Raw genomic sequence first — 112619 nt, forward strand, 5'->3', positions numbered from 1 at the left:
CAGATCATGGCGCTCGCCTCCGGCGCGAAGACCTTCAAGATGAAGTTCGGCCACCACGGCGCCAACCACCCGGTGAAGGACCTCGACACCGGCCGCGTGAGCATCACCAGCCAGAACCACGGCTTCGCGGTGGACGAGAAGACGCTGCCCGCGAACCTGCGCGCCACGCACGTGTCGCTGTTCGACGGCACGCTGCAGGGCCTCGCCCGTACGGACAAGCCCGCGTTCTGCTTCCAGGGCCACCCGGAAGCGTCTCCCGGCCCGCACGACATCGGCTACCTGTTCGACCGTTTCACCGGCCTGATGGACGAGAAGAAGCGGGGCTAGGGATTAGGGGGTAGGGACTAGGGATCAGGCATGGAAGTCAGAAGCTACAAAGACCTTGCTGTGTGGCAGAAGGCCATGGAGCTGACTTCGTCTGTCTATCGCATGACGGCGGAATTGCCGTCGGATGAGCGTTTCGGGCTGATTTCCCAGGCACGTAGGGCAGCGGTGTCAGTGCCCGCAAATATCGCCGAGGGACATCGCCGCTCGTCCACGAAGGACTATCTCCGGTTCCTGTCCATCGCAGCAGGATCTCTCGCAGAACTCGAGACGCTTATCGAATTGGCGTCTCGCTTGTACCGAATTCAATCAACTCACTTGGACGAGCTGGTTGGCAGCGCAGATGAGGTTGGAAGGATGCTCCGCGGCATTCAGCAGAAGCTGGAAGCGAAGCTCCCTAACCCCTAGGCCCTAGCCCCTAGTCCCTTTTACAGATGCCCAAGCGCACAGACATCAAGAGCATCCTCATCATCGGCGCCGGCCCGATCATCATCGGCCAGGCCTGCGAGTTCGACTACTCCGGCGTGCAGGCCTGCAAGGCGCTGCGCGAGGAGGGCTACAAGGTCATCCTGATCAACTCCAACCCGGCGACGATCATGACGGACCCGGCCACCGCCGACGTCACCTACATCGAGCCGATCACCTGGCAGACGGTGGAGAAGATCATCGCCAAGGAGCGGCCGGACGCGATCCTGCCGACCATGGGCGGCCAGACCGCGCTGAACTGCGCGCTGGACCTGTGGCGCAACGGCGTGCTGCACAAGTACAAGTGCGAGCTGATCGGCGCCACGCCCGAAGCCATCGACAAGGCCGAAGACCGCCTGAAGTTCAAGGACGCGATGACGCGCATCGGCCTGGGCTCGGCGCGCTCCGGCATCGCGCACTCGATGGACGAAGCCTGGGCGGTGCAGAAGAACGTGGGCTTCCCCACCGTCATCCGTCCCAGCTTCACGCTGGGCGGCACGGGCGGCGGCATCGCCTACAACCCGGAAGAGTTCGAGACCATCTGCAAGCGCGGCCTGGAAGCCTCGCCCACCAACGAGCTGCTGATCGAGGAATCGCTGCTCGGGTGGAAGGAGTACGAGATGGAGGTGGTCCGCGACAAGAAGGACAACTGCATCATCGTCTGTTCCATCGAGAACCTCGACCCGATGGGCGTGCACACGGGCGACTCGATCACCGTCGCCCCCGCGCAGACGCTGACCGACAAGGAATACCAGATCATGCGCGACGCGTCGCTCGCGGTGCTGCGCGAGATCGGCGTGGACACGGGCGGATCGAACGTGCAGTTCTCGATCAACCCGAAGGACGGTCGCATGATCGTCATCGAGATGAACCCGCGCGTGTCGCGTTCCTCGGCGCTGGCCTCCAAGGCCACGGGCTTCCCGATCGCCAAGGTCGCCGCCAAGCTGGCCGTCGGCTACACGCTCGACGAGCTGCGCAACGACATCACGGGCGGGGCGACGCCGGCGTCCTTCGAGCCTTCGATCGACTACGTCGTCACCAAGATCCCGCGCTTCGCGTTCGAGAAGTTCAAGGACGCGAACGACCGCCTCACCACGCAGATGAAGTCCGTGGGCGAGGTGATGGCCATGGGCCGGACCTTCCAGGAATCCTTCCAGAAGGCCCTGCGCGGCCTGGAAGTCGGCGTGGACGGCCTCAACCAGAAGACCACCGACCGCGAAGTGCTCGAGAAGGAACTGGGCGAGCCCGGTCCCGAGCGCATCTGGTACGTGGGCGACGCCTTCGGCATGGGCCTGTCGGTCGACGAGGTCTACGACCTCACGAAGATCGACAAGTGGTTCCTGGTGCAGATCGAGGAGATCGTGAAGATCGAGCTCGACCTGGACCAGCTGGTGGAAGCGAAGGGTGACCAGGCCCTGGCCGCGCTCGACGCGCCGACGATGCGCGCGCTCAAGCGCAAGGGCTTCAGCGACCGCCGCCTGGCCAAGCTGCTCAAGACGACCGACAAGGCCGTCCGCGAAGCGCGCAAGGCGCTGAACGTGCGCCCGGTCTACAAGCGCGTGGACACCTGCGCGGCCGAATTCGCGACCAACACGGCCTACATGTACTCGACCTACGAGGACGAGTGCGAAGCCGAGCCGACGGACAGGAAGAAGATCATCGTGCTGGGCGGCGGGCCGAACCGCATCGGCCAGGGCATCGAGTTCGACTACTGCTGCGTGCACGCCGCGCTCGCCCTGCGCGAGGACGGCTACGAGACCATCATGGTCAACTGCAACCCGGAGACGGTTTCCACCGATTACGACACCTCCGACCGCCTGTACTTCGAGCCGCTGACGCTGGAAGACGTGCTGGAGATCGTGGACAAGGAGAAGCCCACCGGCGTGATCGTGCAGTACGGCGGCCAGACCCCGCTGAAGCTGGCCCTGGGCCTCGAGCGCGAAGGCGTGCCGATCATCGGCACCTCGCCGGACATGATCGACGCGGCGGAAGACCGCGAGCGCTTCCAGAAGCTGCTGAACGAGCTCGGGCTGCGGCAACCGCCGAACGCCACGGCGCGCACGGAAGCCGAGGCGCTGCAGAAGGCGGAAGCCCTGGGCTATCCGCTGGTGGTGCGTCCCTCGTACGTGCTGGGCGGCCGCGCGATGGAAATCGTGCACGAGCAGCGCGACCTCGAGCGCTACATGCGCGAGGCCGTGAAGGTGTCGAACGACTCCCCCGTGCTGCTGGACCGCTTCCTGAACGACGCCGTCGAGTGCGACGTCGACTGCATCGCGGACAGCACCGGCCGCGTGTTCATCGGCGGCGTGATGGAGCACATCGAGCAGGCCGGCGTGCACTCGGGCGACTCCGCTTGCTCGCTGCCGCCGTACTCGCTGTCGCCGGCGACCGTCGCCGAACTGAAGCGGCAGACCGCCGAGATGGCGAAGGCCCTGAAGGTGGTCGGCCTGATGAACGTGCAGTTCGCCATCCAGGAGAAGGACGGCCAGGACGTCATCTTCGTGCTGGAAGTGAACCCGCGCGCCTCGCGCACCGTGCCCTACGTGTCCAAGGCCACCGGCATCCAGCTGGCCAAGGTCGCGGCGCGCTGCATGGTCGGCCAGTCGCTGGAGAAGCAGGGCATCGCGAAGGAAGTGACGCCGCCTTACTTCAGCGTGAAGGAAGCCGTGTTCCCGTTCGTGAAGTTCCCGGGCGTGGACACCATCCTCGGCCCCGAGATGAAGTCCACGGGCGAGGTCATGGGCGTGGGCAAGACCTTCGGCGAAGCCTTCGTGAAGAGCCAGCTCGGCGCCGGCACCCGGCTGCCGAAGGCGCTGGACGCGGACGGCAAGTGCACCGGCAAGGTGTTCCTGACGGTGAAGAACAGCGACAAGCCGCGCGCGGTGGAGGTGGCGCGCCAGCTCCACGCCATGGGCTTCCCGCTGATCGCCACCAAGGGCACCGCTGCGGCGATCACCGCCGCGGGCGTTCCCTGCGAGACCGTCAACAAGGTCACGGAAGGCCGCCCGCACGTGGTCGACATGATCAAGAACAACGAGATCTGCATGGTGGTGAACACGGTGGAAGAGCGCCGCAACGCCATCGCCGACTCGCGCGCGATCCGCACGTCGGCGCTGGCCGCCCGCGTCACGGCCACCTTCACGACCATCGCGGGGGCGGAAGCCGCGGTGGAGGGCATGAAGGCCATGGAGAACCTGGACGTGATTTCGGTCCAGGAAATGCACGCCCAGCTGGCTTGACCGGGGCCCGGGCCCCAGCCACCGCTGGGGAACGCCGGGCCGCTTGACGCGGCCCGCGTGCCCCGGTTTTATAATCCGGCCCAACACCAGAACCGCCGAGCGGCAACGTTCGGCGGTTTCGCTTTTGCAGGAGACAACCCGAGATGGCCACCACCATTCCCATCACCACCCGCGGTGCCGAGAAGCTCAAGGCCGAACTGCACCGCCTGAAGACGGTCGACCGTCCCGGCGTGATCCAGGCGATCGCCGAGGCGCGCGCCCAGGGCGACCTGTCGGAGAACGCGGAGTACGACGCCGCCAAGGACCGCCAGGGCTTCATCGAGGGCCGCATCCGCGAGCTCGAAGGCAAGCTGGCCGCCGCCCAGGTCATCGACCCCTCGTCGCTGGACGCGGGCGGCCGCGTCGTGTTCGGCGCCACCGTGGAACTGGAGGAAGAGACCTCCGGCGAGACCGTGAAGTACCAGATCGTCGGCGAGGACGAGGCCGACCTGAAGCAGGGCCTGATCAACGTCTCCAGCCCGATCGCCCGCGCGCTGATCGGCAAGGAAGAGGGCGACACCGCCGAAGTGCAGGCGCCCGGCGGCACCAAGCGCTACGAGATCGTGGCGGTCAACTACATCTGATGGACTGGAAGCAGCGGCTGGCGGTGCTCGCGGCGGCCCTCTGGTGGGGCAGCCTCTGCGCCATCGGCTTCCTGGCCGTGCCGCTGCTGTTCGCGAATGCCTCCTCGCCCGCCGTTGCCGGCAGCCTGGCAGGCAAGCTCTTCAGCGCGGAGTCGTGGGTGGGGCTGGGTTGCGGGCTCGTGCTGCTGATGGGCGCGCGGCAGCGCGACGGAACGGCGACGATGGACTGGGCTTCAGGCGCCGTGGTCTACGTGCTGCTGGGGATGCTGGCCGCGCTGCTGCAGGAGTTCGCGATCGCGCCGCACATCCTGGCGCGCCAGGACCTGCGGTTCTGGCACACGGCGGGCACGGCGGCATTCGCGGTGCAGTGGCTGTGTGCCCTGGTGGTCCTCTGGAAGCTCAGTCGGCCCGGGTCTTCTTGACCGACTTCTGCTTGGGCTTCGCCTTCTTCACCATCCCGCCGGTCGTCAGTCGCTGGTTGCCCAGCACCCGCACCTTGCGCACCTCGGGCCGCTGGCCGCCGCGGCTGGAGTTCTTGATGACCTTGTATTCGCGCGGGCCGGGCTTGCGATCCTCGTCCTCGGCCTTCACCTTCCTGGGCTTGGGCCGCCACAGGACCAGGAGCTTGCCGATGTGCTGGATGGGCGCGGCGTTGAGTTCGTCGGCCAGCTGCTGGTAGATCGCTTCCCGCGCCTCGCGGTCGTCGCCCAGCACGCGGACCTTGATCAGGCCGTGCGCGTTGAGGGCGGCGTCGGTCTCCTTCTTGACGGCGGGCGTGAGGCCGTCGTTGCCGATCATGACCACGGGATCCAGGTGGTGGGCTTCGGCTCGGTGGGCCTTGCGGTCCTGGATGGAAAGTTGAATGGCTGGCATGCCTCTATTATCGGTTCCCACATGAAGGTCAAGACGAAAAGCAAGAAGGTCAACAAGGCGTGGTTGAACGACCACGTCAACGACCCGTACGTGAAGCTCGCCCAGAAGGAGGGCTACCGCGCGCGCGCGGCCTACAAGCTCAAGGAGATCGACGAGTCGCTGCACCTGCTGAAGCCGGGGCAGGTGGTCGTCGACTTGGGCTCCACGCCCGGTGCCTGGAGCCAGTACGTGCGCCGCAAGCTGGCGCCGGAAGGCGCCGCGGCGGGCGTGCTGGAGGGCCAGATCCTGGCGCTGGACATCCTGCCCATGGACCCGGTCGAGGGCGTCACCTTCATCCAGGGCGACTTCCGCGAGCCCGGGCCGGCCTTGAAGCTGGGCGAGATCCTGGCCGGCCGCAAGGCGGACGTGGTGGTCTCGGACATGGCCCCGAATCTGTCGGGGATTCCGTCCTCCGACAGCGCGCGCATCGCGCATCTGGTGGAATTGGCGGTGGATTTCGCCCAGGCGCACCTGAAGCCCGAAGGTGCGCTGGTCTGCAAGGTCTTCCACGGCAGCGGCTACAGCCAGCTCGTGAAGTTGTTCAAGGAACAATTCCGCATCGTGAAGCCCTTGAAGCCCAAGGCGTCCCGCGACAAGTCCTCGGAAACCTTCCTCGTGGGCATCGGCCTCAAGCCGGCCCGATAAGTGGGGTCTTGTCCTGCATCAACGGGGCCCGCGCTCCTATGGAGCGCGTAGTAAAAATAGATCGTTCCGTAGCTTGAAACCCCTAGAATGGGCGTCACCTGACCTCGTGCAGATGAGGTCGCGCCTTCCCGGAGACTTGTTTTGAACAATCAGTGGTTTTCCAAGATCGCCGTCTGGCTGGTGATCGCACTGGTGCTATTCACCGTTTTCAAGCAGTTCGACACGCGGGGGGCCGCAGGCGCTTCCGTGGTCGGCTACTCGGATTTCCTGGAGCAGGTCCGCAACAAGCAGATCAAGAACGCCGTCATCCAGGAAGGCCAGGGCGGCACCGAAATCGTCGCCATCACCACGGACGACCGCAAGGTGCGCACCACGGCCACCTACCTCGATCGCGGCCTCGTCGGCGACCTGATCAACAACGGCGTCAAGTTCGACGTCAAGCCGCGCGAGGAAGGCTCGCTCCTGATGACGCTGCTCGTGAGCTGGGGCCCCATGCTCCTGCTGATCGGCGTCTGGATCTACTTCATGCGCCAGATGCAGGGCGGCGGCAAGGGCGGTGCCTTCAGCTTCGGCAAGTCCAAGGCCCGCATGCTCGACGAGAGCAGCAACCAGCTGACGTTCAGCGACGTCGCCGGCTGCGACGAGGCCAAGGAAGAGACCAAGGAAGTCGTCGACTTCCTGAAGGACCCGCAGAAGTTCCAGAAGCTCGGCGGCCGCATCCCGCGGGGCCTGCTGCTGGTCGGCCCCCCGGGCACCGGCAAGACGCTGCTGGCCAAGGCCATCGCCGGCGAGGCCAAGGTGCCGTTCTTCTCGATCTCCGGTTCGGACTTCGTCGAGATGTTCGTGGGCGTGGGCGCGGCCCGCGTGCGCGACATGTTCGAGAACGCCAAGAAGAACGCCCCCTGCATCATCTTCATCGATGAAATCGACGCGGTCGGCCGCCAGCGCGGCGCGGGCCTCGGCGGCGGCAACGACGAGCGCGAGCAGACCCTCAACCAGATGCTGGTGGAGATGGACGGCTTCGAGACCAACCTCGGCGTGATCGTCATCGCGGCGACCAACCGTCCCGACATCCTGGACGCCGCCCTGCTGCGCCCGGGCCGCTTCGACCGCCAGGTCTACGTGACGCTGCCGGACATCCGCGGCCGCGAGCAGATCCTGAACGTCCACATGCGCAAGATCCCGATCGGCCAGGACGTCAAGGCCGAGATCATCGCGCGCGGCACGCCGGGCATGTCCGGCGCCGACCTGGCCAACCTGTGCAACGAAGCCGCCCTGATGGCCGCCCGCCGCAACGCGCGCGTGGTGGAGATGCAGGACTTCGAGAAGGCCAAGGACAAGATCATCATGGGCCCGGAGCGCAAGTCCGTGGTCATGCCGGAAGAGGAACGCCGCAACACGGCCTACCACGAGTCCGGCCACGCGATCATCGGCAAGCTGCTGCCCAAGTGCGACCCCGTGCACAAGGTGACCATCATCCCGCGCGGCCGCGCGCTGGGCGTGACGATGTCGCTGCCGGAGAAGGACCGCTACAGCTACGACCGCGACTACATGCTCAACCAGATCAGCATGCTGTTCGGCGGCCGGATCGCGGAAGAGGTGTTCATGAACCAGATGACCACCGGCGCCAGCAACGACTTCGAGCGCGCCACGCACCTGGCACGCGACATGGTCATGCGCTACGGCATGTCCGACGCGCTGGGCCCGATGGTCTACGCGGAGAACGAGGGCGAGGTCTTCCTGGGCCGCTCGGTCACCAAGACCACCAACATCTCCGAGCAGACCATGCAGAAGGTCGACCTCGAGGTGCGCCGCATCATCGACGAGCAGTACTCGCTGGCGCGCAAGCTCATCGAGGACAACAGCGACAAGATGCACGCCATGGCGAAGGCCCTGCTCGAGTGGGAAACCATCGACGCCGAGCAGATCGACGACATCATGGCCGGCAAGGAGCCGCGCCCGCCCAAGGACTTCACGCCGCGCGCCGGCAACTCCGGTGGCACGGGCGGCCCGACGGCTGCCGCGAATCCGGAACCGAACGCCGCGTAAAGCCAGGGGCTAGGGGCTAGGGGCTAGGGGCTAGGGGCTAGGGATTGGGGAGATTACTCCCTAGTCCTTAGGCCCTAGCCCCTAGCCCCTTTGTACGACAGGCACAATCCGCTTATGCACATGCAGTGGCAGACCACGCGCTTCGCGATCGCGCTCGACCGGCCGAAGGTGATGGGCATCGTCAACGTGACGCCCGACTCCTTCTCGGACGGCGGGCGCTTCGCCAGCACGCGCACGGCGCTGGAGCACTGCGAGGAGCTGATCCGCGACGGTGCCGACATCCTGGACATCGGCGGCGAATCCACCCGGCCGGGCATCGCGCCCGTGCCCCTGGAGGAGGAGCGCGCCCGCGTGATGCCGGTCGTGCGCGCCGCCGTGAAGTTCGGCCTGCCCATCTCGGTGGACACGTACAAGCCCGAGATCATGCAGGAGGCGCTGGACCTGGGCGTGGACATCGTCAACGACGTCTGGGCCCTGCAGCGGCCTGGCGCGGTGGACGTCGTGGCCGGCCACGCGTCCTGCGGCGTGTGCCTGATGCACATGCACGGCGAGCCGCAGACGATGCAGCGCGCGCCCATGCTCGGCGACGCCGTGCCGCAGGTGCGCGAGTTCCTGCGCGATCGCAGCGAGGCGCTGCGGCAGCGCGGCGTGTCCGTGAGCCGCATCGTGTGGGACCCGGGCATCGGCTTCGGCAAGACGGTGGAGCAGAATTTCGCGCTGCTCGCGCGCCAGCGCGAGCTGCTGCACGACGGCTATCCGGTGCTCGCCGGCTGGTCGCGCAAGTCCTCGCTCGGCAAGGTGACCGGCGCGGGCGTGCACGAGCGCATGCTGCCCAGCGTGGTGACGGCGGTGCTCGCGGTGGAGAAGGGTGCGCGGATCGTGCGGGTGCACGACGTGCGCGAGACAGTGGCGGCGCTCAAGGTCTGGAGCGCCATGCAGGACCAGGGAGACGGAACGACATGAGCAGGCAGTATTTCGGCACCGACGGCATCCGGGGCACGGTAGGCGAGCCGCCCATCACGCCCGACTTCGTGCTGCGGCTCGCCCACGCGGTGGGCCGCGTCCTCAAGCGCACCGAGGAGCGTCCCACGGTGCTGATCGGCAAGGACACGCGCATCTCCGGCTACATGCTGGAAAGCGCGCTGGAGTCCGGCTTCAACTCCGCGGGCGTCGACGTGGTGCTGCTCGGCCCCTTGCCGACCCCCGGTGTCGCGTACCTCACGAAGGCGCAGCGCGCGAGCCTGGGCGTGGTGATCAGCGCGAGCCACAACCCGTATCCGGACAACGGCATCAAGTTCTTCAGCGCGCAAGGCACCAAGCTGCCGGACGACTGGGAGAGCGACGTGGAGGCCGCCCTGCAGCAGCCGCCGCAGTGGGCCGACTCCGCGAGCCTGGGCAAGACGCGCCGCCTCGAGGATGCGGCCGGCCGCTACATCGAGTTCGCCAAGAGCACCTTCGCGCAGGACCTCACGCTCAAGGGCATGAAGATCGCGGTGGACGCCGCGCACGGCGCCGCGTACCACATCGCCCCCAAGGTGTTCCACGAACTGGGCGCCGAGGTGTACTGCATGGGCTGCTCGCCCGACGGCCTCAACATCAACGACAAGGTGGGCGCCACGCACCCCGAGGCGCTGGTGAGCGCGGTGCGTGCCAACCAGGCGGACTTCGGCATCGCCCTGGACGGCGACGCCGACCGGCTGCAGGTGGTGGACGCCAGCGGCCGCCTGTTCAACGGCGACGAGCTGCTGTACCTGATGGTGATGGACCGCCTCGCGCAAGGGCAGCGCGTGCCCGGCGCCGTCGGCACGCTCATGACCAACATGGCCGTGGAGCTCGCGCTCAAGGCGAAGGACGTGGAGTTCGTGCGCGCCAAGGTCGGCGACCGGTACGTGCTGGAGGAGCTGGAGAAGCGCGGCTGGCTGCTGGGCGGCGAAGGCTCGGGCCACCTGCTCGCGCTGGACAAGCACACCACCGGCGACGGCCTCATCAGCGCGCTGCAGGTGCTCAAGGCGAGCGCGCGCAGCGGCAGGTCGCTCGCGCAGCTGCTCGAGGGCGTGAGCCTGTTCCCGCAGACGCTGATCAACGTGCGGCTGCAGCCCGGGCAGGACTGGAAGAAGAACGAGAAGCTCTCCGCCGAGTGCGAGCGCCTGCAGAAGGAGCTGGAAGGCTCCGGCCGCGTGCTGATCCGCGCGAGCGGCACCGAGCCCGTGCTGCGCGTGATGGTGGAGGCGAGCGACGCGCAGGTGGCGCAGCGCAGCGCCGAGCGCCTGGCCGACGCCGTGCGCGCCGGATGACGGGATCCGTCCTCGCGGTCCATCGCAGCAGCAGCCACAGCTTCAGCAAGTTCGCCGAAGACGGCATCACGCTGGTCGAAGGGCTGGGTGTCGAAGGCGACGCCCACGCCGGCGCGACCGTCAAGCACCGCTCGCGCGTCAAGCGCGACCCCTTGGCGCCGAACCTGCGCCAGGTGCACCTGCTGCAGTCGGAGCTGTTCGATGCCTTGTTGGAAGAAGGCCACGCGGTGTTTCCCGGAGACCTGGGCGAGAACGTCACCACGCGCGGCGTCGACCTGCTGTCGCTGCCCGCGGGCACCGTGCTGCGTCTTGGTGCGCAGGCGGAAGTGGAGCTCACGGGCCTGCGCAACCCGTGCAGCCAGATCGACCGCTTCCAGCCGGGATTGACTGCCAAAGTTCTCGATCGTGACGCGAACGGCGCGCTCGTGCGCAAGGCCGGCGTCATGGCCGTCGTCCGCCGCGGCGGCGAGGTGCGCGCCGGCGACGCCGTCGTTGTGCAGCTCCCACAGCTTCCGCACCACGCGCTGCAACCCGTGTAGCGCCGTCCGGCGGCCGCCCGTCGCGCGACAGCCACATAGGAAATCTGTCACTGTGCAGGCCGCGCGCGGGAGGTCTACATTGTTTCCATGCGCCGCGTTTTCCGTCCCTTCGCCACCGCCGTCCGCGCCCTCGCGGCCGGCGTGCTGCTGGGCGCGCTGGCGTCGCCGGTGGCCGCGCAACTCGTCTCGCCCGACTACGCGCTGACCGCACCGAGCTGGCTGTTGCCGGCCGCGACGCTGGGCGATTCCGAGCTCTCCCCGCGCTTCCCGGTGGCGGCCTTCGGGCCCGTGCGCCTCGCGTCTTCCGGTTCCTCCACGGGCAGCGGCCTGTCGCTGGAAGCGGGCGAGAAGTGGTTCGCGCGCGCCGGCCTCGGGCGCAGCATCGACAACGGCACGCTGAGCCTCGGCGGCGGCTACCGCTTCGCCTCCGGCGATGCGCTGTCGATGCAGGTCATGCGGCAGCTCGGGCAGGAGCGCCTGGGCCTCGCCGTGCGCTACGACTGGCAGCGCTCCTACCTGCGGCTCGCCTACGAGCAGCCGCTGCGCGCGCCGGGCACCGCCGACCTGCGGTTCCAGGCCGGCGTGCGCTTCTGATCAGGCCCCCACGGGCTTTCCGTCGCTGCGGCGGACCACGATGGTGGCCGACCGCGGCGGCAGCGCGTTGCCCTGCACGTTCGACGGCCAGGTGCCCGTCGGGTGCTGGATGTTGATGAAGAAGGTCGTCAGGTCCGGCGAGTAGGTCAGGCCCGTGATCTCGCAGCCGTTCGGGCCCACCAGGAAGCGCGTCGAGCGGCGCGTGACCTGGTCCAGGTGGTACATCGCGTTGTTGCCGAAGGTGCTGGTGGTCGACGCGCTGGTGCTCGCGTCCGTCTCCACCCAGAGGCGGCCCTGCGGATCGATGCCGATGCCGTCGGGGCTGGAGAACGTGTCGCCGACGATGTTGCCCTTCAGGTTGGCCGTGGCCAGGCGCGGGTCGCCGGCGAGCAGGAAGACCTCCCACTTGAACGTGGTCGCCTTCGCCGTGTTGCCATCCTCGTCCCAGCGCAAGACGTGGCCATGCGAGTTGTTCGGCCGCGGGTTCGCGGCGTCGGTCTGCACGCGCGGGCCGTTGTTGGTGAAGGTCATGTACACCTTCTTGTCCGGCCCCACCGTCACCCATTCGGGACGGTCCATCAGCGTGGCGCCAGCGACGCGTGCGGCGGCCTTGGTGTTGACCAGCACGTCGGCCTGCGTGGCGAAGTTCGTCGTCACGGGGGCCGGCGCGACGGCCGACTGCGTGTAGTTGCCCGGGTCCTGCGCGCCGGTCACCAGGCCGTTCCTGCCCTGGGTGAGCTCGAGCCACTGGCCCGTGCCGTCGGCGTTGAATTTCGCCGCGTACAGCGTGCCGCTATCGAGCAGGTTGCGGTTGGCCGCGCGGTCGTCGGGGTTGTACCTGGCGGACGGCACGAACTTGTAGACGCAGCCGGGCGTGCTGTCGTCGCCCATGTAGATCGCCGCGGTGTTGTCCGCGTCGAGCATGTAGGCCGTGTTCTCGTGGTCGAAGCGGCCCAGTGCGGTGCGCTTGGTCGCGGGAAAGGTGCCTTGCGGATCGATCTCCACCACCCAGCCGTAGCCGACTTCGGGCTGCGACGGGTCGAGGTAGTTGTCGGTGGTTTCCTCGCAGGTGAGGTAGGTGCCCCATGGCGTGCTGCCGCTCGCGCAGTTGTTCAGCGTGCCGACCACGGTGGGACCCACGAGCGTCGCGGCGGGGCCGCCGACCTGGTACACGGTGTTGCCCGTGTAGCGCTTGTTGAACGCGGAGTTGCGCTTGACGGTCCACTTGCCGTCGATGCGTTCGATCTCGATCACCGAGACACCGACGGAGGACAGCACGATCTTCTTCTGGTCCGCCGTGGCGGTCGCGGGGTTGTAGCTCGCCGCGCCGGTGTACAGGATCTGCGAATCCGGCGCCTCGTGGTTGATCGCCAGCAGCGCGTTCGTGTTCGGGTCCTTGCCGGGGATCGCGTAGAGGTGCATGCCGTCGTGGTTGCCGCCGGCCACCTGCTCGTAGCCCGCTGCGTCCAGCGGCGTGCCCGCGTAGGCCGCCGCACCGGCAACGACCGCGTCACCCGCGGCGAACAGGACGTCCATGGTGTAGCCCTCCGGCACCGTGACCTGGTCGCCGACGGAAGCGGGGATGCCCTTGAACGTGACGGCGTAGCTGACCGGGGGCGGGGAGGGCGGCGCGGCCGGCGCAGGGGCGGGAGCGGGGGTCGCCGCCGCATCGCCGTCGCTGCCGCCACCACACGCGGTCAGCATCGCGCCGCCGAAGGCCGCGGCCATCGCGGCACCGAAGCCGCCGCGCAGCAGGGTGCGGCGCGGGACCGTGGACTGCGCCAGCACGTCTTCCATCATCTGGCCGGGGACGGGCGCCATCGCGTTGCGGGCGCGGGAAGCTTCGCGGTACTTGTCGGTCAAGTGGGACATGTCGTTTCTTCTTTCTGCTGCGTGGTTGGGTGATGTCGGAACGAGCGGGAGCGTAGGAAGCGCGCGTGAAAGCTTCGTGACATCAGCCGACCACGCGGCCGTCGGGCGTCAGCATCGATTGCGTGACGAAGGAGGCGCTGCGGCGCTGGCCCTGGTACCGCACCCAGTAGCCGCCGACGTCGCGGTCCTCGCGCTTCTGGAAAGCGGCGAGCGCGCTCGCGCGGGTGACAGGTCCTTCGATGCCGGCCAGCACCTCGAAGGTGTAGCGGGCGGCGATGAAACCCGCGAGGCTCAGTGCCGTGGGTGGCTCGTCGAAGAGGCGCGCGAGCACTTCGCGGTAGCGCCGCACGACGGGAATCGCCGCGGTCACGAGCGGCACGGACTGCGTGGCGATCACGGGCGTGGTGCGCGCCGCGCCCGCCTGTTGCACGACCTGCAGGTTCACGTCCGCGAGTGCCACCACGTACCGCTGGCGCGCCTGGCGGTCCAGTCCTTGCGTGAACTGCACGAGCTCCGGCGTGCCGCCCAGGAACAGCAGCACGGCGGGCGTGTCGGGCCCGAGCCTGCGGCCGAGGCGGGCGAGGTCGCCTTCCGCCACGAACGAAGAGAGCTTCAGCTGCGCGGCCTGCGCGGCACGCTGCACGTCGCCTGCGTACAGCCGCGATGCGCGCGCGGAAGCGAACACGGCGCCTACGTCCCGCATGCCGCTCACGGTCAGCGAGCGCAGCGCATGCGCGATCTGTTCCTGGCGGCCGGAGAAGATGGGGAAGGTGCGCTCGTCGGCGGCTATGCTGCCGTTCTGCAGCCAGGGCGCGGCGTGGGAGATGCCGGCGTCTTCCTCCCGCAGCGCCGCCGCGAGTTCCATGGAGACGGCATCGCTCACGGTGCCGGAGAGCGCCACGCAGGCCGGGTTCTCGCGCAGCGCCTGCCAGGCGTCCTGCACGCCCGCCTTGCTGCCTTCGACTTCCAGCGCCAGGTGCTGCACGGGGCGGCCGCGCACGCCGCCGTGCGCGTTGATGTCCTGCCACGCCGCGCGCGCGCCGACCAGGAAATCCCTGGTGACGTCCTGCTCCGCGGCGGAGACGTCGTGCATCTGCGCGACCACCAGCGGCCGCGGGGAAGATCGCGCGGATTGCGCGAAGGCGGGGAAGGCAAGGGCGGCTGCGGTGGCCGCCAGCAGGCTGCGGCGGCGAAGCGGGAGGGGCATGGCTCGTGTCCTGGATGCAAAGGCGGCCGAGCCTAGGAAGCCGGGGTGACGGCCGCGTGACGGTTTCGTGACGCGGCCGTGACGGCAGTCCTTCGCGTTCCGGGGGTGTCACGGAGCTGTCACGGAAGCTTCCTAGAGTGCAGGTCAACCGATTCCCCAACCCGAAAAGGTGATTGCATGACCATCCGCATCCACGTGGCTTCCATGGCCCTGGCCTCCCTGGCCTTCGCCGGCATCGCAGCCGCGCAGGACGTGACCGGCGCCGGCGCCAGCTTCCCCGCCCCGCTGTACGCGCGCTGGGCCGCCGACTACAACAAGGCGACCGGCGTCCGCATCAACTACCAGTCCGTCGGCTCCGGCGCGGGCATCAAGCAGATCGATGCGAAGACGGTGGCCTTCGGCGCTTCCGACATGCCGCTGAAGGACGAGGAGCTGGCGAAGAAGGGCCAGATCCAGTTCCCCACCGTGATCGGCGGCGTGATCCCGGTCGTGAACATCCAGGGCGTCGCGCCTGGCCAGCTGCGCCTCAATGGCCAGGTGCTCGGCGACATCTACCTGGGCAAGATCACCAAGTGGAGCGATCCGGCGATCAAGGCGCTGAACCCCAGCCTCGCGCTGCCCGACGCCGCCATCGCGCCGGTGCGCCGTGCGGACGGCTCCGGCACCAGCTTCCTGTTCACCAACTACCTCTCCAAGGTCAACGCGGAGTGGAAGGCCAAGGTGGGCGAGGGCACGGCGGTGAACTGGCCGACGGGCGCCGGCGGCAAGGGCAACGAAGGCGTGGCCGCCTTCGTGGGCCGCCTGCCCAACGCGATCGGCTACGTCGAGTACGCGTACGTGAAGCAGAACAAGATGAACTACGCGCTGCTGCAGAACGCCGCGGGCCAGTTCGTCGCGCCCGACGACGGCGCCTTCAAGGCCGCTGCCGCGGGCGCGGACTGGAGCAAGAGCTTCCACCAGATCCTGACGAACCAGCCCGGTGCGCAGTCCTGGCCGATCACCGGCGCCACCTTCATCCTGATGCACAAGGTGCAGGACAAGCCGGCCGAAGCCGCCGCGACGCTCAAGTTCTTCGACTGGGCCTACAAGAACGGCGACAAGACCGCCGACGACCTCGACTACGTGCCGATGCCCGCGGGCGTGAAGGCGCAGATCCAGAAGCTGTGGGCGGCCGAACTGAAGGACGCCTCCGGCAAGCCGCTGGCGACGCAGTGACGGGCGCGGTCGGTTACGGAGCGATGCAGGGCGGCCAGGCCGAGAGTTCGCCGCCGCCGGCCCGGCGTGCGCGCGTGGGGGCGGTCGTGGACCGCCTTTTCGGCTGGACCGCCCGCGCTGCCGCCCTGCTCACGCTCGCACTGCTGCTCGGCATCCTGGTCTCGCTGGTGATCGGCGCCTGGCCGGCGATCCAGGCGTACGGGCCGGGCTTCTTCACGTCGACGACGTGGGACCCGGTCAGCGAGGAGTTCGGCGGCCTGGTGATGATCTACGGCACGCTGGCCACCTCGCTGATCGCGCTGGTCACCGCCGTGCCCGTGAGCTTCGGCATCGCGCTGTTCCTCACCGAGCTTTCGCCCGCGTGGCTGAAGCGCCCGCTCGGCACCGCGATCGAGCTGCTTGCCGCGGTGCCCTCCATCGTCTACGGCATGTGGGGCCTGCTGGTGTTCGGCCCCTTGCTGGCCACCTTCGTGCAGCAGCCGCTGCAATCCGTCTTCGCCGACGTGCCCGTGCTCGGCACGCTGTTCTCCGGCCCGCCCGTGGGCATCGGCATCCTCTCCGCGGGGATCATCCTCGCGATCATGATCATTCCCTTCATCGCCGCCGTCATGCGCGACGTGTTCGAAGTCACGCCCCCCATGCTGAAGGAGTCCGCGTACGCGCTGGGCTCGACGACCTGGGAAGTCGTGTTCAAGGTGGTGCTGCCTTACACGAAGGGCGGCGTCATCGGCGGCGTGATGCTCGGCCTTGGCCGGGCACTCGGGGAAACGATGGCCGTCACCTTCGTGATCGGCAACTTCAACCAGCTGGACTCGCTGAGCCTCTTCGCGCCGGCCAACAGCATCACCTCGGCGCTCGCCAACGAGTTCGCGGAAGCCGCGAGCGGCATGCACCAGGCGGCGCTGATCTACCTGGCGCTGGTGCTGTTCTTCATCACCTTCGTGGTGCTGGCCCTGTCCAAGCTGCTGCTGGCGCGCCTGCGGCGCAACGAGGGGGCGCGCTCGTGAGCACGGCGGACTCCCTGCTGCGGGCGGCGGAACTCGCGCAACAGCGCGAGCGCATGTATGCGAAGCGCAAGCGCGTGAACAAGGTGGCGCTCGCGCTGTCGCTGGCGGCCATGGCCTTCGGCGTGTTCTGGCTGGTGTGGATCCTCTGGTCCACCATCCAGCTGGGCATCGGGGGCCTCACCTGGGCCGCCGTGAGCCAGATGACGCCGCCCCCCAACGACGCGGGTGGCCTGCTGAACGCCATCTGGGGCTCGTTCCTCATGGTGCTGCTCGCCACCTTCGTGGGCACGCCCATCGGCATCATGGCCGGCATCTACCTGGCGGAGTACGACCTGAAAGGCTGGCTCGGGACGACCACGCGCTTCGTGAACGACATCCTGCTGTCGGCGCCTTCGATCGTGATCGGCCTGTTCGTGTACGCGGTCGTCGTGGCCCGCTACAAGCAGTTCTCGGGCGGGGCCGGCGCCATCGCGCTGGCGCTGATCGTCATCCCGGTGGTGATCCGCACGACCGAGAACATGCTGCTGCTGGTGCCGGCGGCGCTGCGCGAAGCGGCTTACGCCCTCGGCGCGCCCAAGTGGAAGGTCATCACGCGCATCACGCTGCGCGCCGCGCGCGCGGGTGTCGTCACCGGCGTGCTGCTCGCGGTGGCGCGCATTTCGGGCGAGACGGCGCCGCTGCTCTTCACCGCGCTGAACAACCAGTTCTTCACCTCCGACCTCGGCGAGCCGATGGCCAGCCTGCCGGTCACCATCTTCAAGTTCGCCATGAGCCCCTACGAGAACTGGCAGCAGCTCGCCTGGGCCGGCGTCTTCCTCATCACCCTGGCCGTGCTGGGCCTGAACATCCTCGCGCGCGTGCTGACGCGCAACAAGCTCTGACCATGGACGCCTCCCTCGCCCCGGAACGCGTGCGCGCCAAGCTGGCCGTGCGCAAGCTGAACTTCTACTACGGCCGCTTCCACGCGCTGAAGAACATCGACCTCGACATCCCGGAACGCAAGGTGACCGCCTTCATCGGTCCGTCGGGCTGCGGCAAGTCGACGCTGCTGCGCACCTTCAACCGCATGTACGAGCTCTATCCGGACCAGCGCGCCGAAGGCGAGGTGGTGCTGGACGGCGAGAACCTGCTCACCTCGAAGAAGGACGTGGCGCTGCTGCGCGCCAAGGTCGGCATGGTGTTCCAGAAGCCCACGCCTTTCCCCATGTCGATCTACGACAACATCGCCTTCGGCGTGCGCCTGTTCGAGACGCTGCCCGACGCGGACATGGACGACCGCGTGGAGTGGGCGCTGCGCAAGGCCGCGCTGTGGGACGAGGTGAAGAACAAGCTGCACCAGAGCGGCAGCGGCCTCTCCGGCGGCCAGCAGCAGCGCCTGTGCATCGCGCGCGGCATCGCGATCAAGCCCGAGGTGCTGCTGCTGGACGAACCCTGTTCGGCGCTCGACCCCATCTCCACCGGCAAGATCGAGGAGCTGATCGTGGAGCTGAAGAAGGACTACACGGTGGTGATCGTGACGCACAACATGCAGCAGGCGGCGCGCGTCTCCGACTACACCGCGTACATGTACCTGGGCGACCTGGTCGAAGTGGGCGACACGGAGCAGATCTTCTTCAAGCCGCGGCGCCAGGAGACCGAGGACTACATCACGGGCCGCTTCGGCTAAGGAAAATAACATGGCGGACAAGCACCTTTCCACCCAGTTCGACAGCGAGCTGAACGCGCTGTCGCAGCGCGTCATGGAGCTGGGCGGCCTGGCCGAAGCCCAGATCCGGCAGGCGATCCACGCGCTCGCGCACTTCGACGAGGACGCCGCGCAGCAGGTGATGGAGACCGAAGCGCGGGTGAACCAGATGGAGATCGAGATCGACCGCGACCTCTCCTCGATCATCGCGCGACGCCAGCCGACGGCGCGCGACCTGCGGCTGCTGATGGCGATCTCGAAGACCACGGCCAACCTGGAGCGCGTCGGCGACGAGGCGATGCGGATCGCCCGCATGGTGCGCTCGATGGTCGCCAAGAGCGGCTCCGTGCGCACCTTGCCCGCCGGCGAGCTGAACGTGGCTGCGGACCTCGCGTCCGGCCAGCTGCGGCGGGCGCTGGACGCCTTCGCCCGCCTGGACACGGCGGCGGCGGTGGCGATCATGAAGCAGGACGACCTCCTCGACGAGGAGTTCGACGGCTTCGTGCGCAAGCTGGTGACCTACATGATGGAAGATCCGCGTACCATCTCGAGCAGCCTGGACCTGCTGTTCGTGGCCAAGGCCATCGAGCGCATCGGCGACCACGCCAAGAACATCGCGGAGTTCATCATCTACGTCGTGAAGGGCGCGGACGTGCGCCACAGCTCCATGGAGCACATCGAATCCGCCGTGCAGCAGGGAAGATGAAGACCCAGCCTCGCATCCTGGTCGTGGAAGACGAGCCGGCGATCGCCGAGCTCATCGCCGTGAACCTGCGGCACAACGGCCTGGCGCCGGTGTGGGCGGCCGACGGCGAGGCGGCGCAGCGCGAGATCGACGCGGTGCTGCCCGATGCCATCCTGCTGGACTGGATGCTGCCCGGTGCCTCCGGCCTGCAGCTCGCGAAACGCTGGCGCTCCGATGCGCGCACGAAAGGCATTCCCATCCTCATGCTCACCTCGCGCGGCGACGAGCCGGACAAGGTGGCCGGCCTGGATGCGGGGGCCGACGACTACATCACCAAGCCCTTCTCGACGCAGGAGCTGCTCGCGCGCATCCGCGCGGTGCTGCGCCGGCGCGCGCCGGAGAAGATCGAGGAGACCGTGACGGTCGGCGGCCTCACGCTGGACCCCGCGGCGCACCGCGTCGCGTGGAACGGCCAGCCGGTGAAGGTCGGCCCGACCGAATTCAAGCTCCTGCACTACCTCATGCGCCACCCGGAACGCGTGCACAGCCGCCAGCAGCTGCTGGACCGGGTCTGGGGGGACCACGTGTTCATCGAGGAGCGGACGGTGGACGTGCACGTGAAGCGCCTGCGCGAGGCGCTCGGCCCCGGCGGCGCGCTCGTGGAGACCGTGCGCGGCGCGGGCTACCGCATCACGGCGCAGCCCGCATGACCTTGCGTTTCCTGGCTTTCGCCTGCTGCCTCGCGCTGGGCGCCCTGGCAGGCTGGCTGCTGGGGGGAAGCGCGGGGGCGGCAGCGGGTGTCGCCGCCGGCGCGCTCGCCTGGTTCACGATCGAGAGCTTCCGTGCCCGCCGCGTGCTGCGCTGGCTGCGCGAAGGCCAGTTGCGCGGCGCACCGAGCGTCGGCGGCTGGTGGGGCGAGGCCGGCGAACGCGCGCGCCGCGCGCTGGCCGCGCGCGAGCTGCGCGCCGAGGACGCCGAGCGCCGGCTGGAGGCTTTCCTGGACGCGATCCGCGGCTCGCCCAACGGCGTGGTGCTGCTGGACCCGCAGGGGCGCATCGAGTGGTGCAACCAGACGGCGAGCCTGCATTTCGGACTGGACCCCGTGCGCGACCTGCAGCAGCACATCGTCAACCTCGTGCGCGATCCCGATTTCGCCGGCTTCTACCACGGCGGGAACTACACGCGCGACGTGATCGTCGAGGCCCCGGCGAGTTCGGCCACGCGGCCGCGCCGCCTCTCGCTGTACCTGCACCCGTATGGCGAAGGGCGGCGGCTGCTGCTCTCGCGCGACGTCACCGAGGTGGAGCAGGCCGAGGCGATGCGCCGCGACTTCGTGGCCAACGTCTCGCACGAGATCCGCACGCCATTGACGGTGCTCTCCGGGTTCGTGGAGACCTTGCAGACGCTGGACCTGCCGAAGGAGGAGCGGCAGCGCTACCTGGGAATGATGGCGCAGCAGGCGCAGCGCATGCAGACCCTCGTGCAGGACCTGCTCACGCTCTCGCGGCTGGAAGGCAGCCCCCTGCCGGGCAAGGCGGAGTGGACGCCCGTGGCGAGCCTGCTCGCCCAGGCCGAACAGGAGGCGCGTGCCCTCGCGGCGAACCAGGGCAAGCGCCTGGACCTGCGCTTTCCCGAGGCCTGCAGCTGGCAGGTGGCCGGGGCGGCGAGCGAGCTGCAGAGTGCGCTGTCCAACCTCGTGAGCAATGCCGTGCGCTACACGCCCGGCGGCGGCACGGTGGAAGTGCAGGCGCGGACCGGGGAGGACGGGAGGCTGGAACTCGCGGTGCGCGACTCCGGCCCGGGCATCGCCGCGGACCACCTGCCGCGCCTCACCGAGCGCTTCTACCGGGTGGACCGCAGCCGCTCCCGCGAAAGCGGCGGCACCGGCCTCGGGCTCGCGATCGTCAAGCACGTGGTGCAGCGGCACGGGGGCGAGCTGCGCATCGAGAGCGCGCCGCGCGCCGGCTCGACGTTCACCCTCGTGCTGCCCGCCGGGCGCGTGCGGGCGGCCGAGCTCACGCCGGCCGGTAGCGACGCACCGCCCGCCACAGGATCAGCGGCAGGATGAGCGCGAGCAGGGCCAGCGCCGTGGTGCTGGCCATCCAGAAGGCATCGGGCGACTGCTGCGCCGGCCACGGCCCGACGCCGTGGTACGCGAAACGGTAGCCGCCGACGACGCCCACGCCCCACAGCAGCAGGCAGTACGCAAGCAGGGGCGAGACCGTCACGCGGTAGCAGCGCAGCATGAACACGCACAGCGCCTGCATCGTGTCGCCGAAATGGTAGACGGCCACCCAGGCGAGCAGGCCCGCGGCGAGCGCGGCGACCTGCCGGTCGCCCGAGTACAGCGAAGCGATGCCCGAACGGGCCACGAGCACGGTGGCCATGAGCGACACGCACATGCCGAGGCCGATGCGGAAGCCCGTGCGCATGCTCGCGCGGGCCTTCTTCGGATCCCCCGCGCCCAGCCAGAAGCTCACGCGCGCGCTGGTCGCGATCGCGATCGAGAGAGGCACCATGTACATCACCGCTGCCATGTTGGCCGCGATCTGGTGCGCGGCGGACGGCAAGGTGCCTTGCCGCGCGATCAGCAAGGCCATGAAGGTGAAGGACGTGACCTCCACCATGATGGACAGGCCCGCGGGAACGCCCAGGCGCGCGAACTGCCCGATGGTGGGCCAGTGCGGCCGCTCGATCGCGCGCCAGATCGCGTAAGGGCGATAGAGAGGGTCGTGGCGCAGCAGCCAGGCGGCGACCAGGAGCATCGCCCAGTTCACCACCACCGTCGCCCACGCGCAGCCCACCGCGCCGCCGGCGGGAAGGCCGAGGCCGCCGAAGGCGAACCACACCGTGAGCGGCACCTTCAGCAGGAGCGATCCGAGCTGCAGCCACGTCACGAGCTGCGGCTTGCCCAGGCTCTGGTTGAGGGTGCTGTACATGCGGAACAGCAGCGCCGGCGGCAGGGCCAGGGCGAGCACCGCGAGGTAGTTGCGCACGCTCTCCTGCAACGCCGGCGGCACCTCCGTCCCGTGCAGCAGCGCGTTCGGGTACAGCAGGCCGATCACGCCCACGACGGAGGCCAGGCCCGCCAGGTAGAGGGCCTGCCGCACCGAGCGGCCCACGTGCGCATGGCGGCCGCCGCCGTGCAGTTCGGCCCACACGGGCAGCAGCGACTGGAAGATGCCCATCATCGCCACGAACACGGTGATGAACACGGCGGAGCCGACCGACAGCGCCGCGAGCGCCTGCTGCGAGAAGCGGCCGGCCACGACGGTGTCGGTGATGCCGAAGGCCATGGTGGCCAGCTGGCCGGCCAGCACGGTGCCCGCGTGCCGCGCGATGATCCCGCGTTCGCTCACGTCTACTTCTTCTTGTACAGCAGCAGGTTCTCGCGGGCGTCGGTCGGGCGCGGGATGCGGGCGACCAGCGCCCAGTGCCTCTTGTCGAAGGCGGTGGCGACCGAGAGTTCCAGGTCTTCGGCGACCACCAGCCAGGTGCACGGGCTGGTCGTCGAGGCGCCGCGCAGGTCCAGCTTGCCGTGGTACATCAGCGCGGCGGCCTGCGGGCGGGTGAGCCCGAAGGCCTGCACGCAGCCGGGCGCGTCGATGCGCGCGACGAGGCGCTGCACCGGCGCGGCGTAGCTGCGCGCGTAGTCGAGGACCGGCAGCCACAGCGTCATCACCAGCAGCCAGGCGAGCGCGGCGCCGCCCGCGGGCAGCACGAGGCTCTTCCAGATCGCTTCGCGGTTGCGCTTGGTGCGCCAGCGCACGAGCGACAGCCAGGCGACGGTGGCGACGAGCGCCATGGCGAACGCGACCCAGCCGAAGGTCGGCTGGAAGCCGGGCGCCAGCTTGGCCACGTTGGCGGCGGGCTTGGCCGGCACGCCGGTCTGCAGCGAGATCCAGATGACCCAGATCACCAGCGCGCAGCCGCTGAAGAACAGCAGCGTGAACCAGTCGATCAGCGCGGAGACGCTGCGCCGGAACGTGGGCAAGGCGAAGGCGGCGAGCGTTGCCAGCGCGGGCAGCGCGAGCAGCAGGTTGCGGTCCGGGTTGTGCGAGAAGACGGCCGCGATGAGGCCCACCAGCGCGAACCACAGCGGCAGCGCGACGTGCCGCTGTCCCAGTTGGCGCCGCCAGCGCCACACCGTCCACAGCGCGAGGGGCCACGCGGGCCAGGTGAACCACGCGAGCAGCCGCAGCAGCGACCCCCATTCCCGCAGCGAGAGCTCCGACAGCGGCTGGACGCGCCACTCCCACATGCCGAGGGCTGCCGCGACGGCAGCGGCCACGAGGGCGGCGGCCAGGATCACGGTCACGCTCTGGCTGCGCGTGGCGCCGTTCGCGCTTTCCTCCGGTGCGCTGCCCGCGTGCAGCAAGGCGCCACCGGCGGCGAACAAGGCGCCCATGGCGGGCGCGCCGCTCAGGCCGAGGCCCACGAGTCCCGCGAGGATGGCCAGCGAGGGCAGCAGGAGCCGGTACGGCAGGGCCGCGAGGCCGTAGAAGGCGAGGGCGGTGAAGGACAGCTGCGCCAAGGCCGGCGTGGTCTCGTGCGACAGCTGCATGAGGCCCAGCGAGGCGATCAGGGCCAGCAGCCCGCCGTCGGCGATCGCGCGCGCGTAGTCCGTGGGGTGCGCCTCGCCGCCGAACGCGAACGGCACGGGCTGCGCCGCCGGCGAGCGCGCGAGGTAGTAGACGCCGTACCAGGAGGCCACGAGGCTCAGCACCAGCAGTGCGATGAAGGGGATGCGCGCCGCGAAGTCCGCGGGCATCCAGCCCGGGGCGAGCTGGATGGCCCAGGCGCCCAGCCAGTAAGGCAGCAAGGCGGTGAATTCCGGCGGCTGGCCGAGCAGCGTGGGCTGCAGCCAGGCGGCGTGCCCGCGCGCGAGCTCGAACATGTAGCCGAAGGCCATGATGTCCGCGTTCTTCCACGGCTCGCGGCCGACGAAGCCGGAGAGCACGTACGCCGCGCAGAACAGCAGCAGCGCCACCCGCGGCAGGCGGCGCACGGCGCTCTGGGCGACGATGGCGGGGGTGGGGCGGTTCACGCGCGGGAGTGTGTCACAGCCGTCGCGGCAACAAAAAAGGCAGCCCGAAGCTGCCTTTCCCGGGGAGCCACGCGGCTTACTTGCCGGCGGTCTTGCCGAACTTCTTGAAGAACTTGTCGACGCGGCCGCCCATGTCGTTCACCGACTTCTGGGTGCCCGTGTAGAACGGATGCGATTCGCTGGAGGTATCCAGCTTGTACAGCGGCAGCGTGCGGCCGTCGTCCAGGGTGATGGTGTCGCGCGCGGCCACGCAGGAGCGGGTCACGAACTGGAAGCCGTTCGACAGGTCCTGGAAGACCACGTCGCGGTAGTTGGGGTGAATGCCTTCTTTCATGGTGTCCTCGTCAGGTGTCGCGGCAGCCGCGCCAGGACATCTGGCGTACTTTCCGGGAAAGCCGGTGATTATAGCGCGGGCGGCTCCAGGATGCCTCAGCCGGGTGCGAGCAGAAGAACGCAGAGGTCGCAAAGATGACGCAGCGGGCGGTAGGCTGGGTTGCGCGAAGCGCACCCCAGCGCTCCAGGCGTCAGCCGCCGCGCCGCATCATGTCGAAGAACTCCACGTTCGTCTTCGTGGCCTTCATCGACTTGAGCACCATCTCCATCGCCTCGATCTCGTCCATGTTGTACATGAACTGGCGCAGGATGCGGGTCTTCTGCAGGATCTCGGGGGCCAGCAGCAGTTCCTCGCGGCGGGTGCCGGAGCGATTGAGCTGGATGGAGGGGAAGACGCGCTTTTCGTACAGGCGGCGGTCCAGGTGGAGTTCGCAGTTGCCGGTGCCCTTGAACTCCTCGAAGATCACTTCGTCCATGCGCGAGCCGGTGTCGATCAGCGCGGTCGCGATGATGGTCAGCGAGCCGCCTTCCTCCACGTTGCGCGCGGCGCCCAGGAAGCGCTTCGGGCGCTGCAGGGCGTTGGCGTCCACGCCGCCGGTCAGCACCTTGCCGGACGAGGGCACCACGTTGTTGTAGGCACGGGCCAGGCGCGTGATGGAGTCCAGCAGGATCACCACGTCCTTCTTCAGTTCCACCAGGCGCTTGGCGCGCTCGATCACCATCTCGGCGACGTGCACGTGGCGGGCGGCCGGCTCGTCGAAGGTGGAGGCGATGACTTCCGCCTTCACCGAGCGCTGCATGTCGGTCACTTCCTCGGGACGCTCGTCCACCAGCAGCACCATCATGTAGCTGTCGGGGAAGTTGGCGGCGATGGCGTGCGCGATGTGCTGCATCATCACCGTCTTGCCGCTCTTGGGCGGGGCGACGATCAGCGCGCGCTGGCCCTTGCCGATGGGGGCGATGATGTCGATGATCCGCCCGGTGATGTTCTCGTCGCCCTTGAGGTTGTCGCGTTCGAGCCGCATCTGCTCCCGCGGGAACAGCGGGGTCAGGTTCTCGAACATGATCTTGTGCTTGTTGTCCTCGGGCGCGCGGCCGTTGACCTTGTCGAGCTTGGTCAGCGCGAAGTAGCGCTCGCCGTCCTTCGGGGTCCTGACCTCGCCTTCGATCATGTCCCCGGTGTGCAGGTTGAAGCGGCGCACCTGCGAGGGCGAGATGTAGATGTCGTCCGTGCTCGCGGTGTAGCTCGTGTCCGGGCTGCGCAGGAAGCCGAAGCCGTCCGGCAGGATTTCCAGGACGCCGTCCGCGAAGACCTGTTCGCCGGCGCGCGCGCGCTTCTTGATGATGGCGAACATCAGCTCCTGCTTGCGCATGCGGCCGACGTTTTCGATCTCGAGCTCTTCGGCCTGCTTGAGGACTTCCGAGACGTGCAGCGCCTTGAGTTCGTTCAGGTGCATGGAGGGACCCCTTGGGGGATGTTCTTTGAAAGGTGTGGGGGGAAGGTTCCGTGCGGGGCGAGAAGTGCCCTGCGAACCGGGTATCGGACTGCCCGCCTGCCTGTGGCGGATCAGCGATGGGGCGGATTATGCAGCAAAAAACCAGGGGGTAGGGATTAGGGAGCAGGGGCTAGGGAAAACGGGCGCAGAAACGAAAAGGGCCAGGAACCCCTAGTCCCTAGCCCCTAGATCCTAGTCCCTTGTCTTTACGCCAGCTGCTGGTCCAGGAACTGCGTCAGCTGCGCCTTGCTCATGGCGCCCACCTTGGTGGCGGCGAGCTGGCCGCCCTTGAACAGCATGAGGGTGGGGATGCCGCGGATGCCGAACTTGGCCGGGATGTCGCGGTTCTCGTCGACGTTCATCTTCGCGACCTGCAGCTTGTCCTTGTAGCTCTCGGACACCTCGTCGAGGATGGGCGCGATCATCTTGCAGGGACCGCACCACTCGGCCCAGTAGTCCACCAGCACCGGCTTGTCGGCCTGGAGGACGTCGGATTCGAAGGAGGCGTCGGAGATGTGCTTGATCAGGTCGCTTGCCATGGATTCCTCTCGGGATGCGGGGACCTACCCCGCTACAGCTACAGTCAGGGCATTGTGACAGAAACCAAGACCCCTCGCCGGGTCGGGGCCGGCGGGTGTTTGCTATGGATGGGATAGCAATTCACCATCCATCGGCGCGGCATTGGCGTGAACTCATGGAAAGGCTGCGGGCCGAAATGGCGGCCCGGGGCGCCCATCCCGCACGCACCGTCGTGCTCGTGCCGTACGCGCAGCTGATGCCGCTGGCGCGGCGGTTCTGGGCCGACCTGGCGCCGGACGGCTTCGCGCCGCGCTTCGAGACCACCCACAACTGGGCGCGCCAGCGCCCCTGGATGGCCGGCGAACTCGACCTCTCCTTCGACATCGGCCGCGACCTGCTCACCGCCCGCGGCTGGCTGGAGCAGGGCGGCCTGCGCACGCAGGCCGATGCCCTCGCGGGCCAGCTCGTGGATGCGGCCTGGCAGGCCGCGGAAGCGGCCCGCGCCGTGCCGCCCGCGCAACGCGCCGGCTGGGCCGCGCGGCTGCGTCCGCAACTGCTGCAAGGCATGGAAGCGCCCGTGGTCGCCATCGAGGCGGCCATCGCGCGCATCGCGTTCGAGTGGGTCGCGGCCTCCAGCTACGCCACCGATGCGGTCCTCGACGGCAGCCTCGCCGCGGGGCTGGACCTGCTGGTGGTGCTCCAGGGCTTCCAGGCCGAGGCGGTGCCGCAGGCACTCGCGCGGCAGCTGGGAGACCGCGCCCTCACGTGGCCGTTGCCCGCGCAGGCGACGCAGGGCGCGATCGCGCTGCATGCCGCCGCGGACGCCACCGAGGAAGCCGAACGCGCGGCCGCCTGCGTGCTGCAGCGGCTGGCCGCCGGCGAAGTGCCCGTCGCCCTCGGCGCGACCGACCGCGTGCTCACGCGCCGCATCGGCGCCCTCCTGTTCACGCGCGGCGTTCCCGTGCGCGACGAGACCGGCTGGAAGCTGTCGACGACGCGCGCGGCGGCCAACCTGATGACGGCCTTGCGCGCGAGCGCGTGGGACGCGCCGGCCGACGCGGTGCTGGACTGGCTGAAGAACGTGCCCGCGATCGGCTCGGGCACCGTGCAGGCGCTGGAGCGGCGCGTGCGCCGCGCGGGCCAGCGCGAATGGCGCATGTTGCGCGCCTCCGACTGGGGCGAGTCCGAAGGCCTGCAGGCCGCGGTGCAGCGCATCGCCGGCTGGCGCGAGGGCATGCAGGCCACGCGCACGTTGCTCGAATGGTTGGCCGCGACGCGCACCCTGCTGCGCGACTGCGGCCAGTGGGACGTGCTGCGCTCCGACGCCGCCGGCATGAAGGCGCTGGAAGCGCTGCGGCTGGACGAATCCGCCTCCGGCGAGTGGGCCGCCTGGCCGCAGGCGCAGCGGCGCCTCGGTGCGCGCGAGTTCAACGCCTGGGCCAACGAGGTGCTGGAAAGCGTCAGCTTCGTGCCGCCGCACCGTGGCGACGAGCAGGTCGTGGTGCTGCCCATGAGCCAGTTGCTGGGGCATCCGTTCGCGTCGCTCGTGCTGCCCGGGTGCGACGAGCGCAGCCTGCCCGCGTCGCCCGAGCCGCCCGCCGGCTGGTCGCAGGCGCAGCGGCGGCTGCTGGGACTGCCCGTGCGCGAGGACCTGGAGGCGGCACAGCGCGCCGCATGGGCCCATGCCTTGCAGACGCCGCGCGTCGACGTGCTCTGGCGCGCGAGCGACGACACGGGCGAGCGCAGCCTCGCCAGCCCGCTGGTGCAAGCCGTGCGCCTCGCCGGCGCCGGCGAGAGCGCACCCGACCCGCGCATGCTGCGCGAGGAAGCCGCGCAGCCGGTCGTCGCTCCCACCGCGCGTGCGCCGCAACTCGTGCCCATGCAACTCTCCGCGAGCAGCTACGAGGACCTGCGGCGCTGCCCTTATCGCTTCTTCGCGCTGCGCATGCTGGGCCTGAAGGAAGCCGACGAGATCGAGGCCGAGGTCGACAAGCGCGACTTCGGCACCTGGCTGCACGGCGTGCTGAAGGTGTTCCACGAGACCTTGCGCGACCGCGGCGAGGTGCCACCCGGGGAGCGCGCCGCGCTGCTGGAATCCATCGCGCGCGACGCCATGGAGCGCCAGCGCCTGGGCGAAGGCGAGTTCCTGCCCTTCGCCGCTGCGTGGCCCGCCGTGCGCGAAGGCTATCTCGCGTGGCTGCGCGAGCACGAAGGCGCGTTCGAGGAGGCCGAGGGCGAGCATTCCGTGCAACTGGGCCCGCTCACGCTGGCGGGGCGCATCGACCGCATCGACCGGCTGCCCGATGGCGGCACGCTGGTCATGGACTACAAGACCGAGGGCCTGCAGGCCACGCGCGACCGCATGAAGACGCCGCTGGAAGACACGCAGCTCGCCTTCTACGCGCTGCTCCTGCCGGAGCGCGAGGTGCAGGCCGCGTACCTGAACGTCGGCGAGCGCGGCGAGGTGAAGGCAGTGGCGCACGAGTCGCTGTCCGAGGCGAGCCACATGCTGAAGGAGGCGATCGCCACCGAGATGCGCCGCATTTCCGAGGGCGCGCCCATGCCCGCGCTGGGCGAGGGACGCGCCTGCGAGTTCTGCGCCGCCCGAGGCCTCTGCCGGAGGGATTCCTGGAGTGAGTGAACCGGCTTACGAGCACAACGGCCGCACGGTCACGCGCGAGCAGTTCTACGCGATCGCCTGCGATCCGCGCCGCCACGTGGCGGTGGAGGCTTGCGCGGGCGCCGGCAAGACCTGGATGCTGGTCTCGCGCATCCTGCGCGCGCTGCTCGCGGGCGCGCAGCCGCACGAGATCCTGGCGATCACCTTCACGCGCAAGGCGGCGGGCGAGATGCGCCAGCGCCTGGACGACTGGCTGGCGCTGTGGGGCACGGCGTCCGACGCGGAGCTGGCCGAGGCGCTGCGCGCACGCGGGCTGCCGCATGCCGACGCGGCGCAGCGTGCGGCGCTGCGCGGGTTGTACGCGAGGCTGCTGGAAGCGGGGCGGCCCGTGCAGATCCGCACCTTCCACAGCTGGTTCGCCGCGCTGCTGCGCGGTGCGCCGGTGGCGGTGCTGCAGTCGCTCGGCCTGCCCGCGAGCTTCGAGCTGCTGGAAGACGACAAGGAGGCGGTGGCGCGCGTGTGGCGCCGCTTCCATGCCGCCGTGGAGCGCGAACCCGCGGCACGCGCCGACTACGAGGCGTCGGTGGCCGCGTATGGGCGCTTCAACACGCTCAAGGCGCTGGAGTCCGCGCTCGGCAAGCGCGTGGAGTTCGCCATGGCCGACGCGGTGGGCGTGGTCGCGGATTCGGTGCGGCCCTTCGGCGAAGTCTTCGAGGAGTTCCAGGGTCCCGACGAGCCCGAGCAGATGCTGGGCGAGGACTGGGTGCGCGAGTCCCTGTACGCCGCCTCGCGCGTGCTGGGGCGCGCCACGCAGGCGACGTTCTCGGCGAAGGGCCGCGAGCTGGAACAGGCCGTGACCGACGGCCACTGGCCCGGCGTCGCCGCCGCCCTGCTCACGAAGGAGCAGGAGCCGCGCAAGTTCAGCGACAAGCTCGCGGGCATCGACGACGTGCGGACCGCGCAGACGCTGGTGCAGCGCCTGTGCGCCGCCGTCCACCAGCACCAGGCCTGGCTGCACCACCAGCGCATCGCCCGCCTCGCGCGCCTGCTGCTGGAAAGCTATGCCGCGCTCAAGCGCGAGCAGGGCTGGGTGGACATGAGCGACGTCGAGCGCACGGCGCACGTGCTGCTGTCGGACCCGGTGCTCGCCGGCTGGGTGCAGGAGCGGCTGGACCAGCGCGTGGGCCACCTGCTGATCGACGAGTTCCAGGACACCAACGCGCTGCAATGGCAGGCGCTGCATGCCTGGCTGGGCAGCTACGCGGGCGCCGGCGGCGACGGGCCCAGCGTGTTCATCGTGGGCGACCCGAAGCAGAGCATCTACCGCTTCCGCCGCGCCGAGCCGCAGGTGTTCCGCGCCGCGCAGGAGTTCATCGCCCGCGACCTCGGCGGCGACCGCCTGAGCTGCGACCACACGCACCGCAACGCGCCCGCCGTGCTCGCCGCCGTCAACACGGTGATGGAGCAGGCGCAGCGCGACGGGCAGTACCAGGATTTCCGGGCGCACACGACGCAGTCCGTGCACGGTGGCGCGGTGCTGGCGCTGCCCCCCGTGCCGCGGCCGGAGCGCGCCGCGCAGGAGGAGGAAGGCCTCGCCTGGCGCGACAGCCTGACGGTGCCGCGCGAACTGCCGGAGGAAAGGCTCGTCGCGCTCGAGTGCCGGCAGGCCGCCGCGTGGATCGCGCAGCAGCTGCGCACGGGCGTCGAGGCGGGCGAGGTGATGGTGCTCGCGCGCCGCCGCGAGCGCCTGTCCGCGATGGAGGACGAGCTGCGCGCGCTGCACATCCCCGCGCAGCAGCCGGAGAAGACCGACCTGTGCGAGGCGCCCGAGGTGATGGACCTCGTGGCGCTGCTCGACGTGCTGGTCTCACCGGGACACGACCTCTCGCTCGCGCGCGCCTTGAAGTCGCCGCTCTTCGGCTGCGGCGACGAGGTGCTGGTCGCGCTCGCGCAGCGGGCGCGCGACGCCGCGCAGGCGGGCCCGCCCCGCGGCTGGTTCGAACTGCTGCAGCAGGGCGAAGGCCTGCCCGAAGGCTGCGCCGCCATCGCCGCACGCCTGAAGCAGTGGCAACGCTGGGTGCAGGCCCTGCCGCCGCACGACGCGCTGCAGGCGATCTACGACGAAGGCGACGTGCTCGCGCGGTTCGCGCGCAGCGTGCCGGCACCGCTGCGTGCCAGCGTGCAGGCCAACCTGCAGGCGCTGCTGGGCGCGGCGCTGCAGGTCGGTGGCGGCCGTTACCTCACTCCCTACACCTTCGTGCGCGCGCTCAAGGCCGGCGGGATTCGCGGGCCGGCCGTCGCGGCCGCAGGCGTCGTGCGGCTGCTCACCGTGCACGGTGCCAAGGGGCTGGAAGCCGACGTGGTCCTGCTGCTGGACACCGACAACGCGCCGGCCAGGCCCGAGTCCATGGGTGCCTTGTGCGAATGGCCGGGCGAGGCGCCGGCGCCATGGCGCTTCGCCTTCCTCGCCAGCGAATCGCGGCCGCCCGCCTGCAGCGCCGAAGCGCTGCAGGTCGAACAGGCGGCACGCGCGCGCGAGGAGCTCAACGCCCTGTACGTCGCGATGACGCGCGCCGAGCGCCTGCTGGTGATCTCCTCGGTCGTGCCTTCCTCCACGGGTGCGAACGGCACCTGGTGGCAGCGCCTGCTGCCCTGCGCGACGCCGCTGCCGGCGCCCGGCGCAGCGGAGCCGCTGGACCCGGCGCGCGGCGCGGCCGACACCGTGGTGCTGCACGTGGTGCCCGGCGCCACCACGCCCGTCACCATGGAGTGGCTGCGGCCGCAGGCGCCGGAAGGCAGCCGCGCGTCGCGCCTCGGCGAGGCCATGCACCGCCTGCTGGAGACCTGGCAGGGGGGCATCGCCGCCGCGCAACTGCGCGAAGTGGAGCGCCTGTTCGCGCTGGAGCCCGGCGCGGCGGAAGAAGCCGCGGCGATGGCGCAGCGCATCATCACCGGCGAAGGCTCCTGGGCGTGGGATCCCGCCGTCGTCGACTGGCAGGCCAACGAGATCGAACTGCATGCCGGCGGCGAACTGCTGCGGCTGGACCGGCTCGTGCGCCGCCGCGACACGGGCGAGTGGTGGGTGCTGGACTACAAGTCCGCGGCCGAACCGGAGCGGCAGCCGCAGCTGCGCGCGCAGATGCAGCGTTACCGCGAAGCGGTGGCCGCGGCGCAGGGCGGCGCGGCGGTGCGCTCCGCCTTCCTCACGGCGCAAGGGCGGGTGGTCCCGGCATGAGCCGCCGCGCCGCCCCGAGGCGCATGGCCCCGCCGCGCGCAGCGCGGAGGGTCGTCCCGTGAGGCGCCTCGTCGGCGGGACCACGCTGGGCGCCTGGCTGGCGGCCGCGTTCTCGGCCCTCACGGTGCTGCTCACGGTGGTCATGGCGCTGCTGATCGAGCGTGGCGCCAGCCGCGACGTGGCGAGCAGCATCGGCGACAACCTCGCGGTGCTCGCGCACCAGATGTCCAACCGGCTGGACCGCGGCATGTTCGAGCGCCACCGCGAGGTGCAGCTCATGGCCGCGCGGCTGGCGCGCCTGGGCGACGACCAGCTCGTGCAGGTGGAACTGGACGCCGCCAAGAGCAGCTATCGCTACTACCTGTGGATGGGGGTCGCGCGCGACGACGGCGTGGTGATGGCCGCCAGCGACGATGCGCGCGTGGGCGAGAACGTTGCCTCGCAGCCCTGGTTCCTGCAGGCGCTCGCCGGCGCCAACCTGGGCCCGGTGCGCGAGGAGATCCTGCTGCCGCGGCAGCTCTCGCCGGAAGGCCGGGCGCAGCAGTTCTACGACATCGCCTTCCCCTTCAAGGCAGGCGACGGCATGCGCGTGCTGGGCGCGCACGTGTCCTGGGCATGGGCCCGCGACGTGCGGCAGGCCGTGTTCGGCCATGGGCCGCTGACCACCGAGCCGGTGATCGTGGCGGAGGACGGCCGCGTGCTGATGGGACCGGAAGGCCTGGAGGGCAGCATCCTGCGCACGGGCAGCCTGGACGCTGCCCGCGCGGGCCGCAACGGCCACGTCACCGAACGCTGGCCGGACGGCCGCACCTACGTGGTGGGCTACGAATCGACGCAGGGCTTCATGTCCTCTCCGGGCCTGGGCTGGCACGTGCTGGTGCGGCAGGACACGGACGTCGCCTACGAACCGGTGCGCGAGCTGCAGCACCGCGTGGCGGTGGGCGGGGGCCTGCTCGCCGTGCTCTTCTCGTTGCTGGGGTGGCTCGCCGCGCGCAAGATCGCACGTCCGTTGCTGGACCTGGCAGCGTCCGCGCGCCGGCTGGAGCAGGGCGAGGACGCCCAGGTGAAGACCTCCGACGCCTACCGCGAAGTGGAGGTGCTGGGGACCGCGCTCAACTCGCTGCTCGGCACGGTGAAGCAGAAGACGGACGAACTGCATGCGCTGAACGCCGAGCTGGAACAGCGGGTGGAGCAGCGCACGGCGGAACTGAGCGAGGCCTTCGCCCGCGTGCGCGCCAACGAGCAGCGGATCCAGACCATCATCGAGTCGGCCCAGGACCCTTTCATCGCCTTCGACCTGCGCGGGCGCATCACCGACTGGAGCACGCAGGCGGAGATCGTGTTCGGCTGGGGGCGCGAGGAGGTGCTGGGGCGGCGGGCGGGCGAGCTGCTGCTGCCCCGCGGCGTGTCCAGCGACCTGGACCTGGCGCTCGCCACCTATGCGCGCACCGGGCAGGCCGGCTTCCTGAACCGGCCTTTCGAGCGCACGCTGGTGGACCGCCAGGGGCGCGAGATCCCGGTGGAACTGAAGATCGGCCTGGTCTCCACGGGCCGCGAGCGTTTCTTCAGCGCCTTCCTGCACGACATCTCCCAGCGCAAGGAAGTCGAGCGGATGAAGGACGAATTCATCTCCACCGTCTCGCACGAGCTGCGCACGCCGCTCACGGCCATCTACGGTTCGCTGAACCTGCTCGCCTCGGGCATGGCGGGCGAACTGCCGGAAGAGGCGCGCCAGCTGCTCGCGATCTCGCACGAGAGCTCGGAGCGGCTCATCCGCCTGATCAACGACCTGCTGGACCTGGAGAAGATCTCCTCCGGCAAGATCGAGTACCGCATGCAGGCGCAGCCGCTCGCGCCGCTGCTCGAGCAGGCCGTGCGCGACACGCAGGCCTACGCCGACGGCCTGCAGGTGCGCATCGCGCTGGAGGCGCAGGCGCAGCCGCTGGTGCATGCGGACGCCGACCGCATCGTGCAGGTCTGCGTCAACCTGCTGTCGAACGCGGCGAAGTTCTCGCCCACCGGCGGCCAGGTGGAAGTGGTGCTGCAGGAGCGGGAGGGCTGGGCCCGCGTGTGCGTCGCGGACCAGGGCCCCGGCGTCCCGGCGGAATTCCACGACCGGGTGTTCGAGCGCTTCGCCCAGGCCGATGCCTCGGACCGGCGCGCCAAGGGCGGCACGGGGCTGGGGCTGGCCATCTGCCGCAGCATCGTGGAGGCCCACGGCGGCCGCCTGGGCTTCACGAGCGAGCCGGGCGTGCGGACGGAATTCTTCTTCGAGCTGCCGGTGGTGCCGGCGGAGCCGCAGGTGGGATCTTCGTAGGCTGGGTTTCGCCGCAGGCGAACCGTAGGCTGGGTTGCGCGAAGCGCACCCCAGCGTTCGCCCTCAGAACGCCGTCCGGTAGTACACCATCGGCCTTCCATCCTTGCGCTTGATGGTGATGCGCGCACCGCCTTCGAGCTGCAGGCCGACGAAGCCGCGATCGAACGCGAAACCAGCCTTGCGGGGCGGGGCAGCGGACAGGTTCAGCTCCACCCGTGCGCCGTAGACCGGCTGCCGCATCTGGATCATCGTGTACGCGTCGTCCGCACCGCTGAGGCGGCGCCAGGCGGTGACGTCGATGCGCTGGCTCTGCAGTCGCTGCGTCCAGCGCAGGCCCAGGTCCACCGCCGGGCGGGGCTGCAGGCCCATCGGTTGCGCGCCGGCGCCGGGGTTGGCCATGCCGAGCACCGCGCCGAGGCCGTTGCCGTTGGCGTTGAGGGGGGTGACGGAGAAGTCCACGCGCGGTGCCTGGAAGCCGCCGTCCTGCGCGTCGAAGCGGGGCAGCGCGCTCGTCTGCACCTCCACGCGCACGGGCTTGTCCGTTCGTGCCTCGGCGACGAGCACTTCGGCGGACCCCGTGTCCGCATCCTGCGCCTGGATGGCGGGGCACACGACGCAACCGGCCAGGGCGGCGATGCAGCCCAGCGCGGACTTCCAACGACCTTCGGCGTGCTCGCCGGCTCCAGCGACCTTCTCCATGGCTCACCTCCCAGTGATGCGACGCAGTCTAGGTGGCAGGTCCGTAGGAAGTTTGTGGGAGCTGGAGGGTGGATGCTGTAAGAAAAGGAACCTCCAGCGCCGGCGGCGCGGAGGACATCAGGTAGGCGGAAACGCAGCCTGTGCAGGACGGCGGCCGTGCCGTCCCGGGGCTATTCACCGATGTGGTGCCACTTGTTCTCGGGCAGCTTGCGCAGCGCCTCGTAGACCTGGCGCAGCACGCCCTGGGTGGCCGCCCACTGGATGTGTTCGCGCAGGATGGCGCGCTTCTGCAGCGAGGGCACCTGCGACCATTCGGCATGGGTCGCCGGCACCTTGGGCAGGTGCGGGCCGGTGTTCGGGAGGTAGGCGTACAGGCGCTGCCAGATCGCGGGCAACGGGCAGACGCGGTTGTTCTGCCGCACGACGACCAGCACGTCGTCGAGCGTGATGTCCTCGCTGGCCGCGGGATGGTTCGCGCCGACGGCAAGGCCCGTGGGCCGCGTCTTCTCGAAGCCACGCTGCTGCTGGCCCTGCAGGGCCTGGAACATGGCCCAGGAGGTGTCGCTGCTCTTTTCGACGACTTCGACTTCTTCGCGCCCGGCCGGCAGCTGGCCCGGGACGCGGTTCCCCTTCGCGTTGCTCACGGATGGCCCCCAACCTCGTATGTTGTCAAATGTAAGCGGCAATGGCGGGCCGTGTACATCGCCCGGACGGGGGGATGTGCCAAATCCGGCACACTCGTCCGACGCGCGGGGAAGGAAAGGGGAGGGAAGTTGGGGACCGGGCGCACCCCTGGGCGGCCTGGAGTCCCCATCCCCAGGATTCCTCACGCTCGCGCGGCAGGATCGACGTCCACACGGGGAGGACTTTGCGCGGGGACGATATTTCCACTATTATCGAATCGTGGAAGAAAAGGAAGTCATTCGCGCACTGGCGGCTCTCGCGCATCCCGCCCGCCTGCAGGTATTCCGCGCCCTGGTCGTCGTCGGCCAGCAAGGGTTGACGCCGGGCACGATGGCCGAGGCGCTGGCGATGCCCGCCGCGACGCTGTCCTTCCACCTCAAGGAACTGGTCCACGCCGATCTGGTCACGCAGGAGCGCGCCGGTCGGAACATCGTGTACCGCGCCGCCTACGACCGCATGAACGAGGTTCTCGGCTACCTGACGGCGCACTGCTGCCAGGGCGCGGAGTGCCTCGACCCCGCAGCCACGACCTGCAAGACCTGCTGAAGGAGCCACCATGAAGCGTTTCCACGTCCATGTCCACGTCGACGACCTCGCCAGGAACATCGCCTTCTATAGCGCCATGTTCGGCCAGCAGCCCGCCCGCACGGAGCCGGACTACGCCAAGTGGATGCTGGCGGACCCGCCGGTCAACTTCGCCATCTCGACGCGGGGCACCGCGACCGGCGTCGATCACCTCGGCATCCAGGTGGAGACGCCCGGGGAGCTGGCCGCGATGAAGGCCAACGCCATGCAGGCCGACATGGCGCTGCTGGATGAAGGCGAGACCACCTGCTGCTACGCCAGGAGTGACAAGTACTGGATCACGGACCCGCAGGGCATCGCCTGGGAGCAGTTCCAGACGCTGGACGCGATCCCGGTGTTCAGCGAGACGCGCCCGGCGGCGGACGCCGCATGCTGCGCCACCGCGCCGACGGCGACCGTGCAGTTCATGCCGAAGCCCGTCGCGAACACCAGCGGCAAGAGCTGCTGCTGAAGGAAGCGCGATGGCCGCGAAGCCCCTGAACGTGCTGTTCCTCTGCACGCACAACTCGGCGCGCAGCATCCTGGCCGAGGCGCTCCTGAACCACATGGGCGACGGCCGCCTCCGCGCCTTCTCGGCGGGCAGCAGCCCCCGCGACGACCAGCAGCCCAACCCGCTCGCGCTGCAGGTCCTGCAGGAGGCCGGCGTGGCGACCGAGGGGCTTCGCAGCAAGAGCTGGAACGAGTTCGCCCGCCCGGAGGCCCCGGCCATGGATCTGGTCATCACGGTGTGCGACAACGCGGCGGGGGAGGCGTGCCCCTACTGGCCCGGCGCTCCTGCCACGGCGCACTGGCGCTACCCGGACCCCAGCGAGTTCCCGGGCAGCAAGGAGGCGCGGCTCTGGGCCTTCAACGACACCTTGAACGGCATCAGGCGACGCCTGGAGCTGTTCATCGCTGCAAGGCCGGAGACCCTCGACCGGCTGTCCCTGCAAGCCAAGGCCCGCGAGATGGCGAACGTCTTCTGATGCGTCCGCTGCGTCAAGCGCTGGTGGCCGAATTCGTCGGCACGGCGGCGCTCCTGTGCGCCGTGATCGGGTCCGGCATCATGGCCGAGCGCCTGAGCGGCGGGAACGCCGGCGTCGCCTTGCTCGCCAACACACTGGCGACGGTGTTCATCTTGTTCGTCCTGATCGAGACGCTCTGGCCGATCAGCGGCGCGCACTTCAATCCGGTGGTGACGGTCATGCTCACGGTGCGCGGCGACTTCAGGCCGCAGCAGGGGTACGTTGCCGTGGGGATGTTCATCGTGGCCCAGGTCGTCGGCGGCATCGTCGGCGCGTTCCTGGCCAACGCCATGTTCGACATGCCCGTCACCGAGTTCAGCACCAAGGTGCGCTCGGGGTGGGGGCAGTGGATCGGCGAGGCCGTCGCCACGGCAGGGCTGCTGTTCGTGATCTTGCGTGCCCCCGCTGGCCGGGGAAGCCTCATCGTGGCGGCCTTCATCGGCGCGGCGTACTGGTTCACGTCCAGTACCTCGTTCGCCAACCCTGCCGCCGTGGTCGGCAGGATGTTCAGCAACAGCTTCGCAGGCATTGCCCCGACCAGCGCCGGCGCGTTCATGGCCGCAGAGGTGGTGGGAGCCGTGCTGGGGACCTTGCTTGCCGGACGGCTTTGCGACGGCCGTCCGCTGCCTGATCGAACGTGAAGGCCGCCGGCGTGGATCAACGTGGCACCCGAAGTGACACGGCAGGCGGCACAGATGGCCCTGTCTTGGCGACCACGCACTACTAAGTGCTTGATCTACAAGGCTTCTGCGAGAAGAAGTTGACGAGCCTTACCCCCGGCACTGGCTCCACAGTTAGGGCTGCTTGGTTCCCCACCTGACCCGGTTGGCCGCTTCACCATGCGGGGAGGCCCGTCAGGTGAGATTGTAGGCGAGTTGCAAGGCCGAGTTGGCCGGAAGGCCACCTTAGAATCGACGGAATGTCCTATCTCGTGCTCGCCCGGAAGTACCGGCCCAAGACCTTCGCGCAGATGGTCGGCCAGGAGCACGTGGTGCAGGCCCTCACGAATGCCCTGGAGCAGCAGCGGCTGCACCATGCCTACCTCTTCACCGGGACGCGTGGCGTGGGCAAGACCACGGTGTCGCGGATCCTGGCCAAGTCGCTGAACTGCCAGGGGCCGGACGGGCAGGGCGGCATCACCGCCACGCCCTGCGGCGTGTGCCAGGCCTGCATGGACATCGACGCGGGCCGCTTCGTCGACTACACCGAGCTGGACGCCGCTTCCAACCGCGGGGTGGACGAGGTCCAGTCGCTGCTGGAACAGGCGGTCTACAAGCCGGTGCAAGGGCGCTTCAAGGTCTTCATGATCGACGAAGTGCACATGCTCACGGGGCACGCGTTCAACGCGATGCTCAAGACGCTGGAGGAGCCGCCGGAATACCTCAAGTTCGTGCTGGCCACCACCGACCCGCAGAAGGTGCCGGTGACGGTGCTCTCCCGCTGCCTGCAGTTCAACCTGCGGCCGATGGCGCCGGAGACGGTGCAGGAACACCTGGGGCGCGTGCTCGGGGAAGAAGGCGTGCCCGCGGACGCGCAGGCGCTGAAGCTGCTTTCGCGCGCGGCGCGCGGGTCGATGCGCGATGCGCTGTCCCTCACCGACCAGGCGATCGCCTTCGGCGGCGGCCAGCTGCAGGAAGCACCCGTGCGCCAGATGCTCGGGAGCGTGGACCGCAGCCACGTGTTCCGCCTCGTCGAGGCGCTGGCGCGGGGCGATGGCAAGTCGGTGGTCGAGACCTCCGAGGCGCTGCGGGTGCACGGCCTGTCGGCAGGCGCGGCGCTGGAGGAAATGAGCATGGTGCTGCAGCGCATGGCAGTGCTGCAGGCGGTTCCCCAGGCAGCGGACACGGGCGACGAGGAAGCAGCGACGGTCGCGCGGCTCGCGCAGCTGATGCCGGCGGACGAGACGCAGCTGCTTTACAGCATCTGCCTGCATGGACGGCAGGAGCTGGGGCTGGCGCCGGACGAATACGCGGCGTTGACGATGGTGCTGCTGCGACTTCTTGCCTTCAAACCGGGCGCGGCGGAAAAAAAAACTCTGAATGATGGGGGCGCGAACGCTGGGGTGCCTGCGGCAACCCAGCTTACGGTGCCGGCGGCCCAGCCCCCGAAACCCGCCGAGGCGGCTGGTAGGCTGGCGGTGAGCGCAGCGAACCCCAGCGATGCGCCGCAGGCGCAACCCCAACCGCAACCCCGCCCCGCCGCTCCCCCCGGCCACGTCCTCCCCGTCGTCGAACCGCGCCAGGCCCCGCCGCGGGCCACGCCGCCGCAGGCACGCCCGAACAACGACGTGCTCGGCGTCCCCGTGCGCGTGCAGCCCGAACCCCTGCGCGAAGCGCCCTCCGGCGTGCCCACCGTGGTGCCCACCCCCGAGGGCGATTTCTGGCAGGCCACCGTGCAGCAGCTCGTGGAGCGCGAGGCCATCACGGCGCTCGTGCGCGAGCTCGCGCTGCAGGCGCAGCTCGTCGCGCGCGACGAGGGCCACTGGATGCTGCGCGTCGAGCGCGAATCGCTGAACCAGCCGCAGAGCCGCGAGCGCCTGCGCACCGCGCTGCACGCGGCCGGCCACGCCGTCGACCTCTCGGTCGAAGTGGGTCCCATCACCGACAGCCCGGCGCGCCGCAACGCCGTGGCCGCCGCCGAACGCCAGCTCGCGGCCGAACAGATCATCCTGAACGATCCTTTCGTGCAGCAGATGCAGCGTGACTTTGGGGCGAAAATCGTCCCGGGCAGCATCAAACCGATCGCCAAACACTAGAGAGACCACCATGTTCAACAAGGGACAGCTGGCCGGCCTGATGAAGCAGGCCCAGCAGATGCAGGACAACCTGAAGAAGGCGCAGGACGAGCTCGCCACCATCGAGGTGAGCGGCGAGTCCGGCGCCGGCCTCGTGAAGGTCGTGATGACCTGCAAGCACGACGTCAAGCGCGTCACCATCGACCCCAGCCTGCTGGCGGACGACAAGGACATGCTGGAAGACCTCGTGGCCGCCGCCTTCAACGCCGCCGTGCGCAAGGCCGAAGAGACCACGCAGGAAAAGATGGGCAAGCTCACCGCGGGGCTCCCCCCGGGCATGAAGCTGCCGTTCTAAGCATTGGCAGAACCTTCCCTCCAGGCACTGGTCGAGGCGCTGCGGCGCCTCCCCGGGGTGGGTGCCAAGTCCGCCTCGCGCATGGCCTTCCACCTGCTGCAGCACGACCGCGAGGGCGCGCACGTGCTTTCGCGCGCGCTGGAGCAGGCCGCCCGCAACGTGCGCCACTGCAGCGAATGCCACACGTTCACCGAGGACGAGGTGTGCACCACCTGCCGCAGCCCGCAGCGGGACCGCACCAAGCTGTGCGTGGTGGAGACGCCCGCCGACCAGGCGGCACTGGAACGCACGCAGGCCTACAACGGCCTCTATTTCGTGCTGATGGGGAAGCTGAGTCCGCTGGACGGCATCGGCCCGCGCGACATCGGCCTGGGCAAGCTGTTCGCCCGGGCCACCAACGGCGAGGTGCAGGAGGTGATCCTCGCCACCAACTTCACCGCGGAGGGTGAAGCCACGGCGCACGTGATCGCGGAAGCGCTGAAGCAGAAGGGCCTGAAGGTCACGCGCCTCGCGCGCGGCGTGCCGGCAGGCAGTGAACTCGAATACGTCGATCTGGGGACCATCGCGCATGCGCTGGTGGACCGGAGGAGCAGGTAGAACATGAACTACGCCCACATGACGGTGGCGTACTGGTGCGTGCTGGCAGCGGTGCTGCTGCCTTACGGCTGCGCGTACCTCGCGAAGTCCCAGGGGTTCGGCAAGCCGCGCAGCCAGGGCGGCTACGACAACAACGACCCGCGGGCATGGCTCGCCAGGCAGCAGGGCTGGCAGGCGCGCGCGAACGCGGCGCAGGCCAACAGCTTCGAGGCGCTGCCCTTCTTCATCGGCGCCGTGATCATCGCGCACCAGCTGGGCGCAGCGCAGACGCGCCTGGACATCCTCGCGGTGCTCTTCGTGTTCATGCGCATCGTCTACATCGCGCTGTACGTCGGCGGCTTCGGCTTGCCGCGCTCCGCGGTCTGGGGCGCGGCCTTCCTGATCAACATCCTGATCTTCCTCGGCGCGGCCTGGCGCTGAGGTCATTCCCGTTACGTGAAAACCCGCACGGGATCGTCCCGATGCGGCGTTGCAGCACGCGGCCTACCCTCTCGGCATTCCCAGAAGAATGACGAGGTGAGAGGCCTGCCATGACGAGGACAACCCTGAACCGGCGGCGCTTCGCGCTGCTCGCGGCCGCGGCCGTCGCCGCGCCCTCGCTGCGCGCGCAAGGCAAGCCGGAGAAGACCAAGGTTGCGATCGCCGTCGGCGGCAAGGCCGCGTTCTACTACCTTCCCCTGACGATCTCGGAGCAACTGGGCTACTTCAAGGCCGAGGGCCTGGACGTGGAGATCTCCGACTTCGCCGGCGGCGCGAAGGCCCTGCAGGCCCTCATGGGCAATTCGGCGGACGTGGTGAGCGGTGCCTACGAGCACACGATCAACATGCAGTCGAAGAACCAGTTCATCCAGTCCATCGTGCTCATGGGCCGCGCGCCGCAGATCGCGATGGGCGTGTCGGTGAAGGCCGTGCCGGGCTACAAGGGCCTCGCCGACCTGCGCGGCAAGAAGATCGGCGTGTCGGCGCCCGGCTCGTCGACCAACATGGTGTCCAACCTCGTGCTCTCGCGCGCCGGCATCAAGGCGACCGAGGTGAGCTACGTCGGGGTCGGCACGGGCGCGGGCGCGCTCGCGGCGCTGCGCTCCGGCCAGATCGACGCGATGTGCAACACCGACCCGGTGATGACCATGCTCGAACAGAAGGGCGACGTGCGCATCATCAGCGACACGCGCACGCTCAAGGGCACGCACGAGGTCTTCGGCGGCCCCATGCCCGCGGCCTGCTTCTACACGCACTCGGACTTCGTCCGCCAGAACCCCAACACCTGCCAGGCGCTGGCCAACGCCATCGTGCACGGCCTGAAGTGGCTGCAGACGGCCGGGCCGAGCGACATCATCAAGACCGTGCCGGAAAGCTACCTGCTCGGCGACCGCGCGCTCTACCTCGCCTCCTTCAACAAGGTGCGCGAGGCGATCAACATCGACGGCGTGCTGCCCGAGGACGGCGCGAAGACGGCGCTCAAGGCGCTGGCCAGCTTCGAGCCGACGGTGAAGCCCGAGAAGATCGACCTGGCGAAGACCTACACCAACGACTTCGCCCGGCGCGCCAAGGACAAGTTCAAGGCGTGAGTGCGGCGTTGCACGCGCTCGAGCTCCAGGACATCACCGTCACCTTCCGCTCCCGCGAGGAGCGCGATGCGCGCTACACCGCCGTCGCCGCCACCAGCCTGCACGTCGCCGCCGGCGAGTTCGTGTCGGTGGTGGGGCCCACGGGCTGCGGCAAGTCGACGCTGCTGAACATCGCCGCCGGCCTGCTGGAGCCGTCGTCGGGCCACGTGCGCGTCTTCGGCGAGCCGCTCGCGGGCATCAACCGGCGCGCCGGCTACATGTTCCAGTCCGAGGCGCTGATGCCCTGGCGCAGCGCGCTGGACAACGTGATGGTCGGCCTGCAGTACCGCGGCCTGCCCGACGCCGAAGCGCGTGCGCAGGCCGAGGCGTGGCTGGCGCGCGTCGGCCTCGCGGGCTTCGGGGACCGCTATCCGCACCAGCTTTCCGGCGGCATGCGCAAGCGCACCGCGCTCGCGCAGGTGCTCGCGCTGGACCCGGACATCATCCTCATGGACGAACCCTTCAGCGCGCTGGACATCCAGACGCGGCAGCTGATGGAGAACGAGGTGCTGGACCTCTGGGCCGCGAAGAGAAAGGCCGTGCTGTTCATCACGCACGACCTCGACGAGGCGATCGCCATGAGCGACCGCGTCGTGGTGCTGTCGGCCGGGCCGGCCACGCACCCGATCGGCGAATTCACCATCGACCTGCCGCGTCCGCGCGACGTGGCGGAAGTCCGCATGCACCCGCGCTTCGTGGAACTGCACGCGAGCATCTGGGCGGTGCTGCGCGACGAGGTGCTCAAGGGCTACGCGCAGCAGCTGCGCAAGGCGGCCTGAGATGGGCGGGCGCAAGCTGCTGGCGTGGCAGGTCGGCGTGCTCGTCTTCCTGCTGCTGTTCTGGCACCTGGTCTCGCGCAACGAGCAGACCGCGTTCTTCCTGGGCGAGCCGATCAAGGTGGCGGGGCGCATCTGGTCGTGGTTCGTGCCGATCGGGGTCGCGCCCAACGCGCTGTTCCCGGACGGCCTGTCCGGGCGCGCCGACATCTACGTGCACCTGGGCGTGACGCTGCTGGAGACCGTGCTGGCCTTCGTGCTCGGCACGGTGCTGGGCCTCGCGGTGGGCCTGTGGCTCGCGCTCGCGCCCGCGGCCAGCGCGATCATGGATCCCTACATCAAGGCGCTGAACTCCATGCCGCGGGTGATCCTCGCGCCGATCTTCGCGCTGTGGTTCGGGCTGGGCATCTGGAGCAAGGTGGCGCTCGCGGTCACGCTGGTGTTCTTCATCGTCTTCTTCAACGTGTACCAGGGCGTGCGCGAGGTGAGCCCGGTGGTGCTGGCCAACGCGCGCATGCTCGGTGCGAACCGCAAGCAGCTGCTGCGCACGGTCTACCTCCCGAGCGCGACGAGCTGGGTGTTCTCCAGCCTGCACACGTCGGTGGGGCTCGCCTTCGTCGGCGCGGTGGTGGGGGAGTACCTCGGCTCGGCGCGCGGCGTGGGCTACCTGATCCTGCAGGCGGAAGGCACCTTCGACGTGAACACGGTGTTCGCGGGGATCGTGGTGCTGACGGCTTTCGCGCTGGCGCTGGATGGAATGGTGGGGAAGATCGAGCGGCGGCTGATGAAGTGGCAGCCGCGGCTGGGGGAGACGGAGAAGCTTTAGCCCATGTCATCCCGGCTTCGCGCCGGGATCCACAGGGCGCCTCCACGGGACGCCCTATGGATTGCGGGTCAAGCCCGCGATGACATGCTCCTCATCACGACCGGCGCGGGTCGTTCGGGAACTGGTCGCGCGCGTTCACCACGCGGTCGCCGTCGCGGTCCCGGTCGGAGCGGTCGGCGATGCCGTCGCCGTCCATGTCGTGGCCGCGGACGATGCGGGTGCGGTTGAACACGTTCGGCTGCGGGTCGCTCTTGTTGGCGAAACCGTCGCCGTCACGATCGTTGTCGCGGCGGTTCGGGATGCCGTCGCGGTCGAGGTCGCCGTTGGGGCCGAAGCGGTCCACGCGGGCCACGCGGCGCACGTCGCGCACGTTCGGGTGCGGATCGCGGGCGTTCACGATGCCGTCGCCGTCACGGTCCCTGTCGTAGCGGTTCTGGATGCCGTCGCGGTCCAGGTCCTGGCGCGGACCCGTCTGCGCGTGGGCGGCGGTCCCGAGGGCCATCAGGGAAGCGACGAATGCGGCGCTGAATGCGAGCTTGTTTTTCATGTTGCACCTCTGCAAGTGAAGATGCTTCGATGATGGGCAGAAAGCCGCGCCGGTACCATCGGAGCGGCCCTGTCAAGCAGGTCGGACCGTGCCTCACACGAAGGTATGACATCCGAAAGAAAAAGGGGCCCGTGCGGGCCCCTGTGGCTCAACGTGTGCCGGCTCAGCTGCGGCGCGGGTTGTAGGGAGAGCGGTCGCGGCCGTTGCGGATGCCGTCGCCGTCGATGTCCTTGTCGTAGCGGTTGGCGATGCCGTCGCGGTCGAAGTCGGCGTCGGGCGCCATGCGGGCTTCGCGGCGCTCTTCGCGACGCTCGGCGCGTTCGGCCATGCGCTGTTCCCAGTTGTTGCCCACCAGCACCCAGCTGCCGTCGCCTCGCTGCACCCAGCGCGCTTCGCGGTACTCGTAGCCGGGACGCTCGCGCATCCACTGGCCTTCGACCCAGGCGTACTCGCCGCGGCGCCACTCGTAGTGGCCGGGGGCCCACACCCAGCCGGCGCGCGGGGCGGGCACGACCTCGTGGCGCGGCGCCGGCGGCGCGGTGGAGACGATGGCGGTGTACTGCGCCTGTGCGGCGGCACCGAAGCCCATGAGGGCGGCGGCGAAAGCGGCGCCCAGCAGAGTCTTGTTTCGCATTGCTTTTACTCCTGAGGATTCAATGACCCGACTGTCGGGCCTGCTGCGCGCCGCAAGCATCAGTGCGCGGCGGCAGTGATCGTCGGAGTCGTCCTGCACCAGGACGCGTGGCGTGCAAGTCTTGACAGGCCTGGAAGCGCCTGCCGGGCAGTCTCCGGCAGGCCCGTTCAGTACCGCACCTTGAACTCGGTCGACATGTTGTCGTCCGTGATGAGCCACAGGTCGCGCCGCGCGAGCAACGGGTCGCGGACGTCCGGCAGCGGCGTGGCGGCGAGCGTCTCCAGCACCTCGGTCGCCGCCGGAGAGCGCGCGAACACCGGGCGCCCATCGGCGCCCCGGAACCGCAGGAGCCGCTCCCTGCGTTGCGGTGCCGTCGTCGCCAGGGGCGCGTCGCTGGCCGCCACGAAGCCCTGGTAGCGGCTCACGTGCCGGAAGACGTGGGCCGCCGTGTGGGCGACGTGGTCGTACCCCAGCGCGTTGTAGTAGACGATGCCGCCGGGATTCAGGTGGCTGCGCGCGAGCTCGAGGAACTCGCGGGACAGCAGGTTGGTCATGTTCGCGCGCCACGGGAAGCTCGTGTTCATCAGGATGAAGTCGAACTTCTCCTCCGGGTGGTGCTTCAGCCAGCGGCGGCCGTCGTCGAGGAGGATGCGGATGCGCGGGTCGTCCAGCACCGGCGCCACCTCCGGGTAGCGGCGCACCAGCTGCGGGTAGCCGCGCCCGATCTCCACGACCACGATCTCCTGCACGGGTTCGTAGCTGGAGAACACCCGCGTCCACGAGCCGGTGCTCAGGCCGATCTCCAGCACGCGCCGGGGCGCCGGATGCAGCGCCGCGCCGAGGTAGGCGCGCTCGATCCCGTTGCCGCCGACGACGGGGTCGGTGTTGAACCGCCCGTCGAAGATGCCGTGGCCGTACATGATGTCGGGCCGGCTCGGCTCGACGGCGATGATCGCGCTGCGGTCCTCCAGCACGTGCCGGAAGGCGGGGTTGCCGGCGCTCGCGTACAGCAGGCGTTCGAGCGAGCCGGCGGCGAGGGGCGGGTGCAGCACGACCGCGCCTGCCAGGGCCGCGACCGCGAGCGCCTGCAGGCCGCGCGGTGCCTGCAGCACCAGGCGTCCGCCGACGAATGCCGCGAGCGCCAGCGTCAGCACCGCGAGCAGCGCCATGTTGTCCGCCAGCGAGAGGCGATCGAGCAGCACGAAGCCGGTGAGCAAGGGGCCGAGCGCCGCCCCGACGATGTTGGCGAAATAGAGCCAGGTGACCGGGCCGGCGGCATCGCTGCGGCGGTCGCGCGTGCCCAGGTGCACCAGGGTCGGGAACACGGCGCCGCACCAGAAGGCCACCGCGCCTGCGGCGGCATACGCCAGCAGCAGCCCGGGACCCTTGCCCGCAAGCGCGGTGGTCCAGCTCGTGACGGGCAGGGTCAGCCAGGTGACGGCTGCCGCCAGCAGGAGGCTGCGCACGAGGGCACGGCGGGCCGAGCGGTCGTCCGGCTGCCGGGCGTGGGTGCGCAGCGATCCCCAGCCGATGCCCGCCAGATAGACGGCCAGCAGCATGCCGAACACCTCCGGCCGGCTCGCCGTCATGAACCCGAGCAGCCGGAACCACAGGATCTCCAGGCTCAGCGAGATGTAGCCCACGGCAGCGAGGGCGGCCAGCGCGAGCGGGTAGGGCAGCCTCCACGCGGAGGCCGTGGCCTCCGCACGCTCTTCCTGCGCCGGTGCCGCAGCCGGCGTCGCGGCGGTGCCGAGGTGCCGGCTCGCCCGGTACACGAGGAAGGCCGTGCCCAGGTTGCACAGCACCGCGATGGCGATGCTCGCGCGCAAGCCGAACAGGACGAACAGCACCTGCACGGTGGCGAAGGACGCGATCGCGGAGCCGAAGGTGTTCAACGCGTAGAGCAGGGACACCGTGCGGCCGATGTCGCGGAAGGACTTCTGCAGGTGCGCAATCAGCACGGGCAGCGTCGCGCCCATCAGCAAGGTCGGCAACGCCAGCACGGCATACACGCGGGCCACGAGTCCCGCCATGGTGGGCTCCGTTGCCGGACTGGCCGCGTGGATGAGGGCGGCCCCGAAAGCACCATAGAGGCCGATGCCGCATTCGATGGCGATGAAGATGTGCAGCAGGCGGTCCGGGAAGCGCTTCTGCAGCCATCCGCCTGCGAGGGCACCGACCCCCAGCCCGAACATGAAGACCGAGACGATGGCCGTCACCGACTCGCTGTTGACGCCGAACTCCGTGAACAGGATGCGCTGCCAGGCGACCTGGTAGATCAGCGCCGCGAAGCCGGAGAGGAGGAAGAGGCTCGCGAGGTAGTGCTCCGACCGCATCAGCGCGGCGCGCTCGCGCTTTTCCAGCAGCACTCCCAGCAGGCCGGCCTGCAGCAGCACCTGCAGCGCCAGCGTCGCCAGGGTCAGCGCGGTACTTGCGTGGCCGGACGCGGCGATCGCCGCCGCCGGCACCCACACCAGGCCCGTCCAGGGTGCGTGCTTGCGATGGCGCGAGGCCACGCCGGGCGGCACGAGCGGCACCAGGGTGTTCGCGCAGGCGCGTTCCAGCGCCCACAGCAGCAGCGGCAGCACCAGCATGTGCAGCACGCCTTCGACGAGCATCGTGGAGGGCGCACCTGCCGCGACCCACGGCTGCAGCCAGCCCGCACCCGCGTACGCGCACCCGTAGACAAGGCCCGCGCCCGCGGCGGCGACCGGCCTGCCCCAGGAACCGGCCTGGCCTGGCGCTGCGAGCGGCGCGGCTCCGGTGTCCTGCATCAAGGGGCCGGGGACCTCATGGCGCGGATCAGCGGTGCTTCTTCGGCGTCGTCGATTTCGACGTCGCCGGCTTCTGCGCCGCGGGCTTCGCCGCCGGCCGGGAGGACACCTGCTTCACGTTGCGCGAGTTCACGCGCACGGGCGCACGCGCCGTGTTGCGCACGGGCAGGTGCAGCACCACCTGCTGGCCCGGCTTGAAGGCGGCCGAGGAACCCACGTCGTTCCAGTCGGCCACCTGCGCGGGGCTGAGCTTGTAGCGGCGCGCGATGCTGCCGACCGTCTCGTGCTTGCCCGCGCGGACCACCGTGCGGCGCGTGGCGATCTCGGGGGCGAGGCTCAACTGCCCGTTGTCGGCGACATGGCCGGCCACGTCGGACTGGGTGGCGCCGCGACGCGGCACGATCAGCACGGAGCCGGCCTTGATCAACATCCGCGGCGGGATGGTGTTCACGGTGCGCAGCTCGTTCTCGGTCCAGCCCACGCGGCGCGCGGCTTCGGCCACGCTCATCGTGGAAGGCGCGCTCCAGGCCGTCCAGCTCGCGTACCTGCCCTGGTCGTACGCTTCGAAATTGCGCTTGAAGACCGTGGCGTTGTCCCAGGGCAGCAGGATCTGTCCCGTGCCGGCCGCGAGGATGACGGGCCGGTTCAACTGCGGGTTGAGCGCCTTGAAGTCGTCGATCGGCACGTCGGCCAGGCGGGCCGCGAGCTCCACGTCCAGGTCGCGCGTGAGCGTGACGGACTGGAAGTAGGGATGGTTGTCGATCAGCGGCAGTTCCGCGCGGAACTGGTCGGGGCTGGTGATGATGTTCTTCACCGCCTGCAGCTTGGGCACGTAGTTGCGCGTCTCGGCGGGCATGCTGAGGTCGTTGTAGCCCGTGCCGGCCCCGCGCTGCTGGTTGCGCGCGAGGGCGCGGCTCACGTTGCCTTCGCCCCAGTTGTAGGCGGCGAGGGCGAGGTGCCAGTCGCCGAACATGCCGTACAGGCGCTGCAGGTAGTCGAGCGCCGCGCGCGTCGACTGGAGCACGCTGCGCCGGTCGTCGCGGAACACGTTCTGCTTCAGGTCGTAGTCCTTGCCGGTGGCCGGCATGAACTGCCACATGCCCGCGGCGCGCGCGCTGGACACGGCCTGCGGGTTGAAGGCGCTCTCGATGAAGGGCAGCAGCGCGAGCTCCGTCGGCATGTTGCGGCGCTCGAGTTCCTCGACGATGTGGAACAGGTACTTGCGCGAGCGGTCCGTCATGCGCTGCATGTAGTCGGGCCGCGTGGCGTACCACTGCTCGTGCGTCCGCACCAGGTCATTCTCGATGTTGGGCATCGCGAAGCCGCGGCGGATGCGCGCCCACAGGTCCGGCGGCGGCTCCAGCGAGGCGACGGATGGCGAGCTCAGTTCCGAAGGCTGGATCGCCGACAGCGGGCCGTCGGGGAAGACCGAGGGCAGCGGCGGTTTCGCCTGGGCCGCGGCGACCTCCCGGCTTTCGACGGTGGCCGTGCCGTCGGGACCCATGGTGGTCGCGCAACCGGCAAGAGCCAGCGTGGCGGTGAGGGCGAGCAGCTTGTACTTCTTCATCTGAACTCGTTCTTCCATTGGCGCAGGGCCGCGAACACCGCGACCGGGTCTGCCGGGTCCGCCGCCGGGTCGTGCCCGTGGGCGGCTTGCGCCACGGCCGGCTGGCGCGTGCGCAGGAAAGGATTGATGCCGTTCTCCACGGCGATCGTGGAGGGCAGCGTCGGCTCGCCATGCGAGCGCTTCTGCTCGCATTGTTGCCGGTAATGGTTCAGCTGGGAATTGCCAGGCTCGACGGCTGTGGCAAATTTCAGGTTCGAGAGGGTGTATTCGTGCGTGCAGCACACGCGGGTGGCGCCGGGCAGGGCGGCCAGCTTGGCGAGCGAGTCGAACATCTGCGCCGGCGTGCCTTCGAACAGCCGCCCGCAACCGCCCGAAAACAGGGTGTCGCCGCAAAAGAGCAGGGGGGCGCCTTCGAAGTCCGGGCAGTAGTACGCGATGTGTCCCGCCGTGTGGCCCGGGACGTCCAGCACCTCGAAGCGCAGCCCCAGCACCTCGATGGCATCGCCTTCCGACAGGCGTGTCACCGGCTCCGGGATGCGTTCGCGGGCGGGCCCCCAGACGCGCGCCCCCGTCGCATCGCGCAAGGCATCGACGCCGCCGACGTGGTCCGGGTGGTGGTGCGTGACTAGAATCGCTTCCAGTTGCAGGCCCTGGTCGGCCAGGAAAGCCTGCACCGGGCCGGCGTCGCCAGGGTCGACGACCAGCGCCCGCTGCCCGTCGTGCAGCAGCCACAGGTAGTTGTCCTGGAAAGCGGGTAGCGCGATCAACCTCATGAGCGAGCGGATTATAGGAATGCAGCAGTGGTTCGAGACGCCGCCTGGCAGGGTTCTGCTCGCCTGGGAAGAAGCGGCGTTCGACCGTGCGGTGGGCGACATCTTCGGCTACCACGCGCTGCAGATGGGACTGCCGGAGCTCGATACGCTGCGGGCCAACCGCATGCCGCACAAGTGGCTGGCGCTGGGCGCGGCGGACGCTGGCGTGGGCAGCGTGAAGCCCGACCTCGTCACCGACTTCAGCGCGCTCCCCTTCGAGGAGAACAGCCTCGACCTGGTGGTGCTGCCGCATTCGCTGGAACTGAACGTCGACCCGCACGCCACGCTGCGCGAGGTGGAGCGCGTGCTGGTGCCCGAAGGCAAGGTGGTGATCTGCTGCCTGAACCCCGCGAGCCTCTGGGGCCTGCGCCAGCGGCGAGCGCACGTCTACCGCCGCCTCGGGTTCGGCGAGCTTTACCTGCCGGACGCGGGCGAGTTCATCGGCTACTGGCGCCTGCGCGACTGGCTGCGCCTGCTCAGTTTCGAGGTGGAGACCAGCAGCTTCGGCTGCTACCGCCCCGCGTTCGCCAGCGAGAAATGGCTGGAACGCTTCACCTGGATGGATGCCGTCGGCGAGCGCTCCTGGCCGATCTTCGGTGCCGTCTATTTCCTCGTCGCCGTCAAGCGCGTGCGCGGTGCCCGGCTGATCGGACCGGCCTGGAAGAAGGCCAAGCGCATCGCCACAGCTCCGGTTCCCATCACGAACCGCAATGCGCAGCGCGAGACGCGCGAACTCACAACCATTGAATGAACCAGGTCGAGATCTACACGGACGGGGCCTGCAAGGGCAATCCCGGTCCCGGCGGCTGGGGCGTGCTCCTGCGCTCCGGCACCACCCAGAAGGAGCTGTACGGCGGCGAGCCGAGCACCACCAACAACCGCATGGAGCTGATGGCCGTGATCCAGGCGCTGGAGGCCCTCAAGCGGCCTTGCGCCGTCACGCTCTATCTCGACAGCCAGTACGTCCTGAAGGGCATCACGGAGTGGCTGCCGGGGTGGAAGGCCAAGGGATGGAAGACGGCGAGCAAGCAGCCGGTGAAGAATGCGGAACTGTGGAGGCGCCTCGATGATCTGCTGCTGCAGGGCGGGCACGTGGTCGACTGGCGCTGGGTGCGCGGCCATGCCGGGGACCCGGGCAACGAGCGGGCGGATGCCCTGGCGAACCTCGGGGTGGCGAGCGTCCAGCGGCGCTGAAGGCCGCCATGTAAAGACCGGGTAAAACGGGCCCGGCGCGTGTCGCCCGTCGCGAATCGCAGCCGCCGCGACTAGGCCTGGGACACACCTCCTGTTACATTGCGGCGTTTGGCCTTGGCACCGCCGGCGCTCGCGCGCATCAGTATTGTCCACGGATCAGAATTCATGGGATCGAAGTCCATCTACAGCGTGGTCGCCGTCGTCGGCATCGCCGCCGCATCGGGCGCCGCCTGGTGGGTCCAGCACAAGCCGAAGCAGCCGGTGGCCGCGGGCGAACTCGCGCCGACCGGGCAGCCCGCCGCTGGCACGGCTGCGGCACCGGCCCCGGGGGGCCGTGGTGGCGTGCCATCCGTCGAAGTGGCGCGCGTGGAGATCATGCGCATCATGGACGATGCACAGGCCGTCGGCAGCCTGCGTTCGCGCCAGAGCGTGGTGCTGCGCCCCGAGGTGTCGGGCCGCGTCACGCAGATCAACTTCCGCGACGCGGACCGCGTCCGGCGCGGCCAGCTGCTGGTGCAGCTCGACGACCAGCTGCCGCAGGCGCAGGTGAAGCAGGCCGAGGCGGAGCTTTCCATCGCCCGCGCCAACCATCGCCGCAACCAGGAACTGGTGGAGCAGAAGTTCATCGCGCAGCGCGCCGTGGACGAGAGCGCGGCCAACCTGCAGGTGGCCGAGGCCAAGCTGGCCCTCGCGCGCGCCACGCTCGCCCGCCTGAAGATCCTCGCGCCCTTCGACGGCGTCGCGGGCATCCGCAACATCAGCGTGGGCGACTACCTCAAGGACGGCGCCGACATCGTGAACATCGAGGACCTCGATGCGATGTACGTCGACTTCCGCCTGCCCGAGCGCTACCAGACCAAGGTCCGCCCCGGGCAGACCGCGGTGATCGAGGTCGATGCGCTGCCCGGGCAGCGGTTCCACGCGTTCATCCAGGCGGTCGACCCGCTGCTGGACGCCAACGGCCGCTCCGTCGGCATCCGCGGCTGCATCGACAACCGCCAGATGCAGCTGCGCCCCGGCATGTTCGCGCGGGTGACGCCGGTGTTCGGCGTGCGTGAAGGCGCGCGTGTCATTCCCGAGGAAGCGATCGTCCCGCAGGGCGGCCGCCAGTACGTCTACAAGCTCGTCGACGGTCCCGACCAGGACACCCGCATCGCCCAGCGCGTGGAGGTGAAGGTCGGCATCCGCCAGCCGGGCAAGGTGGAGATCACCGAAGGCCTGGTGCCCGGCGACACCGTGGTGACCGCGGGCCAGCAGCGCATCCAGAAGGACGGCACCCCGGTGCGTGTGCTCGACCTGCGCGGCGGCAACGGCAGCCCCACCGCCGCGGCCGGCGCTGCGCCTGCGGGCGGGCCGGGCCGCAAGTCGGCGGCGATGGACGTGCCGGCCGCCCGCGCCGGCAACCCTTGCGCTCCGGGGTCTGCCGCGGCGACGCGCACCCGCGCCAGCTGAGGAGCCTGCCATGCAGTTGCCCGAGATCGCCATCCGTCGCCCGGTGTTCGCGACGGTGCTGTCGCTGCTCGTCCTGCTGGTCGGCCTGGTGAGCTTCACCCGGCTGGCGGTGCGCGAGTACCCCAAGATCGACGAACCGATGGTGACCGTCAGCGTGAAGTACCCCGGTGCTTCCGCGGAGGTGATCGAGTCGCAGGTGACCAAGCCGCTGGAGGACTCCATCGCCGGCATCGACGCGGTGGACGTGCTCACCTCGATCAGCCGGGCCGAGCAGAGCCAGATCTCCGTGCGCTTCCGGCTCGAGAAGGACGCCGATGCCGCGGCCGCCGAGGTGCGCGACCGCACTTCGCGCGTGCGCAACAAGCTGCCCCAGTCGATCGAGGAGCCGGTGATCGCCAAGGTGGAGGCCGACGCCTTCCCGGTGATCTGGCTCGCGTTCACCAGCGACACGCTCAACCCGCTGCAGATCAACGACCTGGTCAACCGCATCGTCAAGCCGCGGCTGCAGACGGTGACCGGCGTGGCCGACGTGCGCATCTACGGCGAGCGCAAGTACGCCATGCGCGTGTGGCTGGACCCGGACAAGCTGGCCGGCTTCCGCCTCACGACGCAGGACGTGGAGGACGCGATCCGCCGCAGCAACCTGGAGCTGCCGGCCGGCCGCATCGAGTCGCAGCAGCGCGAGTTCAGCGTGACCTCGCAGACCGACCTGGTGCGGCCTTCGCAGTTCGCCGAGATCGTGGTGAAGAACGTCAGCGGCTTCCCGGTCAAGATCCGCGACGTGGCGCGCGTGGAGGAAGCCGCGGCCGACGAGCGCAGCCGGGTCCGCCTCAACGGCAAGACCGCGATCTCCGCGGGCGTCATCCGCCAGGCCACGGCCAACCCGCTGCAGCTGGCGGACGGCGTGCGGGAGATGATCCCGAAGCTCAAGTCCGACCTGCCGGCGGACGTCACCGTCGACATCGCCAACGACAACTCGCTGTTCATCGACCGCTCGGTGAAGAACGTGTACCGCACCATCGCGGAAGCCATCGTCCTGGTGGCGCTGGTGATCTTCGTCTTCCTGCGCACGGTGCGGGCGTCCATCATCCCGATCATCACCATCCCCGTGAGCCTGATCGGCACCTTCGCGATGATGTCGCTGGCGGGCTTCACCGTGAACACGCTGACGCTGCTCGCCCTGGTGCTCGCGATCGGCCTGGTGGTGGACGACGCCATCGTGATGCTGGAGAACATCTTCCGGCACATCGAGGAGGGGCTCGACCCGTTCTCGGCGGCGATCAAGGGCGCGCGCGAGATCGGCTTCGCGGTGATCACGATGACGCTCACGCTGGTGGCCGTGTACGCGCCGCTGGCCTTCACGCCAGGCCGCACGGGCAAGCTGTTCGTGGAGTTCGCCCTGGCGCTGGCCGGGGCGGTGCTGGTGTCGGGCTTCGTGGCGCTGACGCTGACGCCCATGATGTGCTCCAAGCTGCTGCGCCACAACCCGAACCCGACCTGGTTCGACGCGCACATGGAGCGCTGGCTCACCGCCGTGTCGAACGGCTACGCCCGCGCGCTGCGCTGGGTGCTGCTCACGCGCTGGCAGCCGAAGCCGGGGTCCCACCGCGTCATGGGCACGCTGCTGCAGGCGCGCTGGCTGATCCTGGGCGTGATGCTGGCGAGCGCGCTGGCCATCGCCGCCGTGTGGCCGACGATGAAGTCCGAGCTCTCGCCGCTGGAGGACCGCGGCACCATCCTCGCGAGCGTCAATGCGCCGGACGGCTCCACGCTGGAGTACACGGACCGCTACGCCCAGGCGCTGGAGAAGCTGGGCGCGCCCTACAAGGAGTTCGACCGCATCTTCGCCAACGTGGGCAATCCCACCGTGTCGCAGGCGAGCGTGGTCTACCGCACGGTGGACTGGGAAGAGCGCGAGCGCACCACGCTGGACATGGCGCGCGAGCTGGGGCCCAAGACCAACTCGCTGCCGGGCGTGGACGCCTTCATCATCACGCCGCCTTCGCTGGGCCAGGGCTTCCGCGAGCGGCCGCTGAACTTCGTGATCCAGACCTCGGAGAGCTACGAGAACCTGAACCGCGTGGTGCGGCAGATGATGGACGAGATCGCGAAGAACCCGGGCATCGTCTCGCCGCAGGTCGACCTGCGCCTGAACAAGCCCGAGCTGCGCATCGACGTCGACCGCGCGAAGGCGGCCGACCTCGGCGTCAGCGTGGAGGTCGTCGCGAAGGCGCTGGAAACCATGCTGGGGGGCCGCATCGTCACGCGCTACAAGCGGGACGCGGAGCAGTACGACGTGATCGTGCAGACGCAGGCCAGCGGCCGCTCCACGCCGGAGGACATCGACGGCATCTACGTGCGCGGCCGCAACGAGACCATGATCCCGCTGTCCGCGCTGGTGACGGTGCGCGAGAGCGTGAGCCCGCGCGAGCTGAACCACTTCGGGCAGCGCCGCTCGGCCTCCATCACCGCCAGCCTCTCGCCCGACTACTCGCTCGGGCAGGCGCTGCAGTTCATGGACCAGACGGCGGCCAAGGTGCTGAAGACCGGCTACACGACGGAGCTGAACGGCACCTCGCGCGAGTTCAAGAACTCGCAGGGCGCGCTGGCCATCGTGTTCGTGCTGGCGCTGTTCTTCATCTTCCTGGTGCTCGCGGCGCAGTTCGAGAGCTTCGTGGACCCGTTCGTGATCCTGCTGTCGGTGCCGCTGTCCATGATCGGCGCGCTGCTGGCGCTCAAGTGGTCCGGAGGCTCGCTGAACGTGTATTCGCAGATCGGCCTCATCACCCTGGTGGGCCTGATCACCAAGCACGGCATCCTGATCGTGGAGTTCGCCAACCAGCTGCGCGAGCAGGGCCTGGAGACGGTGGACGCCGTGGTGAAGGCCGCTTCGCAGCGCCTGCGCCCGATCATGATGACGACCGGCGCCATGGTGCTGGGCGCGCTGCCGCTGGCCATCGCCCACGGCGCCGGCGCCGAGAGCCGCCAGCAGATCGGCTGGGTGATCGTGGGCGGCATGAGCCTGGGCACCGTGCTCACGGTGTTCGTGGTGCCCACCATGTACCTGCTGTTCGCCCGCAAGGAAGTGCCGGGGGCGAACAAGGCGGAGGCGCAGGAGCATGCGCACGGCCACCACGGCGAGCTGATCGCGAAATAACCCCGCGAAGGCGGCCAGGGCACGTAGGCTGGGTTGCGCGAAGCGCACCCCAGCGATGCGCGCGAGCGCTGGGGTTCGCTGCCGCGAAACCCAGCCTACGTTCCCGCCGGGAAACCCGGCCCACCGGGTTGACGCACCGTCCGCCTCGGGTGTGCAATCAGCCTCCCCATGCCCACCGTCGATTTCGCCCCCGCGCTCACGCGGCACGTCGCCTGCCCACGGCAGGAAGTGCCGGCGGGGCCGCTCGCGGCGGTGCTCGACGCGGCGTTCGCCGCCGCGCCGGCGCTGCGGCCTTACGTCCTCGACGAGCAGGGCGCGGTGCGCAAGCACGTGGCCGTGTTCGTCAACGGGGAGCTGATCCCCAGCCGCACCGACCTCGGCCGCCCGCTGGCGGCGACCGACCGCGTGCACGTCATCCAGGCCCTCACAGGAGGATGAGATGCAGAACCTGCTCGTCGCCACCCGCAAGGGCCTCTTCGTCCTCCCGCCCGCGAAACACGGCTGGCAGCTCACGCGGCCGCACTTTCCCGGCGAACCCGTGACGCAGGTCGTGCGGGATGCGGCGGACGGCACCTTGTACGCCGCGCTGCGGCTCGGCCACTTCGGCGTGAAGCTCAAGCGCAGCAGCGACGGCGGCGCGACCTGGGACGACATCGCTTCGCCCGCCTTTCCGCCCAAGCCCACGGAAGGCCCGTGGAAGGACGACCCGACGCCCTGGACCGTCGACCTCGTGTGGAGCCTGGAAGCGGGCGGCGGCCGGCTCTGGGCCGGCGCCTTGCCGGCGGGGCTCTTCGTGTCGGAAGACCGCGGGGAGAGCTGGCGCCTGGTGGACAGCCTCTGGGACCGCCCCGACCGCAAGGAGTGGATGGGCGGCGGCTACGACCATGCGGGCATCCACACGATCCTGGTCGACCCGCGCGACGCGGACCACGTGACGCTGGCGATTTCCTGCGGTGGCGTGTGGCAGACGCGCGATGCCGGCCGCACCTGGCGCAACACCTCCGAAGGGCTGGACGCCGGAGCGTACATGCCGCCCGAGCGCCGCTTCGACGGCAACATCCAGGACGTGCACCGCGTCTCCTCCTGCGCGGCGCAGCCGGACACGCTCTGGCTGCAGCACCACTGCGGCATGTACCGCAGCACCGACGGCGGGCTGCACTGGCAGCCGATGGACGCCCCGCAGCCCAGCGGCTTCGGCTTCGCGGTGGCCGCGCATCCGCGCGATCCGCAGCGCGCCTGGTTCGTCCCGGCGCATTCGGACCAGCAGCGCGTGCCGGTCGACGGCCAGATGGTGGTGACGCAGACGCGCGACGGCGGCCGCACCTTCCAGTCCCTGCACTACGGGCTGCCGCCCAAGGACGCCTACCACCTCGTGTACCGGCACGCGCTCGCGTGCACGGACGATGGCCGCGCGCTCGCGATGGGGTCGACGACGGGCGGCTTGTGGTTCAGCGATGACGAGGGCCAGCTGTGGCACTGCCTCTCGCGCGACCTGCCGCCGATCGCGGTGGTCCGGTTCGCATGAGCCGCCGGGCCGCCCCAAGGCGCATGGCCCCGCAGCGCGTAGCGCGGAGGGTCGTCCGGTGAGCACCGTCGCCGGCGATGCGGCGCAGGCCGGGCGGCCGCGCGCTGCCTCCGTGCGCTTCGTGCCCACGGGCGCCATCACCCCGGACCTGTGGGACGAGCTGTGGGCGCTGACCTGCCGCTTCTACCAGGCCGATCGCGCCTACGTGGAGGAGAAGCTGAAGGGGCACCAGCACATCGTGCTGTTCCGCGACCGCGGCGACGGCACGCTGGTGGGCATGGCGGCCGTGCAGGTCGACGCGCTGCAGGTCCAGGAGCGCAGGCTGCTGATGATCTTCACCTCGCACGCGATCGTCGACGAGCGCTACCGCGGGCAGAACCTGCTGCAGCGCGCCGGCGCGCGCAGCTACCTGCGTTGCTGGCTGCGGTATCCGCTGCACCGCAAGTACTGGGTGTTCGACACCTTCAGCTACAGGAGCTATCTGCTCCTGCCGCGCAACATGCGGGAGTTCTGGCCGCGCCGGGACCGGCCGACGCCCGGGCACGAAGCGGCCGTCATGGAGGCGTACGGGCGGCTGAAGTACGGCGAGAGCTGGCGGGACGGCGTCATCGCGCGCTCGCCGCGCAAGAAGCTGCTGCCGCAGACGGCATCGCTCACGCCGGAGCTGCAGCGCCATCCGGACCTGGCGTTCTTCGCCAGCGTGAATCCGGGGCACGCGGAGGGCGACATGCTGCTGTGCCTGTGCCCCTTGAGCGCCGCGAACTGGTGGGGGATCGCGTCGCGGTGGGCCGCGCGCGCCTGGCGAGGGCGGCGCGGACCGGCCTAGCTCAGAGCGCGCCCTCGAACATCATCACGTCCACCTCGTCGCCCACCGCGACGTTGCCCTGCGCGTGGTGCAGCACGACGAGGCCGTTGGCCTGCACCATGGAGCTGAGGACGCCGGAGCCCTGGTTGCCCGTGGTGCGCACTTCCAGCGTGCCTTGCGGCGTGCGCGTGACGATGCCGCGCTGGTACTCGGTGCGGCCCGGCTTCTTGCGCATGGCTTCGCCGCTGTGCGCCTTGAGGTAGAGCGGCGCTTCCGGGCGCGCGCCCATCATGCGCAGCAGGGCAGGACGCACGAAGGCGAGGAAGGTCACCATCACGGCCACCGGGTTGCCCGGCAGGCCGAACAGCACGGACTCGCCGATCCGGCCGACGGCCATGGGCCGCCCGGGACGCATGGCGATCTTCCAGAACGCCACGTCGCCCAGCTTCTTCATCATGGCCTTGGTGAAGTCCGCTTCGCCCACGCTCACGCCGCCGCTGGTGATGATCGCGTCGGCCCGGGAAGCCGCGTCGCGGAAGGCCTGTTCCAGCAGCGCGGGCTCGTCGCGCACGACGCCCAGGTCGATGACTTCGCAGCCCAGGCGCGCGAGCAGGCCGTGCACCGTGTAGCGGTTGCTGTCGTACACCGCGCCTTCGCGCTGCGGTTCGCCGAGGGTGAGGATCTCGTCCCCGGTGGAGAAGTAGGCGACCCTCAGCCGGCGGAACACCTCGACCTGCGCGATGCCGAGGCTGGCCACCAGGCCCAGCGCCGCGGGGCCGAGGCGCTCGCCCGCACGCAGCGCCGGCTTGCCTTCCATCAGGTCTTCGCCCTTGCACCGGCGGTTGTCCCCGGGCTGCAGCAGGCCCGCGGGGATCTCGATGCGGCCGTCGGCACCGGTCTTCGTGAACTCCTGCGGCACCACCGTGTCGAGGCCCGCCGGCATGATCGCGCCGGTCATGATCTTCACGCACTGGCCGGGGCCGACTTCGCCCTGCCAGGCCTTGCCGGCGAGCGCGGTGCCCACGACTTCCAGGCGCAGCGCGCCGGACGCGAGCTGCGCGCCGGCGAAGGCGAAGCCGTCCATCGCGGAGTTGTCGTGCGGCGGCACGCTGATCGGCGACACCAGGTCGCGCGCCAGCACGCGGCCCAGTGCATCGCGGACGCCGACCGATTCGGTTGCGCGCACCGGCGAGACCAGCTGCGCGAGGAACTCGCCGACGCCGTCGGCGCTCAGCGCCTGCGGGTCGTAGCCTTGCAGGCGCGACGCGATCTCGGCGATGCTCGCGTTCACCGCTGTTGCTCCAGCCGGTGCAGCTCGGCGACGGTGTTCGCGTTGGAGAAGGCCGCGGCGTCCTCGAACTCCACCAGCACCGTCCGGTGCTCCGCGGTCCAGGCATCGATCTTGCGGCCGCCGCCCTGCGTGAAGCGCACGAGGCTTTCCATGAGCTCGCGCTTCAGCAGCGAGAAGACCGGTTGCGCGCGCACCTGCGAGCCTGCCCCGGACTCCGATCCGGGGTCTGCCTCCCGCGCCGCGGCCATGGCGATGTCGGCGTCGTCGCGCACCAGCGCCTCGGCCAGGCGCTGCACGAGGTCCTGCGGGAAGAGGGGGGTGTCGCACGGCACGGTGACCAGGTAGCCGGTCTCGCAGTGCTCCAGCCCGGTGAGGAAGCCGGCCAGCGGCCCGGCATAGTCCGCGAGCACGTCGGGCCACACCGGCACGCCGAACGATTCGTAGGCCGCGAGGTTGCGGTTGGCGTTGATCATCATGTCGCCCACCTGCGGCGCCAGGCGCAGCAGCGTGAACATCGCCATCGGCATGCCGCGGAAATTCTGCAGGCCCTTGTCGGCCCCGCCCATGCGCGAGCCGCGGCCGCCGGCGAGGATCACGCCGGTGACGTCGTCCTTGGAGATCATGGGCGGGGATTATCCGCCGTCCGGTGGGGTTCGCTGTCGCTCACCACCACCCTACAAGGCCGGGGCGGTTCAGCCGCCGATGTAGCTCATCTCGACGCGGCGGCCGCCGGGGCCCGTGTCTGCCGCCATCGTGCCGCGCAGCTCGGAGTAGCGATCGCTGCGGCCCTGCCAGATGTGGCCGATCGCCGATGCGATTTCCTCGTCGCCCGCGCCGCCGCGCAGCAGCGCGCGCAGGTCGTAGCCGTTGTGCGCGAAGAGGCACAGGTACAGCTTGCCTTCCGTGGACAGCCGCGCCCGGTTGCAGTCGCCGCAGAACGCCTGCGTCACGCTGCTGATGAAGCCCACCTCGCCCTCGCCGTCGGCATAGCCCCAGCGTTCGGCGGTCTCGCCGGGCACGGTGGGGTCCAGCTGCACCAGCGGGAATTCGGCAGCGATCCGGGCGCGCACCTCGGACGAGGGCATCACTTCGTCCATGCGCCAGCCGTTGGTGGCGCCGACGTCCATGTACTCGATGAAGCGCAGCACGATGCCGCTGCCGCGGAAATGCCGTGCCATCGTCAGGATCTCGTGCTCGTTGGTGCCGCGCTTCACGACCATGTTGACCTTGACCGGGCCCAGGCCCGCCTCGCGCGCCGCGGCAATGCCTTCCAGCACCTCCGCGACGGGGAAGTCCACGTCGTTCATGCGGCGGAACACCGCGTCGTCCAGGCCGTCGAGGCTGACGGTCACGCGCTGCAGGCCGGCGTCCTTCAAGGCCTTCGCCTTGCGCGCGAGCAGCGAGCCGTTGGTGGTCAGCGTGAGTTCCGGCGGCGTGCCTTCCACCGTGCGCAGCTGCGCCAGCTGGTCGACGAGCACTTCCAGGTTCTTGCGCAGCAGCGGTTCGCCGCCCGTGAGGCGGATCTTGCGCACGCCGTGGGCCAGGAACTGGCGCGCGAGGCGCGTGATCTCCTCGAAGCTCAGCAGCGACGCATGCGGCAGGTACTTGTAGTCCTTGTCGAAGACTTCCTTCGGCATGCAGTAGCTGCAGCGGAAGTTGCAGCGGTCGGTGACGCTGATGCGCAGGTCGCGCAAGGGCCGCCCGAGCGTGTCCGCCAGCAGGCCCGTCGCGGGCACGGCGCGCTCGGGCACGGCGGCGCGCAGCGCCACCAGGCGCTGGTCCACCAGGGGGATCACGCGTTCAGCCATGGGCCGATTGTGCGGGCAGGGCGATGTCCTGCCAAATGACCGGAATCAAGACCCCGGAACCCTAGACGCAGCGGGCGCCGTCCACCTCGATGCAGACGCCGGAGATGAAGGCGGCCTCGTCGCTGGCCAGGTACAGGGCGGCGTTCGCCACGTCCAGGGCAGTCGAAAAGCGCCCCAGCGGGATCGTGGCGAGGAATTTCGCACGGCGGGCCTCGTCCACCGGGCCGCCGGCGAATTCCGCGGACAGGCCCGTGTCCGGGTTGAACACCGGGTTGATGCAGTTCACGCGGATGTTGTCCGGGCCCAGTTCGGCCGCCAGCGACTTGCTGGTGGTGATCACGGCCCCCTTGGAGCCGTTGTACCAGGTCAGGCCGGGCCGGGGCCGCACGCCCGCGGTGGAGGCGATGTTGATGAAGGCCCCGCCCTTGTTGGCGCGGAAGGCCGGCACCGCGTGGATGGTCGAGAGGTAGATGCTCTTCATGTTGATCGCGTAGACGCGGTCGAACTCCTCCTCGCTCACTTCCAGCGCGGGACGGTTGCGGTGCGTCCAGCCGGCGTTGTTGACCATGACATCCAGCTTGCCGTGGCGCTGCACGGCGGCCTCCACCAGCGCCTTCACGTCCGCGGACTTCGTGACGTCCGCGCGGACGAAGCTGGCCTGGCCGCCCTCGGCCCGGATGGCCGCCGCCACCGCCTCTCCGCGGTCCACGGCGATGTCGTTCACGATCACCCGCGCGCCTTCGGCGGCCAGCCGGTGGGCGATGCCCTCGCCGATGCCGCCGCCCGAACCCGTGACGATGATGGATTTGCCCTCGACCCGCATGTGCGCTCCTTGTTTCGCCCGCCGGCCGCGCCGTGAAAATTCTCCGCGCCGGCCCTGTTTTCTGAAAGAGGCGCCCGGGGCACTGGACCCCGCGCTGCCTCTGCATAGAGTTCGATTGTTGCTGATTTCCGCCGCGGTCCCCGAGCCCGCGCCGCGGCCCAGAGGCAGGAGTACCACATGCCCTTCATCGCGCTTTCGCGTTTCGCCCGAGCGCTGCTGCTCGTCCTGGCCTTCCTGCTTGCCGCGGCCGCCGCCCAGGCGCAGGACCGCAAGAAGAACTTCGCCCCCGGCTTCACCGCCCGCACGGCCGATTCGCGCCTGCTGGTCCTGCCGGCGGACATCGAGCTGTATTCCATGAGCGCGGGCGGGGTGATCGAGCCGCGCGCGGACTGGACCGAGGCGGCGCAGAAGCATTTCGGCGCCGCGCTGGCGTCGCAAGGCAAGCTCCTCGGCGGCAAGGTCACGCGCATGGCGCTGCCGGAAGCCGAGGAGTTCTCGGACGTGGTCACGCTGCACCGCGCCGTCGCCGACGCCATCGGCCTGCACCACCGGGGCGGCCTGATGGAGCTCGCCACCAAGGGCGACCGCCTCGACTGGTCGCTCGGCGACGCGGTGCAGCCGCTGCGCGAGCGCACCGGCGCCGACTACGCGCTCTTCACCTGGATCCGCGACAGCTACGCGAGCAGCGAGCGCAAGATCGCCATGGCGGCCCTGGCGCTGCTCGGGGCGATCAGCCTCGGTGGCGAGCAGGAGGGCTACGCGTCGCTCGTGGACCTGCGCACCGGCCGCGTCGTCTGGTTCAACCAGCTCAGCCGCATGTCCGGCGACCTGCGCGACGCGGAGCCGGCCGTCGAGACGGTGCAGACCCTGCTCAAGGGCTTTCCCGGTTTCCAGTGAGGCAGCCATGAACCGATTCCCCCGCACCCGCCGCTTCCTCCGTTCCGCCTGCACGCGCGGCGTCGCCGTCGCGACGCTGGTCGTCCTGCCGGCGCTCGCGCAGGACCTCTCCGCCATCAAGGTGCCCCCGCGCTTCACCCGTCCCGCCGCCGACACGGACGAGGGCGGCCTGTGGGGGCTGATGGACCGCGAGGAGGCGCGGCTGAAGCGCAGCCCGCTCACCATCCGCGACAAGGAGCTGCAGGCCTACCTGCAGGACCTGGTCTGCCGCGTGAGCGAAGGCCATTGCCCGGACATCCGCGTGACGCCGGTGCGCACGCCGCATTTCAACGCGATGATGGCGCCCAACGGCATGATGATCGTGTGGAGCGGCCTGCTGCTGCGCGTGGAGAACGAGGCGCAGCTCGCCGCCATCCTGGGGCACGAACTCGGGCACTACCTCGAGCGGCACACCGTGGAGCAGCTGCGGGCGCAGAAGGACACCGCGGTGCTGTCGACGATGGTGGGCATGATCGGCGGCGTCGGTACCTTCCTCGGCCAGATCGGCCTGGCCGCCAACCTGATGGCTTTCTCGCGCGAGCACGAGGTGCGCGCGGACCGCATGGGCATGCGCCTCATGCGCCTGGCCGGCTACGACGGGCGGGAAGCGGCGGCGGTGTGGAGCAACCTGCTGGAGGAGCTGAAGGTCACCGGCGGCAAGGACGCGGGCAAGCACGGCGACATCTTCGACACGCACCCCGTGACGGCGGGACGCCGCGACGAGCTGCGGCAGCTCGCGGGCGACGCCGGCGGCATCATCGGCGAGGAGCGTTACCGCCAGGTGATCGCGCCGATGCGCCTGGGCTGGCTGCAGGACGAGGTCAAGCGCGGCCAGTACGAGGAGAGCCTGGTGCTCTTCGGCCGCATGCTGCGCAAGGACGCGAAGGACGCCCAGGTGCTGTTCGCGCGCGGCGAGGTCTACCGCCTGCGCGACGAGGGCGGCGACGCCGAGCGCGCCCTGGCCGACCTGAACCTCGCGAGCGGCCTCGACAAGGCGCCGGCCGAGACCTTCCGCTCCCTGGGCCTGCTGTACCGGCAGCGCAGCGACAAGGCCGCGGCCGCGGACGCCTTCAAGACCTATCTCGCGCGCGCCCCGCAGGCAGCGGATGCGGCCATGGTGCGGAGCTACCTGGAGGAAGTGCAATGATCCGCCGCTTCCTGCTGCTCGCGGCCGTCCTGCTGCTGGCCGCCTGCGCCAACGTGCAGCGCATGGACGGCGACCAGGTCGTGAACGAGAAGCTCGTGGTCCACGTCAGCGATGCGTGGAACAAGGTGAGCGACCCCTGGGACGTGGACCCGTACGACACCTGGACGCAGGAAGGCATCCCGCTGGACCACCTGCGCTTCTGGGGCGGCGTGCGGCCCGGGCAGCCGCTGATGACGCGGCCGGCGCTGTTCTCCCGCGCCCCGGACGCGCGCCAGCCGCGCGTGCCGACCTTCCGGCCGGGCCTGTCCGCCGAGCGCCTGGTGAGCCTGTTCGAGGAGCTCTATGCGAACGCGGGCACGGTGAACGTCACGCGGATCGAACCCGCCGTGTTCGCGGGGCAGAAAGGCGTGCGCTTCGAGTTCACGCTGGAGCGCCGCCGCGACGACCTGAGCATGCAGGGCGTGGGCTGGGTGGCCGTGCGCCCCAGCGCGGAAACCGGGGAGGAGCTCTATGCGGCGACCTTCGTGGCGCCGAAGCTGTCGTTCTACCAGCGGCTGCTGCCGCTGGCGGAAGCGGTGGTGAAGACGGCGCGGGTCAGGGAGCCGGCGAAGAAGTCGTAGGCTGGGTTGCGCGCAAGCGCACCCCAGCGATGCGGCGAAACGCTGGGGTTCGCTCGCGCGAAACCCAGCCTACCGGCGGCAACGCCCCGCCAGGTTCACCCGTGCTTGATCGCGACCGTCTTCAAGGTCGTGAACCCGTACAGCGCCTCGAAGCCCTTCTCGCGCCCGTAGCCCGAGGACTTCACCCCCCCGAACGGCAGCTCCACGCCGCCGCCGGCGCCATAGTTGTTGATGAAGACCTGGCCGCTCCTCACGCGCTTGGCCATGCGCAGCATGCGGCTGCCGTCGCGCGTCCAGATGCCGGCGACGAGGCCGAAGTGGGTGCCGTTGGCGAGTTCGACGGCGTGGTCCTCGTCGCGGAAGCTCATCGCAGCCAGCACGGGCCCGAAGACTTCCTCCTGCGCCAGGCGGTGCGTCATCGGCACGTCGCGCAGCAGGGTGGGGGCCTGGTAGAAGCCGGACTCGGGCGCCTCGTCGACGATCGTTCCCTGCGCCACCATGGGGATGCCGACGTGCTGCGCGTCGGAGAGGAAGTCCCACACGCGCTGCTGCTGGCTCGCGCGGATCAGCGGGCCGACGTCGAGGTCCATGGCGGCGGGGCCCACGCGCAGGCGCGTGAAGGCTTCGCCCAGGCGCTCCAGCAGCGGCTCGTACAGGCCTTGTTCCACCAGCAGGCGCGAGCCGGCGGAGCAGGTCTGGCCGGCGTTCTGCACGATGGCATTGATCACGACGGGCAGTACCTGGTCCACGTCGGCATCGGCGAAGACGATCTGCGGGCTCTTGCCGCCCAGCTCCAGCGTGACGGGGCAATGGCGTTCGGCGGCGACCTGCTGGATCAGCGTGCCCACGCGCGGGCTCCCGGTGAAGCTGATGTGGTCGATGCCGGGATGGCGCGCGAGCGCGTCGCCCACTTCGTGGCCGAAGCCCGTGACGATGTTGATCGCGCCGGCGGGGAAGCCGACGTCCGCCGCCAGCTGCGCCACGCGGATCAGCGACAGGCAGGCGTCTTCCGACGGCTTCACCACGCACGCGTTGCCGGCGGCCAGCGCGCCGCCGACGCTGCGGCCGAAGATCTGCATCGGGTAGTTCCAGGGGATGACGTGGCCCGTGACGCCGTGCGGCTCGCGCCAGGTCATCACCGTGTAGCCGTCCTGGTAGGGCAGCGTCTCGCCGTGCAGCTTGTCGCAGGCGCCGGCGTAGAACTCGAAGTAGCGCGCGAGCGCCACCGCATCGGCGCGGGCCTGCTTGGTGGGCTTGCCGCAGTCGCGCTGCTCGATGGCAGCGAGTTCGTCCACGCACTCGGAGACCTTGAGCGACAGGCGCATCAGCAGGCGGCCGCGCTCGGCGGCGCTCAATTTGCTCCAGGGGCCTTCGAAGCACTGGCGGGCGGCTTGCACCGCTGCGTCGATGTCCTCGGGGGTGCCACGCTGGATGGCGTCGTAGACCTGGCCGTCGGAGGGATCGATGACGGGCAGCGTGCGCTCCGAGGAGGAGCGCACGGGGGTGTTGCCGATGAAGTGGAGCTGCATGGCGCCATTGTGCCGAACGCGGCACGGGGCGCCAGTTGGGGGGTCTACGCGGGAACGGCCTGGCCCACCGGGACGAACTTGTCGCCGTGCTCCTGCAGCCAGCGCACCGAGGCGGTGGAGTCCTGCTGGTTCGGGTGGAAGTCGCGGCGGAAGTACTCCTTCCACGGCTTGTACGTGAGCGTCACCAGTCCGCGCTTGCCGAAGAGGTAGCCCCACCCGCTCTTCCAGGTGCTCCACTTCCACAGCGTGCCGTCGCGATGCAGGTTGTTGACGGTCTGGCGCAGCGTGTCGACGAGGAAGAACGCGGTCACCGTGCGCATCCACTTCACGCGCCACGCGTGGCTGCCGCCGAGGGCCTGGTACAGGTCGAAGGCGGTGCTCTTGTGCTCCGACTCCTCGGCGCTGTGCCACAGCCACAGCGTCTTCAGGCGCTCGTCCTGGTCGCCGAGCAGGTCGGCGTTGTGCAGCATGAAGTCCGCGAAGATCGCGGTGAAGTGCTCGTTGGCGGCGGTGATGCCGAGCCAGTGGCGCGCATCGAGGCCTTCCATCTTCTTCAGGCGCTTCTGCGCGCGCGGAGCCCAGTCGTTGACGAGCCCGAGCTTGTCGAGGTGCCCGTTGTAGAGCGCATGCAGGCGGCGGTGGGTGGCCTCCTGGCCGACGAAGCCCTGGACCTCCGCCTGGAACTGCTCCTGCCTGTCCGCCGGCAAGGCCTTGAAGCCGTTGCGCACCGAGTCGATGAAGAACTGCTCGCCCACGGGGAAGCTCATCGACAGCGCGTTGAACAGCGCCGTGCGGAATGCATCGCCCGCGCACCAGTGGCGCGCGATCGGCTGTTCCATGTCGACGAGGAGGCGGCGGACGACGAGATCGGTCATGGCGGCAGAATGAAGGTTCCTGCGTACACGGTACGCGTCGGTACCATCGTGGCATCCCATGCTGGTACTGTCAAGTACCATTGAAGCCCATGCCCAGCGATTCCGTCACGCTCGAAACGACCGAAGGCGTCCACCAGCACCGCAGCCGGCTGCTGGAGGGCATGGCCGTGGCCGTGGCACAGAAGGGCTACGCCGACACCACGATCGCCGACATCGTGCGCGAGGCGAGCGTGTCGCGGCGCACCTTCTACGAGCACTTCGCGACCAAGGCGGAGTGCCTGGTGGCGCTCTACGAAGCAGCCAGCCACAACGCGCTGAAGGTGCTGCGCGGGGCAGTCGAACCCGGCAGGGACTGGGAACTGCAGGTCGAGGGCGCGCTGCGCGCGTACCTGGACTGCATGGCGAGCAACCCGGTGCTGCTGCGCACGCTCTTCATCGAGATCCTGCACCTGGGCACCGAAGGCCTGGCCGCCCGCCGCCGCGTGAACCAGGAGATCGCCGACTACATGCTGGCCGTCGTGGGCCCGGACCGCGTCACGCCGGCGCTGGCGATGGCGGTGGTCGGCGGTATCCACGAGCTGGTGCTGCAGGCGATCGAGGAGGGCAGGGTGGAGCGGCTTGCGGAGCTCACGCCGGCGGCGTCGGCGTTGGTGAAGGCGGTGGTGCGGGGCTGAGGCCCCGCGAAGGCGGGAACCCCGGGCTTCCGTGCCGGGTGGTCCGGCCGCGGACGGGCCGCCCCGTCCACGGCCTGCGTCGTGCGTGGGCGCGCATGCTGGGGTGCGCTTCGCGCAACCCAGCCTACGGGGACTGCCGTCGGCGCGCACACCGTAGGCTGGGTTGCCCGCAGGGCACCCCAGCTTTCGCGAGCGCCGAATCGCTGGGGTGCGCTTCGCGCAACCCAGCCTACGGACGGTGCGCAAAAAAAGCGGCGCATCGCGCCGCTTCCCTGCAAGCCCTGGGCCCCCGCGTCCGCGGGGGTGACGGATCAGGAGTGGAACTTCACCACCAGCGGCACGATCAGCAGCGCCACGATGTTGATGATCTTGATCAGCGGGTTCACCGCGGGGCCGGCCGTGTCCTTGTAGGGGTCGCCGACGGTGTCGCCGGTCACGGCCGCCTTGTGCGCTTCGGAGCCCTTGCCGCCGTGGTGGCCGTCCTCGATGTACTTCTTGGCGTTGTCCCAGGCGCCGCCGCCCGTGCACATGGAGATGGCGACGAACAGGCCCGTCACGATCGTTCCCATGAGCAGGCCGCCCAAGGCACGCGGGCCGAGCGCCAGGCCGACCACGATCGGCACGACCACCGGCAGCAGCGACGGGATGATCATCTCCTTGATGGCCGCGGCGGTCAGCATGTCGACGGCCTTGCCGTATTCGGGCTTGGCGGTGCCTTCCATGATCCCGCGGATCTCGCGGAACTGGCGGCGCACCTCCACCACCACCGAGCCGGCGGCGCGGCCGACGGCTTCCATCGCCATGGCGCCGAACAGGTAGGGGATCAGCCCGCCGATGAACAGGCCGATGATCACCATCGGGTCCGACAGGTCGAAGCTGATCTGCCGGCCGTAGCTCTCCAGCTTGTGCGTGTAGTCGGCGAAGAGCACCAGCGCCGCGAGGCCAGCGGAGCCGATGGCATAGCCCTTGGTCACCGCCTTGGTGGTGTTGCCCACCGCGTCCAGCGGGTCGGTGATGTCGCGCACGGAGGCGGGCATCTCCGACATCTCGGCGATGCCGCCGGCGTTGTCGGTGATGGGGCCGTAGGCGTCCAGCGCCACGACGATGCCTGCCATGGACAGCATCGACGTCGCGGCGATGGCCACGCCGTAGAGGCCCGCCAGCCAGTACGCCACGAAGATCGCGATGCAGACGAACAGCACCGGCCAGGCCGTGGAGCGCATCGAGACGCCGAGGCCGGCGATGATGTTCGTGCCGTGGCCCGTGGTGGAGGCCTCGGCGATGTGCTGCACGGGGCGGTATTGCGTGCCGGTGTAGTACTCGGTGATCCACACCAGCAGGCCGGTGAGCGCGAGGCCGACCACGCAGGCGCCGAACAGTTTCATCTGGCTGCCGGTCTGCGCGATGGCGTTGTCGGGGATCAGCCACTTCGTGACGAAGAAGAAGGCGATGAGCGACAGCACGCCGGCCACGATCAGGCCCTTGTACAGCGCGGGCATCACGTTCTTCATGCCGGGCGAGGCCTTCACGAAGAAGCAGCCGATGATGGACGCGATGATCGACACCGCACCGAGCGCCAGCGGGTAGAGCACGGCCGCCTCGGGGGCGGACGCCACCATCAGGGCGCCGAGCACCATCGTGGCGATCAGCGTCACCGCGTACGTCTCGAACAGGTCGGCGGCCATGCCGGCGCAGTCGCCGACGTTGTCGCCCACGTTGTCCGCGATCACCGCCGGGTTGCGCGGGTCGTCTTCCGGGATGCCGGCTTCCACCTTGCCCACCAGGTCCGCGCCGACGTCGGCACCCTTGGTGAAGATGCCGCCGCCCAGGCGCGCGAAGATGGAGATCAGCGAGGCGCCGAAGGCCAGGCCGATCAGCGGGGTCAGCAGCACGCCGAGCTTGCGGTCCGGCGTGAGCTGGCCGTTGCCCATGAGGAACCAGGTGAAGGCGGTGACGCCCAGCAGGCCCAGGCCGACCACCAGCATGCCGGTGATGGCGCCGCCGCGGAAGGCGACGTCCAGCGCCGGGCCGATGCCCCGGGTGGCCGCCTGCGCGGTCCGCACGTTCGCGCGCACCGAGACGTTCATGCCGATGAAGCCGCAGGCGCCCGAGAGAATGGCGCCGATGAGGAAGCCGATCGCCGTCTGCATGTCGAGAAAGACGCCGATCAGGATCGCGAGGACCACGCCCACGATGGCGATGGTGCGGTACTGTCGTGCGAGGTAGGCCGCGGCTCCCGCCTGCACGGCGGCCGCGATTTCCTGCATCCGGGGATTGCCTGCGTCCTGGCCGAGGATCCAGCTGCGGGCCCAGAAGCCATAGACCACGGCCGCGAGGCCGCACACGAGCGCCAGAATCAGCGCCGAGTTGCCATTCATCGAAGTTTCTCCTGTCGTTGCGATTTGGAGTCTTTGCGAGGGCGCAACGCGAGCGGCGCCACCGCTGCGTTGCTTCCTCGTGACTCCCGGGGACAGGAGACCGATTGGCCAACGGGGGCACTCTAGCACCCGCCGCTTTACAGACCAACGACACCGGCGGGGAATGCGGCTCCGGGCCCACTAAAATCAGGGTTTCCCCCGATCGGCCTATTTCTTAACTCGTACAACGACCATGTCCCTGGACCTCGTGACCCCCGGCAAGAACGTTCCCGACGCCTTCAACGTGATCATCGAGATCCCGATGAACGCCGACCCCGTGAAGTACGAGGTGGACAAGGAGACGGGCGCCATCTTCGTGGACCGCTTCATGAGCACGTCCATGCACTACCCCACCAACTACGGCTACGTGCCCAAGACCATCAGCGGCGACGGCGACCCGGTCGACGTGCTGGTGATCACGCCCGTGCCGCTGATCCCCGGCGTGGTGGTGCCGTGCCGCCCCATCGGCATCCTGAAGATGCAGGACGAGGCCGGCGACGACGCCAAGGTGCTGGCGGTGCCCACGGACAAGATCCTCGCGATCTACACGCAGTGGCAGAAGCCGGAAGACCTGAACCCGCTGCGCCTGAAGACCATCGCGCACTTCTTCGAGCACTACAAGGACCTGGAGCCCGGCAAGTGGGTGAAGGTGCTGGGCTGGGAAGGCCCCGAGTCCGCGAAGAAGGAAGTGCTGGACGGGATCGAGGCGTACAAGAAGGCGCACCCGAACGGGTAAACCTTCCTCCGTCATCCCCGCGCAGGCGGGGACCCGGGGAAGCGGCCGACAGGCCGCTTTTTCATTGGTGGAACGGCGAGCGCGCCTCCAGGTGCTCGAGGTAGTTCTCGATCCCCCGCCCCTCCCGCTCCAGGAACTTCTCCACCGCATCCGCGAACGCCGGATGCGCCAGCCAGTGCGCGCTGGTGGTCTTCACCGGCATCAGCGCCCGCGCCATCTTGTGCTCCCCTTGCGCGCCGCCCTCGAAGCGCGTGAAGCCGTTGGCGATGCACCACGCGAGCGGCTGGTAGTAGCAGGCCTCGAAGTGCAGGCAGTCGACGCGTTCCAGGGCGCCCCAGTAGCGGCCGTAGGCGACGCCGTCCTCCAGCCCGATCAGGCTGCTCGCGATGCGCTTGCCGTTCCGCTCCGCGACGAACAGCAGCCAGTTCTCCGGCATCGTGCGCGCCATGCGATCGAAGAAGTCGCGCGTCAGGTAAGGCGCGTTGCCGTGCTCGAGGTAGGTGCGCTCGTAGCAGCGGTAGAAGAAGTCCCAGTCCTCCGAAGCGATGGCCGCCCCGCGCGCATGGCGGAAAGTGACGCCGCCCTCGGCCACCTTGCGCCGCTCCTGCCGGATCTTCTTGCGCTTCTCCTGCGTGAGGCTCGCGAGGAAGGCGTCGAAGTCCGCGTAGCCCGCGGCGTCATGCGTGGGGGCCACATTCATCCAGTGGAACTGCACGGTGTGCCGCAGCATCATCCCCGCGGCTTCGCACGCGGCGACGTCCTCGTCGCTCCCGAACAGCAGGTGCCACGACGACACCTTCTTCTGCTTGCACCATGCGAGCACCGCGCGCACCAGCGCGGCGCGTGCCGCCGCATCGCGCGCCAGCAGCCGCGGGCCGGGCACGGGCGTGAACGGCACCGCGGTCAGCGCTTTCGGGTAGTAGCGCAGGCCGTGCTGCTCGTACGCGTTGGCCCACGCCCAATCGAAGACGTACTCGCCGTACGAGTGGCTCTTCAGGTAGAGAGGGCAGGCGGCTTCGAGCTCGCCTTCGCGCCACAGCGTGAGGAACTGCGGCGTCCAGCCCGTGCTGCGCACGGCGCTGCCGCTGTCGTGCATGCCGGAGAGGTAGGCGTGCCGCATGAACGGCGAGCCGCCCGCGAGCCGAAGCAGCGCGTCCCACTGCTTCGCGTCCGCGTCCGACGGCGTGGCGAGGACCCGGGTGACATAATCGTTCGAGAGGTCTGGCACGTCTGAAATGGCACTCACAATCTGTACCGCGCAGCTCAACGTCACCGTCGGTGACATGGCCGGCAATGCGCAAAAGATCATCGCCGCCGCGCGCACCGCTTACGAGCGGGGCGCGCGCCTGGTGCTCACCCCGGAGCTTTCCATCTGCGGCTATCCCGCCGAGGACCTGCTGCTGCGCCCGGCCTTCATCGCTGCCTGCGATGATGCCGTGAAATCGGTGGCCCGCGAGCTTGCGGGGTTGAAGGGCCTGCACGTGGTGGTGGGGCATCCGCACGGCAGCGCGATCCGCGGCAAGTCCGTGCAGGTCCAGCAGCGCTACAACGCCGCGAGCGTGCTGTGCGAAGGCAAGGTCCTCGAGACCTATGCCAAGCGCGAGCTGCCGAACTACCAGGTCTTCGACGAATATCGCTACTTCACGCGCGGGCAGGGCACGAGCGTGTTCCAGGTCGAAGGCATCAGCGTCGGCCTCCTGATCTGCGAGGACGCCTGGTTCACCGAACCGGCGCAGCTGGCGCGCGCCTCGGGCGCGCAGTTGCTGGTGGTGCCGAACGCGTCGCCCTTCCACGCCGGCAAGAGCGGCGAGCGCGTCGCGCGCATGGCGGACCGGGCGCAGGACGTCGGCCTGCCGCTCGTCTACGCGCACCTGGTCGGCGGCCAGGACGAAGTGATCTTCGACGGCGCCTCCTTCGCGGTGAACGCCGACGGCTCGCTCGCGGCGCTCGCGCCCGCGTTCGAGGAGAACCTGTTCTACGTGCAGGCGGAGCTGGGCGACGACGGCGTCGCGCTCTCCGGCGACAAGGCCACCGTGCCGGAAGGCGAGGCGGAGCTGTGGCACGCGCTGGTGCTGGGCGTGCGCGACTACATCGGCAAGAACGGATTTCCAGGCGTGCTGCTGGGGCTCTCCGGCGGCATCGATTCCGCCCTCGTGATGGCGATCGCCGTCGACGCCCTCGGCGCCGACAAGGTGCGCGCGGTGATGATGCCTTCGCCGTACACGCAGAGCATCTCGTGGATCGACGCGGCGGAGATGGCCAGGCGCATGAACGTGCGCTACGACGAGATCTCCATCAAGCCGATGTTCGAGTCCTTCCTGCAGTCCCTGGAGAAGGAGTTCCACGGGCTGCCCGAGGACACGACCGAGGAGAACATCCAGGCGCGCATCCGCGGCGTGCTGCTGATGGCGCTGTCCAACAAGTTCGGCAGCATCGTGCTGACCACCGGCAACAAGAGCGAGATGGCCACCGGCTACTGCACGCTGTACGGCGACATGGCCGGCGGTTTCGCGGTGATCAAGGACGTGCTGAAGACCGTGGTGTTCAGGCTCGCGCGCTGGCGCAACGAGAACGACCCCTACGGCACCGGCGCGAACCCGATCCCGGAACGCATCATCACGCGGCCGCCCAGCGCCGAACTGCGCCCCGACCAGGTGGACCAGGACAGCCTGCCGCCGTACGAGATCCTGGACGGCATCCTCTCGCGCTACATGGAGAACGACGTCGGCGTCGACGACATCGTGGCCGAAGGCTACGACCGCGCCACGGTGGAACGCGTGGCGCGCCTGGTGCGCATCAACGAGTACAAGCGGCGCCAGGCGCCGATCGGCATCCGGGTGACGCACCGGGGCTTCGGGAAGGATTGGCGGTATCCTATTACCGGCAAGTTCCGCGCGTAGACGCGGACCCTTCTAGAACGATTTCCCTGGAGCATCCATGAAGCAGATCACCGCCATCGTCAAACCCTTCAAGCTGGAAGAGGTCCGCGAAGGGCTGGCGGAGTGCGGCGTCACCGGCCTGACCGTCACCGAAGTCAAGGGCTTCGGCCGCCAGAAGGGGCACACCGAGCTCTATCGCGGCGCCGAGTACGTGGTGGACTTCCTGCCGAAGGTGAAGGTGGAAGTGGTGGTGAAGGACGACGACGTGGACCGCTGCGTGGACGCCATCATCAAGGCCGCGCGCACCGGCAAGATCGGCGACGGGAAGATCTTCGTGACGACGGTCGAACGCGTGGTGCGGATCCGCACGGGCGAGGTGGACGAGAGCGCGGTCTGAGACGCCGATCGGTGGGGTTCGCTTCGCTCACCTGCGCCGGCTGACGCCGGCCCACCCTACACCGGTCCTGTAGGGTGGCGCGGCGAAGCCGCGGACGGTGAGCGAAGCGAACCCCACCGTTCGTCCTCAAATCTGCGAAACATCCACCGGCCGCGGATCGATCCCCGCCCCTTGCACCAGGCTGCGCAGCAGCCGCGCCGGATCCTCGTCCACCGTCAGCAGCTCCATCTGGCGCTCGTTCATGAAGCCGTGTCCCACGGCCTGCTCCAGGAACTGGAGCAGCGTGCGGTAGTAGCCTCCCTGGTCCAGGATGCCCACCGGCTTGCGGTGGAAGTCCAGCATCCGCCAGCTCCACACCTCGAACAGCTCCTCGAAGGTGCCGATGCCGCCCGGCAGCGCCAGGAAGGCATCGGCGCGTTCGGCCATCATGGACTTGCGCTGGTGCATGTTGTCCACGATGTGCAGCTCGGTGCAATCGCGCTTGGCCCATTCGCGTTCGACCATCGAATGCGGGATCACGCCGACGACGCGCGCGCCGGCTTCCAGGGCCGCCGTCGCGAGCACGCCCATGAGGCCGTTGTTGCCGCCGCCGTAGACCAGCTGGCCGCCGTGGGCGCCAATCCAGTGGCCGACTTCGGTGGCGACGCGGGCGAAGGACGGGTCGGCCCCCGGACGGGAACCGCAGTAGACGCAGAGGGAAAAGCGGGGGGTCATGCGAAGAAGAAGTGCCAGAGGCCCGCGGCCCAGATGCCGCCGGCCAGCAGGGTGGCGAGGAAGACGGCGGCGCTGCCCATGTCCTTGGCGCGCTTGGACAGCGCGTGCCACTCGGGGCCGATGCGGTCGATCGCCGCTTCGACCGCGGTGTTGAGCAGTTCCACGATCATCAGCAGGAGCACGGAGCCGGCGAGCAGCGCCACCTCCACCCAGCCGCTCCCGATCCAGAAGGCGAGCGGGACCATCACGCAGGCGAGGCAGGCCTCCAGGCGGAAGGCGGCTTCGCCCCAGCCGGCGCGCAGGCCCGCCAGCGAGTAGCCGGTGGCGTGCCACAGGCGGACGAAGCCCGTGCGCAGCTTCTGCGGGTTGACCGGCTGGCCGAGCGACTCGGGGGACGTGCTCATGCCGCGATTGTCTACGAGGCGGCGGGCGGCTTCGCGACGTCGACCAGCCGCGTGCCGGCCCAGGCGTCGTGCCAGAACTGCCGCTGCGGATGCAGCCGGCTCAGCAGGGCCCAGAACACGATCCAGCCAAGCAGGACGGCCGTGACGGGTTTCCAGTCCGTGACGCGCTGGTGGGCGAAGAAGGCGAGCGGCGGCAGCAGCCACACCGAGCACAGCACGTAGCGGAACCACGCCCGCGCCAGCGAGGGCGCGCCTCCCTGCGGGCCGATGATGCGGATGCGCCAGGTCTGCATGGGCAGCGTGCGACCGCGCGACCAGCACCACGTGAAGTACAGGCCCAGCACCAGCACGATCGCGACCGCCAGCGCCTCGCGCCCGCGCAGCGCGTGCCGCATTTGCGTGAACACGGAGAACACGAAGGCGGTCGCCAGCGCGATCGCGAACGCCAGGAAGGCTTCGTAGAACAGGCAGGCGAGGCGCCGCGCGATGCCGGGCGCGGTGAGGGGATCGGGGGCGGTCAAGGCGCGGTGGGGGACGCGGGCGTGGGCAGCAGGGCGCTGCCTTCCACGGGGGCGGGGGCGGCGGGCGGCGCGGGCTGCGCGGGCTGCGCGGCCGGGGCGGGCTGCGGGGAAGCCTCGGGCTTCTTGCCCTTCGGCGGGATCTTGGCCAGCTTCTCCTTCGGCACCGGCTGCACGGCGATCGCGGTGGGCGGCGGCGCCGGCTTGGCGGCGGCGGCCCGCTGCTGCAGCTTCTTCTTTTCCTCGGGTGGCAGGGCCTGGTAGGCCTCCCACTTCGCGCGCTTGTCGTCGGGCGCGACCTTCTCCACCTCGGCGAAGTTGAGCCGGGCGGCGGTGCGCTGCTGCGGCGACAGGGCGGCCCATTCCGTCATGCGGCTGTGCAGGCGCGCCTGCTCCGGCGGCGGCATGGAGTGGAAGTTCTCGGACAGCACGAGCCACTTGCGCTTGTGCGCCTCGCCCAGCGTGCGCCAGGTGGCCGCCAGGGGGGCCAGGGCCTGCTGCTGGTGCCCGGTGAGCTCGGCCCAGGTGGGCTGGGCCTCGGCGCGCGTCGGCGGCGCGTTGCGCACGGCCGCGGGACGGATCGGCTCTTTCGTGGAGACGGAGGGCTTGCTGGCCTGGCCGACGACGGCAGAGGCCGGAGCGGCAGGCTGCGCCTGCGCCACGGCAGCCGAGGCGGCGGCCAGCACGAAGCCGGCGGCCAGCAGCAGCAGCGTGGGAAGGGCCGGGCGCAGGGGCGGCGTCATGGGCGGGCGGCTCCGCGTCAGTTGCCGCCGCCCGTCTTGAGGAACTGGACGAAGCCCGGGTCGGCGTAGGCGGCCGGCGGCAGGTCGTCCGTGAGGAGGGCGGCATCCACCTCGGCCAGCTCGCTGGCGCGGCGGTCCGCCTGGAAGGTGTGGATCAGCACGAGGCCCGCGGCCAGCACCACCAGCGGCAGCACGGAGGCCACCCGGTTGAACCAGGTGCGCTCGCCGAGGCCGAGCGTTGCGGCGCCGCCACGTCCGACGGTGACAGGCGCAACGTCTTCCACCTTGCGCGCGGCCAGGGCGCGCACGCGGGCAGCGCGCAGGCGCTCGCGCGTTTCGTAGCTCAGCTCGTCCGTGCCGGCCGACAGGCGACGCGCGACCGCGCGGCCGAACGGGTCGGCCGGGGCAGGGGTACGCGGAAAGTCGGTCGTCGTCATAGTTGGATTCCCTTCGCCTTCAGGGCCTTGCTGAGGGCGGCGACCGCCCGGGAGCAATGCGTCTTGACGCTTCCTTCCGAGCAGCCCATGGCCGCGGCCGTCTCGGCCACGTCCATGTCTTCCCAGTAACGCATCAGAAACGCTTCGCGTTGACGGGCGGGCAGTTCCATGATCTCCAGTTCGATCTCCCTCAGGACCTGGGCCCGGCGCGTGGAATCTTCCGCGCTTTCGACCTGCTGGGACTGTTCGGGCGAGGAATAAGTTTCCAGCAGGTCGAAATCCCCGTCGTCCGACGCGGATTCGAAGTCGCTCAGGTTGGAGAAGAGCGCGTTGCGGGTCTTCTGGCGCCGGAACCAGTCCAGCGTGCAGTTGGACAGGATGCGCTGGAACAGCATCGGCAGCTCGTTCGGCGGCTTGTCGCCGTAGTGCTCCGCCAGCTTCATCATGCTGTCCTGCACGATGTCCAGGGCGGCTTCCTCGTCGCGCACGTGGTAGACGGTGCGCTTGAAGGCACGCTTTTCCACGCCCTGCAGGAAGTCCGAGAGTTCGCGTTCGGTGGCCAAGGAGTCCGGTTCGGTCTTGTCGTCGTGCGCTGAAGCGGCGCGAATTATGGCATCGGTGCAGTCGGGCTAGGCGAACGGCTTGTTGCAGTGCGATAATGCGCGCTGCAAGTCAAAGGCAAACGAGTCCTGGTCCGGCGGTGCGATCGGCCCGCCCATGGCCCGGTGCTCTAAGTCCCGACGCGCTCCCACAAGGAGTGGCAAGGGGCACCCCAAGGTTCGAAGTCGAAACCCGAAAGGTTGATCATGGAAATCTCCCGCACGGAGCTGAGCTCCGCGGCCGCAGCCACTGCCGGCCAGCCCTCCGAATTCCGCGGCGCCGAAATCCTCGTCAAGTCCCTGCAGGCCGAAGGCGTGAAGTACGTCTGGGGCTATCCGGGCGGCGCGGTGCTGCACATCTACGACGCGTTCTACAAGCAGGACACCATCCAGCACGTGCTGGTGCGCCACGAGCAGGCCGCCGTGCACGCGGCCGACGGCTATGCGCGCGCCACCGGCGACGTGGGCGTGGCCCTGGTGACCTCCGGCCCCGGCGTGACCAACGCGGTGACCGGCATCGCGACCGCGTACATGGATTCCATCCCCATGGTGATCGTCACCGGACAGGTGCCCACGGCCGCGATCGGCCTGGACGCCTTCCAGGAATGCGACACCGTGGGCATCACGCGCCCGATCGTCAAGCACAACTTCCTGGTGAAGGACGTGCGCGACCTCGAGACGGTGATGAAGAAGGCCTTCCACATCGCCCGCAGCGGCCGTCCCGGCCCGGTGGTGGTGGACATCCCGAAGGACGTCTCGTTCAACAAGACGGGCTGGAACGGCTACGCCGACAAGCTGGAAATGCGCTCGTACAAGCCGGTGCACAAGGGCCACAGCGGGCAGATCCGCAAGGCGCTGCAGCTGCTGCTGTCCGCCAAGCGCCCGTACATCTATTCGGGCGGCGGCGTGATCCTGGGCAATGCCAGCGAGGAGCTGCGCACCCTGGCGAACATGCTGGGCTATCCCTGCACCAACACGCTGATGGGCCTGGGCGCCATTTCCGGCACGGACCCCAAGTTCCTCGGCATGCTGGGCATGCACGGGACCATCGAGGCCAACAACACGATGCAGAACTGCGACGTGCTGCTGGCCGTGGGCGCGCGCTTCGACGACCGCGTGATCGGCAACCCGAAGCACTTCGCGCAGAGCGAGCGCAAGATCATCCACATCGACGTGGACCCCTCCAGCATCTCCAAGCGCGTGAAGGTCGACATCCCGATCGTCGGCGACGTGAAGGAAGTGCTGGCGGAGCTGATCGCCCAGATCAAGGAGTCCGGCGTCAAGCCCGATGCCAGCGCGCTGGGTTCCTGGTGGGAGACCATCGAGAGCTGGCGCAGGAAGGACTGCCTGCGCTACGACCGCGGGAACAAGGACGTCATCAAGCCGCAGCACGTGATCGAGACGCTGTGGAACATGACGAAGGACGTGGAGACCTACATCACGTCCGACGTGGGCCAGCACCAGATGTGGGCCGCGCAGTTCTACAAGTTCCAGGAGCCGCGCCGCTGGATCAACTCGGGCGGCCTGGGCACGATGGGCGTCGGCATCCCGTACGCGATGGGCATCAAGCTGGCGAAGCCGGAGGCCGAGGTGTTCTGCGTGACGGGCGAAGGCTCGGTGCAGATGTGCATCCAGGAACTCTCGACCTGCCTGCAGTACAACACCCCGATCAAGGTCATCTCGCTGAACAACCGCTACCTGGGCATGGTGCGCCAGTGGCAGCAGCTGGACTACGAGGGCCGCTACAGCCACAGCTACATGGACGCGCTGCCCAACTTCGTGAAGCTCGCCGAAGCCTACGGCCACGTCGGCATGCTGATCGAGAAGCCGGGCGACGTGGAGCCGGCGCTGCGCGAAGCACGCAAGCTCAAGGACCGCACGGTGTTCATGGACTTCCGCACCGACCCGACCGAGAACGTCTGGCCGATGGTGAAGGCGGGGGCGGGCATCACGCAGATGCTTCTGGGTTCCGAGGATCTTTGAAGACTTTTTGAACGCAGAGGTCGCAGAGATCGCGCAGAGGTCGCAGAGAAGACGTCCAGAGGAATTCCTCTGCGACCTCTGCGCAACCTCTGCGACCTCTGCGTTCTCCTGACCGATCAACCACCAAGACGAATCTATTGACCGCCGAGTCCCCTGCTTACCGGCAGCGGAGGAGGGCGGCGAAAAGAGGAATCAGACATGAAGCACATCATTGCCGTGCTGCTCGAGAACGAGCCCGGCGCCCTGTCCCGCGTGGTGGGCCTGTTCTCGGCCCGCGGCTACAACATCGAATCGCTCACCGTGGCGCCGACGGAAGACGCGTCGCTGTCGCGCATGACGATCCAGACCACCGGCTCCGACGACGTGATCGAGCAGATCACCAAGCACCTGAACCGCCTCATCGAGGTGGTGAAGGTCGTCGACCTCACCGAAGGCAGCTACACCGAGCGCGAGCTCATGATGGTGAAGGTGCGCGCGGTGGGCAAGGAACGCGAGGAGATGAAGCGCATGGCGGACATCTTCCGCGGCCGCGTCATCGACGTCACCGACAAGAGCTACACGATCGAGCTCACCGGCGACCAGGCCAAGAACGACGCGTTCCTGCAGGCCATCGACCGCAGCGCGATCCTGGAGACCGTGCGCACGGGTGCCTCCGGCATCGGCCGCGGCGAACGCATCCTCCGCGTCTGAACCCCTTTCTTCCCCACAAACGATTTCACCCTGGAGAGACTCATGAAGGTTTATTACGACAAGGACTGTGACCTCAGCCTGATCAAGGGCAAGACGGTCGCGATCATCGGCTACGGCTCGCAAGGCCATGCGCACGCGCAGAACCTGAACGACAGCGGCGTCAAGGTCATCGTCGGCCTGCGCAAGGGCGGCGCGAGCTGGCCGAAGGTCGAGAAGGCCGGCCTGAAGGTCGCGGAAGTCGGCGAGGCCGTGAAGTCTGCCGACGTCGTGATGATCCTGCTGCCCGACGAGCAGATCGCCGCCGTCTACAAGAACGACGTCGAGCCGAACATCAAGCAGGGCGCGTCCCTCGCCTTCGCGCACGGCTTCAACGTGCACTACGGCCAGGTCGTGCCGCGCGCCGACCTCGACGTGTGGATGGTCGCCCCCAAGGCCCCCGGCCACACCGTGCGCAGCACCTACAGCCAGGGCGGCGGCGTGCCCCACCTGGTGGCCGTGCACCAGGACAAGACCGGCCGCGCCCGTGACCTGGCCCTGTCGTACGCGATGGCCAACGGCGGCGGCAAGGCCGGCATCATCGAGACCAACTTCCGCGAAGAGACCGAGACCGACCTGTTCGGCGAGCAGGCCGTGCTGTGCGGCGGCACCGTGGAACTGATCAAGGCCGGCTACGAGACGCTGGTGGAAGCCGGCTACGCGCCCGAGATGGCCTACTTCGAGTGCCTGCACGAGCTGAAGCTGATCGTGGACCTGATCTACGAAGGCGGCATCGCGAACATGAACTACTCGATCTCCAACAACGCCGAATACGGCGAGTACGTCACGGGCCCGCGCATCGTGACGGAGGAGACCAAGAAGGCCATGAAGCAGTGCCTGAAGGACATCCAGACCGGCGAGTACGCCAAGTCCTTCATCCTCGAGAACCGCGCCGGCGCCCCGACCCTGCAGTCCCGCCGCCGTATCACCGCGGAACACTCGATCGAGGTCGTGGGCGAGCAGCTGCGCGCCATGATGCCCTGGATCAAGAAGAACAAGCTGGTGGACCAGTCGCGGAACTGACGTTCCGCAGGGACTAGGGGCTAGGGCCTAGGGGCTAGGGAGGAAACTTCCTGGCCCTTTTCTGTTGTTCCCTAGCCCCTAGACCCTAGGCCCTAGCCCCTTACACTTGAGCCCATGCACGACGGACACGAGGACGAGATGCCGGCCGAGGGCGTGGTGGTGCGCAAGCGCCGCAAGGGCATCTACATCCTTCCCAACCTCTTCACCCTGGCCGCGCTCTTCGGCGGCTTCTACGCGATCGTCATGGCCATGAACGGCCGCTTCGACCTGGCGGCCGTGGGCGTCTTCAGCGCCATGGTCCTCGACAGCCTCGACGGCCGCGTGGCGCGGATGACCAATACGCAGAGCGCCTTCGGCGAGCAGATGGACTCGCTCTCGGACATGGTCTCCTTCGGCGCCGCGCCGGCGCTGATCGCCTACGAGTGGGCGCTGAAGGGCCTGGGCCGCTGGGGCTGGATCGCCGCCTTCGTCTACTGCGCGTGCGCCGCGCTGCGGCTGGCGCGCTTCAACGTGAACACCGGGGTGGTCGACAAGCGCTACTTCCAGGGCCTGCCGTCGCCGGCGGCCGCCGCGCTGGTCACCGGCTTCATCTGGATCATGACCGAGTCGCAGATCAAGCCGTACGACGTGTCCTGGGTCATGTTCGGCGTGGCGCTGTACGCGGGGCTCACGATGGTGACCAACGTGCCCTTCTACAGCTTCAAGGACATCCAGATGAAGAAGAGCGTGCCCTTCGCGGTGATCGTGCTGATCGCCCTGGGCATCGCCGTGGTCAACATCCACCCGCCCATCGTCCTGTTCGCGGTCTTCGTGATCTACGGCCTCTCGGGCTACGTGATCTACGGCTGGCGCAAGGCGCGCGGCGAGCGCGCGAGCGTCATCAGCACGTCGACCGACGAGCCGGAAGAGTCCGGGCTCCATCGCTAGAAAAAACCCTGATGCTGCAGCGCGGAACCGGTGTGCTACAGTGGATTCCATGACCCGCATCGCCCTGGCCCTACTGCTATCCCCCCACGGGCGGAGAGGGTAGAGCGCGCGCGCGTCACGAATTCCCGGATCACGGCCCGTTTGCACCAGCAGCGGGCCGTTTCCTTTTGGGGCTGCTGGTACCACACCCACCCAGCGAGACCACGACCATGCCGATGTTGAAGAACCCCGCCGCCAAGTACCGCGCCTTCCCCCCGGTGCGCCTGAGCGACCGCACCTGGCCGGACGCGGTGCTGGCGAAGCCGCCCGTGTGGTGCAGCGTGGACCTGCGGGACGGCAACCAGGCGCTGATCGAGCCCATGGACATCCCGCGCAAGCTGCGCATGTTCGAGACGCTCGTGAAGATCGGCTTCAAGGAGATCGAGGTGGGCTTCCCCTCGGCGTCGCAGGTGGAGTTCGACTTCCTCCGCAAGCTGATCGAGGAGGACCGCATCCCCGCCGACGTGACCATCCAGGTGCTCACGCAGGCGCGCGAACCCCTCATCCGCCGCACCTTCGAGTCGCTGCAGGGCGCCCGCCGCGTGATCGTGCACCTGTACAACGCCACGGCGCCCGTCATGCGCAAGGTGGTGCTGGGCCTGGACGAGGACGGCATCGTCGACCTCGCGACCTCGCAGGCGCGCCTGTTCCGGGAACTCGCCGCGCAGCAGCCGGAAACCGACTGGGTGTTCCAGTACTCGCCCGAGATGTTCTCCGGCACGGAGCTCGCGTTCGCCAAGCGCGTGGTCGATGCGGTGACCGCCGTCTGGCAGCCAACGCCGCAGCGCAAGTGCATCGTCAACCTGCCGTCGACGGTGGAGCACTCCACGCCCAACATCTTCGCGGACATGATCGAGTGGATGCACCGCCACCTCGCGCGCCGCGACAGCATCGTCCTCTCGGTGCACCCGCACAACGACCGCGGCACGGGCACCGCGGCCGGTGAATTCGCCGTCATGGCCGGCGCGGACCGCCTGGAAGGCTGCCTGTTCGGCAATGGCGAGCGCACCGGCAACCTCGACCTGGTGAACGTCGCACTCAACCTGTACAGCCAGGGCGTGGACCCCGGCCTCGACTTCTCCGACATCGACGAGATCCGCCGCACGGTGGAGCACTGCAACCAGATCCCGGTGCACCCGCGCCACCCGTACGTCGGCGACCTCGTCTACACCTCCTTCTCGGGTTCGCACCAGGACGCGATCAAGAAGGCGTTCGCCGCCCGCAAGGAAGGCGACGTCTGGGACATGCCTTACCTGCCGCTGGACCCGAAGGACCTGGGCCGCAGCTACGAGGCCGTGATCCGCGTGAACAGCCAGTCGGGCAAGGGCGGCATCTCCTACCTGCTCGAGGCCGAGTACCAGCTGGAGCTGCCCCGGCGCCTGCAGATCGAGTTCAGCCAGGTCGTGCAGGGCGTGATGGACGCGAGCGGCAAGGAGCTGTCGGCGCAGGACCTCTGGGACGTCTTCGAGCGCGAGTACGGCCTGAAGACCACGGCCGTCCCGCAGCACCAGGTCCTGGAGGAGCAGCGCACGGCCGAGGGCGGCAGCATCGTCGCGCTCGCCGCGCAGGTGAAGATCGGCGGCCGCGCCTTCGGCGTGCGGGGTACCGGCAACGGCCCGATCGACGCCTTCGTGGAAGGCCTCGGCCGCGCCATCGGCGAAAGCATCCGCGTGCTCGACTACCATGAGCATGCGATCGGCTCGGGCGCGGATGCCCGCGCCGTGGCCTACCTCGAACTGCGCGTCGGCGACCGCACGCTGTTCGGCGTGGGCATGGATTCGAACATCGTGGCCGCTTCGCTCAAGGCCATCGCCTCGGGCGTGCAGCGCGCCCGGGCGCACCAGAAGGAAACGACATGGCAGACCAACTGATCATCTTCGACACGACCCTGCGGGACGGCGAGCAGTCGCCCGGGGCGTCCATGACCAAGGACGAGAAGCTGCGCATCGCGCGCCAGCTCGAGCGCCTGAAGGTCGACGTCATCGAGGCGGGCTTCGCCGCCAGCTCCAACGGCGACTTCGAGGCCGTGCAGGCGATCGCGGCCGCGATCAAGGACTCGACGATCTGCTCGCTGTCGCGCGCCAACGACCGCGACATCTCGCGGGCCGCCGAGGCCCTGAAGGGCGCGGCGCGCGCCCGCATCCACACCTTCATCGCGACCTCGCCGCTGCACATGGAGAAGAAGCTGCGGATGACGCCCGAGCAGGTGCTGGAGCAGGCGAAGCAGTCGGTGCGCTTCGCGCGCAACCTGTGCGCCGACATCGAGTTCTCGCCCGAGGACGGCTACCGCAGCGACGTCGACTTCCTCTGCCGCGTGCTGGAAACGGTGATCCGCGAGGGCGCGACGACGATCAACGTGCCCGACACGGTCGGCTACGCCATCCCGGAGCTGTACGGCAACTTCATCAAGACGCTGCGCGAGCGCATCCCCAACTCCGACAAGGCGGTCTGGTCGGTGCACTGCCACAACGACCTGGGCATGGCGGTGGCGAACTCGCTCGCCGGCGTGAAGCTGGGCGGCGCCCGCCAGGTCGAGTGCACGATCAACGGCCTGGGCGAGCGCGCCGGCAACTGCTCGCTGGAAGAAGTGGTGATGGCGGTGAAGACCCGCAAGGACTACTTCGGCCTGGAAGTGGCCATCGACACGAGCCACATCGTGGCGGCGAGCCGCATGGTGAGCCAGACGACGGGCTTCGTCGTGCAGCCGAACAAGGCGGTCGTCGGCGCGAACGCCTTCGCGCACGCGAGCGGCATCCACCAGGACGGCGTGCTCAAGGCGCGCGACACCTACGAGATCATGCGCGCCGAGGACGTGGGCTGGTCCGCCAACAAGATCGTGCTGGGCAAGCTGTCGGGCCGCAACGCCTTCAAGCAGCGCCTGCAGGAGCTCGGCGTGGTGCTGGACAGCGAGAGCGAGATCAACGCGGCCTTCGCCAAGTTCAAGGAGCTGGCGGACCGCAAGAGCGAGATCTTCGACGAGGACATCCTGGCCCTGGTGAGCGACGAGGCGGTCACCAGCGAGCAGGAGGCTTACCGGCTTGTCTCCTTGCGGCAACACAGCGAGACGGGCGAGCGCCCGCATGCCGAGGTGGTGTTCACGGCCGAAGGCCGGGAAATCCGGGGCGAGGCGGACGGCAACGGGCCCGTCGACGCGTCGCTCAAGGCGATCGAGAGCCAGGTGAAGAGCGGCGCCGAGATGGTGCTGTATTCGGTGAACGCCATCAGCGGCTCCACCGAGAGCCAGGGCGAGGTGACGGTGCGGCTGCAGAACTCCGGCCGCGTGGTCAACGGCGTGGGCGCCGACCCGGACATCGTGGTCGCGTCGGCCAAGGCGTACCTCAGCGCGTTGAACAAGCTGCACAGCAAGGTGGAGCGCGTCGCGGCGCAGGGAGGCGGCAACGTCTAGGGTTTTTCCCTATATTGAAGCTCAGCCGTGAGCTTACGCTCCTAAGTACTTGATTTTTGTAAATATTGCCGCGTGAAGTACACGGCCGAAGTACACTTCGCGCCAGGGATGTCAGCAGTCTCCTACATCCCCGGACGTCGTTGCCAGGAGTACCGCACTTGAACCGATTCGTACATACCATCGCCCTGAGTGTTCTGGCTCTGGCGCTGGCTCCCGCTCAGGCCGAAGCAGCTTCGCCCAAGCGGGTCGCCAAGAAGGAAAGCACGAGCATCGTCAAGAAGGCGCGGGTCACGCGGACCTATGCCGCGGCTCCGCGTCCGCGTTCGGTGGTGCGCCTGGCTCCCGCGAAGCCGTCTTTCGGGCAGCTGGCCGGCCTGCATTCCACGCAGGACGACCTGGAGCTGAAGTCCAGCGTGGCCCTGGTGATCGACCAGGACAAGAACGAGATCCTCCTGCGCAAGAACGATTCGGCCGTGCTGCCGATCGCGTCCATCACCAAGCTCATGACCGGCCTCGTGATCAGCGAAGCCAAGCTGCCGATGGACGAACAGATCACCATCACCCAGGACGACGTCGACACCGAAAAGGGCAGCAGCTCGCGCCTGCGGGTCGGCACGACCCTGAGCCGCGGCGAACTCATGCACCTGGCCCTGATGTCCAGCGAGAACCGCGCCGCGCACGCGCTGGGCCGCACCTATCCGGGCGGACTGAACGCGTTTGTCGAGGCCATGAACCAGCGCGCGCAGCTGCTGGGCATGAACGACACCAAGTACGTCGAACCGACGGGCCTGTCCAGCCGCAACCAGTCGAGCGCGCAGGACCTCGCGCGACTGGTAGTGGTCGCCGCCCAGGATTCAATGCTCAGCGAGCTGTCCACCTCGACCGGCGCCGCCGTCGAAGTCGGCCGCCGCACGCTGCAGTTCGGCAATACGAACCGCCTGGTGAAGAACCCGAACTGGGAAATCGCCCTGCAGAAGACGGGCTACATCTCCGAGGCCGGCCAGTGCCTGGTGATGCAGGCGAAGGTCGCGGGCCGCAAGCTCGTGATGGTGTTCCTGGATTCCGCCGGCAAGCTGAGCCGCATCGGCGACGCCGAACGCGTGCGCCGCTGGGTGGAGACACACTCGCCCACGGGCGTGCCGCTGCCGACGACGGGCGGGAACACGGTCATCCGGCAAGTCAGCGGTTGATCGTTCCGGCATCCCCGCCACCCCTTCGTCATCCCCGCGAAGGCGGGGAACCAGAGCTCCCATGAGAAAGCCCCGCGCTGCGGGGCTTTTTTCCGAACGCCGTGGGTCCCCGCCTCCGCGGGGATGACGGGAGGCTATGCCGCGAGCCGCTGCGTCGGCGGCTTGTACCCCAGCGCCGCCGAGATCTCTTCCGCGGTCGCCTGCAGCTTCTGCAGCCAGTTCTCGTCCAGCCGGTCCGCCGGCGCGGAGATCGACAGGCCCGCCACCAGCTTCGCCTGGTCGTCGTAGATGCCCGCGGCCATGCAGCGCACGCCCAGCTCCAGTTCCTCGTTGTCGCGCGCGATGCCGTACTGGCGCGCCTTCGCGAGTTCGCGCTCCAGGATGGGCAGCTGCGTGATGCTGTTCCTGGTGTGCCCGGCGAGGCCCGTGCGCGTGGCATAGGCGCGCACGCGCTGCGGATCGTCCGCGGCGAGGAACAGCTTGCCCGTGGACGTGAGGTGCAGCGGCGCGCGCCCGCCGATCGCGCGCACCACCTGCATGCCGGAGCGCTCGCTGTACGCGCGCTCCACGTAGACGATCTCGTCGCCCTGGCGCACGCTCAGGTTCACCGGCTGCTGGATCTGCTTGTGCAGCTCGCGCATCGGCGACAGCGCGGCGTCGCGCACGTTCAGGCGCGCCTTCACCAGGTTGCCCAGCTCCAGCAGGCGCATGCCGAGGCGGTAGCTGCCCGCCTCCGGGCGGTCCACGAAGCGGCCGGTCGCGAGGTCGTTCAGGATGCGGTGCGTCGTCGACGGGTGCAGGCCCGTCTTCTCGCTGATCTCCTTGAGCGAGATCGCCTCCTCGCGCGAGGCCAGCACGTCGATCAGCGCGAACATGCGCTCGATCACCTGGATGGTCGGGGTGGCCGGGGCCTGGGAGTCTTTTTGTCGCATGGGCGGATCCTCGCCCAGCATTTTACGAGATGAAATCGATCGGGGTCACGCGTCCGGGTCGCCGGGGCGCCACTCGCCGTCCAGCAGCACCTCGTGCGGCTGGAAGCGCGCCTTGTAGTTCATCTTGGGGCTTTCGCCGATCCAGTAGCCCAGGTAGACGTGCGGCAGCTTGAGGCGGCGCGCCTGGTCGATCTGCCAGAGCACGCTCCAGGTGCCGTAGCTCGCGTCCGGATCCGGTTCGTAGAAGGTGTAGACCGCGGAGATGCCGTCGTTCAGCACGTCGAGGATCGAGACCATGCGCAAGGCCCCTTGCGTGCCGTCCGCGTGCGTCTCGCGGAACTCCACCAGCCGCGAGTTGACCCGGCTTTGCAGCAGGAACTGGGTGTACTGGTCGATGCTGTCGTGGTCCATGCCGCCGCCCGCGTGGCGGCCGGTCTGGTAGCGCAGGTACAGGTGGTAGTGCTCGGGGACGAAGCAGAGCTTGAGCACCCGCGCCGTGAGGTTGGCATGCTGCTTCCACGCGCGGCGCTGGCTGCGGTTCGGCCGGAAGCCGTCCACCAGCACGCGCAGCGGCACGCAGGCGCGGCAGCCGTCGCAGTAGGGGCGGTACGTGAACATGCCGCTGCGCCGGAAGCCGCTGGTGACCAGGTCCGAGTACGCGTCGTTGTGGATCAGGTGGCTGGGCGTCGCCACCTGCGAGCGGGCCTGCTTGCCCGGCAGGTAGCTGCAAGGATAGGGCGCCGTCGCATAGAACTGCAGCGTCTGGAGCGGAAGATCCTTGAGGTGCGTCACGCTTCGGAAGTGTGCGGCAGGAGTGCGTCCCAGTATACGGGTTCGAATTGCCACGGTGCAGGGGCGCGCACCGCCTGCCCCTTCACATGTTGGACAAATTCCTCTCGCGGGATCTCGCGCGCGCCGAGCGAGGCGAGGTGGCGGGTGTTCTGCTGGCAGTCGATGGCGGTCACGCCCGCCTGCCGGCACCACGCGACCAACGCGGCCAGCGCAATCTTGGACGCGTCGGGCACGCGCGTGAACATCGACTCGCCGAACACCGCGCGGCCGATCACCACGCAGTACAGGCCACCCGCGAGGCGGCCGTCGATCCAGGTCTCCACGCTGTGCGCGAAGCCTGCGCGGTGGAAGGACTGGTAGGCGGCGACCATCGCCGGCACGATCCAGGTGCCGGACTGTCCCGGGCGCTGGCTGGTGGCGCAGGCGCGGATCACCGCGTCGAAGTCGCTGTCGAAGCGGATCTCGCAGCGCGGGTCCGCGGCGAACTTCGCGACCGTCTTGCGCAGCGAGCGGTGCAGCCTGAACTCGCCGGTGAACAGCACCATGCGCGGGTCGGTGCTCCACCACAGGATCGGCTGGCCTTCGCTGAACCACGGGAAGATGCCGCTGGCATAGGCGCGCTGCAGGCTGTCCACGTCGAGCGCGCCGCCGGCGGCCAGCAGGCCGGGAGCCGGCTGCCGCTCGTCCCAGGCCTGCGCGGGATCGGGGAAGGGGTCGCCGGGTTGGAGCCAGGGCAGGTGCATCGCCTGTCATTGTGCCGCCGCCTTCGCGTGCGCGCGGATGCTGTCCTCCCGCGGCGACGGCCTCGCGTCGCTGCGCGCCTACAGGCCCGCGCCGCCACGCGGCCTAGCGTGGACTGTTTCCAATCGAGGGAAGGACGTGCCATGGCCGGCAGCAAGGCGGCCCGGGCCCCGCGCGACCAGCGGGGCGCGGTCCGGTTCGACACCCACATGCCCGTGCACACCGCGCAGGGCGCGGGCAGGACGCACAACATCAGCGCGCAAGGCGTGTACTTCGAGACCGACGCCGAGCCGCGGGCGGGCGCGCTCGTGAACTTCCAGCTGGAGTACACGCTGCAGGGCCGGCGGCACCGGCTGCTCTGCGAAGGCAAGGTCGTGCGCGTGGAGCGCCAGGGCGAACGCATCGGCGTCGCGGCGCGGCTGGTGACGCCCTTCTTCGAGGGCGAGGAAATCGCGGCGCCGCCGACGCTGCGCTAGTCGACGCTGCGCAGGTGCGAGCGGGGCGCGGCCTCGTCTTCGCCGAGCGCGGCCGCAGGGATCTCCGCAGTCGGCAGCAGCCGCGCGCCGACCGTGAAGCCGGCGGCGTCGGGCACGCTGCGCACCACTTCGGCTTCGCAGCGCAGCGGGTACTGGTGGCCGTCCAGCAGGTACTCGATCACGACCTCGATGCGCGCGCCGGGCTCGTACGCGTGTTCCGCGTGGAAGGAGAGGCCGGTGGTGCTGAGGTCCTGCGTCGTGCCTTCCTGGCCGTCGATGCTGACCGGCATGGCCGCATGGAAGCGCTCCGCCTGGCGGCGTTCGTCGCGCGTGCGCAGGGGGACCGGGATCGTGAGGCCTGGTTGGGCCATGGGGCTTCTCCGTGGTTGCCGGGACCTTATCGCTGAGGCGCGGCTCCCGTGTAGGCGTGCCTCCCACGCGCGTGTCGGACGGCGGCTTCGTGCAAGCCCGGCAGAGCCGCGACTACGCAGCGCGAAGGCGTTTTCCCACACGGCGCGCGCCGCGGCGCTCCGAGCATGGCCGCTCACAGTGCGAAGGAACCGACATGGCGAACGATTCCCGAGATGCGCGCACCGAGAGCAACCCGGTCGTCCTGGCCTGGGGCCTGCCGGCCGAAGCGGAAGGCTTCTTCGGCGATGCCACCCTGTGGCTCACCGGCGGCGTGGTGTCGCTGGTGGCCTGGACCCTCGTCGCACTGGTGCTGACGTCCGCCTGACGCGCCTGGGGGCGGCAGGATTCACGCACTTCGGGTGCCCTTGTAAAAAAGGGTAGGCCGCCCGGCGACCGTGTGCGAAACTGGCGTCCCGACCATGATGCGCGCCTCCCGTCCTCCCGAGAAGACCCCCAGCCTGATGCCCGAAGGCAGGCGCTGGGGCTTCGGCGCGCACAGCGTGGTGCCTTACCTGGGGATGGCCCTGCACAGCCGTCCGGGCGACGAACTCGCCTCCATCCGCAACCCCGTGTTCGCACGCATGGACCGCGCGCTGCGCGGGCTGCAGGAACGCCAGTAAGGCAATAGCGCCTTCCTGCCGGCCTTAGGGAAAATTCTGTAAGCCAGCCGCTGCTGCACGACCGTGTGCCCGCAGCGCGCCGCTCTTCAGGCGAAGGGCGCCGTCGCGCGCGTTACGAATCGATGCCGCTGCAAAATCCGGCCACGGATGTGCGGGCTCGTGGCGTCCTGCAGCCGCGTTGGTGCGCGGCAACCCCAGTGCTAGAGTGATTTGCAAAGCGCGGGGGAGGACACGCCATGCTTACGGCCACAGGGCGGCAGGGGCACGCCCAGCACTCCGCGGCTCCCGCACGGGAGCCGGAGAGCGAGCCCGACTGGGCTGCGCTCAACCTGATCGGGGCCTCTGCGTCGTTCCGGCGCGTGCTTGCGTCCCTGTGCCAATGGTCGCGCGTGGACGCGACGGTGCTGATCGGCGGCGAAACGGGCACGGGCAAGGAACTCGCCGCCCGCGCCATCCACTACCTCGGCGCGCGGCAGGACGGGCCCTTCGTGCCGGTCAACTGCGGCGCGATCACCGACAGCCTGCTCGAGGCGGAGCTGTTCGGCCACGTCCGCGGCGCGTTCACCGACGCCAAGCAGGACGCCCGCGGCATGATCGCGCTGGCGCAAGGCGGCACGCTGTTCCTCGACGAGGTGGACTCACTCAGCCCGCGCGCGCAGGCCGCGATCCTGCGCTTCGTCCAGGACCACAGCTACCGGCCCGTCGGCGGCGCGCGCTTCCAGTGCGGCGACGTGCGCGTCATTGCCGCGAGCAACGCCGACCTGGAAGCACTGGCCGCCGAAGGCCGCTTCCGCCGCGACCTCCTCTACCGCCTCAACCTGCTCACCGTGACGCTGCCGCCCTTGCGCGAGCGTGAAGGCGACGCGGTGCTGCTCGCGCGCGTCTTCACGGAACGCCTGTGCCGCCAGTACGGCGTGCCGCGCACGCTCGACGACGCCAGCCTTGCCGCGCTGCGGGCGGGGCAGCCCTGGCCCGGCAACGTGCGCGAGCTGGAGCATCGCGTGCACCGCGCCTTCCTCACCGCCCAGGGCCAGTCGATCACGCTGGGCCTTCCCCTTCCCGCCGGCTTCGCGCCGCTGCCCCGCGCCGGGACGACTGCGCCGTCGCCGATCGCCTTCGCGCGCGCCAAGGCGCAGGTGATCGCGGAATTCGAGCGCCGCTACGTGCTCGACCTCCTCGCCGAAGCGAAGGGCAACCTGAGCCTCGCCGCGCGCCTGGCCGGCAAGGAACGCAGCCGCTTCGGCAAGCTCGTGCGCAAGTACGGGCTGCAGCGCGACGCCGACGCGCGCCCGCCGCGGGACTGACGCAGCCCTCCCTTTCGTCGCACGGCCACCGGCCGTGGCTCCGTGCGTGCCGGCGAGGGCGCCGTCGCCCCAGGCGCGACGCAGGCGCCGCAGGGCCCACCGGCCCCACCCCGCACGCAAGTGCTTGATTCCGCAGCACTCCACCCCTGGTTCGCGTCTTGCAGGAACACGACGCACAGGCACAGCTGACAGCGAATCCGATGAGCCCGGCGCGACCCACCCCTGGCGAGGTTGCCGACGGCATCGAGAGCTACCTCGCGCAGCACCCGCGCGCCGCCGACACGGCCGCGGGCATCCAGCGATGGTGGCTCGCGCCGCGGTTCGGCGAAGTGCCCGTGGACCTGGTGCAAGAGGCGTTGCACGAACTCGAAAGGCGCGGCGTGGTGAGCAGGCACGAGCTGGCAGGGCAGGTGGTGTACCGGCGCTTCCGCAAGGGGCGGGGCGGCTGACATGGCGACGCACCTCGCCATCGCCGCGGTCGCGCGCACGGTGCTGCGCCTGCTGGAGCAGCAGTGCCCGCGCGACGAGTTCACCGGCACGCCTTCCTTCGCGCTGTACCAGAGCCACGACTTCGGCAACGCCGCGATCAACGAAGGCTTCTCGCTGATGCTGTACCGCGTCGCGGTGAATCCCGGACGCAACCTCGCTCCGCGCCGCGCGGCGGACGGCCTGCGGCGGCGCCCCTCGCTGCCCGTGGACCTGCACTTCCTCCTCACGCCGTGGGCGGCCGAGGCCGAACGGCAACTGCGCCTGCTCGGATGGGCGATGCGCTTCCTGGAAGACAACGCGATCCTCGCCGCCAACGAGCTGAACCACTCGCTGAGCCGCCGCGAGCTGCCGGTGTTCGAGCCCGACGAGACCGTGGAACTCAGTTGCGATCCGCCCGCGATCGCCGACTACCTCGGGCTGTGGGACAAGTACAAGGCCCGCTGGCAGACCTCCATCACCTACGTGGCGCGCATGGTGCGGCTCGACTCCGAGCTCGCGCTGCCCGAAGGCGGCCTCGTGCGCGTCCGCGACCTGCGCGTGGGCACCGAGCAGCTGGAGGAGAGCACGTGAGCGCCGAACCGCGCTTCCTCGTGCCGCGCCAGCTGCGGCCCGGCGCGGACCGCCTGGAGGTGTGGACGCCGTTCGCGGTGATGTTCCGCGACAGCTTCGACGGCCGCGTCGTCGCCGCCGGCCTCCGCGTGGAACTTTCGGATCCCGTCACGCGGCGGATGCAGGCGCTGGAGGCGAACACGCAAGGCATCTTCGTGGCGCACCGTCTGCCGCGCATCCGCCCGGAAGACGCGGACGCGTCGCCTTCGCCGCGGCGCGCCTTCGGCCTGCGCGTGCGCGACCTGCGCGGGCGCTTCCTGCCGCTGCGCCTCTCGCCCGAACTGCCCGTGGCGGGCCTGCTCGACCCCGACGGCCCGGCCTCGCCGCCGGCGGACCTCCCCTTCATCCCGCTGTACAGCGCTTCGACGCGCGGCCTCGGCGGTGGCGTCGGCCTGTTGCGTGCGCAGTTGCGGCGCGCCTCCGACCCCGACGCTCCCCTGTCCTGGGCGCGCGTGGAACTCTGGGCCGGCGTGCTGCGCCTCGGGGAGGGCCTCGCCGACGCCGGCGGCGAAGTGCTGCTGCCCTGCCACCTGCCGCCCCCGCGCGACCCGCCGCTGCACGGCTCGCCCCCCGAGCCCGATGCGGGCTTCGAACGCAATCGCTGGGACGTGCAACTGCGCGCGTACTGGGATCCGGCGCTCGCCGCCGAGCCCGTCCCGGACCTGCAGGCGGTGCGCGCGCAACCCGAAGTCCCGCTGCTGCGCAACGCAGGCTCGCCCCCCGAACCGCTGGGCGCGCTCGTGCTGCGGCCCGGCGCCACGCTCGTCGCGCGCAGCGACGCATCGTCGTTTCTCTTCGCCGGCGCATGACGAGGCGCCGCAGACCCGAGAAGGAGAGCATCCATGCCTGAATACCTGGCCCCGGGCGTCTTCGTGGAGGAGGTGTCCTTCCGCGCCAAGTCGATCGAAGGCGTCTCGACGACCACCACGGGCTTCATCGGCGCCGCGCGCTCCGGCCCCGTGCACCTGGAGCCGGACATCGTCACGAGCCTGGGCGATTTCGAGCAGGTCTACGGCGGCGGCGACGAGCTCGTGTTCAGCGACGCGGGGCGCACGCCCAACTTCCTGTGGCACGCGGTGCGCGCCTTCTTCACGGAAGGCGGCAAGCGGCTCTACGTCTCGCGCGTGTTCCAGGCGGGCGGCGCGGCGGAAGGCGAGCCGGCGCAGCTGTACGAGCCGATCACGGCCGGCGGCGAACTGTCCGTGCCGGCGCCGACGGGTACCGGCGACGCGCTGCGCTATGCCGACGGGCACGCGCGCGTGGTGGACCTCGCCTCGCGCGGCGTGATGGTGCGGGCCCGCCACCCCGGAGCCGTCGGCAACTGGCGCGTGCGCTTCACGTTGCGGGGGCGCGCGAACATCCTCGGCGCGGCCGTCGACCCGGTGAGCCGCGCGCGGCGTACGACGGTGGGGGCGTTGGCCCACCGCGACCTGGTGTGGGTCCGGGACATCACGAGTCCCGCCATCGAAGGCGACCTCGGCCGCTTCCACATCGCACTCTGGAACGAGGACACGGCCACGTGGTCCTTCGAGCCGGTGGAGAGCGGCTCGCCGCCGAGCGCGCCCTCCGGCACGCCGACGCTGGACGAACTGTTCCCCGATCCTTCGCCGGCCGCCGGCGACACGCTGCGCGTCGTGACCCTCTCCATCACGCTGCTGTCGCGGGACGGTACGCGCGAGCTCGCGACCTGGTCGGACCTGCCGCTCGACCCCTCGCACCGACAGGGCGCCGGGCTCGATTCCGTGTTCGACCGCTTCGCCACGTCACCGGCGTCCGCCGCCGACGCGCGCCTGCTGCCGCTGGTGATCGCGCGCGACGGCACGCAGGTGGGCGACGCGGCGGACGTCCTCTCGGTGCTGTTCGACGGGGACGCGCTGCCCCTGCTGCAGCCCTCCGAGACCGAGCGCCTGCGCAACGTGTCGGTGGAGGACAAGCTCACCATGGGCGTGTCCGCCGATTTCCTGCTCGAAGGCGGGCACGACGGCGAACGCCCCGCGGCCGGCGACTATGAAGGCGCGGCGGACCCGCGGCGGTCCTACTCGCTCGGCCTGCGGCAGTTCGAGGACATCGAGGACATCTCCATCGTCGCGGCGCCGGGCTACACCTGGGACTACGCGAACTACGACGAGGACGCGGACGCCATCCAGGGCCTGCTGATCGCGCATGCCGAGCGCATGCGCTACCGCATCGCCGTCCTGGACAGCGCGGAGGGACAGACGATCGCGGAAGTGCGCGACATGCGCGCGCGCATCGACTCGAAGTACGCCGCGCTGTACTACCCGTGGGTCACCGTGCTCGACCCGGTCACGCGCAACGAGATCGACCTGCCCCCCAGCGGCTTCGTCGCGGGCATCTACGCGCGCAACGACGTCGACCGCGGCGTCTACAAGGCGCCGGCCAACGAGGTGGTGCGGCTGGCGCTCGGCTTCGAGACGCTCCTGAACAAGGGCCAGCAGGAGGTCCTCAATCCCGAAGGCATCAACTGCTTCCGCTTCTTCGAGGGCCGCGGCATGCGCCTGTGGGGCGCGCGCACGATCAGCTCGGACCCGGAGTGGAAGTACGTCAACGTGCGGCGCTACTTCGCGTACCTGGAGCGGTCCATCGACAAGGGCACGCAGTGGGCCGTGTTCGAGCCCAACGGCGAGCAGCTCTGGGCGAACGTGCGCCGCACCGTCGAGGACTTCCTCCTCAACGAATGGCAAAGCGGCGCGCTGCTCGGGGACAAGCCGGAGAAGGCGTTCTTCGTGCGCTGCGACCGGTCGACCATGACGCAGAACGACCTGGACAACGGGCGGCTGATCTGCCTCATCGGGGTCGCGCCGCTCAAGCCCGCCGAGTTCGTGATCTTCCGCATCGGCCAGTGGACGGCCGACCGCAAGGTCTGATCCCCGCCACGACAGGAGAAGGCCATGGCCGTCCAGAGAGAGCGCCCTTACGTGCAGTTCAACTTCCTGGTGGACCTGGGCACGGGCACCACCGACGGGCCCGACGCGGGCTTCCAGGAAGTGAGCGGCGTCGGCATGGAGGTGACCGTCGCGGAATACCGCAACGGCAACAGCCGCGAGAACAGCGTGATGAAGGTGACCGGCTTGAACAAGTCCACCGATGTCACCATGAAGCGCGGCGTGATCGGATCGCTGTCGCTCTATGCCTGGCTCAACCAGATCCGCAACGGCGACCAGAACGCGCTGCGCACCGTCACCATCCAGCTGCAGAACGAGGACCACACCCAGGTGGTGCAGACCTGGAAGCTGCTGCGTGCCCGCATCATCAAGCACACCAGCGGCCCCTTCAACGCCAAGGGCACCGACGTGGCGATGGAAGAACTGGTGCTGGCCTACGAGCGGCTCGAGATGGAGTGAAGCCGTGAGCCTGCAGCCGCCGCGCCGCCTGCCGGGCGTCCGTTTCGAAGTGCCGCCCCCGGCGCTCGACGAAGCCCTGCCGCGCATGGACATCGCGTTCTTCGTCGGCTTCGCCACGCGCGGGCCGCTGGTGCGCGCGGTCGCGGTGGAGAGCCTGGCGGAGTTCGAGGCGGTGTACGGCACGGGCATCGCCCTGGCGCGCGACCGCGACACGCGCGAGCCCGTGTCCGGGCTGCTGCATCCGTGCGTGCGCAGCTTCTTCAGCCAGGGCGGGCGGCGGTGCTGGATCCTGCGGGTGGCGGGCGCGTCGGTCGAAGCCTCCATGTTCCCGGTACCGGGCATGCTGCTGGCGACCCCGCGCGAAGGCGGGCAGGGCTGGCAGTTCGCACCCGCATCCTTGCGGGCTGCGACGCCGGGCAGCGGCGCCGACACGCTGCGCGTCGCGGCGCGCACCGAAACGCTGGTGCTGCGCGTGCGGCCCGTGGAGGGCGATGCGGAAGCACTGTCGCTCTCCACGACGGCCGCTGCCGCGGCGCAGTTGCAGGCTGGCGACCTGTTGCGCGTCGAGCGCGATGGCGTGCGGCTGCATGCGCGCGTCGAGGGGATCGGGACCTCCGCAGGGCTGGCCGTTGTGCGGCTGCGCAGCCTGTGCGCGCTGCAGCCGCTGGTGCAAGGCTCTCCCGCAGCGGACGACGGGTCCTCCTGGATCGACGAGGCCGGGCTCTTGCACGTGCGTGACCGCCTGGCGGGCGCGATGCCGCAGCTCGGCGAAGTGCTGCCGCTCGGCGATCCGCTCGCGCCGTCCGCCTGGTTCGCGCTCACGCAAGCGGAGGTGGTGGAAACGGCCACGCGCGACCGCGCGGCGCTGGTCGAACTGCAAGGTCCTGCATGGGAAGAGGCCGACGTCGCGCCGCTCGTACAGGCGTGGTGCGCCGCGGGCGAAGAGCGCGTCGCGCAGGTGCTGCGCGTGCAGTTGCAGGTGCGCGAAGGCAGCGCGGTGCAGGCCTTGTCGCCCGTGCTGCGCAGTGCCCCTGGCGCGTCCGGCCTCGATGCGGTCTTCCCCCTGGTCGCTCCCGCGTCGCCCGACGAGAGCCTCTGGCTGCCCTTGCTGGACCTCCCGGGATTCTCTCCCTTCGTCGCACCCTGGCCGCGCGAGCGCTCCGCGCTGGAACGCGATGGCCTCGCGGATTTCTCGTGGCATGTCTTCGCGGAGCCGGCACTCGCCGGCTACGCGAGCGACGTGCTGGCGGACCGCGCCGAGGCGCTGCTGCTCGCCGGCGGCGAGCCCCGGCCCTTGCGCGGCATGCACGCGCTCTTCGGCGGCGCCGGCGCCGAACTCGTCGACGAGCCGACCTTGCTCGCCATCCCGGATGCCGTGCATCCCGGCTGGATCCCGGCCCCGGAGGTCGTGGCCTGGGAAGAAGGCGAAGCGTTCCCCGATCCGGAGCCGCCGGCCGCGGGACCTTTCGCCGATTGCGCCGCCGAACCGCTGCCCGCGCCGTCCTTCGAGCGCGGCGCCGACCCCGATGCGGCGGGCGGCTTCACCTTGTACTGGACCGACGTGGAGACGGGTGCGACCTACGTGCTGGAAGAAGCCTCCGATCCATCGTTCGCCGCCGCCACGATCCTCCAGGAAGCCCTCGCGAGCCGCTACACCGCCGTCGAACGCCCCGGCGGTTCGTACCACTTCCGCGTGCGCGCGGTGCTCGGGCCGCGCCGCAGCGGCTGGTCGCGCCCGGTGCGCATCACCGTGGGCGAGACGGGCTTCGTGACGAAGCCCTGGCGCTCCGACGAACTGCTCGCCATCCACCGCCTGATGCTGCGCAGCGCGGCGGGCCGCGGCGACGTGCTGGCGGTGCTCGCCTTGCCCGCGCACTTCGACCGCACGCAGGCCATCGCGCATGCGGACGCCCTGCGCGAGCCGCACCCCGCGGGCGGCCCGGTGCATCCCCCCGCGCTCGGCGAGGACGAGGCGCGCGCGCTCTCCCACGGCGCGCTGTACCACCCGTGGCTGGTGATCGTCCGCGACCGCGAGGTGCTGCGCTTCCCGCCCGATGGCGCCGTCTGCGGCCAGCTTGCCGGCAGCGCGCTGCGGCGCGGCGCCTGGATCGCCGTCGCCAACCAGCCGCTGCGCGACGTCGTCGCGCTGCTGCCCGCCGCGCTCGCACCCGACACGCCGCAGCGCCAGGCGCTGCTGGACGCGCAGGTGAACCTGGTGCGCAATGCGCCCCACGGCATCGTGCTCTCGACCGCCGACACGCTGACCCCCGACGCGCCCTGGCGTCCCGTCAACGTGCGGCGCCTGATGGCGCTGCTGCGCCGTTCGGCCCTGAAGCGCGGCGTCACCTATGTGTTCGAACCGAACGGCCCGGCGCTGCGGCGCACGGTGGAGCGTGCCTTCGGCGCGATGCTCGACCTGCTGTTCCGGCGCGGGGCCTTCGCGGGCACGCGCGCGGACGCCGCCTACCGCGTCGACGCGGGCGAGACCCTCAACACGCGGCAGCGCGCCGATGCCGGCCAGTTCTGGGTGGAGCTGCAAGTGGCACCGGCGCTGCCGCTCGAATTCCTCACCGTCCGCGTGGTGCGCGAAGGCGACCGCGTGGCTTCGCGCGAGGTGCACTGACATGGCCGCGACGCCTTTCACCTCGTTCAACTTCGCGGTCGAGATCGTGCCGGACGGCGCCTCGTCGCCGCTGGTGAGCGCCGCGTTCGCGGAGTGCGACGGCCTCGAGATGGGCATGGACGTGAAGACCATCCGCGAAGGCGGCAGCAACGACCGGCAGGTGCGCCTCGCCGGGCCCGCGACCTTCGGGCAGCTCACGCTCAAGCGCGGGATGACCGCGGCGAGCCTGCAGCTGTGGAAGTGGATGGCCGACAGCGTCGCCGATCCGGGCCTGCGCGCGCAGGCCGAGGTGGTGCTCTACGCAGCGGACGGCAGCACCGAGCGCGCCCGCGTGGTGCTGGAGCGCTGCCTGCCGGTGAAGCTGAAGGTGCCGGCCCTGAACGCGAAGGACGGCGGGGTGGCGGTCGAGGAACTGCAGCTCGCCTACGAGTGCTTCACCGTCAAGGCAGGAGGCTGAATGGCCGAACCGCGCAACACCGCGAAGGCGCAGCTCGTCGAGCTCGACGAAGCGCTGAAGGATCCGAAGCCGGGCGGCAAGACCGTCACCGTGCAGTTCAACCCGGAGTCGCTCAAGCTCAGCTTCTCCAACCAGGTCCAGAACAGCAGCACGAGCAGCAACGCGGGCAGCAGCGGCGGGGGCTCGGGCGACCAGTCGCAGGGCACGCAGGGCCGCCAGTTCGTGGGCACGGGAACGACCAAGCTGGCGGTGCAACTCTGGTTCGACGCGAACGCGGCGGGCGAGGGCGGCGATCGCGTGGACGACGTGCGCCGCCTGACGCAGGAAGTCATCTACTTCATCACGCCGCAGGAGGCGAGCTCGGACCCGACCAAGTTCCTGCCGCCGGGCATCCGCTTCGCCTGGGGCTCGTTCCTGTTCAACGGGCTCGTCGACGGCATCGAGGAGACGATCGACTTCTTCTCGCCCGAAGGCAAGCCGCTGCGCGCGAACATCTCGCTCACCCTGTCGCAGCAGACCATCCTGGTCTCCAGCTTCACGGGGTCGGGCCGGGTGCCGGGGCGGCCGCGCGCGCCGGGCACCACGCCGCTCACGCCGGCGGCCGCGGGCAGCACCTTGCAAGGTCTCGCCGGCGGCGCAAGCGGCGACTGGCAGGGGATCGCCGCGGCCAACGGCATCGAGAACCCGCGGCTGCTCGCACCCGGCCAGCTGGTCGACCTCTCGGCGCGTGTCCCGCGCCTGACTTTCTGAGGAGCCGCGATGCCCGTCGTGATCAACGAGTTCGAAGCCGTCGACGCGCCGCCCGCGCCGGCCACGCCGGCAGCGGAAGGCGGCCCGCAACAGCAGCCGCTGCCGCAGCCGGAAGACCTGCGCCGCCTGCTCGACGTGCTTTCGGAGGCGCAGCTTCGGCTGTGGGCGCACTGACATGGACGACGGACGCGCCGCAATCGCCTCCGCCCGGCCGGCCTTCACCGTCGGCGGGGAGGACAGGCCCAAGCTGGATTCCGGGCTGCTGCGGCTCGCGTGCGGCGAGACGGAGGCCGGCCTCGCGCATTGCGAAGCAGAGTTCGGCAACTGGGGCGACGCACAGGGCGGGACGGGCTTCCTCTGGTTCGACCGCGCGACGCTGGACTTCGGCAAGGACTTCGTGGTCAAGATCGGCGGCACCACCGTGTTCGACGGCCGCATCATGGCGCTGGAGGCGCGCTTCCCGCCGCAGGCGCCGCCGACGATCGTCGTGCGCGCGGAGGACCGGCTGCAGGACCTGCGCATGACGCGCCGCACGCGCGTGTTCGACCAGGTGAGCGATGCCGACCTGGTGCAGCAGCTCGCCAACGACCACGGCCTCACCCCGCAGGTGGATCTCGCCGGCGGCACGCACAAGGTGCTGGCGCAGGTGAACCAGAGCGACCTGGCCCTGCTGCGCTCTCGCGTGTTCGCCAACGACGGCGAGCTCTGGCTGGAAGGCAAGACGCTGCATGCGGCGAAGCGCGCCTCGCGGACCGACGCGCAGCTGGAGCTCGTGCACGGCGCGCGCCTGCGCAAGATGGAGGTCTGCGCGGACCTCGCGCACCAGCGCACCGCGGTGCGCTGCACGGGCTGGGACGTCTCGTCCAAGCAGGCCGTGAGCGAGAGCGCGGGCAGCAGCGCGATCGCGTCCGAGGCGAGCGGCGGCACCAGCGGCCCGCAGCTGCTGCAGCAGGCGCTCGGCGAGCGCGAGGACGTGTTCGCGCATGCCGTGCCTTTCGACAGCGGCGCGGCCCGCGACTGGGCCGAGGCGCACCTGCGCGCCTGCGCGCGGCGCTTCGTGCGCGGCCGCGGCATGGCCGATGCCGACGCGCGCATCCGCGTGGGACGGCGCATCACGTTGCAAGGCCTCGGACCCTTGTTCTCCGGCGCCTACGGCGTGGTGGAGGCGTGCCACCGCTTCGACCTGGCGCAAGGCCTCTGGACCGAGTTCGTCGTGGAACGCCCCTGGATCGGAAACCCGTGATGCGCATCGCCGAACCGCCCCTCCTCGAAGCGCTGCTGCAGGCGCGCACGGCCGCCGGCTGGGGCGGGCTGTGGCACGGCGTGCACGTGGGCCTCGTCACCGACATCAAGGATCCGGACGCGCAAGGCCGCATCAAGGTCAAGCTGCCGTGGTCGCCCGACGCGAAGGGCGCCACCTGCGAGCTCTGGGCGCGGCTCGCGACGCTGATGGCCGGGAACAACCGCGGCACCTGGTTCGTGCCCGACGTGGACGACGAGGTGCTGCTCGCCTTCGAGGCCGGCGACCCGCGGCGGCCCTACGTGCTGGGCGCCTTGTGGAATGGGCAGGATGCGCCGCCCGAGTCCATGGACGGCGCGGGCAACAACTACAAGAAGGTGATCCGCTCGCGCAATGGCGTGAAGATCACGCTGGACGACCAGGACGGGCAGGAGAGCCTCGTGCTGGAAACGCCGGGCGGCCAGAAGGTGACGCTCAAGGACGGCCCCGGGTCCGTGGAGATCGTGGACAGCAACGGCAATTCGGTGAAGCTGGAAAGCGCCGGCATCACCATCAACGCCTCGGCGAAGGTGACGGTGCAGGCGAGCCAGGTCAGCGTCTCGGCCGGCATGGTGCAGGTGGACGCCGGCATGTCGAAGTTCTCCGGGGTCGTGCAGGCGGACACGGTGATCGCCAACAGCGTCATCAGCAGTTCGTACACGCCCGGCGCGGGCAACATCTGGTGAGGCGCGCATGATCCGGCACGAGCTCGCATGGACCGCACCGCAGCCGTTCTGGACGGGAACGGCCCGGGCATCGTCGCCCGCCGACGCGCTCGGCGAACCGCAGATCCTGCGCTTCGCGACCGACGACTTCATGGCGGAACTGCTCGCGCGCCTGGAACGCGATCCGGCTTCGCTGGCGGAGTGCGTGGCGTACAGGGAAACGTGGCGCGGTCCCGTCGGCGCGCAGGCTGCCGATCCCGCGCTCTGGCTGCAGGCGAAGCCGCGCAAGCTGCTCGATCTCGAGCGGCTGGTGCGCCGCAAGGCGGGGCCCGCTGCCCCCGCGACGCCCGCGACGACCACGGCTCCCGTCCTCAAGCTGTACCAGCCTGCGCACCAGCGCCACTACCTGGTGGGCGGGGCGCTCGTCTGCCGCACGCCGGGGCTGCCGGACCGGCAGGTCGACCCGGCGCGGCAGAAGGTCGTCTTCGTGCTGCGCCGCCTGTTCCCGGTGGACATGCAGAGGCACGGTCACCGCCTGCCCGAGCCGGTGAACCTCGCGGAATGGGAAGAGCACGCCTTCGAGCCGCAAGGCAAGGGCGGCACCTGGCGCAGCCTCGGGCGCGCCGACCGCGAGGACGCACTGCGCACCGTGCAGCCGCGCGAGGAGCGGCTGCCGATGTTCCCCTCGCATTTCGTGCAGGACGACGGGCTCTCCCGGCGCCTCTTCGTGGGCAACGTGCCGGTCGGTCGCCGCGAGGCTTACCAGGCGGCCACGCGCGTGGGGGAGCAGGGCGCTTCCGGTGCCGCCGCGCCCGCGGGCATGGACCCGCGCGTGGCGCTGTTCCATACGCAGGTGCTGGGTCCGTGGAAGGCCCTCGCCGGGCGCGCGATGCGGGTGACGCTGGAGTCGAGCTACGCGAACGCGCGTCCCGACTTCCTGTTCGAGGCGAACGACGAGAACGAGATCGGCAGCCGCAACGGTCCGCTGGACGCCAAGGGCGTGAAGGCCTTGCGCCAGGCGCGCTCCACCCTGCAGACCGGGTCCTGGTACCTGCTGCTGGACCTGCGCGACTTCCTGGTCGAACACCTGGGCGCAGGGTTCCTGGCGGGCACGGGGCTGTCGCCGGAAGCCTCGGCGCTGCGCAACGCGCTCGACGGCTGCACGATGCCGCTCGCCACCGGCCTGGGCGTGAAGGACCCGGGCGACGTCGCGAGCCTCGTCTCCCCGAAGACCGCGTATGCCGCCGCGAAGGTGCATACCAGCCTGCTTGCGGCCCTCGGCGCCATCGGTGCGTTCCGCGAGCGGCTGGAGTCCGCCACGCGCGCCTACGACATGCCGGCATCGGGCGACGTGCCGGCCGACTGGCCCGACTTCCTCTTCCTGTTCTCCGACCCGTGGTTCGGCCCGCTGCAACCCGTCGCGCCCGGGGCGCCGCTGAACGCCGGCGACTACCTCGTCGAGAAGGTGCAGGCCCGCATCGACACGCTGGCGAACCTGCTCGCCGCGGCGCTGCCCGAAGCCGACCCCAGCGTACCCGTCGCCGAAGCGCCGCTCGCCACGATGACGCCCACCGACATGCGTGACGGCTGGTACCTGATCCGCCTCGTGTACGAGTGCCCCGGTTGTGCGCCGTTCCAGGCGCCCGTGGTGAGCGCCGCGACGCGCCTGTTCCAGATGGCCGGCTTCTTCGACCCGGACGCGCCCGCGCGCCCGATCCGCATCGGCCTGCCGGTGGACATCAGTCCCGCCGGCCTGCGCAAGTTCGACAAGAACACGGCCTTCATGCTGTCCGACATGCTGTGCGGCCAGGTCGATCGCATGAAGGGCATCACCCTGGCCGACCTGGTGCTCAGCGTGCTGCCCTGGCCCTTCCACAAGGACCTGAGCATGCCGGAGAAGGGCGACTGCACGGCCGGCGGGCAGCCGCTGGGCGTGATGTGCTCGCTGTCGATCCCGATCGTCACGCTGTGCGCGCTGCTGCTGCTGATGATCATCGTCAGCATCCTCGACTACTTCTTCCGCTGGATGCCGTACTTCATCATGTGCTTCCCGCTGCCGGGCTTCAAGGGGCGCAAGTGATGGAAGCCTCCCGCGTCTACGGCCAGGGCATGGGCTTCCCGCCGCGCGTGCAGCCGGACGGGCGCATCGCATGGTCGGCGGGCGAGGACAACATCCGCGAATCCATGCGGGTCGTGCTCATGACGGAGCCGGGCGAGCGGCTGCGCCTGCCGCGCTTCGGCGCGGGGCTGGGCCGCTTCCTGTTCGAACCGAACATCGTCGCGACGCACGCGCAGATCGCCGAACGCATCAAGGATGCGCTGGCGCAGTGGGAGCCGCGCGTGCGCGTGCAGGGCGTGGACGTCGCCGCGGACCGCGACGATCCGCACGCGTGCATCGCGACGATCACCTATCGCCTCGTGGCGACCCAGGCACTGGAGCGCGTGTCGCTCGCCGTGCCGGTCGCTTCCGGCGGGAGCGCCTGAGCCATGCCGCTCAACACGCCCGTCATCGACGACCGCCGCTACCAGGACCTGGTGCGCGACGCGCTGGCACGCGTGCCCGTGCACACGCCCGAATGGACGCAGCTCGGGGAGAGCGACCCCGGCGTGACGCTCGTCGAGCTGTTCGCCTTCCTCACGGAAAGCCTCCTGTACCGCGCCAACCGCGTGCCCGAGGTGAGCCGCGGCAAGTTCCTGCGCCTGCTGGGCCTGCCGCTCGCGCCCGCGGCGCCGGCGCGCGGGCTCGTGACCCTGCGCAGCGAGCGTCCCGACCCGCGCACGGAGACCGTGCTGCCCGGCACCGAGCTGCGCGCGGGGCAGGTCGCCTTCCGCATGCGCGACGGCATCGACGTGCTGCCGGTGGAGGCGCGGGCCTACGTCAAGTTCGCGGTCACGCCCGACGACGCGGAGACGGAGTACTACCGCCTGCTGTACACGGCGGCGCAGGCGCAGTCGCCCGACGCGGACCTCACCATGTACGAGACGCGGGCGCTGGACGCGCGCAGCATCGTCGACCTCGCGCGCGACACCGTGGACGGCGCGCTGTGGATCGCGCTGTTGCGGCCCAAGGGTTCCGACCCGGACGCCGTCCGCGCGCAGCTCGCCGGGCGCACCCTGTCGCTCGGCCTCGTGCCCTCTGTCGACGACGTGCCGAAGACGCTGGGCACCACCGGCGCCGGCGGGCACGATGCCGCCAGCGCGCTGGTGCGCTACGAACTGCCTGCCGTGGACGCGACCTCGCCCGGCGGCGACGGCCTGCGGCAGCCCGCGTACCGCGTGCGCGACGCGCGCAGCAGCGAAGACGTGCTCGCCGGGCCCGCGGTCGTCGAGATCCCCATGCCGGCCGCTGCGGCGCAGATCGACACCTGGCGCGACCTCGATCCGCTGGAAGCGGGCGTCGGCGACTTCCCGCCGGCCATCGAGGACTCCGCGCTCGCGGACCGCGTGCTCACGTGGCTGCGCGTCGTGCCCTCCGCCTCGGCGCGCGCGCGCTTCCTGTGGGCCGGCGTGAATGCCGCGCGCGTCGAGCAACGCGTCGCCGTGCGCAACGAACTGCTCGGCGAAGGCGACGGCCGCACCGACCAGGTGTTCCGGCTCGCGCGTGCCGGCGTCGTCGAAGGCTCCGTGCGCCTCGACGTGCTGCAGGGCGGCACCACGCAGGCCTGGCAAGCCATCGACGACCTCATGGCGGCCGGCCCTGAAGTGCGCGCGGCGGACAGCCGCCGTGCACCGGGTCAGGCGTGGCGCGACCCGCGGCCCGCCGAGGTGTTCCTCGTCGACGAAGAGGCCGGCGTGCTGCGCTTCGGCGACGGCCTGCGCGGCCGGCGGCCGGCGGCGGGTGCCCGGCTCGTGGCGCACTACGACACCTGCGACGGCGCGCTGGGCAACGTGCCCGAGCACGCGATCACTGGCGGCCCCGCGCTGCCGCCCGGCATGAAGGCGGACAACCCCGTGCCCACCTGGGGCGGCGCGGACAAGGAAGACGTGGCCGACGGCGAGCGCCGCGTGGCGCACTTCATCCGCCACCAGGATCGGCTCGTGACGGCCGACGATTTCGTCGAGATCGCCCGGCGCGCGCCCGGCGTCGACCTGGCGCGCGTGGAAGTCCTCCCTGCCTATCATCCCGACCTCGGCGCGAGCGAGCCCGGCGACGCCCCCGGGGCGGTCACGCTGATGGTCGTGCCGCGCAACGATCCGCGCGACCCGCTGGCGCCCGCGCCCGATCGCGCCCTGCTGGACGCGCTGTGCCGCCACCTCGATCCCCGCCGCCTGGTGACCACCGAGCTGGTGCTGCGCGGTCCCGACTACCAGGACGTGTGGATCTCGCTCGGCATCACGGTGGCCGGCGGTTTCACCGTGCCCGACGTGCGCGACAGGGTGAAGCGGCGGCTGCTGGAATACCTCGCGCCGGCGCGCGATGCGGAACGTGCGCGCGAGGAGGGCAACAGCGCCCTCGCGCTGCCCGGCATGGAGGACGGCTGGCCCTTGCGCAAGTCGGTGCACCGGCTCGAGCTGCTCGCGGAGGCGAGCCGCGAACCGGGCGTGCTGCGCGTGGACGAACTGCTGCTCTCGCGCGGGTCCGAAGGCGACATGCCCGAAGTCCCCATGGCGGGACTGCAGCTGCCGCGGGTCGCGGGCCTCGCCGTGGAGGCCGGCAGCGCCCAGCCGCTGGACGCGCTGCGTGGCCGCACCAGCGGGGACACGACCGGGACCGGCGCCAACGGCCAGCCGCGCCGCGTCGTGCCGGTGCCCGTGGTGCCGCAGGAGTGCTGATGAAGGACGCCAACGGCTCCCGCTTCGAACTCCTGCTCGGCGAGCCGGACTGGGGCCGCTGCCGTGCGCCGGCCGCGGATGGCAGCCTGCGGCCGCTGGCAGCCATCTGGTCCGACGAGGACGAGGCCGAGTCGCTGGTGTTCGAGCCCGAGTCGCAGAGCCTCACGCTGGCGCCGCGGGTCGCGCGCTTCCGTGCCGCACCGACCGATACGCCCGCCGACGCGGCGCGCCGGCTCGGCGCGGCCAGCGATGCGTTCGGCAACGTGTACTGGATCGCGCAGGGCGGCGCGCGCATCGAGGTGCTGGCGCGCGACGGGCTCGTGCCCGCATTGCACTCGCTGGCGGAGGACGCGCCCGAAGCCGCGGGCGAGGGCGACTTCGCGCCACTCACCGCCCCCGTCGCCCGTACGCGGGTGTTGCGCGGCCTCGCGGTGACGGCCCAGCACCACCTCGTGGCCGGCGTGTTGCCGGAGCGGGACGCCACGGGCACCCTCGTCACGGCCGGTGGGCTGCGCGTGTACGACCTGCTCGCGGGCGGCCCGCCGCTGCCGGTGCGCTGGCCGCGGCACTGGCCCTTCGAGCCGTTCGCGATCGCGTCGCGTCCGGGCGGCGGCGTGGCCGTGCTCGATCGCACGCACGCGCGCGTCTGGCTGCTGGACCGGCGCCTGGGCATGCATGCCGTGTTCCCGGTCGAAGCGGCCGATGCGTCGCAGCCGGACGATTTCACCGGCGAGGACGATCGCACGCCAGCCGCCCCTGCGCCGCGGCAGCCCTGGTTCGCCCTCGTCGTGGACGCGGCGGGAGGCGGCGACCCCGTGGCGCTCGCCGTGCTGCGCGACCACTCCGTGCTCGTCCTGGACGGGGAGGGCGCCGATGGCTTCGCACTCCTGTCCTTCTATGAAGCCGGTGCGCTGCGCGCGCGGCTCTCCACCCGCTGCATCCTGGACGTGCTCGATGCCGACGAGCGCGAGGGCTTCGTGCTGCGCGGCCATGACGCGGCGCTCGCCGTCGTCGCCGACGACCAGCCCGAACGCATCGTCGTCGCCTCGCACGAAGGCAACCAGTGCTTCGCCTTCGACCTCGTGGAAGAGGACGACGGCACGCTGCGCCTGAAGCCGGTGCGCAGCTTCCTGCCCATGCGCCGCTTCGCCGGCAAGGGGCTGGTGCGTCGCCGTCCCGACGGGCCGGTCGCCATGCCGGAGGACACGGGCCTGCTGTACGACGGCGCCGGCGTGTGGCTGCCGCTCGTGCGCGAGCGCCGGCCGCGCTACGCGCCCACCGGAGAGTTCGAGACGCCGGTCTTCGACAGCGGCGAGCCCGCGTGCACCTGGCACCGCGTGGTGGTCGACGGCTGCATCCCGCCCGGCAGCCAGGTGCGCATCGCGACGCGTGCCTCGGACCTCGCGCTGGAACTGCCGGACCAGCCGTATCGCAGCGAGCCGCTGCCGGTGCTGCGCCCCGACGGGAGTGAACTGCCCTGGCTGCAGGACGGGCCCACCGTGCGCACCGATGCCGCGCATGGCCGCGGTGCCTGGGAGCTGCTGCTGCAGCGCGCCCGCGGGCGCTACCTGCAGCTGCACGTGGTGGTCGACAGCGCCGACGAACTCGCGACGCCGCGCCTGTTCGCGCTGCGGGCCTGGTCCCCGCGCTTCTCGTACGCGCGGCGCTACCTGCCGGCGGTGTACCGCGAGGACGAAGCTTCCTTCGATTTCCTCGAGCGCTTCCTCGCCAACTTCGAAGGCATGTTCACGGCGCTGGAAGACCGCATCGCCGCGGCAGCGGCCCTGTTCGACGTGCGCACCGCGCCGGCCGAGACGCTGGACTGGCTCGCCGGCTGGCTGGGCCTGGTGCTCGACCCTGCCGTGTCGCCGGACCGCAAGCGCGAGCTGATCCGCTTCGCGGTGCCGCTGTTCCGCTACCGCGGCACGACGCAAGGCCTGCGCCTGGTCACCGAGCTCGTGCTCTCCGACTGCGTGCGTCCCGAGGACTTCGCGCTGCCGCAGCGCTCGCAGCAGCAGCCGCGCGGGGTGCGCATCGTGGAGCGCTTCCTCGCGCGCCGGCTGCCGCGCGCCCTGCTCGGCGAAACCGTGGTCGATGCGCCGCGGCGCGTGCAGCCCGGAGATCGCTGGTCGGTGCAGGAAGGGCCGGAAGGCCTCGACCGCCGCTTCCGCGCCGCGCTCGCTGATGAAGGGTTCGAGGACGCGGACAGCCAGGCCTTCGCGCCCGTGCCCCCGCCAGACGCCACGGTCGCTGCCGCGTGGCAGCGCTTCTGCGCGGCGCAGCTCGGTGCCGTGCCGCAGCTCGCGGAGGCGCTGCGCGCGCGCTGGGCCGCGACGGTCACCGCGCTGCCGGAGGCGGACCGCCATGGCCTCGGCCCGGAGCTGCCGCGCGACTGGCCCGCGAACGCGAATGCCCAGGCGCTGTGGCGCCGCTTCGTCACGCAAGGCCTGCCGCGCGACCTGCGCCGCTGGCTCGCACGCTGGCAGGCCTTCCTCGCGCGCCGCTACGGGCGCATCGACGCCTACGCGCGTGCGTGGGCCGCGAACTGGCCCGCCTTCGACCTGGTGCCCGCACCGGCGGTGCTGCCGCGGGCACAGCACGCGCTCGCGGACTGGGCCTTGTTCGAGACGCGCCTGGAACCGATGGCGGCCGCCGCGCACCGCTTCCTGGTGCTGGTGCCCACCAGCGGGCCACTGGAGCGGGCCGAGGTGCTCGCGGGCCGGATGGACTGGGCGCGCCGCGTGGTGGCGCTGGAGAAGCCCGCGCACACCGTGTTCGACGTCGGCCCGTACTGGGCGCTGTTCCGCACCGGCTTCGCGCGGCTCGGGCTCGACACGCTGCTGGGCGAAGGCAGCCGCGCCCCGTCGCTGGCGCCGCAGCTCGTGGTGGCGCAGGGCCAGGTGGGGGCGAGCCGCATCGCGTTCGGGAAACAGTCGGATGGCGACCGGCTCGTGCTGGCCTGCTGAACGAGGAGAGTGTCATGGGATGCTGCACAGCGAACGAGACGGGCCCCGGCGCCGAAGCGGCGGACCCGTGCAAGCGCGTCAACTACACGCTGGGCATGCTGCTCGGGGTCGACGACTTCGTGCAGGAGTCCGCGTACCACCTCGCGCGCAACCGGGAGCTCGCGCGCGAACTCCTCGGCTACGGCACGGCGCACGGGCTGCGCGTGCTCGTCGAGAACGGAAGGGATGCCCAGGGGCAGGACGGCACGCGCCTGCGCGTCACGCCGGGCATGGCCTGGATGCCGTCGGGCACGCCGGTGTGCATCTCGTCCGACCAGTGCGCGAGCCTGACGGACTGGGTGCGGACCCATCGCGCGGACCTCGGCACGGACAGCTCGGGCCGGATGCTGCGCTCCATCTACGTCGTGCTCTCGCATGCGGAGTGCCTCACCGACAACGTGCCGATCCCGGGCGAGCCGTGCCGCGACGACAGCGACCTCATGCAGCCCTCGCGCGTGGCGGACGGTTTCCGGCTGGAGCTGCGCCTGCAGCCGCCGCCGCAGCGCGAAGAGGATGCCTTGCGCGACTTCGTGGCCTGGTTGCTGAACCTGCCGCTCGCGCCGTCTTCGCCCGTGCTCACGGCCGACCAGCTCACGGACGCCGTGCGCGAGGCGGCGCGCGCGTGGCTGGAGCCCGATTCGCCGCCCACGTCGCCGCCGACCTGGCCTTCCGACTACATGAGCGGCGAGGCGCCGGCGGGAACCACCGAGGAGCTGTTCGCCACGGCGCTGCGCCTGTGGGTCACGGAGCTGCGGCCGCTGTGGATGGCGCGCGCGGATTGCGGCTGCCATGCCGAGCCCATCGCGCCCAAGGACGATGCGGTGCTGCTCGCCGAGCTCGGTTTGCACCTGGTGGACTCCGGCGGCTGGGTGCTGGAGTCGCGCACGGTCGACGGCAGGGAAGTCGGCTGGGTCGACGTCGAGGAAGGGCGCCGGCCGTACCTCCTGAGCCTGCGCATGGTGCAGGAACTCGTCGCGCGCCATCCGGTGCCCGATCCTGCCGACACCGTGGTGAGCGAGACGTCCTTCGGCCAGCCGCCCGGCGCCGGCCATGCGCTGCGCTTCTCGCGCGAGGACCACACCCACGGCACGCCGGTGCTGCCCGCGCTCGGCGGCGACCTCTCCGGCACGCTGGAAGACGCACGCATCGAGTCCCTGCAAGGGACGCGGCTGGAAGCGACCAGCCCGCTGGCCGAGGGCGACGTGCTGACGCTGGACGGCGGCATCTGGGTGCCG

The 112619-nt window shown here is 70.0% G+C and carries 106 protein-coding genes and 1 other RNA gene (2 of these 107 cut by a window edge); 73 read left to right on the forward strand and 34 right to left on the reverse strand.

The window, feature by feature from the left end:
* The 5 genes from carA to H8N03_RS10300 form a co-directional block, all read left to right on the forward strand.
* Positions 1 to 327 carry the final stretch of a glutamine-hydrolyzing carbamoyl-phosphate synthase small subunit gene (gene carA, locus H8N03_RS10280; protein ID WP_187076068.1) on the forward strand. Its footprint begins 846 nt before the window's first position, so 327 of the gene's 1173 nt are visible here — the last part of the coding sequence; its start codon lies off the left edge, out of view; it ends in the stop codon at positions 325 to 327.
* Positions 328 to 357: 30 nt separating this feature from the next.
* Entirely contained in the window at positions 358 to 732 is a 375-nt protein-coding gene (locus H8N03_RS10285; RefSeq protein ID WP_187076069.1) for a four helix bundle protein, read from the forward strand.
* Positions 733 to 758: 26 nt separating this feature from the next.
* Positions 759 to 4028 (forward strand): carbamoyl-phosphate synthase large subunit, encoded by a 3270-nt coding sequence (gene carB, locus H8N03_RS10290; RefSeq protein WP_187076070.1) that lies wholly within the window; start codon positions 759 to 761, stop codon positions 4026 to 4028.
* A gap of 143 nt (positions 4029 to 4171) precedes the next feature.
* Positions 4172 to 4651 carry a transcription elongation factor GreA gene (gene greA / locus H8N03_RS10295; protein ID WP_187076071.1) on the forward strand — a complete coding sequence of 160 codons (480 nt, stop codon included), beginning with the start codon at positions 4172 to 4174 and terminating at the stop codon, positions 4649 to 4651.
* A complete protein-coding gene (locus H8N03_RS10300; RefSeq protein ID WP_187076072.1) occupies positions 4651 to 5073 on the forward strand; it encodes a DUF4149 domain-containing protein in 423 nt (140 codons plus the stop codon). Before greA ends, H8N03_RS10300 begins: the two co-directional genes overlap by 1 nt.
* Here H8N03_RS10300 and H8N03_RS10305 read toward each other — a convergent pair.
* Positions 5051 to 5524: a YhbY family RNA-binding protein gene (locus H8N03_RS10305; RefSeq protein WP_187076073.1), complete on the reverse strand. Its 474-nt coding sequence runs from the start codon at positions 5522 to 5524 to the stop codon at positions 5051 to 5053. The genes H8N03_RS10300 and H8N03_RS10305 overlap by 23 nt on opposite strands.
* 21 nt (positions 5525 to 5545) lie before the next feature.
* Here H8N03_RS10305 and H8N03_RS10310 point away from each other — a divergent pair, with 21 nt between their 5' ends.
* From H8N03_RS10310 to H8N03_RS10335, 6 genes are all read left to right on the forward strand, one after another.
* Complete coding sequence (locus H8N03_RS10310; protein WP_187076074.1) at positions 5546 to 6208, forward strand: RlmE family RNA methyltransferase; 663 nt, start codon at positions 5546 to 5548, stop codon at positions 6206 to 6208.
* A gap of 141 nt (positions 6209 to 6349) precedes the next feature.
* Positions 6350 to 8257 carry an ATP-dependent zinc metalloprotease FtsH gene (ftsH, locus tag H8N03_RS10315; protein WP_187076075.1) on the forward strand — a complete coding sequence of 636 codons (1908 nt, stop codon included), beginning with the start codon at positions 6350 to 6352 and terminating at the stop codon, positions 8255 to 8257.
* Between the two features lie 120 nt (positions 8258 to 8377).
* A complete protein-coding gene (gene folP / locus H8N03_RS10320; RefSeq protein WP_187076208.1) occupies positions 8378 to 9220 on the forward strand; it encodes a dihydropteroate synthase in 843 nt (280 codons plus the stop codon).
* The gene (gene glmM / locus H8N03_RS10325; RefSeq protein WP_187076076.1) at positions 9217 to 10551 is read left to right on the forward strand and encodes a phosphoglucosamine mutase; all 1335 of its coding nucleotides are present in this window, start codon (positions 9217 to 9219) and stop codon (positions 10549 to 10551) included. Before folP ends, glmM begins: the two co-directional genes overlap by 4 nt.
* Positions 10548 to 11090, forward strand: a complete 543-nt coding sequence (locus H8N03_RS10330; protein ID WP_187076077.1) for an MOSC domain-containing protein — start codon at positions 10548 to 10550, stop codon at positions 11088 to 11090. The genes glmM and H8N03_RS10330 overlap by 4 nt, the downstream gene beginning before the upstream one ends.
* Positions 11091 to 11177: 87 nt before the next feature.
* Positions 11178 to 11684 (forward strand): hypothetical protein, encoded by a 507-nt coding sequence (locus H8N03_RS10335; protein WP_187076078.1) that lies wholly within the window; start codon positions 11178 to 11180, stop codon positions 11682 to 11684.
* On the opposite strand, the gene H8N03_RS10340 is transcribed toward H8N03_RS10335, so the two are convergent.
* Both H8N03_RS10340 and H8N03_RS10345 read right to left on the reverse strand, forming a co-directional pair.
* Positions 11685 to 13556 carry a PhoX family protein gene (locus tag H8N03_RS10340; protein ID WP_187076079.1) on the reverse strand — a complete coding sequence of 624 codons (1872 nt, stop codon included), beginning with the start codon at positions 13554 to 13556 and terminating at the stop codon, positions 11685 to 11687. It lies immediately after the preceding gene.
* A gap of 82 nt (positions 13557 to 13638) precedes the next feature.
* The gene (locus H8N03_RS10345) at positions 13639 to 14763 is read right to left on the reverse strand and encodes an ABC transporter substrate-binding protein (RefSeq protein WP_187076080.1); all 1125 of its coding nucleotides are present in this window, start codon (positions 14761 to 14763) and stop codon (positions 13639 to 13641) included.
* A gap of 177 nt (positions 14764 to 14940) precedes the next feature.
* On the opposite strand from H8N03_RS10345, the gene pstS reads away from it, so the two are divergent.
* Genes pstS through phoR form a run of 7 tightly spaced genes read left to right on the forward strand, consistent with a single transcriptional unit; the run spans position 14941 to position 21422 of the window.
* Positions 14941 to 15978, forward strand: coding sequence for a phosphate ABC transporter substrate-binding protein PstS (pstS, locus tag H8N03_RS10350; protein WP_187076081.1), 1038 nt, complete (start codon positions 14941 to 14943; stop codon positions 15976 to 15978).
* A 23-nt stretch (positions 15979 to 16001) separates the two neighbouring features.
* Positions 16002 to 16985 (forward strand): phosphate ABC transporter permease PstC, encoded by a 984-nt coding sequence (gene pstC, locus H8N03_RS10355; protein ID WP_187076209.1) that lies wholly within the window; start codon positions 16002 to 16004, stop codon positions 16983 to 16985.
* Positions 16986 to 17038: 53 nt separating this feature from the next.
* Entirely contained in the window at positions 17039 to 17866 is an 828-nt protein-coding gene (gene pstA, locus H8N03_RS10360; RefSeq protein ID WP_222622942.1) for a phosphate ABC transporter permease PstA, read from the forward strand.
* A gap of 2 nt (positions 17867 to 17868) precedes the next feature.
* Positions 17869 to 18651, forward strand: a complete 783-nt coding sequence (gene pstB, locus H8N03_RS10365; RefSeq protein WP_187076083.1) for a phosphate ABC transporter ATP-binding protein PstB — start codon at positions 17869 to 17871, stop codon at positions 18649 to 18651.
* A gap of 10 nt (positions 18652 to 18661) precedes the next feature.
* Positions 18662 to 19375: a phosphate signaling complex protein PhoU gene (gene phoU, locus H8N03_RS10370; protein ID WP_187076084.1), complete on the forward strand. Its 714-nt coding sequence runs from the start codon at positions 18662 to 18664 to the stop codon at positions 19373 to 19375.
* Complete coding sequence (phoB, locus tag H8N03_RS10375; protein ID WP_187076085.1) at positions 19372 to 20064, forward strand: phosphate regulon transcriptional regulator PhoB; 693 nt, start codon at positions 19372 to 19374, stop codon at positions 20062 to 20064. The genes phoU and phoB overlap by 4 nt, the downstream gene beginning before the upstream one ends.
* Positions 20061 to 21422, forward strand: a complete 1362-nt coding sequence (gene phoR / locus H8N03_RS10380) for a phosphate regulon sensor histidine kinase PhoR (RefSeq protein WP_187076086.1) — start codon at positions 20061 to 20063, stop codon at positions 21420 to 21422. Before phoB ends, phoR begins: the two co-directional genes overlap by 4 nt.
* Here the strand turns inward: phoR and H8N03_RS10385 are convergent.
* The 5 genes from H8N03_RS10385 to trxA all read right to left on the reverse strand — a co-directional run bounded on the left by H8N03_RS10385 (position 21370) and on the right by trxA (position 26769).
* The gene (locus tag H8N03_RS10385) at positions 21370 to 22713 is read right to left on the reverse strand and encodes an MATE family efflux transporter (protein WP_187076087.1); all 1344 of its coding nucleotides are present in this window, start codon (positions 22711 to 22713) and stop codon (positions 21370 to 21372) included. The two genes, phoR and H8N03_RS10385, sit on opposite strands and share 53 nt — an antisense overlap.
* A gap of 2 nt (positions 22714 to 22715) precedes the next feature.
* Complete coding sequence (locus H8N03_RS10390) at positions 22716 to 24401, reverse strand: glycosyltransferase family protein (RefSeq protein ID WP_187076088.1); 1686 nt, start codon at positions 24399 to 24401, stop codon at positions 22716 to 22718.
* A gap of 76 nt (positions 24402 to 24477) precedes the next feature.
* Positions 24478 to 24735, reverse strand: a complete 258-nt coding sequence (locus H8N03_RS10395; RefSeq protein ID WP_187076089.1) for a type B 50S ribosomal protein L31 — start codon at positions 24733 to 24735, stop codon at positions 24478 to 24480.
* A gap of 190 nt (positions 24736 to 24925) precedes the next feature.
* Positions 24926 to 26191, reverse strand: a complete 1266-nt coding sequence (gene rho, locus H8N03_RS10400) for a transcription termination factor Rho (RefSeq protein ID WP_187076090.1) — start codon at positions 26189 to 26191, stop codon at positions 24926 to 24928.
* A 245-nt stretch (positions 26192 to 26436) separates the two neighbouring features.
* On the reverse strand, positions 26437 to 26769 hold the full coding sequence (trxA, locus tag H8N03_RS10405) for a thioredoxin TrxA (RefSeq protein WP_187076091.1): 333 nt from the start codon (positions 26767 to 26769) through the stop codon (positions 26437 to 26439).
* A 155-nt stretch (positions 26770 to 26924) separates the two neighbouring features.
* Here trxA and H8N03_RS10410 point away from each other — a divergent pair, with 155 nt between their 5' ends.
* Genes H8N03_RS10410 through H8N03_RS10420 form a run of 3 tightly spaced genes read left to right on the forward strand, consistent with a single transcriptional unit; the run spans position 26925 to position 34921 of the window.
* Positions 26925 to 29390 carry a PD-(D/E)XK nuclease family protein gene (locus H8N03_RS10410; RefSeq protein ID WP_255428155.1) on the forward strand — a complete coding sequence of 822 codons (2466 nt, stop codon included), beginning with the start codon at positions 26925 to 26927 and terminating at the stop codon, positions 29388 to 29390.
* Positions 29383 to 32604: a UvrD-helicase domain-containing protein gene (locus H8N03_RS10415; RefSeq protein WP_187076093.1), complete on the forward strand. Its 3222-nt coding sequence runs from the start codon at positions 29383 to 29385 to the stop codon at positions 32602 to 32604. The genes H8N03_RS10410 and H8N03_RS10415 overlap by 8 nt, the downstream gene beginning before the upstream one ends.
* Before the next feature lie 58 nt (positions 32605 to 32662).
* Complete coding sequence (locus tag H8N03_RS10420) at positions 32663 to 34921, forward strand: sensor histidine kinase (RefSeq protein ID WP_354005102.1); 2259 nt, start codon at positions 32663 to 32665, stop codon at positions 34919 to 34921.
* A gap of 63 nt (positions 34922 to 34984) precedes the next feature.
* On the opposite strand, the gene H8N03_RS10425 is transcribed toward H8N03_RS10420, so the two are convergent.
* Positions 34985 to 35620, reverse strand: coding sequence for a hypothetical protein (locus H8N03_RS10425; protein ID WP_187076094.1), 636 nt, complete (start codon positions 35618 to 35620; stop codon positions 34985 to 34987).
* Between the two features lie 170 nt (positions 35621 to 35790).
* Positions 35791 to 36264, reverse strand: coding sequence for a hypothetical protein (locus H8N03_RS10430; protein WP_187076095.1), 474 nt, complete (start codon positions 36262 to 36264; stop codon positions 35791 to 35793).
* A gap of 259 nt (positions 36265 to 36523) precedes the next feature.
* Between H8N03_RS10430 and H8N03_RS26290 the strand changes: the two genes are divergently transcribed.
* From H8N03_RS26290 to H8N03_RS10450, 4 genes are read left to right on the forward strand one after another with little or no spacing between them, the layout of a single operon-like run.
* A complete protein-coding gene (locus tag H8N03_RS26290) occupies positions 36524 to 36850 on the forward strand; it encodes an ArsR/SmtB family transcription factor (protein ID WP_187076096.1) in 327 nt (108 codons plus the stop codon).
* A gap of 10 nt (positions 36851 to 36860) precedes the next feature.
* Positions 36861 to 37340: an ArsI/CadI family heavy metal resistance metalloenzyme gene (locus H8N03_RS10440; RefSeq protein ID WP_187076097.1), complete on the forward strand. Its 480-nt coding sequence runs from the start codon at positions 36861 to 36863 to the stop codon at positions 37338 to 37340.
* A gap of 10 nt (positions 37341 to 37350) precedes the next feature.
* Positions 37351 to 37854 carry an arsenate reductase ArsC gene (locus H8N03_RS10445; protein WP_187076098.1) on the forward strand — a complete coding sequence of 168 codons (504 nt, stop codon included), beginning with the start codon at positions 37351 to 37353 and terminating at the stop codon, positions 37852 to 37854.
* Positions 37854 to 38534, forward strand: a complete 681-nt coding sequence (locus H8N03_RS10450; RefSeq protein WP_187076099.1) for an aquaporin — start codon at positions 37854 to 37856, stop codon at positions 38532 to 38534. The genes H8N03_RS10445 and H8N03_RS10450 overlap by 1 nt, the downstream gene beginning before the upstream one ends.
* Positions 38535 to 38652: 118 nt before the next feature.
* Here the strand turns inward: H8N03_RS10450 and ffs are convergent.
* Positions 38653 to 38749, reverse strand: an RNA gene (ffs, locus tag H8N03_RS10455) — signal recognition particle sRNA small type.
* Between the two features lie 63 nt (positions 38750 to 38812).
* Here ffs and dnaX point away from each other — a divergent pair.
* The 7 genes from dnaX (at position 38813) to H8N03_RS10490 (ending at position 44788) form a co-directional block, all read left to right on the forward strand.
* A complete protein-coding gene (dnaX, locus tag H8N03_RS10460) occupies positions 38813 to 40648 on the forward strand; it encodes a DNA polymerase III subunit gamma/tau (protein WP_187076100.1) in 1836 nt (611 codons plus the stop codon).
* Positions 40649 to 40658: 10 nt separating this feature from the next.
* Positions 40659 to 40982: a YbaB/EbfC family nucleoid-associated protein gene (locus tag H8N03_RS10465; protein WP_187076101.1), complete on the forward strand. Its 324-nt coding sequence runs from the start codon at positions 40659 to 40661 to the stop codon at positions 40980 to 40982.
* A gap of 3 nt (positions 40983 to 40985) precedes the next feature.
* Positions 40986 to 41579 carry a recombination mediator RecR gene (gene recR, locus H8N03_RS10470; RefSeq protein WP_187076102.1) on the forward strand — a complete coding sequence of 198 codons (594 nt, stop codon included), beginning with the start codon at positions 40986 to 40988 and terminating at the stop codon, positions 41577 to 41579.
* A gap of 3 nt (positions 41580 to 41582) precedes the next feature.
* The gene (locus H8N03_RS10475; RefSeq protein WP_187076103.1) at positions 41583 to 41999 is read left to right on the forward strand and encodes an MAPEG family protein; all 417 of its coding nucleotides are present in this window, start codon (positions 41583 to 41585) and stop codon (positions 41997 to 41999) included.
* Between the two features lie 110 nt (positions 42000 to 42109).
* Complete coding sequence (locus H8N03_RS10480; RefSeq protein WP_187076104.1) at positions 42110 to 43147, forward strand: ABC transporter substrate-binding protein; 1038 nt, start codon at positions 42110 to 42112, stop codon at positions 43145 to 43147.
* On the forward strand, positions 43144 to 43965 hold the full coding sequence (locus tag H8N03_RS10485) for an ABC transporter ATP-binding protein (RefSeq protein ID WP_187076105.1): 822 nt from the start codon (positions 43144 to 43146) through the stop codon (positions 43963 to 43965). Before H8N03_RS10480 ends, H8N03_RS10485 begins: the two co-directional genes overlap by 4 nt.
* Position 43966: 1 nt before the next feature.
* The gene (locus tag H8N03_RS10490) at positions 43967 to 44788 is read left to right on the forward strand and encodes an ABC transporter permease (protein ID WP_187076106.1); all 822 of its coding nucleotides are present in this window, start codon (positions 43967 to 43969) and stop codon (positions 44786 to 44788) included.
* 94 nt (positions 44789 to 44882) lie between these two features.
* Here H8N03_RS10490 and H8N03_RS10495 read toward each other — a convergent pair whose 3' ends face one another.
* From H8N03_RS10495 to gloB, 5 genes are all read right to left on the reverse strand, one after another.
* Positions 44883 to 45335 carry a hypothetical protein gene (locus tag H8N03_RS10495; RefSeq protein ID WP_187076107.1) on the reverse strand — a complete coding sequence of 151 codons (453 nt, stop codon included), beginning with the start codon at positions 45333 to 45335 and terminating at the stop codon, positions 44883 to 44885.
* 163 nt (positions 45336 to 45498) lie between these two features.
* Complete coding sequence (locus tag H8N03_RS10500; protein WP_187076108.1) at positions 45499 to 45969, reverse strand: thrombospondin type 3 repeat-containing protein; 471 nt, start codon at positions 45967 to 45969, stop codon at positions 45499 to 45501.
* Positions 45970 to 46136: 167 nt separating this feature from the next.
* Positions 46137 to 48743 (reverse strand): spermine/spermidine synthase domain-containing protein, encoded by a 2607-nt coding sequence (locus tag H8N03_RS10505; protein WP_187076109.1) that lies wholly within the window; start codon positions 48741 to 48743, stop codon positions 46137 to 46139.
* 28 nt (positions 48744 to 48771) lie between these two features.
* Positions 48772 to 50310, reverse strand: coding sequence for a transglycosylase SLT domain-containing protein (locus tag H8N03_RS10510; protein WP_187076110.1), 1539 nt, complete (start codon positions 50308 to 50310; stop codon positions 48772 to 48774).
* Positions 50307 to 51083, reverse strand: coding sequence for a hydroxyacylglutathione hydrolase (gloB, locus tag H8N03_RS10515; RefSeq protein WP_187076111.1), 777 nt, complete (start codon positions 51081 to 51083; stop codon positions 50307 to 50309). The genes H8N03_RS10510 and gloB overlap by 4 nt, the downstream gene beginning before the upstream one ends.
* 19 nt (positions 51084 to 51102) lie before the next feature.
* On the opposite strand from gloB, the gene H8N03_RS10520 reads away from it, so the two are divergent.
* The 7 genes from H8N03_RS10520 to H8N03_RS10550 all read left to right on the forward strand — a co-directional run bounded on the left by H8N03_RS10520 (position 51103) and on the right by H8N03_RS10550 (position 59276).
* Positions 51103 to 51873, forward strand: a complete 771-nt coding sequence (locus H8N03_RS10520) for a class I SAM-dependent methyltransferase (protein WP_187076112.1) — start codon at positions 51103 to 51105, stop codon at positions 51871 to 51873.
* Entirely contained in the window at positions 51870 to 52316 is a 447-nt protein-coding gene (gene rnhA, locus H8N03_RS10525) for a ribonuclease HI (protein WP_187076113.1), read from the forward strand. Before H8N03_RS10520 ends, rnhA begins: the two co-directional genes overlap by 4 nt.
* A 165-nt stretch (positions 52317 to 52481) precedes the next feature.
* Positions 52482 to 53768: an efflux RND transporter periplasmic adaptor subunit gene (locus H8N03_RS10530; protein WP_187076114.1), complete on the forward strand. Its 1287-nt coding sequence runs from the start codon at positions 52482 to 52484 to the stop codon at positions 53766 to 53768.
* A gap of 10 nt (positions 53769 to 53778) precedes the next feature.
* Positions 53779 to 56925 carry an efflux RND transporter permease subunit gene (locus tag H8N03_RS10535; RefSeq protein ID WP_187076115.1) on the forward strand — a complete coding sequence of 1049 codons (3147 nt, stop codon included), beginning with the start codon at positions 53779 to 53781 and terminating at the stop codon, positions 56923 to 56925.
* A 168-nt stretch (positions 56926 to 57093) separates the two neighbouring features.
* Positions 57094 to 57363 (forward strand): MoaD/ThiS family protein, encoded by a 270-nt coding sequence (locus tag H8N03_RS10540; protein ID WP_187076116.1) that lies wholly within the window; start codon positions 57094 to 57096, stop codon positions 57361 to 57363.
* A 1-nt stretch (position 57364) separates the two neighbouring features.
* Positions 57365 to 58450 (forward strand): WD40/YVTN/BNR-like repeat-containing protein, encoded by a 1086-nt coding sequence (locus H8N03_RS10545; protein WP_187076117.1) that lies wholly within the window; start codon positions 57365 to 57367, stop codon positions 58448 to 58450.
* A gap of 58 nt (positions 58451 to 58508) precedes the next feature.
* The gene (locus tag H8N03_RS10550; RefSeq protein ID WP_187076118.1) at positions 58509 to 59276 is read left to right on the forward strand and encodes a hypothetical protein; all 768 of its coding nucleotides are present in this window, start codon (positions 58509 to 58511) and stop codon (positions 59274 to 59276) included.
* 1 nt (position 59277) lies between these two features.
* Here H8N03_RS10550 and moeA read toward each other — a convergent pair whose 3' ends face one another.
* The 4 genes from moeA to H8N03_RS10570 form a co-directional block, all read right to left on the reverse strand.
* A complete protein-coding gene (moeA, locus tag H8N03_RS10555) occupies positions 59278 to 60546 on the reverse strand; it encodes a molybdopterin molybdotransferase MoeA (protein ID WP_187076119.1) in 1269 nt (422 codons plus the stop codon).
* On the reverse strand, positions 60543 to 61169 hold the full coding sequence (gene mobA / locus H8N03_RS10560) for a molybdenum cofactor guanylyltransferase MobA (RefSeq protein WP_187076120.1): 627 nt from the start codon (positions 61167 to 61169) through the stop codon (positions 60543 to 60545). Before mobA ends, moeA begins: the two co-directional genes overlap by 4 nt.
* Before the next feature lie 69 nt (positions 61170 to 61238).
* Positions 61239 to 62354 (reverse strand): GTP 3',8-cyclase MoaA, encoded by a 1116-nt coding sequence (gene moaA / locus H8N03_RS10565; RefSeq protein ID WP_187076121.1) that lies wholly within the window; start codon positions 62352 to 62354, stop codon positions 61239 to 61241.
* Between the two features lie 61 nt (positions 62355 to 62415).
* Complete coding sequence (locus H8N03_RS10570; protein WP_187076122.1) at positions 62416 to 63177, reverse strand: SDR family oxidoreductase; 762 nt, start codon at positions 63175 to 63177, stop codon at positions 62416 to 62418.
* Between the two features lie 177 nt (positions 63178 to 63354).
* Between H8N03_RS10570 and H8N03_RS10575 the strand changes: the two genes are divergently transcribed.
* From H8N03_RS10575 to H8N03_RS10585, 3 genes are read left to right on the forward strand one after another with little or no spacing between them, the layout of a single operon-like run.
* Positions 63355 to 64074, forward strand: a complete 720-nt coding sequence (locus H8N03_RS10575) for a hypothetical protein (protein WP_187076123.1) — start codon at positions 63355 to 63357, stop codon at positions 64072 to 64074.
* 7 nt (positions 64075 to 64081) lie between these two features.
* Positions 64082 to 65260 carry a M48 family metallopeptidase gene (locus H8N03_RS10580; RefSeq protein ID WP_187076124.1) on the forward strand — a complete coding sequence of 393 codons (1179 nt, stop codon included), beginning with the start codon at positions 64082 to 64084 and terminating at the stop codon, positions 65258 to 65260.
* Positions 65257 to 65880 (forward strand): hypothetical protein, encoded by a 624-nt coding sequence (locus H8N03_RS10585; RefSeq protein WP_187076125.1) that lies wholly within the window; start codon positions 65257 to 65259, stop codon positions 65878 to 65880. Before H8N03_RS10580 ends, H8N03_RS10585 begins: the two co-directional genes overlap by 4 nt.
* A gap of 95 nt (positions 65881 to 65975) precedes the next feature.
* On the opposite strand, the gene H8N03_RS10590 is transcribed toward H8N03_RS10585, so the two are convergent.
* Together H8N03_RS10590 and H8N03_RS10595 are read right to left on the reverse strand one after the other, a co-directional pair.
* Positions 65976 to 67409, reverse strand: a complete 1434-nt coding sequence (locus H8N03_RS10590) for an aldehyde dehydrogenase family protein (RefSeq protein WP_187076126.1) — start codon at positions 67407 to 67409, stop codon at positions 65976 to 65978.
* 44 nt (positions 67410 to 67453) lie between these two features.
* Positions 67454 to 68284, reverse strand: coding sequence for a metal-dependent hydrolase (locus H8N03_RS10595; protein WP_187076127.1), 831 nt, complete (start codon positions 68282 to 68284; stop codon positions 67454 to 67456).
* Positions 68285 to 68373: 89 nt separating this feature from the next.
* Here H8N03_RS10595 and H8N03_RS10600 point away from each other — a divergent pair, with 89 nt between their 5' ends.
* The gene (locus tag H8N03_RS10600; protein WP_187076128.1) at positions 68374 to 68958 is read left to right on the forward strand and encodes a TetR/AcrR family transcriptional regulator; all 585 of its coding nucleotides are present in this window, start codon (positions 68374 to 68376) and stop codon (positions 68956 to 68958) included.
* Between the two features lie 311 nt (positions 68959 to 69269).
* Here the strand turns inward: H8N03_RS10600 and H8N03_RS10605 are convergent, their stop codons facing one another.
* Entirely contained in the window at positions 69270 to 71336 is a 2067-nt protein-coding gene (locus H8N03_RS10605) for a sodium-translocating pyrophosphatase (RefSeq protein WP_187076129.1), read from the reverse strand.
* A gap of 232 nt (positions 71337 to 71568) precedes the next feature.
* Here H8N03_RS10605 and ppa point away from each other — a divergent pair, with 232 nt between their 5' ends.
* Positions 71569 to 72111, forward strand: a complete 543-nt coding sequence (gene ppa / locus H8N03_RS10610; protein ID WP_187076130.1) for an inorganic diphosphatase — start codon at positions 71569 to 71571, stop codon at positions 72109 to 72111.
* Between the two features lie 61 nt (positions 72112 to 72172).
* Here the strand turns inward: ppa and H8N03_RS10615 are convergent, their stop codons facing one another.
* Positions 72173 to 73339, reverse strand: a complete 1167-nt coding sequence (locus H8N03_RS10615; protein ID WP_354005103.1) for a GNAT family N-acetyltransferase — start codon at positions 73337 to 73339, stop codon at positions 72173 to 72175.
* A 7-nt stretch (positions 73340 to 73346) separates the two neighbouring features.
* Between H8N03_RS10615 and H8N03_RS10620 the strand changes: the two genes are divergently transcribed.
* Both H8N03_RS10620 and H8N03_RS10625 read left to right on the forward strand, forming a co-directional pair.
* Complete coding sequence (locus H8N03_RS10620; protein WP_187076132.1) at positions 73347 to 75011, forward strand: NAD+ synthase; 1665 nt, start codon at positions 73347 to 73349, stop codon at positions 75009 to 75011.
* A gap of 37 nt (positions 75012 to 75048) precedes the next feature.
* Positions 75049 to 75387 (forward strand): P-II family nitrogen regulator, encoded by a 339-nt coding sequence (locus H8N03_RS10625; RefSeq protein WP_187076133.1) that lies wholly within the window; start codon positions 75049 to 75051, stop codon positions 75385 to 75387.
* Positions 75388 to 75513: 126 nt separating this feature from the next.
* Here the strand turns inward: H8N03_RS10625 and H8N03_RS10630 are convergent, their stop codons facing one another.
* Genes H8N03_RS10630 through H8N03_RS10655 form a run of 6 tightly spaced genes read right to left on the reverse strand, consistent with a single transcriptional unit; the run spans position 75514 to position 78766 of the window.
* A complete protein-coding gene (locus H8N03_RS10630; RefSeq protein WP_187076134.1) occupies positions 75514 to 76101 on the reverse strand; it encodes an LOG family protein in 588 nt (195 codons plus the stop codon).
* Complete coding sequence (locus H8N03_RS10635) at positions 76098 to 76505, reverse strand: diacylglycerol kinase (RefSeq protein WP_187076135.1); 408 nt, start codon at positions 76503 to 76505, stop codon at positions 76098 to 76100. The genes H8N03_RS10630 and H8N03_RS10635 overlap by 4 nt, the downstream gene beginning before the upstream one ends.
* An 11-nt stretch (positions 76506 to 76516) precedes the next feature.
* Positions 76517 to 77026 (reverse strand): RDD family protein, encoded by a 510-nt coding sequence (locus H8N03_RS10640; RefSeq protein ID WP_187076136.1) that lies wholly within the window; start codon positions 77024 to 77026, stop codon positions 76517 to 76519.
* Positions 77023 to 77766, reverse strand: a complete 744-nt coding sequence (locus H8N03_RS10645) for a DUF3106 domain-containing protein (protein ID WP_187076137.1) — start codon at positions 77764 to 77766, stop codon at positions 77023 to 77025. Before H8N03_RS10645 ends, H8N03_RS10640 begins: the two co-directional genes overlap by 4 nt.
* A gap of 17 nt (positions 77767 to 77783) precedes the next feature.
* Positions 77784 to 78203 (reverse strand): DUF3619 family protein, encoded by a 420-nt coding sequence (locus tag H8N03_RS10650; RefSeq protein WP_187076138.1) that lies wholly within the window; start codon positions 78201 to 78203, stop codon positions 77784 to 77786.
* Positions 78200 to 78766 carry an RNA polymerase sigma factor gene (locus H8N03_RS10655; protein ID WP_187076139.1) on the reverse strand — a complete coding sequence of 189 codons (567 nt, stop codon included), beginning with the start codon at positions 78764 to 78766 and terminating at the stop codon, positions 78200 to 78202. The genes H8N03_RS10650 and H8N03_RS10655 overlap by 4 nt, the downstream gene beginning before the upstream one ends.
* A 243-nt stretch (positions 78767 to 79009) precedes the next feature.
* Here H8N03_RS10655 and H8N03_RS10660 point away from each other — a divergent pair, with 243 nt between their 5' ends.
* The 7 genes from H8N03_RS10660 to pbpG all read left to right on the forward strand — a co-directional run bounded on the left by H8N03_RS10660 (position 79010) and on the right by pbpG (position 88096).
* Positions 79010 to 80785, forward strand: a complete 1776-nt coding sequence (locus tag H8N03_RS10660) for an acetolactate synthase 3 catalytic subunit (protein WP_187076140.1) — start codon at positions 79010 to 79012, stop codon at positions 80783 to 80785.
* A gap of 198 nt (positions 80786 to 80983) precedes the next feature.
* Positions 80984 to 81475, forward strand: coding sequence for an acetolactate synthase small subunit (gene ilvN / locus H8N03_RS10665; protein WP_187076141.1), 492 nt, complete (start codon positions 80984 to 80986; stop codon positions 81473 to 81475).
* 42 nt (positions 81476 to 81517) lie between these two features.
* Positions 81518 to 82534, forward strand: a complete 1017-nt coding sequence (gene ilvC, locus H8N03_RS10670; protein WP_187076142.1) for a ketol-acid reductoisomerase — start codon at positions 81518 to 81520, stop codon at positions 82532 to 82534.
* A 114-nt stretch (positions 82535 to 82648) separates the two neighbouring features.
* Positions 82649 to 83461, forward strand: a complete 813-nt coding sequence (pssA, locus tag H8N03_RS10675) for a CDP-diacylglycerol--serine O-phosphatidyltransferase (protein WP_187076143.1) — start codon at positions 82649 to 82651, stop codon at positions 83459 to 83461.
* Positions 83462 to 83676: 215 nt separating this feature from the next.
* Positions 83677 to 85371 carry a 2-isopropylmalate synthase gene (gene leuA / locus H8N03_RS10680; RefSeq protein WP_187076144.1) on the forward strand — a complete coding sequence of 565 codons (1695 nt, stop codon included), beginning with the start codon at positions 83677 to 83679 and terminating at the stop codon, positions 85369 to 85371.
* Positions 85356 to 86906 (forward strand): 2-isopropylmalate synthase, encoded by a 1551-nt coding sequence (locus H8N03_RS10685; RefSeq protein WP_187076145.1) that lies wholly within the window; start codon positions 85356 to 85358, stop codon positions 86904 to 86906. Before leuA ends, H8N03_RS10685 begins: the two co-directional genes overlap by 16 nt.
* 158 nt (positions 86907 to 87064) lie before the next feature.
* Positions 87065 to 88096: a D-alanyl-D-alanine endopeptidase gene (gene pbpG / locus H8N03_RS10690; RefSeq protein ID WP_255428156.1), complete on the forward strand. Its 1032-nt coding sequence runs from the start codon at positions 87065 to 87067 to the stop codon at positions 88094 to 88096.
* A 134-nt stretch (positions 88097 to 88230) separates the two neighbouring features.
* On the opposite strand, the gene H8N03_RS10695 is transcribed toward pbpG, so the two are convergent.
* The 3 genes from H8N03_RS10695 to aat are packed head-to-tail and all read right to left on the reverse strand — an operon-like array spanning position 88231 to position 90563.
* On the reverse strand, positions 88231 to 89028 hold the full coding sequence (locus tag H8N03_RS10695; protein ID WP_187076147.1) for an IclR family transcriptional regulator: 798 nt from the start codon (positions 89026 to 89028) through the stop codon (positions 88231 to 88233).
* 45 nt (positions 89029 to 89073) lie between these two features.
* Entirely contained in the window at positions 89074 to 89820 is a 747-nt protein-coding gene (locus H8N03_RS10700; RefSeq protein ID WP_187076148.1) for an arginyltransferase, read from the reverse strand.
* Entirely contained in the window at positions 89817 to 90563 is a 747-nt protein-coding gene (aat, locus tag H8N03_RS10705; protein ID WP_187076149.1) for a leucyl/phenylalanyl-tRNA--protein transferase, read from the reverse strand. The genes H8N03_RS10700 and aat overlap by 4 nt, the downstream gene beginning before the upstream one ends.
* A gap of 141 nt (positions 90564 to 90704) precedes the next feature.
* On the opposite strand from aat, the gene H8N03_RS10710 reads away from it, so the two are divergent.
* Entirely contained in the window at positions 90705 to 91037 is a 333-nt protein-coding gene (locus H8N03_RS10710; RefSeq protein ID WP_187076150.1) for a PilZ domain-containing protein, read from the forward strand.
* Here H8N03_RS10710 and H8N03_RS10715 read toward each other — a convergent pair.
* Positions 91034 to 91408, reverse strand: coding sequence for a PilZ domain-containing protein (locus H8N03_RS10715; protein ID WP_187076151.1), 375 nt, complete (start codon positions 91406 to 91408; stop codon positions 91034 to 91036). The two genes, H8N03_RS10710 and H8N03_RS10715, sit on opposite strands and share 4 nt — an antisense overlap.
* Positions 91409 to 91602: 194 nt before the next feature.
* On the opposite strand from H8N03_RS10715, the gene H8N03_RS10720 reads away from it, so the two are divergent.
* The 19 genes from H8N03_RS10720 to H8N03_RS10810 all read left to right on the forward strand — a co-directional run.
* Positions 91603 to 91773, forward strand: a complete 171-nt coding sequence (locus H8N03_RS10720; RefSeq protein ID WP_187076152.1) for a hypothetical protein — start codon at positions 91603 to 91605, stop codon at positions 91771 to 91773.
* A gap of 94 nt (positions 91774 to 91867) precedes the next feature.
* Positions 91868 to 92068 (forward strand): hypothetical protein, encoded by a 201-nt coding sequence (locus H8N03_RS10725; protein ID WP_187076153.1) that lies wholly within the window; start codon positions 91868 to 91870, stop codon positions 92066 to 92068.
* A 236-nt stretch (positions 92069 to 92304) separates the two neighbouring features.
* On the forward strand, positions 92305 to 93372 hold the full coding sequence (locus H8N03_RS10730) for a sigma 54-interacting transcriptional regulator (protein WP_187076154.1): 1068 nt from the start codon (positions 92305 to 92307) through the stop codon (positions 93370 to 93372).
* 200 nt (positions 93373 to 93572) lie between these two features.
* The gene (locus H8N03_RS10735) at positions 93573 to 93821 is read left to right on the forward strand and encodes a hypothetical protein (RefSeq protein ID WP_187076155.1); all 249 of its coding nucleotides are present in this window, start codon (positions 93573 to 93575) and stop codon (positions 93819 to 93821) included.
* Between the two features lies 1 nt (position 93822).
* A complete protein-coding gene (locus H8N03_RS10740) occupies positions 93823 to 94431 on the forward strand; it encodes a Pvc16 family protein (RefSeq protein ID WP_187076156.1) in 609 nt (202 codons plus the stop codon).
* Positions 94428 to 95279 (forward strand): hypothetical protein, encoded by an 852-nt coding sequence (locus tag H8N03_RS10745; RefSeq protein ID WP_187076157.1) that lies wholly within the window; start codon positions 94428 to 94430, stop codon positions 95277 to 95279. The genes H8N03_RS10740 and H8N03_RS10745 overlap by 4 nt, the downstream gene beginning before the upstream one ends.
* A gap of 33 nt (positions 95280 to 95312) precedes the next feature.
* Positions 95313 to 97355, forward strand: a complete 2043-nt coding sequence (locus H8N03_RS10750) for a phage tail sheath family protein (protein ID WP_187076158.1) — start codon at positions 95313 to 95315, stop codon at positions 97353 to 97355.
* A 24-nt stretch (positions 97356 to 97379) separates the two neighbouring features.
* Positions 97380 to 97832: a phage tail protein gene (locus H8N03_RS10755; protein WP_187076159.1), complete on the forward strand. Its 453-nt coding sequence runs from the start codon at positions 97380 to 97382 to the stop codon at positions 97830 to 97832.
* 4 nt (positions 97833 to 97836) lie between these two features.
* A complete protein-coding gene (locus H8N03_RS10760) occupies positions 97837 to 100455 on the forward strand; it encodes a phage tail sheath family protein (RefSeq protein ID WP_187076160.1) in 2619 nt (872 codons plus the stop codon).
* Between the two features lies 1 nt (position 100456).
* Positions 100457 to 100912, forward strand: coding sequence for a phage tail protein (locus tag H8N03_RS10765; RefSeq protein ID WP_187076161.1), 456 nt, complete (start codon positions 100457 to 100459; stop codon positions 100910 to 100912).
* Positions 100913 to 101662: a CIS tube protein gene (locus H8N03_RS10770; protein ID WP_187076162.1), complete on the forward strand. Its 750-nt coding sequence runs from the start codon at positions 100913 to 100915 to the stop codon at positions 101660 to 101662. It begins immediately after the preceding gene.
* Positions 101663 to 101671: 9 nt separating this feature from the next.
* Entirely contained in the window at positions 101672 to 101836 is a 165-nt protein-coding gene (locus H8N03_RS10775) for a hypothetical protein (protein WP_187076163.1), read from the forward strand.
* 1 nt (position 101837) lies between these two features.
* Positions 101838 to 102905 carry a phage late control D family protein gene (locus H8N03_RS10780; protein ID WP_187076164.1) on the forward strand — a complete coding sequence of 356 codons (1068 nt, stop codon included), beginning with the start codon at positions 101838 to 101840 and terminating at the stop codon, positions 102903 to 102905.
* A complete protein-coding gene (locus tag H8N03_RS10785; RefSeq protein ID WP_187076165.1) occupies positions 102905 to 103627 on the forward strand; it encodes a phage baseplate assembly protein V in 723 nt (240 codons plus the stop codon). The genes H8N03_RS10780 and H8N03_RS10785 overlap by 1 nt, the downstream gene beginning before the upstream one ends.
* Before the next feature lie 7 nt (positions 103628 to 103634).
* Complete coding sequence (locus H8N03_RS10790; RefSeq protein ID WP_187076166.1) at positions 103635 to 105686, forward strand: hypothetical protein; 2052 nt, start codon at positions 103635 to 103637, stop codon at positions 105684 to 105686.
* Positions 105686 to 106090 (forward strand): GPW/gp25 family protein, encoded by a 405-nt coding sequence (locus H8N03_RS10795; protein WP_187076167.1) that lies wholly within the window; start codon positions 105686 to 105688, stop codon positions 106088 to 106090. The genes H8N03_RS10790 and H8N03_RS10795 overlap by 1 nt, the downstream gene beginning before the upstream one ends.
* A 3-nt stretch (positions 106091 to 106093) precedes the next feature.
* On the forward strand, positions 106094 to 108379 hold the full coding sequence (locus H8N03_RS10800; protein WP_187076168.1) for a baseplate J/gp47 family protein: 2286 nt from the start codon (positions 106094 to 106096) through the stop codon (positions 108377 to 108379).
* Positions 108379 to 111345 (forward strand): phage tail protein, encoded by a 2967-nt coding sequence (locus tag H8N03_RS10805; protein ID WP_187076169.1) that lies wholly within the window; start codon positions 108379 to 108381, stop codon positions 111343 to 111345. The genes H8N03_RS10800 and H8N03_RS10805 overlap by 1 nt, the downstream gene beginning before the upstream one ends.
* Before the next feature lie 14 nt (positions 111346 to 111359).
* Positions 111360 to 112619, forward strand: the 5' portion of a protein-coding gene (locus H8N03_RS10810) for a hypothetical protein (protein WP_187076170.1). 897 nt of this gene lie beyond the right edge of the window; only the first 1260 of its 2157 coding nucleotides appear in the window; the start codon lies at positions 111360 to 111362; its stop codon lies off the right edge, out of view.

This window comes from Ramlibacter cellulosilyticus (assembly GCF_014297465.1).
GTDB classification, from domain to species: Bacteria; Pseudomonadota; Gammaproteobacteria; order Burkholderiales; family Burkholderiaceae_C; genus Ramlibacter; species Ramlibacter cellulosilyticus.

Excerpts from the sequence above, each read along its gene's own strand:
- H8N03_RS10285 (WP_187076069.1), top strand. The coding sequence starts at position 358 with ATGGAAGTCAGAAGCTACAAAGACCTTGCTGTGTGGCAGAAGGCCATG.
- carB (WP_187076070.1), top strand. The coding sequence starts at position 759 with ATGCCCAAGCGCACAGACATCAAGAGCATCCTCATCATCGGCGCCGGC.
- greA (WP_187076071.1), top strand. The coding sequence starts at position 4,172 with ATGGCCACCACCATTCCCATCACCACCCGCGGTGCCGAGAAGCTCAAG.
- H8N03_RS10300 (WP_187076072.1), top strand. The coding sequence starts at position 4,651 with ATGGACTGGAAGCAGCGGCTGGCGGTGCTCGCGGCGGCCCTCTGGTGG.
- H8N03_RS10305 (WP_187076073.1), bottom strand. The coding sequence starts at position 5,524 with ATGCCAGCCATTCAACTTTCCATCCAGGACCGCAAGGCCCACCGAGCC.
- H8N03_RS10310 (WP_187076074.1), top strand. The coding sequence starts at position 5,546 with ATGAAGGTCAAGACGAAAAGCAAGAAGGTCAACAAGGCGTGGTTGAAC.
- folP (WP_187076208.1), top strand. The coding sequence starts at position 8,378 with ATGCAGTGGCAGACCACGCGCTTCGCGATCGCGCTCGACCGGCCGAAG.
- glmM (WP_187076076.1), top strand. The coding sequence starts at position 9,217 with ATGAGCAGGCAGTATTTCGGCACCGACGGCATCCGGGGCACGGTAGGC.
- H8N03_RS10330 (WP_187076077.1), top strand. The coding sequence starts at position 10,548 with ATGACGGGATCCGTCCTCGCGGTCCATCGCAGCAGCAGCCACAGCTTC.
- H8N03_RS10335 (WP_187076078.1), top strand. The coding sequence starts at position 11,178 with ATGCGCCGCGTTTTCCGTCCCTTCGCCACCGCCGTCCGCGCCCTCGCG.
- H8N03_RS10340 (WP_187076079.1), bottom strand. The coding sequence starts at position 13,556 with ATGTCCCACTTGACCGACAAGTACCGCGAAGCTTCCCGCGCCCGCAAC.
- H8N03_RS10345 (WP_187076080.1), bottom strand. The coding sequence starts at position 14,763 with ATGCCCCTCCCGCTTCGCCGCCGCAGCCTGCTGGCGGCCACCGCAGCC.
- pstS (WP_187076081.1), top strand. The coding sequence starts at position 14,941 with ATGACCATCCGCATCCACGTGGCTTCCATGGCCCTGGCCTCCCTGGCC.
- pstC (WP_187076209.1), top strand. The coding sequence starts at position 16,002 with ATGCAGGGCGGCCAGGCCGAGAGTTCGCCGCCGCCGGCCCGGCGTGCG.
- pstA (WP_222622942.1), top strand. The coding sequence starts at position 17,039 with ATGTATGCGAAGCGCAAGCGCGTGAACAAGGTGGCGCTCGCGCTGTCG.
- pstB (WP_187076083.1), top strand. The coding sequence starts at position 17,869 with ATGGACGCCTCCCTCGCCCCGGAACGCGTGCGCGCCAAGCTGGCCGTG.
- phoU (WP_187076084.1), top strand. The coding sequence starts at position 18,662 with ATGGCGGACAAGCACCTTTCCACCCAGTTCGACAGCGAGCTGAACGCG.
- phoB (WP_187076085.1), top strand. The coding sequence starts at position 19,372 with ATGAAGACCCAGCCTCGCATCCTGGTCGTGGAAGACGAGCCGGCGATC.
- phoR (WP_187076086.1), top strand. The coding sequence starts at position 20,061 with ATGACCTTGCGTTTCCTGGCTTTCGCCTGCTGCCTCGCGCTGGGCGCC.
- H8N03_RS10395 (WP_187076089.1), bottom strand. The coding sequence starts at position 24,735 with ATGAAAGAAGGCATTCACCCCAACTACCGCGACGTGGTCTTCCAGGAC.
- rho (WP_187076090.1), bottom strand. The coding sequence starts at position 26,191 with ATGCACCTGAACGAACTCAAGGCGCTGCACGTCTCGGAAGTCCTCAAG.
- trxA (WP_187076091.1), bottom strand. The coding sequence starts at position 26,769 with ATGGCAAGCGACCTGATCAAGCACATCTCCGACGCCTCCTTCGAATCC.
- H8N03_RS10410 (WP_255428155.1), top strand. The coding sequence starts at position 26,925 with ATGGAAAGGCTGCGGGCCGAAATGGCGGCCCGGGGCGCCCATCCCGCA.
- H8N03_RS10425 (WP_187076094.1), bottom strand. The coding sequence starts at position 35,620 with ATGGAGAAGGTCGCTGGAGCCGGCGAGCACGCCGAAGGTCGTTGGAAG.
- H8N03_RS10440 (WP_187076097.1), top strand. The coding sequence starts at position 36,861 with ATGAAGCGTTTCCACGTCCATGTCCACGTCGACGACCTCGCCAGGAAC.
- H8N03_RS10445 (WP_187076098.1), top strand. The coding sequence starts at position 37,351 with ATGGCCGCGAAGCCCCTGAACGTGCTGTTCCTCTGCACGCACAACTCG.
- H8N03_RS10450 (WP_187076099.1), top strand. The coding sequence starts at position 37,854 with ATGCGTCCGCTGCGTCAAGCGCTGGTGGCCGAATTCGTCGGCACGGCG.
- dnaX (WP_187076100.1), top strand. The coding sequence starts at position 38,813 with ATGTCCTATCTCGTGCTCGCCCGGAAGTACCGGCCCAAGACCTTCGCG.
- H8N03_RS10465 (WP_187076101.1), top strand. The coding sequence starts at position 40,659 with ATGTTCAACAAGGGACAGCTGGCCGGCCTGATGAAGCAGGCCCAGCAG.
- H8N03_RS10475 (WP_187076103.1), top strand. The coding sequence starts at position 41,583 with ATGAACTACGCCCACATGACGGTGGCGTACTGGTGCGTGCTGGCAGCG.
- H8N03_RS10480 (WP_187076104.1), top strand. The coding sequence starts at position 42,110 with ATGACGAGGACAACCCTGAACCGGCGGCGCTTCGCGCTGCTCGCGGCC.
- H8N03_RS10490 (WP_187076106.1), top strand. The coding sequence starts at position 43,967 with ATGGGCGGGCGCAAGCTGCTGGCGTGGCAGGTCGGCGTGCTCGTCTTC.
- H8N03_RS10495 (WP_187076107.1), bottom strand. The coding sequence starts at position 45,335 with ATGAAAAACAAGCTCGCATTCAGCGCCGCATTCGTCGCTTCCCTGATG.
- H8N03_RS10500 (WP_187076108.1), bottom strand. The coding sequence starts at position 45,969 with ATGCGAAACAAGACTCTGCTGGGCGCCGCTTTCGCCGCCGCCCTCATG.
- H8N03_RS10505 (WP_187076109.1), bottom strand. The coding sequence starts at position 48,743 with ATGCAGGACACCGGAGCCGCGCCGCTCGCAGCGCCAGGCCAGGCCGGT.
- H8N03_RS10510 (WP_187076110.1), bottom strand. The coding sequence starts at position 50,310 with ATGAAGAAGTACAAGCTGCTCGCCCTCACCGCCACGCTGGCTCTTGCC.
- gloB (WP_187076111.1), bottom strand. The coding sequence starts at position 51,083 with ATGAGGTTGATCGCGCTACCCGCTTTCCAGGACAACTACCTGTGGCTG.
- H8N03_RS10520 (WP_187076112.1), top strand. The coding sequence starts at position 51,103 with ATGCAGCAGTGGTTCGAGACGCCGCCTGGCAGGGTTCTGCTCGCCTGG.
- rnhA (WP_187076113.1), top strand. The coding sequence starts at position 51,870 with ATGAACCAGGTCGAGATCTACACGGACGGGGCCTGCAAGGGCAATCCC.
- H8N03_RS10530 (WP_187076114.1), top strand. The coding sequence starts at position 52,482 with ATGGGATCGAAGTCCATCTACAGCGTGGTCGCCGTCGTCGGCATCGCC.
- H8N03_RS10535 (WP_187076115.1), top strand. The coding sequence starts at position 53,779 with ATGCAGTTGCCCGAGATCGCCATCCGTCGCCCGGTGTTCGCGACGGTG.
- H8N03_RS10540 (WP_187076116.1), top strand. The coding sequence starts at position 57,094 with ATGCCCACCGTCGATTTCGCCCCCGCGCTCACGCGGCACGTCGCCTGC.
- H8N03_RS10545 (WP_187076117.1), top strand. The coding sequence starts at position 57,365 with ATGCAGAACCTGCTCGTCGCCACCCGCAAGGGCCTCTTCGTCCTCCCG.
- mobA (WP_187076120.1), bottom strand. The coding sequence starts at position 61,169 with ATGATCTCCAAGGACGACGTCACCGGCGTGATCCTCGCCGGCGGCCGC.
- moaA (WP_187076121.1), bottom strand. The coding sequence starts at position 62,354 with ATGGCTGAACGCGTGATCCCCCTGGTGGACCAGCGCCTGGTGGCGCTG.
- H8N03_RS10570 (WP_187076122.1), bottom strand. The coding sequence starts at position 63,177 with ATGCGGGTCGAGGGCAAATCCATCATCGTCACGGGTTCGGGCGGCGGC.
- H8N03_RS10575 (WP_187076123.1), top strand. The coding sequence starts at position 63,355 with ATGCCCTTCATCGCGCTTTCGCGTTTCGCCCGAGCGCTGCTGCTCGTC.
- H8N03_RS10580 (WP_187076124.1), top strand. The coding sequence starts at position 64,082 with ATGAACCGATTCCCCCGCACCCGCCGCTTCCTCCGTTCCGCCTGCACG.
- H8N03_RS10585 (WP_187076125.1), top strand. The coding sequence starts at position 65,257 with ATGATCCGCCGCTTCCTGCTGCTCGCGGCCGTCCTGCTGCTGGCCGCC.
- H8N03_RS10590 (WP_187076126.1), bottom strand. The coding sequence starts at position 67,409 with ATGCAGCTCCACTTCATCGGCAACACCCCCGTGCGCTCCTCCTCGGAG.
- H8N03_RS10595 (WP_187076127.1), bottom strand. The coding sequence starts at position 68,284 with ATGACCGATCTCGTCGTCCGCCGCCTCCTCGTCGACATGGAACAGCCG.
- H8N03_RS10600 (WP_187076128.1), top strand. The coding sequence starts at position 68,374 with ATGCCCAGCGATTCCGTCACGCTCGAAACGACCGAAGGCGTCCACCAG.
- H8N03_RS10605 (WP_187076129.1), bottom strand. The coding sequence starts at position 71,336 with ATGAATGGCAACTCGGCGCTGATTCTGGCGCTCGTGTGCGGCCTCGCG.
- ppa (WP_187076130.1), top strand. The coding sequence starts at position 71,569 with ATGTCCCTGGACCTCGTGACCCCCGGCAAGAACGTTCCCGACGCCTTC.
- H8N03_RS10620 (WP_187076132.1), top strand. The coding sequence starts at position 73,347 with ATGGCACTCACAATCTGTACCGCGCAGCTCAACGTCACCGTCGGTGAC.
- H8N03_RS10625 (WP_187076133.1), top strand. The coding sequence starts at position 75,049 with ATGAAGCAGATCACCGCCATCGTCAAACCCTTCAAGCTGGAAGAGGTC.
- H8N03_RS10630 (WP_187076134.1), bottom strand. The coding sequence starts at position 76,101 with ATGACCCCCCGCTTTTCCCTCTGCGTCTACTGCGGTTCCCGTCCGGGG.
- H8N03_RS10635 (WP_187076135.1), bottom strand. The coding sequence starts at position 76,505 with ATGAGCACGTCCCCCGAGTCGCTCGGCCAGCCGGTCAACCCGCAGAAG.
- H8N03_RS10645 (WP_187076137.1), bottom strand. The coding sequence starts at position 77,766 with ATGACGCCGCCCCTGCGCCCGGCCCTTCCCACGCTGCTGCTGCTGGCC.
- H8N03_RS10650 (WP_187076138.1), bottom strand. The coding sequence starts at position 78,203 with ATGACGACGACCGACTTTCCGCGTACCCCTGCCCCGGCCGACCCGTTC.
- H8N03_RS10660 (WP_187076140.1), top strand. The coding sequence starts at position 79,010 with ATGGAAATCTCCCGCACGGAGCTGAGCTCCGCGGCCGCAGCCACTGCC.
- ilvN (WP_187076141.1), top strand. The coding sequence starts at position 80,984 with ATGAAGCACATCATTGCCGTGCTGCTCGAGAACGAGCCCGGCGCCCTG.
- ilvC (WP_187076142.1), top strand. The coding sequence starts at position 81,518 with ATGAAGGTTTATTACGACAAGGACTGTGACCTCAGCCTGATCAAGGGC.
- pssA (WP_187076143.1), top strand. The coding sequence starts at position 82,649 with ATGCACGACGGACACGAGGACGAGATGCCGGCCGAGGGCGTGGTGGTG.
- leuA (WP_187076144.1), top strand. The coding sequence starts at position 83,677 with ATGTTGAAGAACCCCGCCGCCAAGTACCGCGCCTTCCCCCCGGTGCGC.
- H8N03_RS10685 (WP_187076145.1), top strand. The coding sequence starts at position 85,356 with ATGGCAGACCAACTGATCATCTTCGACACGACCCTGCGGGACGGCGAG.
- H8N03_RS10695 (WP_187076147.1), bottom strand. The coding sequence starts at position 89,028 with ATGCGACAAAAAGACTCCCAGGCCCCGGCCACCCCGACCATCCAGGTG.
- aat (WP_187076149.1), bottom strand. The coding sequence starts at position 90,563 with ATGCACCTGCCCTGGCTCCAACCCGGCGACCCCTTCCCCGATCCCGCG.
- H8N03_RS10710 (WP_187076150.1), top strand. The coding sequence starts at position 90,705 with ATGGCCGGCAGCAAGGCGGCCCGGGCCCCGCGCGACCAGCGGGGCGCG.
- H8N03_RS10715 (WP_187076151.1), bottom strand. The coding sequence starts at position 91,408 with ATGGCCCAACCAGGCCTCACGATCCCGGTCCCCCTGCGCACGCGCGAC.
- H8N03_RS10720 (WP_187076152.1), top strand. The coding sequence starts at position 91,603 with ATGGCGAACGATTCCCGAGATGCGCGCACCGAGAGCAACCCGGTCGTC.
- H8N03_RS10725 (WP_187076153.1), top strand. The coding sequence starts at position 91,868 with ATGATGCGCGCCTCCCGTCCTCCCGAGAAGACCCCCAGCCTGATGCCC.
- H8N03_RS10730 (WP_187076154.1), top strand. The coding sequence starts at position 92,305 with ATGCTTACGGCCACAGGGCGGCAGGGGCACGCCCAGCACTCCGCGGCT.
- H8N03_RS10735 (WP_187076155.1), top strand. The coding sequence starts at position 93,573 with ATGAGCCCGGCGCGACCCACCCCTGGCGAGGTTGCCGACGGCATCGAG.
- H8N03_RS10740 (WP_187076156.1), top strand. The coding sequence starts at position 93,823 with ATGGCGACGCACCTCGCCATCGCCGCGGTCGCGCGCACGGTGCTGCGC.
- H8N03_RS10750 (WP_187076158.1), top strand. The coding sequence starts at position 95,313 with ATGCCTGAATACCTGGCCCCGGGCGTCTTCGTGGAGGAGGTGTCCTTC.
- H8N03_RS10755 (WP_187076159.1), top strand. The coding sequence starts at position 97,380 with ATGGCCGTCCAGAGAGAGCGCCCTTACGTGCAGTTCAACTTCCTGGTG.
- H8N03_RS10765 (WP_187076161.1), top strand. The coding sequence starts at position 100,457 with ATGGCCGCGACGCCTTTCACCTCGTTCAACTTCGCGGTCGAGATCGTG.
- H8N03_RS10770 (WP_187076162.1), top strand. The coding sequence starts at position 100,913 with ATGGCCGAACCGCGCAACACCGCGAAGGCGCAGCTCGTCGAGCTCGAC.
- H8N03_RS10775 (WP_187076163.1), top strand. The coding sequence starts at position 101,672 with ATGCCCGTCGTGATCAACGAGTTCGAAGCCGTCGACGCGCCGCCCGCG.
- H8N03_RS10780 (WP_187076164.1), top strand. The coding sequence starts at position 101,838 with ATGGACGACGGACGCGCCGCAATCGCCTCCGCCCGGCCGGCCTTCACC.
- H8N03_RS10785 (WP_187076165.1), top strand. The coding sequence starts at position 102,905 with ATGCGCATCGCCGAACCGCCCCTCCTCGAAGCGCTGCTGCAGGCGCGC.
- H8N03_RS10790 (WP_187076166.1), top strand. The coding sequence starts at position 103,635 with ATGATCCGGCACGAGCTCGCATGGACCGCACCGCAGCCGTTCTGGACG.
- H8N03_RS10795 (WP_187076167.1), top strand. The coding sequence starts at position 105,686 with ATGGAAGCCTCCCGCGTCTACGGCCAGGGCATGGGCTTCCCGCCGCGC.
- H8N03_RS10800 (WP_187076168.1), top strand. The coding sequence starts at position 106,094 with ATGCCGCTCAACACGCCCGTCATCGACGACCGCCGCTACCAGGACCTG.
- H8N03_RS10805 (WP_187076169.1), top strand. The coding sequence starts at position 108,379 with ATGAAGGACGCCAACGGCTCCCGCTTCGAACTCCTGCTCGGCGAGCCG.